The 111,464-nt window shown below is 55.0% G+C and carries 112 protein-coding genes (2 of these 112 running past the window's edge); 58 read left to right on the top strand and 54 right to left on the bottom strand.

Features of this window, described 5'->3' with window-relative positions; translation table 11 throughout:
• The 9 genes from atzF to ACR6JA_RS07070 all read left to right on the top strand — a co-directional run.
• Window positions 1-579: the 3' portion of an allophanate hydrolase gene (gene atzF / locus ACR6JA_RS07110; protein WP_494493200.1), read on the top strand. The gene continues 1,218 nt to the left of window position 1, outside the view; only the last 579 of its 1,797 coding nucleotides appear in the window; its start codon lies off the left edge, out of view; its stop codon occupies window positions 577-579.
• 11 nt (window positions 580-590) lie between these two features.
• The gene (gene uca / locus ACR6JA_RS07105) at window positions 591-4,211 is read left to right on the top strand and encodes an urea carboxylase (RefSeq protein WP_494493199.1); all 3,621 of its coding nucleotides are present in this window, start codon (window positions 591-593) and stop codon (window positions 4,209-4,211) included.
• Between the two features lie 134 nt (window positions 4,212-4,345).
• Entirely contained in the window at window positions 4,346-5,026 is a 681-nt protein-coding gene (locus ACR6JA_RS07100) for a GntR family transcriptional regulator (protein WP_213714055.1), read from the top strand.
• 32 nt (window positions 5,027-5,058) lie between these two features.
• A complete protein-coding gene (urtA, locus tag ACR6JA_RS07095; RefSeq protein WP_213714058.1) occupies window positions 5,059-6,330 on the top strand; it encodes an urea ABC transporter substrate-binding protein in 1,272 nt (423 codons plus the stop codon).
• A 205-nt stretch (window positions 6,331-6,535) separates the two neighbouring features.
• Window positions 6,536-8,107: an urea ABC transporter permease subunit UrtB gene (gene urtB / locus ACR6JA_RS07090; RefSeq protein WP_494493198.1), complete on the top strand. Its 1,572-nt coding sequence runs from the start codon at window positions 6,536-6,538 to the stop codon at window positions 8,105-8,107.
• A complete protein-coding gene (urtC, locus tag ACR6JA_RS07085) occupies window positions 8,107-9,180 on the top strand; it encodes an urea ABC transporter permease subunit UrtC (RefSeq protein WP_494493197.1) in 1,074 nt (357 codons plus the stop codon). The genes urtB and urtC overlap by 1 nt, the downstream gene beginning before the upstream one ends.
• Window positions 9,180-9,977 (top strand): urea ABC transporter ATP-binding protein UrtD, encoded by a 798-nt coding sequence (gene urtD, locus ACR6JA_RS07080; RefSeq protein WP_494493271.1) that lies wholly within the window; start codon window positions 9,180-9,182, stop codon window positions 9,975-9,977. The genes urtC and urtD overlap by 1 nt, the downstream gene beginning before the upstream one ends.
• 9 nt (window positions 9,978-9,986) lie before the next feature.
• A complete protein-coding gene (urtE, locus tag ACR6JA_RS07075; protein ID WP_008459042.1) occupies window positions 9,987-10,685 on the top strand; it encodes an urea ABC transporter ATP-binding subunit UrtE in 699 nt (232 codons plus the stop codon).
• A gap of 94 nt (window positions 10,686-10,779) precedes the next feature.
• Window positions 10,780-11,958, top strand: coding sequence for a GNAT family N-acetyltransferase (locus tag ACR6JA_RS07070; protein WP_494493196.1), 1,179 nt, complete (start codon window positions 10,780-10,782; stop codon window positions 11,956-11,958).
• 14 nt (window positions 11,959-11,972) lie between these two features.
• Here the strand turns inward: ACR6JA_RS07070 and ACR6JA_RS07065 are convergent, their stop codons facing one another.
• Window positions 11,973-13,184 (bottom strand): MFS transporter, encoded by a 1,212-nt coding sequence (locus ACR6JA_RS07065; RefSeq protein WP_494493195.1) that lies wholly within the window; start codon window positions 13,182-13,184, stop codon window positions 11,973-11,975.
• A 198-nt stretch (window positions 13,185-13,382) separates the two neighbouring features.
• Here ACR6JA_RS07065 and eamA point away from each other — a divergent pair, with 198 nt between their 5' ends.
• Window positions 13,383-14,285 carry an O-acetylserine/cysteine exporter gene (gene eamA / locus ACR6JA_RS07060; protein WP_166874003.1) on the top strand — a complete coding sequence of 301 codons (903 nt, stop codon included), beginning with the start codon at window positions 13,383-13,385 and terminating at the stop codon, window positions 14,283-14,285.
• A 43-nt stretch (window positions 14,286-14,328) separates the two neighbouring features.
• Here the strand turns inward: eamA and marB are convergent, their stop codons facing one another.
• The 3 genes from marB to marR are packed head-to-tail and all read right to left on the bottom strand — an operon-like array spanning window position 14,329 to window position 15,427.
• The gene (gene marB, locus ACR6JA_RS07055; protein ID WP_213714079.1) at window positions 14,329-14,541 is read right to left on the bottom strand and encodes a multiple antibiotic resistance regulatory protein MarB; all 213 of its coding nucleotides are present in this window, start codon (window positions 14,539-14,541) and stop codon (window positions 14,329-14,331) included.
• A gap of 38 nt (window positions 14,542-14,579) precedes the next feature.
• A complete protein-coding gene (gene marA, locus ACR6JA_RS07050) occupies window positions 14,580-14,972 on the bottom strand; it encodes an MDR efflux pump AcrAB transcriptional activator MarA (protein ID WP_008459033.1) in 393 nt (130 codons plus the stop codon).
• A 20-nt stretch (window positions 14,973-14,992) separates the two neighbouring features.
• Window positions 14,993-15,427 (bottom strand): multiple antibiotic resistance transcriptional regulator MarR, encoded by a 435-nt coding sequence (marR, locus tag ACR6JA_RS07045; RefSeq protein ID WP_213714082.1) that lies wholly within the window; start codon window positions 15,425-15,427, stop codon window positions 14,993-14,995.
• A gap of 187 nt (window positions 15,428-15,614) precedes the next feature.
• On the opposite strand from marR, the gene ACR6JA_RS07040 reads away from it, so the two are divergent.
• Window positions 15,615-16,283, top strand: a complete 669-nt coding sequence (locus ACR6JA_RS07040) for a MarC family NAAT transporter (RefSeq protein ID WP_213714085.1) — start codon at window positions 15,615-15,617, stop codon at window positions 16,281-16,283.
• A gap of 46 nt (window positions 16,284-16,329) precedes the next feature.
• Here ACR6JA_RS07040 and ACR6JA_RS07035 read toward each other — a convergent pair whose 3' ends face one another.
• The gene (locus ACR6JA_RS07035) at window positions 16,330-17,529 is read right to left on the bottom strand and encodes a sugar transporter (RefSeq protein WP_213714088.1); all 1,200 of its coding nucleotides are present in this window, start codon (window positions 17,527-17,529) and stop codon (window positions 16,330-16,332) included.
• A gap of 196 nt (window positions 17,530-17,725) precedes the next feature.
• On the opposite strand from ACR6JA_RS07035, the gene ACR6JA_RS07030 reads away from it, so the two are divergent.
• Together ACR6JA_RS07030 and ACR6JA_RS07025 are read left to right on the top strand one after the other, a co-directional pair.
• A complete protein-coding gene (locus ACR6JA_RS07030; protein WP_213714091.1) occupies window positions 17,726-18,517 on the top strand; it encodes a PhzF family phenazine biosynthesis protein in 792 nt (263 codons plus the stop codon).
• Window positions 18,518-18,639: 122 nt separating this feature from the next.
• Window positions 18,640-19,476 carry an SDR family oxidoreductase gene (locus ACR6JA_RS07025; protein WP_494493194.1) on the top strand — a complete coding sequence of 279 codons (837 nt, stop codon included), beginning with the start codon at window positions 18,640-18,642 and terminating at the stop codon, window positions 19,474-19,476.
• On the opposite strand, the gene ptrR is transcribed toward ACR6JA_RS07025, so the two are convergent.
• Window positions 19,477-20,346, bottom strand: coding sequence for a putrescine utilization regulator PtrR (ptrR, locus tag ACR6JA_RS07020; protein WP_494493193.1), 870 nt, complete (start codon window positions 20,344-20,346; stop codon window positions 19,477-19,479).
• Window positions 20,347-20,447: 101 nt separating this feature from the next.
• Between ptrR and ACR6JA_RS07015 the strand changes: the two genes are divergently transcribed.
• The 3 genes from ACR6JA_RS07015 to glsB all read left to right on the top strand — a co-directional run bounded on the left by ACR6JA_RS07015 (window position 20,448) and on the right by glsB (window position 24,639).
• Window positions 20,448-21,839 carry an aldehyde dehydrogenase family protein gene (locus tag ACR6JA_RS07015; protein WP_494493192.1) on the top strand — a complete coding sequence of 464 codons (1,392 nt, stop codon included), beginning with the start codon at window positions 20,448-20,450 and terminating at the stop codon, window positions 21,837-21,839.
• A gap of 202 nt (window positions 21,840-22,041) precedes the next feature.
• Window positions 22,042-23,643: a methyl-accepting chemotaxis protein gene (locus ACR6JA_RS07010; RefSeq protein ID WP_494493191.1), complete on the top strand. Its 1,602-nt coding sequence runs from the start codon at window positions 22,042-22,044 to the stop codon at window positions 23,641-23,643.
• Between the two features lie 69 nt (window positions 23,644-23,712).
• Window positions 23,713-24,639 (top strand): glutaminase B, encoded by a 927-nt coding sequence (glsB, locus tag ACR6JA_RS07005; RefSeq protein WP_008459016.1) that lies wholly within the window; start codon window positions 23,713-23,715, stop codon window positions 24,637-24,639.
• Between the two features lie 9 nt (window positions 24,640-24,648).
• Here glsB and ACR6JA_RS07000 read toward each other — a convergent pair whose 3' ends face one another.
• Entirely contained in the window at window positions 24,649-24,771 is a 123-nt protein-coding gene (locus ACR6JA_RS07000; RefSeq protein ID WP_254902675.1) for a hypothetical protein, read from the bottom strand.
• 316 nt (window positions 24,772-25,087) lie between these two features.
• On the opposite strand from ACR6JA_RS07000, the gene ACR6JA_RS06995 reads away from it, so the two are divergent.
• The 5 genes from ACR6JA_RS06995 to ACR6JA_RS06975 all read left to right on the top strand — a co-directional run bounded on the left by ACR6JA_RS06995 (window position 25,088) and on the right by ACR6JA_RS06975 (window position 30,051).
• Window positions 25,088-26,569 (top strand): sensor domain-containing diguanylate cyclase, encoded by a 1,482-nt coding sequence (locus ACR6JA_RS06995; protein WP_494493190.1) that lies wholly within the window; start codon window positions 25,088-25,090, stop codon window positions 26,567-26,569.
• A gap of 84 nt (window positions 26,570-26,653) precedes the next feature.
• Window positions 26,654-27,706 (top strand): diguanylate cyclase, encoded by a 1,053-nt coding sequence (locus ACR6JA_RS06990; RefSeq protein ID WP_494493189.1) that lies wholly within the window; start codon window positions 26,654-26,656, stop codon window positions 27,704-27,706.
• A 57-nt stretch (window positions 27,707-27,763) separates the two neighbouring features.
• Complete coding sequence (locus ACR6JA_RS06985) at window positions 27,764-28,243, top strand: GGDEF domain-containing protein (protein ID WP_494493188.1); 480 nt, start codon at window positions 27,764-27,766, stop codon at window positions 28,241-28,243.
• 256 nt (window positions 28,244-28,499) lie between these two features.
• Window positions 28,500-29,024, top strand: coding sequence for a GNAT family N-acetyltransferase (locus ACR6JA_RS06980; RefSeq protein ID WP_166873978.1), 525 nt, complete (start codon window positions 28,500-28,502; stop codon window positions 29,022-29,024).
• A 91-nt stretch (window positions 29,025-29,115) separates the two neighbouring features.
• Window positions 29,116-30,051, top strand: coding sequence for a zinc-dependent alcohol dehydrogenase family protein (locus ACR6JA_RS06975; RefSeq protein ID WP_494493187.1), 936 nt, complete (start codon window positions 29,116-29,118; stop codon window positions 30,049-30,051).
• A 3-nt stretch (window positions 30,052-30,054) separates the two neighbouring features.
• Here ACR6JA_RS06975 and dsbG read toward each other — a convergent pair whose 3' ends face one another.
• The gene (dsbG, locus tag ACR6JA_RS06970; RefSeq protein WP_494493186.1) at window positions 30,055-30,819 is read right to left on the bottom strand and encodes a thiol:disulfide interchange protein DsbG; all 765 of its coding nucleotides are present in this window, start codon (window positions 30,817-30,819) and stop codon (window positions 30,055-30,057) included.
• A gap of 98 nt (window positions 30,820-30,917) precedes the next feature.
• Between dsbG and ACR6JA_RS06965 the strand changes: the two genes are divergently transcribed.
• Window positions 30,918-31,400 (top strand): GNAT family N-acetyltransferase, encoded by a 483-nt coding sequence (locus ACR6JA_RS06965; RefSeq protein ID WP_213714123.1) that lies wholly within the window; start codon window positions 30,918-30,920, stop codon window positions 31,398-31,400.
• An 11-nt stretch (window positions 31,401-31,411) separates the two neighbouring features.
• The gene (locus ACR6JA_RS06960) at window positions 31,412-32,035 is read left to right on the top strand and encodes an ECs1377 family protein (protein ID WP_494493185.1); all 624 of its coding nucleotides are present in this window, start codon (window positions 31,412-31,414) and stop codon (window positions 32,033-32,035) included.
• A gap of 16 nt (window positions 32,036-32,051) precedes the next feature.
• Here ACR6JA_RS06960 and ACR6JA_RS06955 read toward each other — a convergent pair whose 3' ends face one another.
• Both ACR6JA_RS06955 and ACR6JA_RS06950 read right to left on the bottom strand, forming a co-directional pair.
• On the bottom strand, window positions 32,052-32,522 hold the full coding sequence (locus ACR6JA_RS06955; RefSeq protein ID WP_494493184.1) for an SRPBCC family protein: 471 nt from the start codon (window positions 32,520-32,522) through the stop codon (window positions 32,052-32,054).
• Window positions 32,523-32,578: 56 nt separating this feature from the next.
• Window positions 32,579-33,982 (bottom strand): DHA2 family efflux MFS transporter permease subunit, encoded by a 1,404-nt coding sequence (locus ACR6JA_RS06950; protein WP_494493183.1) that lies wholly within the window; start codon window positions 33,980-33,982, stop codon window positions 32,579-32,581.
• Between the two features lie 140 nt (window positions 33,983-34,122).
• Here ACR6JA_RS06950 and ACR6JA_RS06945 point away from each other — a divergent pair, with 140 nt between their 5' ends.
• From ACR6JA_RS06945 to ACR6JA_RS06935, 3 genes are all read left to right on the top strand, one after another.
• A complete protein-coding gene (locus ACR6JA_RS06945) occupies window positions 34,123-35,064 on the top strand; it encodes a LysR family transcriptional regulator (RefSeq protein ID WP_494493182.1) in 942 nt (313 codons plus the stop codon).
• 170 nt (window positions 35,065-35,234) lie between these two features.
• Complete coding sequence (locus tag ACR6JA_RS06940) at window positions 35,235-35,624, top strand: VOC family protein (RefSeq protein ID WP_250153542.1); 390 nt, start codon at window positions 35,235-35,237, stop codon at window positions 35,622-35,624.
• Window positions 35,625-36,066: 442 nt separating this feature from the next.
• Complete coding sequence (locus ACR6JA_RS06935) at window positions 36,067-36,516, top strand: hypothetical protein (protein ID WP_166873950.1); 450 nt, start codon at window positions 36,067-36,069, stop codon at window positions 36,514-36,516.
• Between the two features lie 39 nt (window positions 36,517-36,555).
• Here ACR6JA_RS06935 and ACR6JA_RS06930 read toward each other — a convergent pair whose 3' ends face one another.
• From ACR6JA_RS06930 to ACR6JA_RS06920, 3 genes are all read right to left on the bottom strand, one after another.
• Window positions 36,556-37,566, bottom strand: a complete 1,011-nt coding sequence (locus ACR6JA_RS06930) for a glycosyltransferase family 9 protein (RefSeq protein WP_494493181.1) — start codon at window positions 37,564-37,566, stop codon at window positions 36,556-36,558.
• Window positions 37,567-37,873: 307 nt separating this feature from the next.
• Entirely contained in the window at window positions 37,874-38,533 is a 660-nt protein-coding gene (locus ACR6JA_RS06925) for a DUF1345 domain-containing protein (RefSeq protein WP_213714579.1), read from the bottom strand.
• Between the two features lie 287 nt (window positions 38,534-38,820).
• Complete coding sequence (locus ACR6JA_RS06920; RefSeq protein ID WP_494493270.1) at window positions 38,821-40,077, bottom strand: serine hydrolase domain-containing protein; 1,257 nt, start codon at window positions 40,075-40,077, stop codon at window positions 38,821-38,823.
• A gap of 196 nt (window positions 40,078-40,273) precedes the next feature.
• Here ACR6JA_RS06920 and ACR6JA_RS06915 point away from each other — a divergent pair, with 196 nt between their 5' ends.
• The gene (locus ACR6JA_RS06915; protein WP_494493180.1) at window positions 40,274-41,185 is read left to right on the top strand and encodes a LysR family transcriptional regulator; all 912 of its coding nucleotides are present in this window, start codon (window positions 40,274-40,276) and stop codon (window positions 41,183-41,185) included.
• Between the two features lie 283 nt (window positions 41,186-41,468).
• Here ACR6JA_RS06915 and ACR6JA_RS06910 read toward each other — a convergent pair whose 3' ends face one another.
• The 9 genes from ACR6JA_RS06910 to ACR6JA_RS06870 all read right to left on the bottom strand — a co-directional run bounded on the left by ACR6JA_RS06910 (window position 41,469) and on the right by ACR6JA_RS06870 (window position 49,773).
• Complete coding sequence (locus tag ACR6JA_RS06910; RefSeq protein WP_494493179.1) at window positions 41,469-42,563, bottom strand: flavin monoamine oxidase family protein; 1,095 nt, start codon at window positions 42,561-42,563, stop codon at window positions 41,469-41,471.
• Complete coding sequence (locus ACR6JA_RS06905; RefSeq protein ID WP_494493275.1) at window positions 42,560-42,910, bottom strand: cupin domain-containing protein; 351 nt, start codon at window positions 42,908-42,910, stop codon at window positions 42,560-42,562. The genes ACR6JA_RS06910 and ACR6JA_RS06905 overlap by 4 nt, the downstream gene beginning before the upstream one ends.
• Complete coding sequence (locus ACR6JA_RS06900; protein WP_494493269.1) at window positions 42,877-43,239, bottom strand: cupin domain-containing protein; 363 nt, start codon at window positions 43,237-43,239, stop codon at window positions 42,877-42,879. Before ACR6JA_RS06900 ends, ACR6JA_RS06905 begins: the two co-directional genes overlap by 34 nt.
• Before the next feature lie 399 nt (window positions 43,240-43,638).
• Complete coding sequence (locus ACR6JA_RS06895) at window positions 43,639-44,751, bottom strand: M20 family metallopeptidase (RefSeq protein WP_494493178.1); 1,113 nt, start codon at window positions 44,749-44,751, stop codon at window positions 43,639-43,641.
• Entirely contained in the window at window positions 44,751-45,506 is a 756-nt protein-coding gene (locus ACR6JA_RS06890; RefSeq protein ID WP_494493177.1) for a glutamine amidotransferase, read from the bottom strand. Before ACR6JA_RS06890 ends, ACR6JA_RS06895 begins: the two co-directional genes overlap by 1 nt.
• A 13-nt stretch (window positions 45,507-45,519) precedes the next feature.
• Window positions 45,520-46,599, bottom strand: a complete 1,080-nt coding sequence (locus tag ACR6JA_RS06885) for a phosphotriesterase family protein (protein WP_494493176.1) — start codon at window positions 46,597-46,599, stop codon at window positions 45,520-45,522.
• A 3-nt stretch (window positions 46,600-46,602) separates the two neighbouring features.
• Entirely contained in the window at window positions 46,603-47,604 is a 1,002-nt protein-coding gene (locus ACR6JA_RS06880; protein WP_494493175.1) for an ABC transporter permease, read from the bottom strand.
• A gap of 18 nt (window positions 47,605-47,622) precedes the next feature.
• On the bottom strand, window positions 47,623-48,369 hold the full coding sequence (locus tag ACR6JA_RS06875; RefSeq protein WP_494493268.1) for an ATP-binding cassette domain-containing protein: 747 nt from the start codon (window positions 48,367-48,369) through the stop codon (window positions 47,623-47,625).
• 381 nt (window positions 48,370-48,750) lie between these two features.
• Window positions 48,751-49,773, bottom strand: a complete 1,023-nt coding sequence (locus ACR6JA_RS06870) for a LacI family DNA-binding transcriptional regulator (RefSeq protein ID WP_494493174.1) — start codon at window positions 49,771-49,773, stop codon at window positions 48,751-48,753.
• A gap of 343 nt (window positions 49,774-50,116) precedes the next feature.
• Between ACR6JA_RS06870 and ACR6JA_RS06865 the strand changes: the two genes are divergently transcribed.
• Window positions 50,117-51,070, top strand: coding sequence for an ABC transporter substrate-binding protein (locus ACR6JA_RS06865; RefSeq protein ID WP_494493267.1), 954 nt, complete (start codon window positions 50,117-50,119; stop codon window positions 51,068-51,070).
• 2 nt (window positions 51,071-51,072) lie between these two features.
• Here the strand turns inward: ACR6JA_RS06865 and ACR6JA_RS06860 are convergent, their stop codons facing one another.
• Window positions 51,073-51,945 (bottom strand): ribokinase, encoded by an 873-nt coding sequence (locus ACR6JA_RS06860; RefSeq protein ID WP_494493173.1) that lies wholly within the window; start codon window positions 51,943-51,945, stop codon window positions 51,073-51,075.
• Between the two features lie 25 nt (window positions 51,946-51,970).
• Here ACR6JA_RS06860 and ACR6JA_RS06855 point away from each other — a divergent pair, with 25 nt between their 5' ends.
• From ACR6JA_RS06855 to ACR6JA_RS06845, 3 genes are all read left to right on the top strand, one after another.
• Window positions 51,971-52,816: a BtpA/SgcQ family protein gene (locus tag ACR6JA_RS06855; protein ID WP_494493172.1), complete on the top strand. Its 846-nt coding sequence runs from the start codon at window positions 51,971-51,973 to the stop codon at window positions 52,814-52,816.
• Window positions 52,816-53,460: a TenA family protein gene (locus ACR6JA_RS06850; RefSeq protein WP_494493171.1), complete on the top strand. Its 645-nt coding sequence runs from the start codon at window positions 52,816-52,818 to the stop codon at window positions 53,458-53,460. The genes ACR6JA_RS06855 and ACR6JA_RS06850 overlap by 1 nt, the downstream gene beginning before the upstream one ends.
• A gap of 388 nt (window positions 53,461-53,848) precedes the next feature.
• Window positions 53,849-54,040 carry a helix-turn-helix domain-containing protein gene (locus ACR6JA_RS06845; RefSeq protein WP_494493170.1) on the top strand — a complete coding sequence of 64 codons (192 nt, stop codon included), beginning with the start codon at window positions 53,849-53,851 and terminating at the stop codon, window positions 54,038-54,040.
• Window positions 54,041-54,435: 395 nt separating this feature from the next.
• Here ACR6JA_RS06845 and ACR6JA_RS06840 read toward each other — a convergent pair whose 3' ends face one another.
• The 3 genes from ACR6JA_RS06840 to ACR6JA_RS06830 all read right to left on the bottom strand — a co-directional run bounded on the left by ACR6JA_RS06840 (window position 54,436) and on the right by ACR6JA_RS06830 (window position 57,048).
• Window positions 54,436-54,702, bottom strand: a complete 267-nt coding sequence (locus ACR6JA_RS06840; RefSeq protein ID WP_213714154.1) for a hypothetical protein — start codon at window positions 54,700-54,702, stop codon at window positions 54,436-54,438.
• A 553-nt stretch (window positions 54,703-55,255) separates the two neighbouring features.
• Entirely contained in the window at window positions 55,256-55,840 is a 585-nt protein-coding gene (locus ACR6JA_RS06835; protein WP_494493169.1) for a cysteine hydrolase family protein, read from the bottom strand.
• Window positions 55,841-55,872: 32 nt separating this feature from the next.
• On the bottom strand, window positions 55,873-57,048 hold the full coding sequence (locus tag ACR6JA_RS06830; RefSeq protein ID WP_494493168.1) for an MFS transporter: 1,176 nt from the start codon (window positions 57,046-57,048) through the stop codon (window positions 55,873-55,875).
• A gap of 88 nt (window positions 57,049-57,136) precedes the next feature.
• Between ACR6JA_RS06830 and ACR6JA_RS06825 the strand changes: the two genes are divergently transcribed.
• Window positions 57,137-57,811: a GntR family transcriptional regulator gene (locus tag ACR6JA_RS06825; protein WP_494493167.1), complete on the top strand. Its 675-nt coding sequence runs from the start codon at window positions 57,137-57,139 to the stop codon at window positions 57,809-57,811.
• A 102-nt stretch (window positions 57,812-57,913) separates the two neighbouring features.
• Here the strand turns inward: ACR6JA_RS06825 and ACR6JA_RS06820 are convergent, their stop codons facing one another.
• Complete coding sequence (locus tag ACR6JA_RS06820) at window positions 57,914-58,813, bottom strand: AraC family transcriptional regulator (RefSeq protein ID WP_494493166.1); 900 nt, start codon at window positions 58,811-58,813, stop codon at window positions 57,914-57,916.
• 290 nt (window positions 58,814-59,103) lie between these two features.
• Here ACR6JA_RS06820 and ACR6JA_RS06815 point away from each other — a divergent pair, with 290 nt between their 5' ends.
• Both ACR6JA_RS06815 and ACR6JA_RS06810 read left to right on the top strand, forming a co-directional pair.
• Window positions 59,104-59,934: an SDR family NAD(P)-dependent oxidoreductase gene (locus tag ACR6JA_RS06815; protein WP_494493165.1), complete on the top strand. Its 831-nt coding sequence runs from the start codon at window positions 59,104-59,106 to the stop codon at window positions 59,932-59,934.
• Between the two features lie 145 nt (window positions 59,935-60,079).
• Window positions 60,080-60,829: an SDR family oxidoreductase gene (locus tag ACR6JA_RS06810; RefSeq protein WP_494493164.1), complete on the top strand. Its 750-nt coding sequence runs from the start codon at window positions 60,080-60,082 to the stop codon at window positions 60,827-60,829.
• A 176-nt stretch (window positions 60,830-61,005) separates the two neighbouring features.
• On the opposite strand, the gene ACR6JA_RS06805 is transcribed toward ACR6JA_RS06810, so the two are convergent.
• The gene (locus ACR6JA_RS06805) at window positions 61,006-62,139 is read right to left on the bottom strand and encodes an MFS transporter (protein WP_494493163.1); all 1,134 of its coding nucleotides are present in this window, start codon (window positions 62,137-62,139) and stop codon (window positions 61,006-61,008) included.
• Window positions 62,140-62,353: 214 nt separating this feature from the next.
• On the bottom strand, window positions 62,354-63,148 hold the full coding sequence (locus ACR6JA_RS06800; protein WP_284143099.1) for a CDP-diacylglycerol diphosphatase: 795 nt from the start codon (window positions 63,146-63,148) through the stop codon (window positions 62,354-62,356).
• 144 nt (window positions 63,149-63,292) lie between these two features.
• On the opposite strand from ACR6JA_RS06800, the gene ACR6JA_RS06795 reads away from it, so the two are divergent.
• A complete protein-coding gene (locus tag ACR6JA_RS06795) occupies window positions 63,293-64,093 on the top strand; it encodes an SDR family NAD(P)-dependent oxidoreductase (protein ID WP_213714191.1) in 801 nt (266 codons plus the stop codon).
• On the opposite strand, the gene ACR6JA_RS06790 is transcribed toward ACR6JA_RS06795, so the two are convergent.
• Genes ACR6JA_RS06790 through leuC form a run of 4 tightly spaced genes read right to left on the bottom strand, consistent with a single transcriptional unit; the run spans window position 64,060 to window position 67,981 of the window.
• Window positions 64,060-64,992: a LysR substrate-binding domain-containing protein gene (locus ACR6JA_RS06790; protein ID WP_494493162.1), complete on the bottom strand. Its 933-nt coding sequence runs from the start codon at window positions 64,990-64,992 to the stop codon at window positions 64,060-64,062. The two genes, ACR6JA_RS06795 and ACR6JA_RS06790, sit on opposite strands and share 34 nt — an antisense overlap.
• Before the next feature lie 19 nt (window positions 64,993-65,011).
• Window positions 65,012-65,935 carry an alpha/beta fold hydrolase gene (locus tag ACR6JA_RS06785; protein ID WP_494493161.1) on the bottom strand — a complete coding sequence of 308 codons (924 nt, stop codon included), beginning with the start codon at window positions 65,933-65,935 and terminating at the stop codon, window positions 65,012-65,014.
• 6 nt (window positions 65,936-65,941) lie between these two features.
• Window positions 65,942-66,556, bottom strand: a complete 615-nt coding sequence (gene leuD / locus ACR6JA_RS06780; RefSeq protein WP_213714199.1) for a 3-isopropylmalate dehydratase small subunit — start codon at window positions 66,554-66,556, stop codon at window positions 65,942-65,944.
• Window positions 66,557-67,981, bottom strand: a complete 1,425-nt coding sequence (leuC, locus tag ACR6JA_RS06775; protein WP_494493160.1) for a 3-isopropylmalate dehydratase large subunit — start codon at window positions 67,979-67,981, stop codon at window positions 66,557-66,559. It lies immediately after the preceding gene.
• 303 nt (window positions 67,982-68,284) lie between these two features.
• Between leuC and ACR6JA_RS06770 the strand changes: the two genes are divergently transcribed.
• Together ACR6JA_RS06770 and ACR6JA_RS06765 are read left to right on the top strand one after the other, a co-directional pair.
• Window positions 68,285-69,616, top strand: a complete 1,332-nt coding sequence (locus tag ACR6JA_RS06770) for a glycoside hydrolase family 10-like protein (RefSeq protein ID WP_494493266.1) — start codon at window positions 68,285-68,287, stop codon at window positions 69,614-69,616.
• Window positions 69,613-70,044 (top strand): DUF6979 family protein, encoded by a 432-nt coding sequence (locus ACR6JA_RS06765; protein ID WP_494493159.1) that lies wholly within the window; start codon window positions 69,613-69,615, stop codon window positions 70,042-70,044. Before ACR6JA_RS06770 ends, ACR6JA_RS06765 begins: the two co-directional genes overlap by 4 nt.
• A gap of 47 nt (window positions 70,045-70,091) precedes the next feature.
• Here the strand turns inward: ACR6JA_RS06765 and ACR6JA_RS06760 are convergent, their stop codons facing one another.
• From ACR6JA_RS06760 to ACR6JA_RS06750, 3 genes are all read right to left on the bottom strand, one after another.
• The gene (locus ACR6JA_RS06760; RefSeq protein WP_034809284.1) at window positions 70,092-70,652 is read right to left on the bottom strand and encodes an RNA polymerase sigma factor; all 561 of its coding nucleotides are present in this window, start codon (window positions 70,650-70,652) and stop codon (window positions 70,092-70,094) included.
• Window positions 70,653-70,657: 5 nt separating this feature from the next.
• On the bottom strand, window positions 70,658-71,128 hold the full coding sequence (locus ACR6JA_RS06755) for a hypothetical protein (RefSeq protein WP_166992484.1): 471 nt from the start codon (window positions 71,126-71,128) through the stop codon (window positions 70,658-70,660).
• Between the two features lie 79 nt (window positions 71,129-71,207).
• A complete protein-coding gene (locus tag ACR6JA_RS06750; RefSeq protein WP_494493158.1) occupies window positions 71,208-71,762 on the bottom strand; it encodes an NAD(P)H-dependent oxidoreductase in 555 nt (184 codons plus the stop codon).
• An 88-nt stretch (window positions 71,763-71,850) separates the two neighbouring features.
• On the opposite strand from ACR6JA_RS06750, the gene ACR6JA_RS06745 reads away from it, so the two are divergent.
• Window positions 71,851-72,738: a LysR family transcriptional regulator gene (locus ACR6JA_RS06745; protein ID WP_494493157.1), complete on the top strand. Its 888-nt coding sequence runs from the start codon at window positions 71,851-71,853 to the stop codon at window positions 72,736-72,738.
• On the opposite strand, the gene ACR6JA_RS06740 is transcribed toward ACR6JA_RS06745, so the two are convergent.
• A complete protein-coding gene (locus ACR6JA_RS06740) occupies window positions 72,739-73,635 on the bottom strand; it encodes a LysR family transcriptional regulator (RefSeq protein ID WP_494493156.1) in 897 nt (298 codons plus the stop codon).
• Between the two features lie 116 nt (window positions 73,636-73,751).
• On the opposite strand from ACR6JA_RS06740, the gene ACR6JA_RS06735 reads away from it, so the two are divergent.
• Complete coding sequence (locus ACR6JA_RS06735) at window positions 73,752-74,582, top strand: oxidoreductase (protein WP_494493155.1); 831 nt, start codon at window positions 73,752-73,754, stop codon at window positions 74,580-74,582.
• 25 nt (window positions 74,583-74,607) lie between these two features.
• On the opposite strand, the gene ACR6JA_RS06730 is transcribed toward ACR6JA_RS06735, so the two are convergent.
• A complete protein-coding gene (locus ACR6JA_RS06730) occupies window positions 74,608-75,663 on the bottom strand; it encodes an NAD(P)H-dependent flavin oxidoreductase (RefSeq protein ID WP_213714216.1) in 1,056 nt (351 codons plus the stop codon).
• Between the two features lie 91 nt (window positions 75,664-75,754).
• On the opposite strand from ACR6JA_RS06730, the gene ACR6JA_RS06725 reads away from it, so the two are divergent.
• Window positions 75,755-76,603: a LysR family transcriptional regulator gene (locus ACR6JA_RS06725; protein ID WP_494493154.1), complete on the top strand. Its 849-nt coding sequence runs from the start codon at window positions 75,755-75,757 to the stop codon at window positions 76,601-76,603.
• Here ACR6JA_RS06725 and ACR6JA_RS06720 read toward each other — a convergent pair.
• Together ACR6JA_RS06720 and ACR6JA_RS06715 are read right to left on the bottom strand one after the other, a co-directional pair.
• A complete protein-coding gene (locus tag ACR6JA_RS06720) occupies window positions 76,586-77,761 on the bottom strand; it encodes a YbfB/YjiJ family MFS transporter (RefSeq protein ID WP_494493153.1) in 1,176 nt (391 codons plus the stop codon). The genes ACR6JA_RS06725 and ACR6JA_RS06720 overlap by 18 nt on opposite strands.
• 122 nt (window positions 77,762-77,883) lie before the next feature.
• A complete protein-coding gene (locus ACR6JA_RS06715; RefSeq protein ID WP_494493152.1) occupies window positions 77,884-80,568 on the bottom strand; it encodes an ATP-binding protein in 2,685 nt (894 codons plus the stop codon).
• 108 nt (window positions 80,569-80,676) lie between these two features.
• On the opposite strand from ACR6JA_RS06715, the gene ACR6JA_RS06710 reads away from it, so the two are divergent.
• Window positions 80,677-81,888, top strand: a complete 1,212-nt coding sequence (locus ACR6JA_RS06710; RefSeq protein WP_213714227.1) for an MFS transporter — start codon at window positions 80,677-80,679, stop codon at window positions 81,886-81,888.
• 42 nt (window positions 81,889-81,930) lie between these two features.
• Here the strand turns inward: ACR6JA_RS06710 and ACR6JA_RS06705 are convergent, their stop codons facing one another.
• Window positions 81,931-82,950, bottom strand: coding sequence for a Ppx/GppA phosphatase family protein (locus ACR6JA_RS06705; RefSeq protein WP_494493151.1), 1,020 nt, complete (start codon window positions 82,948-82,950; stop codon window positions 81,931-81,933).
• A 177-nt stretch (window positions 82,951-83,127) separates the two neighbouring features.
• On the opposite strand from ACR6JA_RS06705, the gene ACR6JA_RS06700 reads away from it, so the two are divergent.
• Window positions 83,128-83,934: a 5'-nucleotidase, lipoprotein e(P4) family gene (locus ACR6JA_RS06700; RefSeq protein ID WP_494493150.1), complete on the top strand. Its 807-nt coding sequence runs from the start codon at window positions 83,128-83,130 to the stop codon at window positions 83,932-83,934.
• A 245-nt stretch (window positions 83,935-84,179) separates the two neighbouring features.
• Here ACR6JA_RS06700 and ACR6JA_RS06695 read toward each other — a convergent pair whose 3' ends face one another.
• The gene (locus ACR6JA_RS06695) at window positions 84,180-84,815 is read right to left on the bottom strand and encodes a DUF421 domain-containing protein (RefSeq protein WP_213714234.1); all 636 of its coding nucleotides are present in this window, start codon (window positions 84,813-84,815) and stop codon (window positions 84,180-84,182) included.
• 9 nt (window positions 84,816-84,824) lie between these two features.
• Entirely contained in the window at window positions 84,825-85,271 is a 447-nt protein-coding gene (locus ACR6JA_RS06690) for a DUF3290 domain-containing protein (RefSeq protein WP_008458932.1), read from the bottom strand.
• 208 nt (window positions 85,272-85,479) lie between these two features.
• Here ACR6JA_RS06690 and ACR6JA_RS06685 point away from each other — a divergent pair, with 208 nt between their 5' ends.
• From ACR6JA_RS06685 to ACR6JA_RS06670, 4 genes are read left to right on the top strand one after another with little or no spacing between them, the layout of a single operon-like run.
• A complete protein-coding gene (locus tag ACR6JA_RS06685; protein WP_494493149.1) occupies window positions 85,480-85,869 on the top strand; it encodes a RidA family protein in 390 nt (129 codons plus the stop codon).
• Window positions 85,870-85,892: 23 nt separating this feature from the next.
• Window positions 85,893-86,870, top strand: a complete 978-nt coding sequence (locus tag ACR6JA_RS06680) for a threo-3-hydroxy-L-aspartate ammonia-lyase (protein ID WP_494493148.1) — start codon at window positions 85,893-85,895, stop codon at window positions 86,868-86,870.
• 13 nt (window positions 86,871-86,883) lie between these two features.
• Window positions 86,884-87,531 carry a helix-turn-helix transcriptional regulator gene (locus ACR6JA_RS06675; protein WP_213714246.1) on the top strand — a complete coding sequence of 216 codons (648 nt, stop codon included), beginning with the start codon at window positions 86,884-86,886 and terminating at the stop codon, window positions 87,529-87,531.
• 32 nt (window positions 87,532-87,563) lie between these two features.
• Entirely contained in the window at window positions 87,564-88,508 is a 945-nt protein-coding gene (locus ACR6JA_RS06670; protein WP_494493147.1) for a dienelactone hydrolase family protein, read from the top strand.
• On the opposite strand, the gene ACR6JA_RS06665 is transcribed toward ACR6JA_RS06670, so the two are convergent.
• Together ACR6JA_RS06665 and ACR6JA_RS06660 are read right to left on the bottom strand one after the other, a co-directional pair.
• Window positions 88,469-89,239, bottom strand: coding sequence for a BPL-N domain-containing protein (locus ACR6JA_RS06665; RefSeq protein WP_494493146.1), 771 nt, complete (start codon window positions 89,237-89,239; stop codon window positions 88,469-88,471). The genes ACR6JA_RS06670 and ACR6JA_RS06665 overlap by 40 nt on opposite strands.
• 96 nt (window positions 89,240-89,335) lie before the next feature.
• A complete protein-coding gene (locus tag ACR6JA_RS06660; protein ID WP_213714254.1) occupies window positions 89,336-90,250 on the bottom strand; it encodes a LysR family transcriptional regulator in 915 nt (304 codons plus the stop codon).
• A 124-nt stretch (window positions 90,251-90,374) separates the two neighbouring features.
• On the opposite strand from ACR6JA_RS06660, the gene ACR6JA_RS06655 reads away from it, so the two are divergent.
• From ACR6JA_RS06655 to ACR6JA_RS06645, 3 genes are all read left to right on the top strand, one after another.
• The gene (locus ACR6JA_RS06655) at window positions 90,375-91,112 is read left to right on the top strand and encodes an SDR family oxidoreductase (protein ID WP_494493145.1); all 738 of its coding nucleotides are present in this window, start codon (window positions 90,375-90,377) and stop codon (window positions 91,110-91,112) included.
• A 25-nt stretch (window positions 91,113-91,137) separates the two neighbouring features.
• Window positions 91,138-92,034: an SDR family NAD(P)-dependent oxidoreductase gene (locus ACR6JA_RS06650; RefSeq protein WP_494493144.1), complete on the top strand. Its 897-nt coding sequence runs from the start codon at window positions 91,138-91,140 to the stop codon at window positions 92,032-92,034.
• Between the two features lie 61 nt (window positions 92,035-92,095).
• Window positions 92,096-92,356 carry a hypothetical protein gene (locus ACR6JA_RS06645; RefSeq protein ID WP_494493143.1) on the top strand — a complete coding sequence of 87 codons (261 nt, stop codon included), beginning with the start codon at window positions 92,096-92,098 and terminating at the stop codon, window positions 92,354-92,356.
• Between the two features lie 483 nt (window positions 92,357-92,839).
• Here the strand turns inward: ACR6JA_RS06645 and ACR6JA_RS06640 are convergent, their stop codons facing one another.
• The gene (locus tag ACR6JA_RS06640) at window positions 92,840-93,388 is read right to left on the bottom strand and encodes a GNAT family N-acetyltransferase (protein WP_213714261.1); all 549 of its coding nucleotides are present in this window, start codon (window positions 93,386-93,388) and stop codon (window positions 92,840-92,842) included.
• A 103-nt stretch (window positions 93,389-93,491) separates the two neighbouring features.
• Complete coding sequence (locus tag ACR6JA_RS06635) at window positions 93,492-94,400, bottom strand: LysR family transcriptional regulator (protein WP_213714263.1); 909 nt, start codon at window positions 94,398-94,400, stop codon at window positions 93,492-93,494.
• 110 nt (window positions 94,401-94,510) lie between these two features.
• Here ACR6JA_RS06635 and ACR6JA_RS06630 point away from each other — a divergent pair, with 110 nt between their 5' ends.
• From ACR6JA_RS06630 to ACR6JA_RS06610, 5 genes are all read left to right on the top strand, one after another.
• Window positions 94,511-95,731, top strand: a complete 1,221-nt coding sequence (locus ACR6JA_RS06630) for an MFS transporter (protein WP_213714265.1) — start codon at window positions 94,511-94,513, stop codon at window positions 95,729-95,731.
• A gap of 25 nt (window positions 95,732-95,756) precedes the next feature.
• Window positions 95,757-96,623: an NAD(P)-dependent oxidoreductase gene (locus ACR6JA_RS06625; protein WP_213714268.1), complete on the top strand. Its 867-nt coding sequence runs from the start codon at window positions 95,757-95,759 to the stop codon at window positions 96,621-96,623.
• 170 nt (window positions 96,624-96,793) lie between these two features.
• Window positions 96,794-97,573, top strand: coding sequence for an alpha/beta fold hydrolase (locus ACR6JA_RS06620; RefSeq protein WP_213714269.1), 780 nt, complete (start codon window positions 96,794-96,796; stop codon window positions 97,571-97,573).
• 75 nt (window positions 97,574-97,648) lie between these two features.
• The gene (locus ACR6JA_RS06615; RefSeq protein WP_494493142.1) at window positions 97,649-98,326 is read left to right on the top strand and encodes a heavy metal response regulator transcription factor; all 678 of its coding nucleotides are present in this window, start codon (window positions 97,649-97,651) and stop codon (window positions 98,324-98,326) included.
• Window positions 98,323-99,714: a heavy metal sensor histidine kinase gene (locus tag ACR6JA_RS06610; RefSeq protein ID WP_494493141.1), complete on the top strand. Its 1,392-nt coding sequence runs from the start codon at window positions 98,323-98,325 to the stop codon at window positions 99,712-99,714. Before ACR6JA_RS06615 ends, ACR6JA_RS06610 begins: the two co-directional genes overlap by 4 nt.
• A 9-nt stretch (window positions 99,715-99,723) precedes the next feature.
• On the opposite strand, the gene ACR6JA_RS06605 is transcribed toward ACR6JA_RS06610, so the two are convergent.
• The 6 genes from ACR6JA_RS06605 to cscK form a co-directional block, all read right to left on the bottom strand.
• On the bottom strand, window positions 99,724-100,332 hold the full coding sequence (locus tag ACR6JA_RS06605; protein ID WP_494493140.1) for a GNAT family N-acetyltransferase: 609 nt from the start codon (window positions 100,330-100,332) through the stop codon (window positions 99,724-99,726).
• A 38-nt stretch (window positions 100,333-100,370) separates the two neighbouring features.
• The gene (locus tag ACR6JA_RS06600) at window positions 100,371-101,378 is read right to left on the bottom strand and encodes a LacI family DNA-binding transcriptional regulator (protein WP_213714278.1); all 1,008 of its coding nucleotides are present in this window, start codon (window positions 101,376-101,378) and stop codon (window positions 100,371-100,373) included.
• A 30-nt stretch (window positions 101,379-101,408) separates the two neighbouring features.
• Complete coding sequence (locus ACR6JA_RS06595) at window positions 101,409-102,818, bottom strand: sucrose-6-phosphate hydrolase (protein WP_494493139.1); 1,410 nt, start codon at window positions 102,816-102,818, stop codon at window positions 101,409-101,411.
• Entirely contained in the window at window positions 102,815-104,188 is a 1,374-nt protein-coding gene (locus ACR6JA_RS06590; RefSeq protein ID WP_213714281.1) for a sucrose-specific PTS transporter subunit IIBC, read from the bottom strand. The genes ACR6JA_RS06595 and ACR6JA_RS06590 overlap by 4 nt, the downstream gene beginning before the upstream one ends.
• A 63-nt stretch (window positions 104,189-104,251) precedes the next feature.
• Entirely contained in the window at window positions 104,252-105,769 is a 1,518-nt protein-coding gene (locus ACR6JA_RS06585) for a carbohydrate porin (protein ID WP_213714283.1), read from the bottom strand.
• A gap of 155 nt (window positions 105,770-105,924) precedes the next feature.
• On the bottom strand, window positions 105,925-106,848 hold the full coding sequence (gene cscK / locus ACR6JA_RS06580) for a fructokinase (protein ID WP_494493138.1): 924 nt from the start codon (window positions 106,846-106,848) through the stop codon (window positions 105,925-105,927).
• Window positions 106,849-107,069: 221 nt separating this feature from the next.
• Here cscK and ACR6JA_RS06575 point away from each other — a divergent pair, with 221 nt between their 5' ends.
• The 3 genes from ACR6JA_RS06575 (at window position 107,070) to ACR6JA_RS06565 (ending at window position 109,663) form a co-directional block, all read left to right on the top strand.
• Window positions 107,070-108,767 carry an NAD-dependent malic enzyme gene (locus tag ACR6JA_RS06575; RefSeq protein WP_166863902.1) on the top strand — a complete coding sequence of 566 codons (1,698 nt, stop codon included), beginning with the start codon at window positions 107,070-107,072 and terminating at the stop codon, window positions 108,765-108,767.
• 76 nt (window positions 108,768-108,843) lie between these two features.
• Entirely contained in the window at window positions 108,844-109,020 is a 177-nt protein-coding gene (locus tag ACR6JA_RS06570) for a hypothetical protein (RefSeq protein ID WP_494493137.1), read from the top strand.
• Window positions 109,021-109,210: 190 nt separating this feature from the next.
• Window positions 109,211-109,663, top strand: a complete 453-nt coding sequence (locus tag ACR6JA_RS06565; protein ID WP_008458880.1) for an SgcJ/EcaC family oxidoreductase — start codon at window positions 109,211-109,213, stop codon at window positions 109,661-109,663.
• A 97-nt stretch (window positions 109,664-109,760) separates the two neighbouring features.
• Here ACR6JA_RS06565 and ACR6JA_RS06560 read toward each other — a convergent pair whose 3' ends face one another.
• On the bottom strand, window positions 109,761-110,870 hold the full coding sequence (locus ACR6JA_RS06560; protein ID WP_494493136.1) for an ABC transporter substrate-binding protein: 1,110 nt from the start codon (window positions 110,868-110,870) through the stop codon (window positions 109,761-109,763).
• Window positions 110,871-111,116: 246 nt separating this feature from the next.
• Between ACR6JA_RS06560 and tyrP the strand changes: the two genes are divergently transcribed.
• A protein-coding gene (tyrP, locus tag ACR6JA_RS06555; RefSeq protein ID WP_494493135.1) for a tyrosine transporter TyrP crosses the window boundary here: on the top strand, window positions 111,117-111,464 show its start. Its footprint extends 864 nt past the window's final position; the window shows 348 of its 1,212 coding nt (coding positions 1-348); it begins with the start codon at window positions 111,117-111,119; its stop codon lies off the right edge, out of view.

Here is a 111,464-nt window from a genome sequence, read left to right as displayed (position 1 = left end):
AGCGCGCTGGCGCTTCCGGCGGATTTCCGGGCCGATGGTCTGCCTGCCGGAATAACGCTGATCGCACCTGCCTGGCATGATGCCGCGCTCAGCCATTTTGGTGCGCAGTGGCAGGCGCGACTTGATCTGCCCGCCGGAGCAATTTCCCAGAAAGTTCCCGACCAACAGACCATGACACCTGCCAGCATCTTCGTGCGCGTCGCTGTTGTGGGGGCTCATTTGCGTGGGATGCCGCTTAACCACCAGCTAACCGGCCGTAACGCCGTCTTCGTAGAAGCAACCCACACGGCAGAAACCTATCGCCTTTACGCCCTGGCGAATACTGAGCCGCCGAAGCCGGGCCTGGTGCGCGCCGCCGAAGGGCAGCCAATCGCCGTTGAGCTGTGGGACATCCCGCTCGCACGTTTTGGCGAATTTGTGGCCGAAATTCCCGCCCCGTTGGGGATCGGCACGTTGACCCTGCAGGATGGGCGCAGCGTGAAGGGCTTCATTTGTGAACCGTGCGCGACAGAAGGCGCCACGGACATTACCCCATGGGGCGGCTGGAAAGCCTGGCTTGCTCGCCAACCTGGCGCTTGAGGAGAGGGATTATGTTTAGCAAGGTTTTGATTGCCAACCGTGGTGAAATTGCCTGCCGCGCCATTCGCACGCTGAAGAAAATGCACATCACCAGCGTGGCCGTTTATTCCGATGCGGATGCCAGCGCGCAGCACGTGATTGATGCCGATGAGGCGATAGCGCTCGGCGGAGATAAAGCCAGCGACACTTATCTGAATATCGAAAAAATACTGGCGGCGGCTAAAGAGAGCGGCGCGGAGGCGATTTTCCCCGGTTACGGATTCCTTTCCGAACGCGCGGAATTTGCCGAGGCTTGTGAAGCGGCAGGCGTTGTTTTTATCGGGCCAACGGCGCAGCAAATCAGCGATTTTGGCCTGAAACACCGCGCCCGCGAGCTGGCCTCCGGCGTAGATGTGCCGATGACGCCGGGCACCGGGCTGCTGACATCCCTTGCTGAGGCGCAGCTGGCGGCAGAGGAAATCGGCTATCCGGTGATGCTCAAAACCACGGCGGGCGGGGGCGGGATCGGCCTGACCCGCTGCGACAGCGAACCAGCGCTGCTTGAGGCCTGGGAAAGCGTGAAGCGTATGGGCGCACAGTTTTTCAGCGACGACGGCGTGTTTATCGAACGTTTTGTCGACAAAGCCCGGCACCTGGAAGTGCAGATCTTTGGCGATGGCAGAGGCAAGGTGGTTGCCTTGGGGGAGCGAGATTGCTCGCTGCAGCGCCGCAACCAAAAAGTGGTCGAGGAAACGCCCGCGCCAAATCTGCCGCAGAGCACGCGTGAAGCGCTGCACCGTGCCGCCGTGGCGCTGGGTGAATCCGTTGATTACCGCAGTGCGGGAACCGTGGAGTTTATCTACGACGCAGCGAGGGATGCATTTTACTTCCTGGAGGTGAACACGCGCCTGCAGGTTGAACACCCGGTAACCGAATGCGTCACGGGGCTGGATCTGATCGAATGCATGGTGCTGGTGGCGGCAGGCGCGTCGCCGGACTGGCAAAAAATGGCCGAAGCGCCTCAGGGGGCGGCGATCGAAGTCCGCATTTATGCCGAGGACGCGCTGAAAAACTTCCAGCCTTCGCCGGGCGTATTAACCGATGTTTATTTCCCCAAGGGTGTGCGGGTTGACGGCTGGGTCAGTACCGGCAGCGAAGTCAGCGCGTTCTACGATCCGATGATCGCCAAGATCATCGTTCACGGCGATGACCGCCTGCAGGCGTTAAGTAAACTGAACGAGGCGCTGGCCGCTACCCGCCTGCACGGGATCGCCACCAATCTGGATTATCTGCGCCAGATCGTCCGTCTGCCGGAGTTCAAAGCTGGCGTAATGTGGACGCGGCTGCTGGATAGCGTGAGCTATCGGGCGCAGGCCGTGGAAGTGCTGGAGCCGGGCACCTGGAGCAGCATTCAGGACAGCCCAGGCCGCCTTGGGTATTGGGATATCGGCGTGCCGCCGTCCGGGCCGATGGATGATTTTGCCTTCCGTCTGGCGAACCGCATTGTCGGCAACCATCCGTCGGCCGCCGGGCTGGAATTTACCCTGCAGGGGCCGACGCTGCGCTTCCACAGCGAGGCCACCATCGCGCTGACCGGTGCGCCTTGTCCGGCCACGCTGGATGATCGGCCGGTGACTTTCTGGCAGCCCACAGTAGTGAAAGCCGGGCAGACCCTGACGCTAGGCAGGGCGACCAGCGGGTGTCGTACCTATCTGGCGGTGCGTAACGGTTTTGACGTGCCGGTGTATCTCGGCAGTCGTTCCACTTTTGCCCTTGGTCAGTTTGGCGGCCACGCCGGGCGCACGCTGCGGGTGGCCGATGTGCTGGCTATTTCTCAGCCTTGCCTGCCGGCCTGCACGACGCCGGCGCCGATTAGCCTGCCGCAGGCCCCGGAACCGGCGCTGATCCCGCAGTATGGCGAGCTGTGGGAGATAGGCGTGCTGTACGGGCCGCACGGCGCACCAGACTTCTTCACGCCGGAGTCGATGGACACCTTTTTCAACGCCGAGTGGCAGGTTCACTACAACTCTAACCGCCTCGGCGTGCGCCTTGTCGGGCCGAAGCCGGAGTGGACCAGGGCCGACGGTGGCGAAGCGGGGCTGCATCCTTCCAACGTGCACGACTGCGAATATGCTATCGGTGCGGTGAACTTTACCGGTGACTTCCCGGTGATCCTGACGCGCGACGGCCCAAGCCTCGGGGGATTTGTCTGCCCGGTGACGATTGCCAAAGCCGAACTGTGGAAAGTCGGGCAGGTGAAGCCGGGCGACCGGATTCGCTTTCACGCCATCAGCTTTGAGCACGCGCAGTCGCTGGAGATTGCCCAGCAGGTGGCGGTGACCAATCTGTGCGCCGGAACAAGCCTGCCGGATCTGCATCCTTCTATTGCGCCTGGCGCGACAACCAGTGCGGCGATTCTGGCGGAAATCCCCGCTCAGGCTGAGCTTCCGGCTGTGGTTTACCGTCAGGCAGGCGACAACTATGTGCTGATTGAATACGGCGATAACGTGCTCGACCTGGCGCTGCGGCTGCGCATTTATCTGCTGATGAAGGCGATTACCCAGGCGGCGCAGGCGGGCATTGAGGAGCTTTCCCCCGGCGTGCGTTCGCTGCAGATCCGCTATGACAGCCAGCGTATTTCCCAGAGCCAGCTGCTCACGCTGCTACTGGGCATTGAGAAACAGCTGGACGATGTGACCCAGCTGAAAATTCCTTCCCGCATCGTGCATTTACCGCTGGCCTTCGAAGACAGCGCCACGCTGGCGGCGGTGGAGCGTTATCAGCAAACGGTGCGGGAAGACGCGCCGTGGCTGCCGAACAACGTGGACTTTATTCAGCGCACCAACGGGCTGCAAAGCCGCGACGAGGTGAAGCAGATCCTGTTTGACGCCAGCTATCTGGTGCTCGGCCTGGGAGATGTGTATCTCGGCGCACCTTGCGCCGTGCCGCTCGACCCGCGTCACCGGCTGTTGAGTTCGAAGTACAACCCGGCGCGGACGTGGACGGCAGAAGGCACGGTAGGGATCGGCGGGATGTATATGTGCATCTACGGCATGGATTCGCCGGGGGGCTATCAGCTGGTGGGGCGCACGCTGCCCATCTGGAACAAATTTCTCAAAAACGACCAGTTTGGCGACGAGCCGTGGCTGCTCAAGTTCTTCGATCAGGTGCGTTTCTACCCGGTAAGCGAGGAAGCGTTAACTGCGTTCCGCACGGCGTTCCGGGAAGGGCGTGCACAGGTTGAGATCGAAGAAGTCGAGTTCGATTTTGCCGAATATAGCCGTTTTCTTGCGGAAAACGCCGACGATATTGCCAATTTCCGCAGCCGCCAGCAGGAGGCTTTCCTGAGCGAAGTGGCGCACTGGAAAGAGCAGGAAAGCGCGGCGGTGGAGAGCGTGCTGATGGCGGCTGAACTGCCGGAGGAGGAGCAGGCCGGGCAGCTCGTCAGCGCCGATCTGAACGGCAATATCTGGAAGATCCTGGTGGAGCCGGGGCAAAGCGTGAAGCAGGGCGAGCCGCTGCTCGTCGTTGAGGCGATGAAGATGGAGCTGCTGGTTAGCGCCCCGTGCGACGGCAAGGTGGTGCGGATCCAGTGCCAGCAGGGCCGACCGGTGGGGCCTGGGGATGCGCTGCTGTGGCTGGAGGCGGTGTAGGGGAATTTAGCCTCTCACCCTGGTTCTCTCCCCGGAGGGAAGAGGGAATAAAAACAGAGAAACACACTCACTTTTTCCCGCTCTCCCAGAAGGGAGAGGGCCAGGGTGAGGGTAAAAACAACACGGAAACCACTATGCCAAAGCGACCAGAAGCCGTAGCCGAGCGCATCTACCAGCAGCTCAAAAAGGAAATTTTCGACTTCCTGCTGCTGCCGGGGGACCGCTTTAGCGAAAACGAAATTGCGGAGCGCATGAGCGCCAGCCGCACGCCGGTGCGCCAGGCGCTTTATGCCCTGCAGCAGGAAGGCTATGTCGATGTACAGCCCCGTAGCGGCTGGCAGATCCGCGCGGTGGATTTCGATCATCTCGAAGCGCTTTACGATCTGCGCATCGTTCTGGAGCTGGAGGCGGTGAAGCGCCTTTGCCTGCGGGCAGACTCCGTTTTCCCGCTGCCGCTGCAGGCGCTGAAACAGTTCTGGCTGGATGAACCACCGCTGGCTGAGGGAATGAACGTCGCGCCGCACGACGAGGCTTTTCATATGACGCTGGTCTCTGCGGCGGGCAACCCTGAAATGGCGAGGGTTCACCGGGAGATCACCGAAAAAATTCGCATTGTGCGTAGGTTGGACTTTACCCGCCAGCCGCGCGTCAGTGCGACGTATGCCGAGCATGGGCAGATCCTGCTCGCCGTCCGGGACCGTAACCTTAAGGAGGCCCAAACCCGACTACACGACCATATCGCAGCCAGTCAGAAAGAGGTTCGTCAGATAACGCTTCATATGCTGCACCAGGCCCGGCAATTCAAGCTGAGCTAATCACTTATTGTTTCTTCAGGGGAGTCAGACTTATGCAACGTCGTACCTTTGTTAAAGCTTTCGCGCTTTCCGCTTCGTTTGTCAGTTTCGGGTGGGCCTTTGCCGCCCAGGCGGCGGACACCATCAAAGTCGGGATCATGCACTCGCTGTCGGGCACCATGGCTATCTCAGAAACGCCGCTGAAAGACGTGGCGTTAATGACCATCGACGACATTAATGCGAAGGGCGGCGTGCTGGGGAAAAAACTTGAGCCGGTGGTGGTTGATCCGGCATCTAACTGGCCGCTGTTCGCTGAAAAAGCCCGCCAGTTGCTGAGCCAGGACAAAGTGGCCGTGGTTTTTGGCTGCTGGACGTCCGTGTCGCGTAAATCCGTGCTGCCGGTCTTTGAGGAGTTGAACGGCCTGCTGTTCTACCCGGTGCAGTACGAAGGGGAAGAGATGTCGCCGAACGTGTTTTATACCGGGGCGGCACCTAACCAGCAGGCGATCCCGGCGGTGGAATATCTGATGAGTGAAGACGGCGGGGCGGCCAAACGCTTCTTCCTGCTGGGCACGGACTACGTTTATCCGCGCACTACCAACAAGATCCTGCGCGCCTTCCTGCACGCTAAGGGCGTCCAGGACAAAGACATCGAAGAGGTCTACACGCCGTTTGGCCATAGCGACTACCAGACCATCGTGGCCAATATCAAAAAATTCTCCGCTGGCGGTAAGACGGCGGTGATCTCCACCATCAACGGCGACTCCAACGTACCGTTCTACAAAGAGCTAGCGAACCAGGGCCTGAAGGCGACCGACGTGCCGGTGGTGGCCTTCTCCGTGGGTGAGGAAGAGCTGCGCGGCATCGACACTAAACCGCTGGTGGGTAACCTCGCGGCCTGGAACTACTTCGAGTCCGTCGATAACCCGACCAACAAACAGTTTGTCAGCGAGTGGAAGGCCTACGCCAAAGCCCACAACCTGCCGAACGCCAATACCGTGGTCACTAACGATCCGATGGAAGCGACTTACGTCGGCATTCATATGTGGGCGCAGGCCGTAGAGAAAGCGGGCACGACTGACGTGGATAAAGTCCGCGCGGCGATGGCCGGACAGACCTTTAAAGCGCCGTCCGGTTTTACCCTGACGATGGACGCCACCAACCACCATCTGCACAAGCCGGTGATGATCGGCGAGATCGAAAGCAACGGCCAGTTCAACGTGGTGTGGCAGACGGATAAGCCGGTGCGCGCTCAGCCGTGGAGCCCGTTTATTCCGGGGAATGATAAGAAATCGGATCTGCCGGTGAAGACCGCCAGCAACTGATGTTCGACGTTCGGCGCATTTACCTTCACCCCGGCCCTCTCCCTGGAAGGGATAAAGAGGGAAAACCCTCTCTGAAAGGGAGAGGGAAAAACGGAATACCTTCTCTGAAAAGTAACTGGGGAAATCTTTTATTCCCTCTCTCCTTTGGGGAGAGGGTGAGAGGCTGGCCAAGGGGCATCAGGGTAAAACCATTCAGGAGAACGCCATGACATTAGCAACACTGGCCCGGCTGCTGCTGGTTGTGGCCGCTTTATTGCCGGGGCTTGCCGCCGCCGGGGATGCAGAAACGTTTACGGCTGCAAACCGCACGGCGCAGGCTGACCTGCTGCAAAGCTGGACGCGGGCGCCAGATCCCGCTCGTTTACCGCTGCTTAATGCGCTGCAGCAGGAAACGCTGGTCACCGACGGGCATTCGGCTTTCAACCAGACCGGATCCGTGCTGACGCCGTTGGGCGACGAAGCCCAGCCGCAGGGTGAGACAAAAAAACTCCGACTGACCAACCGGCTGCGCGTTTTGGTCGCCGGAGCGCTGGCCAGCCATCAATTAATAAGTGACAACGTCACCACTCGTTTAAACGCCGCGAAAGCTTTGCAGAAAGAGGCGCCGCCTGAGCTGCTGCCCGTTTTACTAAAGCGGATTAGTGCAGAAAAAGAACAAGGCGTGCGTGATGCGCTGACGCTGGCCGCCGCCCGCCTTGAGCTAGCCAGCCCGCAGGCCGCCGTACGCCTGGAGGCGGTTAAACTGCTGGGCAAGTCCACCGACCCGGACACCGAAGCGTTACTCAAACCTTTAACCGATGCTGGCGCAGAGCCGGATGCCAACGTGCGCCAGGCCGCCGTTGACGGGCTACATCAAATCGAACGCCGCCAGATGCTGGGGGATATTCTCGGCCAGGCGTTTATGGGGCTTTCTCTGGGGTCGATTTTGCTGCTGGCCGCGCTGGGGCTGGCGATCACGTATGGCCTGCTGGGCGTGATCAATATGGCGCACGGCGAAATGCTGATGCTGGGCGCGTACTCGGCGTGGGGCGTTCAGGCTGCTTTCCAGCAGTTTGCCCCGGCATGGCTGGCGCTTTATCCACTGGTTGCGCTGCCGGTGGCTTTTGCGATCACCGCCGGGATTGGCATGGCGCTTGAACGCACGATTATCCGCCATTTGTATGGCCGCCCGCTGGAGACGCTGCTGGCGACATGGGGTATCAGCCTGATGCTGATTCAGATCGTGCGCATGCTGTTTGGGGCGCAGAACGTGGAAGTGGCTAACCCGGCCTGGCTGTCCGGTGGGCTGCAGGTGCTACCGAACCTGATCCTGCCGTGGAACCGCCTGGTGGTGCTGGGCTTTGTGCTACTGGTGCTGCTGTTTACCTGGCTGCTGCTGAATAAAACGCGGCTGGGCATGAACGTGCGAGCCGTGACGCAAAATCGCGCGATGGCGGCCTGCTGCGGTGTTTCGACCGGGCGCGTAGATATGCTCGCTTTCGGGCTTGGGTCCGGCATTGCCGGGTTAGGCGGCGTGGCGCTTTCTCAGCTGGGTAACGTCGGCCCCGAGCTCGGCCAGGGGTATATTATCGACTCCTTCCTGGTGGTGGTGCTGGGCGGCGTCGGGCAGCTTGCCGGGAGCGTGGCGGCGGCGTTCGGGCTGGGCATCTTCAACAAGATCCTCGAACCGCAAATCGGCGCGGTGCTGGGCAAAATTTTGATTCTGGTGCTGATTGTACTGTTCATTCAGAAGCGGCCACAGGGGCTGTTTGCGCTCAAAGGGAGGGTCATTGACTGATGAGTATGCCGCTGACTTTAACGCTCGGGCGTAAAGCCCCGCGCCTGACTTTGGTATTGGGGACGCTGCTGGTGGTTTTGCTGCTGACGCTGCCGTTTCTGACGCTGTTGCCTGTCAGTAATCCGCTCAGCCTGTCGACCTACACCATGACGCTGATCGGCAAAATCCTTTGTTATGCCATCGTTGCGGTGGCACTGGATCTGGTCTGGGGCTATGCCGGGTTGCTTTCCCTCGGGCACGGCCTGTTTTTCGCCCTCGGCGGGTACGCTATGGGGATGTACCTGATGCGCCAGGCTGCCGGTGACGGGCTGCCCGGCTTTATGTCGTTTCTCTCCTGGAGCGAGCTGCCGTGGTACTGGTCCGGCACGCAGTACTTCGCCTGGGCGCTGCTGCTGGCGATGGCGGCCCCGGGGCTGCTGGCGTTTGTGTTCGGCTATTTCGCCTTTCGCTCAAAGATTAAGGGCGTGTACTTCTCGATCATGACGCAGGCGTTGACCTATGCGGGGATGCTGCTGTTTTTCCGCAATGAAACCGGCTTTGGCGGCAATAACGGGTTTACCGGCTTTACCACTCTACTGGGGATGCCCGTTACCGCGGTGGGGACGCGTATCGGGCTGTTTATCGCTACCGTGCTGCTTTTAGTGGCGAGCATTGGCCTCGGCTTCTGGCTGGCGCGCAGCAAGTTTGGTCGCATTCTGACGGCGGTGCGCGATGCGGAAAACCGCCTGACGTACTGCGGGTACGATCCCCGGGGCTTCAAGCTGCTGGTATGGACGCTTTCTGCGGTGCTGTGCGGCTTAGCCGGGGCGCTGTACGTGCCGCAGGTGGGCATTATTAACCCGGGCGAAATGTCGCCGACCAACTCTATTGAGGCCGCTATTTGGGTGGCGTTGGGCGGGCGCGGCACGCTGATTGGCCCGGTGCTGGGGGCGGGGCTGGTGAACGGGGCGAAAAGCTATTTTACCATGGCGGTGCCGGAGTACTGGCAGCTGTTCCTTGGCCTGATTTTTATTCTGGTGACGCTGTTTTTACCGCGCGGGGTGATTGGCCTGCTGCGCAAAGGAGAGAAATGATGCAGCCTGCCGAATCTCTGTTTACCCGCCAGTACCCCACGGATCGCTTTCGCGAACAGACCGACCCGGTGCTGGCGCTGGAAAATATCAACGTTAACTTCGATGGGTTTCAGGCGTTAACCAACCTGTCGCTGAACATTGGCGTGGGGGAGCTACGCTGCGTGATTGGGCCAAACGGGGCCGGAAAAACCACGCTGATGGACGTGATCACCGGCAAGACCAAACCCCAAAGCGGCAAGGCCTTTTACGATCAGTCCATCGACCTGATGCGGCTGGAACCCATTGAAATCGCCAGGCGGGGCATTGGCCGTAAATTTCAAAAGCCCACGGTATTCGAGGCGCTGACGGTCTTCGAGAACCTGGAAATCGCCCAGAAAAACGAGAAGTCGGTGTGGGCTAGCCTGCGGGCGAAGCTCAGCGGGGAGCAGCGCGACCACATTGATGACATGCTTGTGACGCTGCGGCTGACCGGGGAGCGCCATCGTCGGGCGGGGCTGCTGTCCCACGGGCAAAAACAGTTCCTCGAAATCGGCATGTTGCTGGTGCAGGAGCCGCATTTGCTGCTGTTGGACGAGCCTGCGGCGGGCATGACCGATGCCGAAACCGAATACACGGCGGAGCTGTTTCGCAGCCTGGCGGGGAAGCATTCGCTGATGGTGGTTGAGCACGATATGGGCTTTGTGGAAACCATTGCCGACCACGTTACCGTGTTGCATCAGGGGCAGGTGCTGGCGGAAGGTTCCCTGCGCGAAGTGCAGGCGAATGAGCAGGTTATTGAGGTCTACCTTGGCCGTTGAGGAGCAAATATGCTACAGGTGAATGAGCTTAACCAGTATTACGGCGGCAGCCATATTCTGCGCGGCGTCAGTTTTGAGGTACGCGTGGGGGAAGTGACCTGCCTGCTCGGGCGTAACGGCGTGGGGAAAACCACGCTGCTGAAAAGCCTGATGGGGCTGGTGCCGGTGAAAGGCGGCAGCGTAAGCTGGCAGGGGAAAACCATCACCCAGCGCAAACCACACCAGCGTGTTCAGGCCGGTATTGCCTACGTACCGCAGGGGCGGGAAATCTTTCCGCGGCTGACGGTGGAAGAAAACCTGCTGATGGGGCTGTCACGCTTTTCCGGGCGTGAGGCAAAGGCCGTCCCGGACGAGATTTACCAGCTCTTTCCGGTGCTAAAAGAGATGAAGCTCAGGCGGGGCGGCGATCTCTCCGGCGGACAGCAGCAGCAGCTGGCAATTGGCCGGGCCCTGGCCTGTAAGCCACAGCTGCTGATTCTGGATGAGCCGACGGAAGGGATCCAGCCGTCGATCATCAAAGAGATCGGTCAGGTGATTCGCCATCTCGCCGGGCGCGGGGATATGGCAATTCTGCTGGTGGAACAGTTTTACGATTTTGCCGCAGAGCTTGCGGACCAGTATCTGGTGATGTCGCGCGGGGAGATAGTCCAGCGCGGGCACGGCAGCGCCATGGAACAGGAAGGCGTCCGGGGGCTGGTGGCGATATAAGTGGTCTGCCAAAAAATACCGATTGTGGTACTTTTGGCTGAACCTCTGTGCGCCTATAGTTTTCGACATTCACCATCGAATTCCAGAGGTTAGCATGTCTTTTACCGTCAACAGTTACCAGCAGCCGATTGGCTTATCTCTTCCTGACTGGCAGCGCCGCCCGCTGCCGGAGCGTGTCACGTTAGACGGACAGTTTTGCCGCCTCGAGCCATTAAGTTCGGCTAGGCACGGGGCGCAGCTTTGGCAGGCCTGGGGGCAGGCTGAAGATGCGCGAGGCTGGACTTATCTCAGCGTTGGGCCGTTCGATACCGAAGTCGATTTTATGCAGTACATTGCCGGGGCAGAAACCAGCGCCGACCCTTTTCATTTTGCCGTGGTGGATACCGCCAGCGGCCAGGCGCTGGGCACATTGTCGCTGATGCGCCTTGACCCGGCGAACGGCAGCATTGAAGTCGGTTTTGTGGTGTTTTCACCGCTGCTGCAGCGCACCGCTCTGGCCACGGAAGCCCACTTTTTGCTGATGAAGTATGCGTTTGAAACTCTGGGCTACCGCCGCTATGAGTGGAAGTGCGACAGCCTGAACGGGCCATCTCGCCGCGCGGCGCTGCGTCTGGGCTTCCGTTTTGAAGGCGTGTTCCGCCAGATGGGCATCTACAAAGGGCGTACCCGCGATACGGCGTGGTTCTCTATCACCGATGGCGAGTGGCCGCTGGTGAAAAGCGCGTTTGAACGCTGGCTTGCCGCGGACAATATGCCTCACGGCGTACAGCGTGTTGGGTTGGCGGCTATTCGCGACGCACTTAGCCGCCAGAAAAGCGAATCCGCTCGGCAGGTGAATGTCCGCCTGTTAGCGGCGGGCGACCGGGCGCAGTGGCAGGCGCTCTGGCAGGGCTATCTGACCTTTTATGATGCTCAAATAAGTGACAATGTCACCGATTTGACCTGGGAACGTATGCTGGATGCACAGGAGCCCCTGTGGGGATTCGGGGCTTTTGACGACCAGGGCACTATGCTTGGTTTCACTCACTTCCTCTATCACCGCAGTACCTGGTCAGCAACCAACTACTGCTACCTGGAAGATCTGTTTGCGACGCCGCAGGCGAGGGGTAAAGGCGTTGGTCGGGCGCTGATTGAAGCGGTACGCCAGCATGCTGCAGCCAACAACAGTTCGCGTCTGTACTGGCATACCCATGAAACCAACGCCACCGCGCAGACGCTGTATGACAAAGTGGCGAAGAAGTCCGGCTTTATCAAATACGAAAAAGACGTGTAATCATGAGCGCCTCGTCAGGCCGTTATGGGCTGACGGGGCGGAGTATTAATGCCGATCACGATGGCGTAGTAAGCCAGTACAATTGTCCCCATCAGCACCACGAACAGCATGTAAGGTGGCAGCCAGCTCAACAACAGCCCGGTGACCAGCGGGTTGCAGGCTCCACCAAGCCAGCCGAGCTGCTGGGCGGCAAAGTAGCTTGATTTCAGCCCCGACGGCGCGATGTTGTCGACAAGCATGTATTCCCCCGGCGCGTAGATCAGCTCTCCAATGGTAAACACCAGCGAAGACAAGCCCCACAGCCACAGGTTAGTGCCAGAAATCATAAAGCCGCCGAGGCCGCAGACGAAAAACAGCGTGCCGTAGAACATCATCTTTTTGATGTTATCGGGGCGAATGTTTTTGCCCAGGAAGTACTGGAATGCGACAACCACAATGGCGTTGACCGACAGCACGACGCTGACCACCTTTTCCGCCAGCCCGGTATCACCGATAACAATCGCATATTGCGACAGGCAGCCGGCGAACGCGCCGTAAACCATCGAGCCTAAAAATGCCGAGGTCGTGAACCACATCAGCTGTTTGTCGCGCAGCATCATGCGCGGCGATGGCAGAACCTTGTCTTCCACTTCCGTGACGCGGCTGCTTACCGGCTGGCTTTGAACGTAACGGGCAATCATCAGAATTGGCAGCAAGGCGGTCATGGCGGAGAGCCAGAACGGCAGATTGGTGCTGTACATCACCACGAAGGTGCCTATCGGCGGGCCAACCGTCCAGCCGACGTTGACGAAGGTGTAGTTGAGGGAGAAGATTTTGGGCTTCAGGCTGATGTCCAGCGTTTCGGAAAACCAGGCTTTCACCACCACCGAGAACACGGTGTAAGAGCAGTTGATAATGGAGTAAAACAGCACCACCAGCCCGGCGTTGTGCACCAGCGGGATAACCGCAAAACCGCCGAGGAAGATGACGATAGCCAGCAGCATCGCCTTTTTCTTATCGAATTTATCCGCAAGGATGCCAAACCACAGGCTGAAGATCACCCCGGTCACCAGCGCGACGGTAATCGCCAGGCCGATATCCGTCAGCGCCATATGGTATTCGCGAGAAAGATAAATGGTCATAAATGGCAGCGTCAGACCCCGCCCGATAGTCAGCAGCAGCGAAGAAAGAAGTAACGCAGTTGTTGCAAGTTGTTTGCCTGCAAACAGATTTCTGAGGGCAGTCATGGCGGCCTGTTTAGTCATCGTGAGGTAAGAGAACAAGAAAGATTTATCACGAAAAATCAGCCTGGTATAGCAACCAGATCTGACATAAGCACGATACATCACATCTGTACTCCTGACAAAAAGTGGGATCTGTATCTATTTACTCAGGGGGATAAGGTTTATTTTTTTACAAATCGATAATAAATACAGGGCGGGACAATGACGCGTAAAGATGGATTGCTGGCGTTGCTGGTGGTGGTGATTTGGGGCGTGAATTTTGTGGTGATTAAGCTGGGGCTGCACAATATGCCGCCGCTGATGCTGGCGGGGCTGCGCTTTTTGCTGGTGGCGTTTCCGGCGCTGCTGTTTGTGGCCCGGCCAAAGCTGCCGTTCCGGCTGCTGGCGGGCTATGCGCTGACCATCAGCTTCGGGCAATTTGCCTTCCTGTTTACCGCAATCAAGTTTGGCATGCCCGCCGGGTTGGCTTCACTGGTGCTGCAGTCTCAGGCGTTTTTCACCATTATCCTGGGAACGTTTTTCTTTGGCGAGCGGCTGCAGGCTAAGCAGCTGGCCGGGATCACCCTGGCGGTCTTCGGCGTGCTGGTGCTGATTAAGGGCAGTTTCGAAGGCCAACACGTCGCGCTGCTCGGCTTTATGCTGACGCTGGCGGCGGGCATGAGCTGGGCGTTCGGCAATATCTTTAACAAGATGATCATGCAGCATGAACAGCGCCCGGCGATCATGTCGCTGATTGTCTGGAGTGCGCTGATCCCGGTGCTGCCGTTTTTTGCGGCAAGCTGGCTGTTGGATGGCCCGGCAACGATGCTGCAAAGCCTGGTGAACATCGATACAACGACCATTCTGTCGCTGATCTACCTGGCGTTTATCTCTACCATTGTGGGTTACGGTATCTGGGGCACGCTGCTGGGGCGCTATGAAACCTGGCGCGTGGCGCCGCTGTCGCTGCTGGTGCCTGTGGTGGGTATGGCCAGCGCGGCGTTGCTGCTCGGTGAAAAGCTGACGGTAATGCAGTTGCTGGGGGCGATACTGATTATGGGCGGGCTGTATATCAACGTCTTTGGTCTGCGTTTTGGCCGGTCGGTGAAGCGGGCTTCATCCTGATATGTGCGGCACCCGCCCAGCATCGGGCGGGTCAGCCTTTATCTTACGAACGCGAATGACCGTGGTAGTACGGGGAGCCCAGCTCTTCTGAACGTTCAGCTGCCGTTTGCTGCGGACCTTTAGACAATTGACTGCCGGAGCAGGTGATCATGTTGCCGTAGTTGGCCTGGGTGGCGTTGAAGCTGCCGGATTGCTCCGCAAGAGCGTGGGTTGATGCCAGCGCCAGAAGGAGCGCGGCTGCGGAGATGACTTTCATATTTCCTCGGTTATGTCTGTAAAACGGACGGTGATGCGTTAGTTACACAAACTGCAATACTGGTTGTACGGGTGCAGATATTTGCCTTCGCCAGCGAGACGGGTTACGCGGTACTTGTGCGGCGGCACCGAGAAGTAGTTCTTGAAGGTGCGGGTTAACGTCTGCTGCGATTCAAAACCGTAGCGCTCGGCCAGATAAAGGATCGGTTCGTTGCTCTCTTTAAGCTTCAGGGCGATTTCGGTCAGCTTACGGTTGCGGATGTACTGGCCCATTGAGTGGCCGGTTTCTTTTTTAAACATCCGCTGCAGATGCCACTTGGAGTAGCCTGAGCGCTGAGAAACCTTCTCCAGCGAGAGCGGGGTTTCCAGGTTCTCTTCAATCCACCCCAAAATGCTTTGAATTGTGACCGCATCATTGTTGCGTCTGGACATCGTTTCACCTCTTTGCAGGTTTACGGCAATACCTTTTTCAACAGGCGATAAAGCGTATCGACTTCGTCGTCCGTAAGGTTTTTAGTGAGTTCTTTATGGAGGCTAAGCCCCACCAGGTTTCGGCATTCTTCACACAGCGCCACGCCTTCCGGCGTCAGCCTGATCAGAACGCCGCGCTTATCGTTGGGGTTCGGCAAACGCTCGATCCAGCCTTTGCACAGCAGGCGGTCCAGCATTCGGGTTAACGCACCGAGGTCAACGGAAAGCACTTTTTTCAGCTCGACTGGGGTAATACACACTTCATAGTGAATGGAGCACAGCACCTTAAACTGGGTCGCGGTGATATCCAGCGGGGAGAGTGAATCGTTTAACAGGCGATCTTTGTGCTGATTCACCATGTGGATCAATCGCCCGAGGGGGATCATTTCGTTAAACAGATCACAGGTGCTTTTCACTATGTTTGCCCAGGCAAGTAGATTAGTCACGGCAGATACTATTGCCGAGGCAAGTATAAGTCAACGTGATGATTCAGCCGATGCCACGAAAAGCTAAAACGCTTCAACAGCGGTCAGTAAACTGCGGGCTGCTATAGTCTAACCTGCGCTATAGCTGTTCAATAAAGGACAAAAAAAGGATAAAAATATGATGGATTTACTCAGGGCTATCGGCCTTGGCCTTGTGGTACTGCTGCCGCTGGCGAACCCGCTCACCACCGTGGCGCTGTTCCTTGGGCTTTCCGGGGACATGAACAGCCGGCAGCGCAATCGCACGGCACTCATAGCTTCGGTGAATGTGTTCGCCATCATGATGGTGGCGTACTACGCCGGGCAGGTGGTGATGAACACCTTCGGGATTTCGATTCCCGGGCTGCGTATTGCCGGGGGCTTGATCGTCGCCTTTATCGGCTTCCGTATGCTGTTCCCGCAGCAGAAAGCACATGAATCCCCGGAGGCGAGAAGCAAGTCGGAAGAGTTAAGCGAAGAGCCGGAAGCCAATATCGCTTTTGTGCCGCTGGCGATGCCGAGCACGGCAGGGCCTGGCACCATCGCGATGATTATCAGCTCCGCGTCCACGGTGCGGGCGGGATCTGACTTCCCGAGCTGGGTCATTACCGTTGCGCCACCGCTGATTTTCCTGGCCGTGGGCGTGATTCTTTGGGCCAGCCTGCGAAGCTCCGGTGCGATTATGCGAATGGTGGGTAAAAGCGGCATTGAAGCGATTTCCCGCCTGATGGGCTTCCTGCTGGTATGTATGGGCGTGCAGTTTATTATTAACGGCGTGCTGGAAATTATTAAAACTTATCCCGCCTGATTTGAGCGCGCTGGAAAAAAATGCCCTCGTAATGAGGGCATTTTTGTTAATGCGTAGGCTGGGACTGCTCTTCCAGCGCTACCGGCCAGCGGCGGAACACCAGAATGGACCAGACCAGCGCGATAAGCGCCGGAATCGCGCCGATAAAGCCGATATCTGACATGGAAATATGCAGGCTGACCTGGTTCCCCACCAGCGCGCCCGCGCCAATGCCGATATTAAAGATCCCGGAGAACAGCGACATCGCCACGTCGGTGGCATCCGGCGCCAGGGCCAGGACTTTAACCTGCATCCCCAGGGCCACGATCATAATTGAAATGCCCCAGAACAGGCTGAGCCCGGCAAGGGTGAGTTCGCTTTGCGCGGCGGGCAGCAGAAGGACCAGGCAAGCGGCCATCAGCGCAATTGCGCCGGACACCAGTCCTGAAGCGTATTTATTCCCCCATTTGCCAAACAGCACGCTGCCGATGATGCCCGCGCCGCCAAACAGCAGTAAAAGTAGGGTGGCAAAGTTAGCGCTAAGTCCGGCAATTTGCTGGACGAAAGGTTCGATATAGCTGTAGGCGGTGTAATGCGCGGTGACCACGACCGCGATTAAGGCATAGATATTGACCAGTGCCGGGCGGCGGAACAGTTTGGGCACGCTCGACAGCGAGCCAGAATGTTCGCTCGGCAGTTTGGGCAGCAGTTTCATCAGGCAAAACAGCGTGATGGCCGCCACGACGCCAATGACGAAGAAGGTGGTACGCCAGCCGAAATACTGCCCGACGATACGCCCGATCGGCAAGCCTAGCACCATTGCCAGTGCCGTGCCGGTGGCGAGCAGGCTTAACGCCTGCGCTTTTTTGCCCGCCGGAGCCATGCGAATGGCCAGGGAAGCGGTAATCGACCAGAAAATGGCGTGGGCGAAAGCAATCCCAATGCGGCTGATCACCAGCACGGTAAAGTTCCAGGCGAGGAACGACAGCACGTGGCTGGCAATAAACAGCAGGAAAATGCTAATCAGCAGGCGGCGACGTTCAACCTGGCTGGTCATCAGCATAAAGGGCAGCGACATCAGGGCCACCACCCAGGCGTAGATAGTCAGCATGATCCCGACCTGCGCGGTTTCCATGCCAAAGCTTTGCGCAATGTCGGACAGCAGGCCGACGGGCACAAATTCGGTGGTGTTAAAAATAAAGGCGGCGACGGCGAGAGTGACGACCCGCAGCCACGCCGTTTTGCGCGAAACGGTAGCAATTGTCATAAGGGAATATGCAGGTAAATAAGGGGTAGGAATGGGGCGATCATAAAACCATCAGATCGACGACACAACCCATTTTGTGATTTATGTCTCATTTGGGGCTAGCGCCTGGGTACGGTAGAAAAAAAACAGCACAGTTCGGGCGAGTATGTCATGGTAGAGGTGAAGAAAATAACAATGAAAAGCAGGAGTAACGCCAATGCAAGCAATTGACTTTTATATGGTAGACGCCTTTGCAGACGCAACGTTTGGCGGCAACGCGGCGGCGGTTTGCCCGCTCAGCGAATGGCTGCCGGATGAAACGCTGCTGAAAATGTCGCAGCAGCATAATCAGTCGGAAACGGCTTTTTTCGTGACCACGGATGAGGGCTTTGAGCTGCGTTGGTTCACCACGCAGGGGGAGATCAACCTTTGCGGGCACGCTACGCTGGCGGCCTCCCACGTTATTTTCGAGCATCTGGATTACCCGGAGGCGACGATCCGTTTCAGCACGCGTTTTGTTGGCCCGCTGACCGTGACGCGTAGCGGTGAGTGGCTGACGCTGGATTTCCCGGCCTGGGAAACGCAGCCGATTACGCCGCTGCCCGAGCTGCTGGCCACGCTGGGTATTAGCGAGTGTAAAGAGATGCGCGTCGGGCGTGATTATATGGTGGTGCTGGAAAGTCAGGCGCAGGTTGAGGCGATTCAGCCCGATATCAACGCCATGATCCCGCTGGAGAAAATGGTCTGTATTACCGCCGCAGGCGAAAGCGAGTATGACTTTGTCAGCCGCTTCTTTTGCCCGGGAGAATCGGTGCCGGAAGATCCTGTCACCGGCTCCGCTCACAGCATGTTGATCCCTTACTGGGCGGATAAGCTGAATAAAACCCATCTGCTGGCGCGGCAGGTCTCTTACCGCGGCGGCGATCTGCGCTGTCAGTACAAGGGCGACCGGGTGTTGATTGGCGGCAAGGCCGTGACCTATCTGGTGGGGAAAGTGCTGCTGCGCTAACTTGCCGGGTAAAATTCCCCGGAATTAATGAATGCAGTTCATAAAGGCTAGCACGTCGGAGGCGATTATTAAGCAATCCGTGCGTGCTAGCCTTATTGCATTCCATTATTCAGGAGAAAAACATGCCTTCTTCCCAGAACGTTATTGTTGTTATCGGCAGCGGGTCAATTGCTCAGGCGATTGCCCGCCGCGTCGGCACCGGCAAACATATTTTGCTGGCCGATATCACGCCGAAAAATAGCCAGGCTGCGCAGCAAACGTTGCAGCAGGCGGGTTTCCAGGTCAGCACCACCGTGGTTGATGTTCGCTCACGGGAATCGATTCAAAATCTCGTGAGTCTGGCTTGTGGCCACGGAGAAGTGAAGGGCGTGATCCACACCGCCGGGCTTTCACCTTCCCAGGCTGCCGCTCAGGATATTCTGCGGGTCGATCTTTACGGGACGGCAGTGGTGTTTGAGGCGTTTGGGAAGGTTATTGGCGCGGGAGGTTCCGGGGTGGTGATGGGCTCGCAGTCCAGCCACCGGCTGGATGTGGACGCGCTGACGCAGGCCGAGGCCGACGATCTGGCAACGCTGCCGCCGGAACAGCTGCTGGAATTACCGCGAGTCAAAGCCATTGACGACAGCCTGTATGCCTACCAGCTGTCAAAACGGGGTAATGCGCTGCGGGTGATGGTCGAGGCGGTAAAATGGGGGCGGCGAGGCGCGAGAATCAACTGTATCAGTGCCGGGATCGTGTATACCCCATTGGCCTATGACGAGCTGAACAGTGTCGAACGCGGGGAGTTCTACCGAAATATGCTGGCGAAATCCCCGGCGGGAAGAGGCGGTACGCCGGACGAAATTGGCGCCCTGGCCGAGTTTCTCTTTGGCCCGAACGGCACCTATATCAGCGGGAGCGATATCCTCATCGACGGCGGGGTGACCGCCGCTTATAAGTATGGGGATCTCAAGGCGTAGTTAAGGCACCTGCGAAGGCAATTCCAGCAGCGAGATAAAAGCATCCAACTGGCGGGTTTTGGCGTCCCTGCGCCACAGCAGCCAGGTGTCCAGATAGCGTTTGTCGTCCGGCAGCGGCCAGGTGCTCACCTGATGGCTGCCCGGCATACTCTCCAGCATACTCCGGGGCATCAGTGCCAGACCTGCGCCCGCAATGACGCAGGCCAGCATCCCGTGATAAGACTCCATTTCGTGGATCTTGCCCGGCATGGCCTGGCTGTCGTGAAACCAGCTCTCAAAGTGACGGCGGTAGGAGCAGTTGGCCCGGAAAGCGTAAATACTCTCGCCGTTAACGTCGGCCCCGCTGAGAATAGGGGCATGATCCGCAGGTGCGACGATAGTCATTTCTTCACGGTACACCGCCACGCCTTCAAGAGAAGGATGCAGCACCGGGCCGTCAACAAAGGCGGCGGCGAGGCGGCCTTCGAGCACGCCGTCAATCTGGTCGCCGGAAGGTCCGGTGGTGAGAGAAAGGTGGATTCTCGGGTAACGCTGGTTAAAGTTTGCCAGCACGCCAGGAATGCGCACCGCCGCCGTACTTTCTAACGAGCCCAGTGCCAGCGGGCCCTGGGGGGCATCGCCGGACACCACCATGCGTGCTTCGTCTACCAGCGCCAGAATGCGCTTGCTGTAGGCCAGGAAGCTGTGGCCGGACGGGGACAGCTTCAGGCGCTGGTTCTCGCGAATGAACAGCGCCACGCCTAAGTCGGCCTCCAGATGCTTGATGCGGGTCGTGAGATTCGACGGGACGCGGTGTACCTGCTGCGCGGCGGCGCTTATGCTGCCGGTTTCCGCGACGGCGTTAAACATTTCCAGCTGAGTGAGATCCATAGCTTTCTCAAATCGTGAAGGGTTTGCTTAGTATTATTCATTTTTAAACTTTGTGCCTCAAGGCTACTGTTAACATCTCATTCACCTGTCGAGGCACCACCATGCAATCAGTAACCGGGCAAACCCACGCCATTTCACGCAATCCCGCTACCGGTGAGCGCATTGCGGTTTATCCTTTCGAGAACGCAGCGCAGATTGATGCCGCGCTGGCACGTAACCAGCAGGCTTTTAACGCCTGGCGCGTTACCCCGCTTAACGAACGTGCGCAGAAGCTGCGTGATTTGGGCGCGGCGGTGCGTAAACACGGCGAGGCAATGGCACAAATGATTACCGCCGAGATGGGCAAGCCTATTTTGCAGGCACGCGCTGAAGTGGCGAAGTCCGCTAACCTTTGCGACTGGTATGCCGAGCACGGCCCGGCCATGCTGGGGGCGGAAGCGACTCAGGTTGAACACAATAAGGCCGTGATTGAATACCGTCCGCTGGGGCCGATCCTGGCGGTAATGCCGTGGAACTTTCCGCTGTGGCAGGTGCTGCGTGGGGCGGTGCCGATTCTGCTGGCCGGGAACAGCTATATTCTGAAACATGCGCCAAACGTGATGGGCAGCGCCGAACTCATTCGCCAGATGTTTGTTGATGCGGGGTTCGTGCCTTCTCTGTTCGAACTGCTCAATGTGACGCCAGAAGGGGTTAGCCAGGCGATAAACGATCCGCGCGTGGCAGCCGTCACCGTGACCGGTAGCGGTAGAGCAGGCGCAGCGATTGGCGCTCAGGCAGGCGCCGCGCTGAAAAAATGCGTGCTGGAGCTGGGCGGGTCCGACCCGTTTATCGTGCTGAATGATGCCGATCTCGACGAAGCCGTGAAGGCCGCCGTGGCCGGACGTTTCCAGAACACCGGGCAGGTTTGCGCCGCCGCGAAACGCTTTATCGTTGAAGCCGGGATTGCCGAAGCCTTTACTGACCGCTTTATTGCCGAGTTGAAAAACTATGAGGTTGGTACGCCGCAGGAAGAAGCTAATCGCATTGGGCCGATGGCGCGCTACGATCTGCGTGATGAGCTGCATGAACAAGTGACAACGTCACTTAAGCAGGGCGCAAAACTGCTGATCGGCGGGGATAAACTGCCTGGCGAGGGCAACTACTATGCGCCGACCGTGCTCACTAATGTCACGCCAGAGATGACCGCGTTCCGCCAGGAGCTGTTTGGCCCGGTGGCCGCGATTACCGTCGCCTGCGACAGCGAGCATGCCCTTGAGCTGGCAAACGACAGCGATTATGGCCTGTCCGCGACGGTTTATACCGCGAACGAACAGTTGGCGCTGGAGATGGCTGCACGCCTCGAATGCGGCGGGGTGTTTATCAACGGCTATAGCGCCAGCGATCCGCGCGTGGCGTTTGGCGGGGTGAAAAAGAGCGGGTTTGGCCGCGAGCTTTCCCATTTCGGGCTGCATGAGTTCTGTAATATTCAGACCGTGTGGAAAGACAGGCGCTAGTTTAGCCCGCCTGACGTCGGCTTGCCGGGGAGGAATAATACTTGTTTTCCCCGGTAAGGGCAGACGTTATGCTGGTTTATGCCCGCACAATCAGTAAAAAGTAAGGCCGCCGTGAAGGTGGCCTTGTTTGTCATGAGAATGAAATAATTCTGTCATTTTCGCTCAGTACACTCGCGGCATCGTTGTGTTACTGAAGAAAATCATGAACATAAGTCAAATTTTTCGCCGTTTAAATCCCTTCAGGCTGGTTGCCCGTCGCCCTCGTGAGTTCGGGCTGCTGAGCGGGGTGGTTGGCGTTATCGCACTCTTTTCCGTGCTACAAATTCTCTCTACCGTGTCCCTGTCCAACATCCTGCATGAAACCCGCCAGAGCGTCCTCGAAAATAACCAGCTGCATCAGCAGCAGGTGGTCATGGAGAAGGCGAGAACCTCGCTGCTGATGACCAGTGACCTGCTGAACCGGGCGGGCGTTTACTTTATGCAGGACAAAGAGACCGGGTCGGTCGGCAGCTGGAACAGCCTGGTGGATGAGGCCGACGCCTCCCTGAAAGTTTCGCAGCAGAATTTTGCCGCCTGGCAGCAACTTCACCCTGCGGGCAGCGAGAGCCTGGCCAACAGCTATCAGCTGTTCTTCGGCGGATTAAAAGAACAGCTGGAAGGGATGCAAAAGAAGGCCTCCATCGATGCGTTCTTTGAAGTGCCGATTCAGGCTTTCCAGTCCGATTTCAACGAGCAGTACGCGCGCTATCAGACCGAAGGCGAGAAGCAAACAGCTGCGGCCAGCCACACATTGCTGAACAGCCTGAGTCAGGCGCAAACGCTGTTTATTATCGCGCTGGGTATATTACTGGTCGTGGCGATTGCCGTCTGGCTGGGCGTGGCTCGCTGGGTGATTCGCCCGCTGCGCAGCCTTATCGAACATTTACATATTCTGGCCGCCGGCGATCTGTCGCGGCTCCCCGCTGAGCGAAAACTGGTTAATCGCGAGGTGAAGCAGCTGCACGGCAGCGTGCTGGAAATGCAGCAGGGCATTCAGCAACTGGTGCAAGAGGTGCGGGAATCCTCGGCCATTCTGTTAAGCAATATTGGCCAGCTTGCGGAAGGGAATAACGAGCTGTCTACCCACTCTTCACAGCAGGAGCAGGAGCTGGAGAAAGTTACGCTGCATATCACCGAGCTGGAATCCCGAGTACAGGAAAACAGCCAGTACGCTATTCAGGCGAACCAGCGCGCGGACGAAGCGCGTGAGATGGTGGCAGGCGGCGACCAGATGATGCATACGGTGAATACGTCAATGCAGGATATTGTGACCCGTTCCTCTGAGATGCGCGGCATTGTAGCGATGATTGATAACGTTGCTTTCCAGACCAATATCCTGGCGCTAAACGCCGCCATTGAGGCGGCTCATGCGGGCAACCAGGGGCGAGGTTTTGCGGTGGTGGCACGTGAAGTTGGCCTGCTGGCGAAACAGAGTAGTCAGTCGACCAGAAATATTCAGTCGTTGATCAATAACTCGCTGCAGGGTATTGAGCAAGGCAGCGAAGCCGTCTCAGAGCTGGAGGCGCAGTTGAAAAATGTGATTGCCCAGGTGACCCGCCTGAGCGGGCTGCTGAATGAAATTTCCAGCGCCTCCGTTGACCAGGGCGCCAGCGTGCATCACGTCACGGCGCGGATCACCACGCTTAATCAGGCGGTGAGCCAGACCGGGCTGCTGATTAAGGCCTCGGCTAATACCTCAAAACGTTTGCTGGATGAGTCCCAACGCCTTGAAAAAGCTGTCGCTCGCTTTCAAATGACCGCCTGAGTTCGTCTTATTATCGGCCCGTGGCTCTGGTATACTTTCGCCGCTTAACATATGCCTCAGGAGCGCACGGTGCCGGTTCAATTAAACAATCAGTTACTGGAAGAGATCCTCGACCAGGTTCGCCCTTTGCTGGGTCAAGGAAAGGTCGCGAATTATATTCCGGCGCTGGAAGAGGTTTCCGGCAATAAGCTCGGGATTGCTATTTGCACCGTGGACGGAGAGTTCTTCAGCGCCGGGGATGCGTCAGAGCGTTTTTCTATTCAGTCGATCTCTAAAGTGCTGAGCCTGACGCTGGCGATGGGTCGCTATGATGAAGCTGAAATCTGGCAGCGCGTTGGCAAAGAGCCGTCCGGCCAGCCGTTTAACTCTCTGTTACAGCTTGAGCTTGAGCAGGGCAAACCCCGCAATCCGTTTATTAATGCCGGTGCGCTGGTGGTATGTGACATGCTGCAAACCCGCCTCAGCGCGCCCAAACAGCGGATGCTGGAAGTCGTGCGGGCGCTCTCCGGCGCCGACGATTTAGTCTACAACACACGCGTGGCGCGGTCTGAATTTGAGCATTCGGCACGCAATGCCGCGATTGCCTGGCTGATGAAGTCATTTGGTAATTTTGAGAATGATGTCATTACGGTGCTGCAAACCTATTTCCATTACTGTGCGCTGGAAATGAGTTGTCTGGAGTTAGCCAAAACGTTTTTATTTCTGGCCAATCAGGGGCGGGCTCTGCACATTGCTGAACCGGTGATCTCTGCTCAACACGCTCGGCAGATTAATGCGCTGATGATCACTAGCGGCATGTATGACGGCGCGGGGGAATTTGCCTATCGCGTGGGGTTACCGGGGAAATCGGGCGTGGGTGGCGGGATTATTGCCAACGTACCGAATGAAATGTCTATTGCCGTGTGGTGCCCGGAGCTGGATGCTTCCGGTAACTCACTGGCCGGAACGGCCGCGCTGGAAATTCTCTCTCAGCGCATCGGGCGCTCTATTTTTTAACCGACGCAGTTATTGCAATAATAATAATCCCGGTATGCGCAACCATAGCACGCCAACCAGGCTAACGGTGGCCAGCACGGCCAGCATTATGGCGGTAATGATGAGTCGTTCCGCCCAGGGTGTTTTACGCATTTCAGCTCCGGGAAATCCTACGTTTATGGACTATAAGGCAGCGACGTTAAACATCGGTTAAACCTGAGGCTGCTAATTATTCCCCGGCAATAAGTCTGAATTTTTAGCCACAAAGCCTGCCGTTGACAAAAGGCGGCGGAGAAGGTGGCAAAAATTTAACTTATGGCTAATAGTTCATGCGGAACGCTGGCGAGTTGAGTGAATTTTCTTCTTTCTCTCAACGCCCTGGATTGTTAGCGGGGTAAACATGCTAAGCTAATGCTTATTTTCGCAATCACCTGATGGCGCTATTTATTTTCAGCGGTGATGAATAGATATGAACCAGGATAGCATGGTTAATCGACCTAAGTTTTCATTCTTTTCCCCCGATAAAATGCTGTTAAATGCGATCAGTGTTTTTGCGCTTACCACGCTATTTTACTTCTTTGGCGCTTCGCTTCGGCTGGTTAACGATCTTTCGCTATTCTGGCCGCTGAATGCGGTGCTGGCCGCCATATTTGTGCGTAATCCGTGGCTGAACAAAGCCATTTATTATTTTATTTGCTATGCGGCAATGCTGGTTTATGACGCCTTTACCACCCAGTGGGGCTGGCAGTCGACGATCATCAACTTTTCAAATATGGTGTTTATTGTCACCGCCGCCCGTTTATTGCTGCGCTATTCGCGCAATATGGATGAGAGTAATTGGGCGCTAAATGCGTTTAATATTTTTAACTTTTCGCTGATTGCCGCCGTATTATCTTCATTATTTGGCGCGGTAGGATCGCTGGGGATAAGCGGCGATTACCATGAAAAGTTTATGCCGCTCTATGCTGACTGGGTGAGCGAGCAGTTTTCAACAGGCGTGCTGATGCTGCCCTGTTTACTGACCGCCAGCTGGCCTTCCTGGCGGAAACTGACCGGAATCGTGCCGTCAGACATGTATCCGTTTTTTTCCGTGGTGATTGCAGTCTGCACGGCGATGATTATCGGCGGGGCGGGGAGCCTGGCATTTCCGCTCCCTGCGCTTATCTGGTGCGCTATTCGCTACCCCCTCCCGGTTACTGCGCTGCTGACGCTGATTACCGGCGGGGTGGAAATTGTGCTGGTGGCCCATGCGGCAATTAATCTCCATTCCGAACAGCCGCTGCTGCTGGTCGATCAGATGTTCTCGGCGCGCCTGGGCATTGCCACTATCGCGATTTGCCCCCTGATTGTTTCCATCAGCGTGGATGCCATTAATCAGCTGATTAAGCAGACTTCGCTGCGCGCCGACTATGATTACCTGACGGGCGTTTATTCCCGCTCCGGGCTGTTTGAAGCACTCAAGCGCAGCGGGCGGCATCAACCAACTCCGCAAGAGCCGCTGCTGTGCGTGATGCTGCTGGATATTGATTTTTTCAAACGAATCAATGACAGCTGGGGCCACGAATGCGGGGATACCGTGCTGGCCTCTTTCGCCAGCAGAGTGCTGGACACCGTAGGTGAGCGAGGAATGGTGGCGCGCATCGGCGGGGAAGAGTTTGTTGTGGTGTGCCGGGTTCGGGATAACCAGCAGGGTTTTGAGATTGCCGAGCAGATCCGCAAAACGATTGAAGTCAGTACTTTTCACTACGAAGAACAATCGCTGTTTATCACCGTCAGTATTGGCCTGGCTGAGGCGGCGCTGGGTAATAACACGCTGGAAGCAACCTTTAATCAGCTTATTCCCGAAGCGGATAAGTATTTGTATTTATCGAAGCGGCAGGGGCGCAATAAAACCAGCGCGAGTAGCTTCCACGCTGAAGTGTTTCCGGCCTCGCACATGAGTGATTCTTAATAGCCATGTTCACTTCGGATCCTTTATTATCGCGTAGTATGCCCGTGCAGTTTGTCGTGGCTGGTTCGTTTGCCTGAGATATTTATGCGTACACCCGATCCTCACAAAAATCCCAGAACTCACGGCTCTCGCTTCGTTAATCGCATGTATATCATGCGTATGCTGGGGACGTTTCTGTGCTTCTTGCCCCTCTTTTCGGTACTGAATGAGCAGCAGTCCTCTGTGCCAGTTATGGCGCTGTTGGTCGTTAACGCTTTTGTCTGGCCGCACGTGGCGCTGTTAAAAGCGCGCTTTTCTGCTTCTCCCGTCAAGAGTGAAAAACAAAACCTGGTGATCGACGCGGCAGCCGGGGGCTTCTGGATTGCGATGATATCGCTCAGCGCGCTGCCGTCGGTGGTGATTATCACCATTCTGGTTTCCGACCGACTGGCCGCCGGGGGAAAACCGCTGATGAAGCGGGCGATGCTGGCAATCTTGCTTGCGTTTGGGCTGACCTGGATAAGCCACGGGATGCCGTTTACTCCGGCGGTTTCTGCCCGGACAATGTACGCCACGCTGCCGCTCATTGCCGTTTACACTATCGCGCTCAGTATGCTGACGGCTTCGATAGCGCTGAAGCTGCGGGAAAAGAGCCGCGAGCTGGAAAACATTGCCATGATGGATCCCCTGCTGGGGATTGCCAATCGCCGCCTGCTGGAAAGAAAAATCAGTAATGAGCTGGCGCGGTTGCGCATTGCCTGCGGCAGTTCGGCGCTGATGTTTATCGACATAGACAATTTCAAAGAAGTGAATGACCGTTTCGGGCATAAAGTGGGGGACGCCATTCTGATGGCGGTGTCCGACGTGCTGCGGATTGTCACTCGCTCCAGCGACACGCCGGCACGTCTTGGCGGGGACGAGTTTGTGGTCCTGATGCCGAATACCTCCCTGGAGGAAGCCGAAGGTATTGCCCAGCGGATCCTGCTGGAGTCCATTAATGTTCGAGTCCTGCCTGAAAAAAATGCGTTCTGCACCCTGAGTATCGGGATTGCCTGTGCGACAAAACAGATGCCGGATGCCGCCGAATGGTTAAAAGCGGCAGATGATGCACTCTACAACGCAAAACGTGCCGGGAAAAACCGCATTTACGCCGCCTGAGTAATGATCATCTAAACTTTAAGCAGACCCTATGATGAGTCTGCACCGGAGGATGAGATGCTCGATACCACCATGACCGACGAGCTGACAGGCCTGCTGAACCGTCAAGGCCTTATGTTTTTGGGGCAATACGCCACGGGGAGCGCTAACCGCCGGGCTGAGCCGCTTTCTCTGGTATTTATCCACCTTGACGGGATGGCGCAGATTAACGACAGTTTGGGCCATGAGCAGGGCGATCGTGCGCTGGTCGCTTTCTCAGAACTTATGCGTTCTTCTTTCCGTGAAACGGATCTGATCGCCAGGCCGGGCGGCGATGAGTTTGTTCTGCTTTTTAACGGGACGAATGAAGAAGGGGCATTTATCGCCATGCAGCACCTGCAGGGCAAAGTGACCGATTTTAATCAGCGAGCAGATAATCGCTGGATGCTCTTCTTTAGCTGGGGAAGCGCGGAGTACGACCCCCGGCGACATCTCAGCCTTGAGGATGTGATAGCTGAAGCCAGCCAGGCTGGGGCAGCGGCCAGGATAAAATTATGAAAAGCATAGACGAACGGTGCAATCATAATTCCTTATGGTGGAATGGAATTAACACCCTGAGTGGATATGTCTCCTGATGCGCTCTCATTGGCTACAGCAAGGGAAACATTCTCTTCTGGAACGAAAACCGCATCCCCCCAAACCGCCCATCCATATCTTTTCTGAATAGTGGGTTCCTGAGTTACCGGGTAAGCTGGTCTATTATTATGTCCGGTAATATTCCGACATAACTTTTAACCACTGTTCAGGAGTCGCTGTGCCCGAGTATCGTATTCGTTCCCTGAAGGCCTGTGAATTTGCTGCCGCAACTGCATCATTAACGGATGTACTGATTGATTGTGTGGCTGGTGGGGCTTCGGTCAGCTTTTTACATCCTTTGGCACCGGAAAAGGCCGCGGCGTTTTGGGGGGAGGTTGGCCAGAGCGTGGCGCGGGGAGAACGCACGCTGATTGTGGCGGAAGATGGGCAGGGGCGCATTGTGGGCACCGTGCAGCTGATCACCAGCCAGCCGGAAAATCAGCCGCACCGGGCCGATGTGGCCAAACTTCTGGTTCATCGCGTGGCGCGGCGGAAAGGCATTGCCCAGCGCCTGATGGCTTATCTGGAAGCCGTTGCCACCACGCAGGGAAAATCAGTTCTGGTACTGGACACCGCCACCGGCAGCGATGCGGAGATATTCTACCAGGGTATGGGCTGGCAGCGCGTGGGGGATCTCCCTCATTATGCGTTAATGCCGGACGGTAGCCCGTGCTCCACGACGTTTTACTACCGTAATTTATGACGCAATAAGTGACGGTGTCACTTATTCGATGCGTTTATGCTGACTCAGGCGTGATATAGTGCCTGCAATATGGCAGTTGCAGGCATTCAGTATGGAAAACGCAGCCCTCTGGTTCCGGCAGTTTGGCGAACCTGAACAGGTCTTAACCCTCGAACAAACGCCGCTGGCGCCGTTTATCTCCGGCACGCTCCGGGTGCGCATGCACTACGCGCCTGTTAATCCCTCAGATCTTATTCCCGTGACCGGGGCTTATCGCCACCGGGTATTTCCGCCGCGTATTGCCGGGTACGAAGGCGTCGGCATTGTTGAGCAGGCGGATTCTCCGGAGTGGATTGGTAAGCGTGTGCTGCCTCTGCGCGGGGAAGGCACCTGGCAGCGATGGGCTGACTGCCCGATTCAGTGGGCCGTGCCCGTGCCGGACAGCGTGCCGGATGAGCTTGCGGCGCGCGGGTATATCAATCCTCTGGCGGCCTGGTTAATGCTGAAAAAGTGGCCCGTAACGGGAAAAAACGTGCTGGTTACGGCGGCAGGGTCAACGTGTGCTGGTTTACTGGCGCAGTGGGCCAAAAGGCAGGGCGCCACGGAAGTCTATGGTGTTTACCGCTCGGCGCAGCATCTACCGGCACTGCTCAAGTCAGGTGTTATCCCGCTCAATATGGATGATGGCCGCGGTATTGCCGAGGCCGCTGGCCGGGTTGACGTGGTGTATGACGCCGTCGGCGGTGAGTTAGCCACATTGATGCTCGATCACCTCAATCCGAATGGGGCGTTGATTTCTTACGGTTTACTGAGTGGGAAAGCGTTTTCTCCTCGCGGGAAATACATCACCGCACAGCGATTTCATCTGCGCGATACGCTGGCGGTCACGCCGGTTGCAGAATGGCAGGGCTGGTTTATCTCACTCTGGGAACTGTTGCTACAAACGCAGCAGCCCGATGTGGCGGTGTATGCGCTGGAGGAGTGGCGGCAGGCGCTGGCGCTGTTCCGTGAACCTGGCCGCCAGCGCAAACCGCTGCTGAAGCTATAAGTGTTATTTATCGCCGAGGATGGTATTCAGCGTTTCGGCATCCGGCATGCCCTGATGCTGCTGCAGGCGGCCTTCGGCATTCAGGTAGTATATTGAGGGCGTAGCATTGCCGCCGAGATCGTCCATCAGCGTCAGGTTATCTTTTAGGGCTTCCCCGATAACCGGATCTATTTTCTCCGGTTTTTGCAGCGCAAGCTTACCTTTGCTGTTCTCATAGTCGGCGAGCGTTTTGGCCGGATCTTTCGACATCAGAATTGCCGCCGCTTTTTGACCGCTGTCCGGGCGCAGCATCCCGACGAGCAGCACGCGGAGCTGAACTTTACCCGATTTTAGCCAGGGCTGAGCCTGTTCCCAAAACTGGGTGCAGTACGGGCAGTAAGGATCGGCAAATACGTAGACAATACGCGGGGCTTTTTCACTTCCGGCGGCGATCCAGCGGTGTTTCTCAAGGTTTTGCCACATGGCTTTTGCCATTGGCGCATAGACAAATTTCTCCACTTCCGCGTCGCTCAGGTTTTTCCCTTCGGCATCGACCATGTTGCCCATAATGGCGTGCTGTTTATCCGGCGTCAGGTATACGATTGTGCCTTGCCCCTGATACTGCATCGCATACCCCTGCAGGTCGCCCGGTGCTTTAAATTCCCCTTTCAGTTCGAAGCCTTGTTTTTCCAGGGCGGCTATTGGCGCAGGCAGTTTAGCATCAGCGGCAAAGGCCGAAGCGTTAAAAAGCAGGGCCAGAGAAACGGACAGGGCAGATATTTTTTTCATCGAGCGGTCCTTAATTAAATGTTATTTTCTTCAAAGGGTAACATTCCTTTTTGCGTTAAGTCATCAGACATACTTTCCTTTAAGTAACGGAGCATTTCATGATGGTCAGACGAGCAACGCTTAATGAAGCTCAGGCGCTGTGGACAATAAGAAACGAAGCCATTCGTTTTGGCTGTCGGGACACTTATCCGGAGGATGTGCTGGCCGCATGGACGCCAGATGAGATGCCCGAGGGTTACCGAAATGAAATTATCAATAATCCCTTTTTTGTCGCGGATAATGAAAACGGCGAGCCGGTGGCTACGGGATTTTTGGATCTGAAAAACGGTTCGGTTGAAGCCATTTTTACCCTACCGGCATGGACTGGCAGGGGGCTGGCCAAACAGATTCTTCAGGCCATCAAGCAGGAAGCCAAATCGAGGGGAATGAGCCGACTAACGCTTTCTTCCACGCCAAACGCCCGTGACTTTTACCTGACGCAGGGATTTCGCGTGGTGAAAGAGGGGCTTTATCCTATGTCGCGCAGCGGCACGTTGCTGCGTTGCTATGAGATGGTTTGCGAGCTGGATCCTGACATGTGAAAGGTGTCTGCATGAACGACCGCATTGATTACCAGATTGAAAAGTACAGTTTCACTGAAACAGAAGCGTCGCCGCGCCTCAGCCGCCAGTGGGAGGAAGTCCAGGAGGAGTTCCAGAGAGAGCCTCAGGATGCGGAGCAGCGCCTGCGCCTGGCGTTGCTTAACGTGGACTTCGTGACCAGCTTCGAACTGCCTTTTCGGCTGCTGCTTCTGCGGGCGCCGCAGCTGATCGATAAACTGCGCGCTGAGCTGCAGCTTAACCAAAAGAGCGTGACGATCAATGACAATAAGCGCGGGGAAGTCTACAGCATCAAAGACGATCTCAGCGCCGTGCCGGATGCCTTCCGCTATCGTTTTTCGAATCGCATACGTAGAATCGAACCGGGCGGCACGCCAGCAACGGCCTATCAGCAGATCGCGCTGCAGGTAAGAAACCCGAGAGAGCGGCTGAAAATCGCCCTGGAAGGCGGGCTTCAGGTCAACGCCCTTGATGGTTTGTTTTGGTTTGGGCTACAGCGCATCGCCGCCGATATCTCCGTGCTGAGGCAATCTGGTATGGCGATTGTGACGGCGGAACGTATGGTCTTCGATAGCCTGACGGGTACGCTCCGCCCCATTCCTGCCTACAGTTTGTAATGAGCTGTAGGCAGCATTAACGCCTCAGGCCTTTGGCGTACTCAACCAACTGATCGACTACTGTATTCCAGCCGGTGAAGAAACCCATTTCTTCATGAGCCTGTCGGGCTTCTGGTGTACGGTGGCGGGCGATAGCCGTGTAGCGCGTTTTGCCGTTGTCCGCATCTTCCAGAAGCAGGATCGCCGTCATGAACGGATTTTCAGCAGGCTTCCAGTCTTCGCCGTAGGCATCGGTAAACACCAGCTTTTTACCGTCCACAATATCCAGCCAGACACCGTTATTACGCATTTCATTCCCGTCGACGTTAAACACCGTATTGAAACGTCCGCCAACCCGAAGAGCTATGTCACAGGACGTTACGCTATGAGGCCGGGGCACAAAGAACTGCCTGATATGCTGCGGCTGGGTCCAGCACTCCCAGACCAGCTGCCTGGGAACATCAATAATGCGCTCTAGTTTTAAATCGGTTTCAGCATCCAGATTCATAGTATTTCCTCGCCGAGTGGGTACTCGTATAGCCTGGCTGAGGATCCTTTCTACGGCTAACTATTTTGCCGTTGTAGCTGCCGGGTACGCAGGCCGCTTAAGCCTACAGCCAGTAACGTCGTTCCGGCTGCCAGCCAAAGATTGAGGGTGATGGCCTGCGATTCAAACGAGGCGGCATTTCCGTAAATAGCCAGCACAATACCGACGATGGCCGCCCCCAGACACTGGCCGAAAGTTCGCATAATGGCCAGTATGCCTGAGGCGTAGCCGCTATTTTCTCGTGAGGCGTTAGCCATCATTTCCCGGTTGTTGGGGCTCTGGAAAATACCGAAGCCAATGCCGCATACCAGGCTCCGTAAACCGATGTCCCATGCCTGAGCGTGGCCGGGCAACAGGGCTAAAAGTATCAGGCCAAGAGCAAACACGCCTAAGCCTGTGGTGGCGATAAGCGCCGGAGAATGTTTGTCGGCCAGTCGCCCGGCCCGGGGCGCTGCGAGCATTATTCCCACAGGCCAGGGCGTAAAGAGCAGGGCCGATGCAAAGGCGCTGTAGCCATAAACGTTCTGGAATAAAAACGGCAGGGCGATAAATGTGATCCCTTGCCCGATAAACGAAATCAGAGACGTCAGGGCCGCCAGCGAAAATCGCGCGGAGGCGAACAGCGTCAGCGGCAGCAGGGGCTGAGCGGCGCGGCGTTCTCGCCAGATAAATGCCGCGCCCGCCAACAATGCCGTCAGGCTATAAGCCACCGCCTGGGCAATACCTCCGCTTTTAGTAAAGCTGTCGGCGGCCACGATCAGCGCGCCCAGCAGCAGAGCAGACAGAAACGCACCGGCGTAGTCAAAGGGCTTGGGATGGGGGGCCTTTTCCCCCGGCAGGACGCGGAGGCTGAGCCAAAGCGCCACAATGCCTAACGGTAAATTAACCGCAAAAAGCCATTCCCAGCCTAAGGTCGAAAGAAGCGTTCCTCCAAGGAGCGGCGCTATGGCCGTACTGGTAGCGATTAAGAAGGCGTTCAAACCGAGTATCCTGCCCAGCAGGCGGGTGGGGAAAACCGATCGCAGGATTGCCGGGGAAATACTCAGTACCGCCGCGCCGCCGATGCCCTGCAATATCCGCATCAAAACCAACATCTCGAGCGAGGTGGAAAGCGCACAGCCCGCGGATGCCAGGGTAAACAGGCTCAGCCCAAAGACGAAAATTTGCCTGAATCCCAGCCGGGTCGCCAGCGCAGCAAAAATCGCCAGCGTCATGGCGGCAGCCAGCAGATAGCCATTCGCGACCCAAACCGCGTCGCTGGCGGAAACGTCGAGTGCGCGGGCGATTTTTGGCAGCGCGATGTTCACCATTGAGCCATCGAACACCGCCATTGTGACCGTCGTCATCACGGCAAGCATCGCCATCATACGCGGACGGCCCGGCAGGCCCTCATCCCCCGGTTGGTTTGAAAATAATTCCATCGTTATTCCTTCCCGCTGCGCGGTCATCAGTCTCAGGTTGTCAGTGCTGCAAATATAGTGATACTTAAAGAGAGGCGGAAGACGCATCATATGCAGATAATAGTTGCACCAAACGCCATATCTTTTTACAGGATGCCTGAATGAATGACCCCGATCTGAATTTGCTGCTGGCGCTGGATACGTTTCTGGCGGAAGGCAGCGTGGCCGGTGCCGCGCGACGCCTCGGGCTGAGCGCGTCGGCGATGAGCCGCACGCTGAGCCGCCTGCGGGCTGCAACCGGCGATCCGCTACTGGTCAGAGCGGGCAGAAATATGGTGCTGACGCCCTATGCCGAAGCTATTCGCGAGCGTGCGAGAAACGCGGCGCTGGAGGCTCGTGCTTTGCTGAGCCCGTCCACGGCAGAGCTCACGCTTTCAACCCTGGAATGCACGTTTATCCTCCGGGCCAACGATGGTTTTATCGAAGCCTTTGCGCCTGCGCTTATCACTGCTGCGGCGGCTGTAGCGCCTCGGGTGCAGCTGTGCTTCACCTCCAAACCTGAAAAAGGTCCCCGGCATCTGCGTGAGGGCCTGGTCGATCTCGAAATCGGCGTCGTGGGCGAAATGGGGCCAGAAATACGGCTCCAGGCGCTATTCCGCGATCGGTTTGTTGGCGTGGTGCGCGCCAGTCATCCTCTGGCCGCTCTGCCTGAGGTTACCGTCGAGCAGTATCTTTCGTACGGGCACGTGGTGGCCTCCCGGCGTCTCCGTTCAACTCGCGGGCCTGTAGATGATGCCCTCGATGAAAGAGGGCTGATGCGCAAAATTGCCGCCATAGTGCCGTCATTTCCTGCGTCGCTAAAGGTCGCGCAGGCGTCCGATCTTATTGCGCTGGTGCCAGCTTCTTTCCTGCTGAATCAGCCAGTTTTGGCGGTCGAGGGAGAGAACGCGAGGCTGGCAATGTTTGAGCTGCCGGTGAAGACGAGAGCCATTACTGTGTCCCAAATGTGGCACCCGCGTTCAGATGCAGACCTCGCGCACCGCTGGCTGCGGCAGCTGGTACTAAACATCTGCCGACAAAGGGCAGGCGATCTGTCTTCATAGGGGGAACGCCGCGTTTGTCCGCGACATTATTCTCATTAGCGAACGCTGGCGCAGGGTGATGCTGGCGTTTATGATAAGGACCACTCTGGCACCGTCCGGCATCGACACAGAAACGCATGGCTGCGGCACCGTCTGCGCGATGGGTTCGTTTCTTAACTATAAGGATGATTATGCCTTCAGCAGTTGGATTTGGCCGCATTGCCGCGACGTTGCCTGTCAAAAATATGTCTGCCGCACTGGCGTTTTACGTGGGCGTTTTAGGCTTCACGAAGCGTTTCGAGAACGGCGAACCCGTTGGGTTTGTTATTCTCCGGCAGGGGGAAAGCGAGCTGCATCTTACGCTCCAGCCACAGCATCGGGCCGCACATTTTCCGGTGGCCCATCTTCTGGTCGATGACATCGGGGCGCTGTTTGCTCTCTGTCAGCAGGCAGGCGCCAGGATCGTGAAGGGGCTTCAGGATAAAGATTACGGCCTGCGGACGTTTGTGTTTGCCGACCCGGATGGGAACCGGATAGACGTCGGTCAGAGAGTCGATAATCCAGGCCCGGGAATAGCCTGAATCAGTCATAAAAAAAGCCGCTGCGGGAGACCGTCAGCGGCTTTTTAATGGAAACGGATGTGCATCCCGGGCGCGACTTGATGAATGAAATCCTACCATTCATTAATGATCATCACCGTATCTGCTGAAAGCTTAATTTTAGTCACTTTAGGCGGCATTGGCTTGGGGAGTATCGTCATTCTCACGTCGAAATTTCCGCTGACGGACGCCAGGGATATTTTGAAGGGAGTGAAAAGGCAAAGGGCCAGCAAAAGTTGTTTCATATTAATACAATTTATTTACTTTTATTTAAAATCAATCGATTGGTCAAAATTATATCATATATGATGCCGCCGAGGGAACGACTGTCGCTTTATTAACACTTAAAGCGTGTTTCAGACTGAAAAGTTAAAATTCTATAAATACGATAATTCAATGATATTTAAGGCAAGAGGTGGTCTATATGAGGTTTACGTCGCTACTCGCCAGGCTGTGTCTGGCTTCCTCCCTGATCTGGTCTGGCACCCTGTGGGCCGCTACCGAGCAGGCAATGGACGCGAATTTAGATAAGTTATTCAGCTCGCATGAAAACTATCATGCGTTTTTTGATAATTTTAAAACGCAGATTGCCGCGCAGAATAAAGCGGAAGTGGCAAAGCTAATTTCTTATCCGATAAAGATCGCGCTGGCGGGTAAAAAAGTGCAGATCAAAACGCCGCAGCAGTTCATTAAAAACTATGACGCCATTTTTACGCCGGATCTGGTGGCGGTGGTTAACGCGCAGAAATATCAGGATCTTTTTGCGAATTATCAGGGGCTCGCTATCGGCAAAGGGCAGATTTGGTTCTCCGGTATTTGCCAGGATAATCAATGTAAGAAATCAACCGTGCTGGTTATTGGCATCAATAAATAGCGTGGGGCTGGTCGTCATTCACGGCCAGCTTATCAGACATCACAAGGCGGCCAGATAACGCCGGTAGTTATCCTCTATCGCTTTTAGCAACTCGCTATCTTCGCTCTGGTGGAGGAGCGCCGAGCGCTCAGTACCCAGATCAACGCTTTCACACTGCGGGTAATACGCGGCCCGCAGCGACGGTTTGATGGCGTTAAAATAAGCCGTCGTGGGCACCTCAAAGGCGGCGGCAATATGCAAGGCCGACGAATCGCAGGTATAGACTTTACTGGCGTGACGAATAATGGCGATGTAGTCAGATGTTGTCCGGGAATGAGAAGAAAGATCGATGCACTGCGGGTGATCTATTTTTCCAAAGCCTGCCACGGGCAGACCGTGCTGCCGGTAGATATGCTCGACTAAATCAACCAGCACGGCAGCAGGGATATCGCGAAGCGGCGTGCTGGCGCGGTGATTGAACAGGACGTAACGACCTTGCAGGGGGGAAGTTTGATCTGGCATTCCGTCGCGTAGCCAGCGGTTAGCTTTTATCTCTTCGGGTACACTCTCAGGGGCAATCCCCAGGTGGCGTAAGAAGAAATCGTGCATTTCCTGAGTGGCGAAATCCTCCCGAAAGAGCTGGTTCCCGGCGTCAATCCGCGCATCATACTCTTCAAGGGAAGCCAGTTCCTGAGGCATGAAATGCAGCTCATCGATCACGTTCCCCGCTAGCCGGTAAATCTCTTCCACATAGGGTTGGCAGGTATGAGGGCGCAGTACCGTCAGGTGAAGTTTGGGATTTATGGCTTTAATAGCGTGCAGCGCCGCAATCCCGATCAGCGAATCTCCGAGCGTGACGCCCATGCCGTTGATAATATAGAGCCGTTGGATCTGACTAAAGTCGAGAGAAAAGGGGCGTAAGGAGTAGTTATAAATGCCGGGCTGCCGTAAAGCCTGAAGATGAAGACTGCGCTTCAGCTCAAAAGGCAAAGACTCAAGATCGTAAGAGGCGACGAGCGTTTTATCATCCTGGAGCAAACTTCCGACAAAAGTTTGAAGCGTAGGGTTCATGGGGTTCCTGAGACGCAGCTGAAGTAGGGCGCAGGCCATTAAGCACAGCGTGATGTACGTCTCACACCTTAATGAGATTTAGTCTGCTGTCAATTTCCAGGCATCGTCTTTTCCAGAGGCCCTGACATACTGGTATGTATTACCAGGGAATCAACCCCATTTCATGTAATGCACCCAGAATCAGCGCGATAGACATGCAGGCATCAAAGGGATTAGGCATCGTGTTTCACCTTTACACAGAGCGTCACTGGTTAAATTATAGCCTGTTTTGTGTGCTGTTCACGAGATGACAGCCAGTCCCAGGGTATTAACTCAGTAACCCGGCGCCCACGTTGACGGAAAGTCCCAGAATCGCCAGGTTGAAGATAAAAGAGATAACTGACTGCAGCAGGGTTATTTTACGCATGCCGGTTGTGCCGGTTGCCACATCAGCTGTTTGTGCGGCCACGGCGATGGTGAAAGAGTAATAAAGGAAATCCCAGTAATCCGGGTCGTCTGGTTTATCAGGAAAGATCATGGGGGTGATCTCTTTGCTGCGATGCAAATAATGTTGATGGGCATAGTGCATCGCGAAAACACTGGGCAGCAATGTCCAGGAGACGACCAGCGTCATTGCCGTCAGTAAAATATGCAGCACAAGCGGGGTTCCGGACAAAGAACGCAGCGACGGAAGTTCGCTCATAATCGCCACAAGGCTGGCCATGCAGGCAAAGATAAGCAGGCTCAACACAAGTGCGGCGCTTTGATCCTGTACCCTGGCTATTCTCGGGATGTCGCAGACTTCCGTTCGCAGCATGCGAAACCAGATAAAAATCAGGTAAAGCCAGGCCAAAACATTCCAGCCGATCAACAGCCGCTGCAGCGTGCCAAGCTGTGCGGGAAGGGCGAAGTAACAAACGACGCCGGCAGCCACTGAAATCAATAACCGCAGACGGGCGAACAGGTGAGTCCTTAACGAAAAGCTCATGGGGTGATTTATTCGACGAGAATTAGATAAGTTAACTGTAGACCAGGCTAAAGCCATGATGGCCTGCAAGGGCAGATAAGTAGCGGTTTCTTGACCATCCATTTGCATTACCTGCGTGAATTCTGACGCACTGGGATGCTGTCAAAAAAGGAATACGGCTTAGACAATCTTTACTTCGCCAGCTGAAAAGCGGTTGGGCGGTATCCTTTCCCTCCAGAGGATACCCTTATCCCGCACTGAAAACGCCAGAGAGTAAAGTGCATTTCTGGCGTGGTTATCTCCAATGATTAATGCAATGCCTTCGCAATCGCGCTGAACATCAGCGAAGCTTCCAGCGGTTGGGCGCTGAACGACGGTTCCGCCTGCGGCCAGGTTGACCACTGGACGATCACCAGATTTTCCGCACGGTTGACCATGATCATCTGCCCATAAATCCCCAGCGCCCACATGGAGCCTTTCAGCGAATCCTGCGGCGTTGGTACCACGTTTTTAGCGTTGGCAGGCACTTCGTTATTCCACCACTGATAGCCATACAGCCCCTGTGGATGCGCCGCAGAGACGGAGTTTTTCGCTCTGTTCCAGTCGGCCGACTGGGCAACCCAGTTCTCCGGCAGAACCTGCTTACCGTTCGGCAGGCGGCCGTTGTTCAGCACGAATTCGCCGAAACGCCCCCAATCTTCCAGCGTGGCGTTAAAGCCGTGTGCGCCAACATCATGCTGGTTTTTGGTATAGGCATGCCATACACCATCGTTCGCCATGCCGTACGGCCGCCAGATATTGTTCTCAAGGTAGGCAGCAAGCGTCATACCCGTTGCGCGCTCCAGCACATCGCCCAGCAGCCATGCACCGCCGGAGGAGTAAGACCACACTTCACCCGCTGGGTGGGCGCGTTTCAGACCAGCAACCAGCGAGCGGACGCAGTCATAGGTACCCGCGTGCGCTTCACACTGCGTGAGTTTGGCGAAGTCAGACTGCGGATTGGCGTAATCTTCATTCCACGCCACGCCAGAGGTGTGTTGAATCAACTGTTTCAGCGTCACGCCGTTCCAGGCGGTGCCTTTCAAATCAGGTTCATACTGCGTGACCAGATCGTCCATTGAGTGGATTTTGCCCTCTTTTAAGGCCACACCCACGAGTGTAGACACCACCGATTTCCCCACAGAACGAGAGGTCCAGAGTGTGGTGTCGGTATTGCCTTCACCAAGATATTTCCAGGCAACTTTACCGTCCTTCAGTACCAGCATACCGCTAACGTTCTGGCGTTTAATATAATCCTGTAGCGTCCACAGTTTGCCGTTGACCTGATAGCGAGTCTGCGTCAGTGGTTTTTCAGCCATCGCTAACGGTACGGATTTGCCGTGGTGGAAAACATCGCCCTGATAATTACGGTAATCGTTACGAAAACCGATAACACGCTCGGCTTGATCCCAGCTCAGCATCGTTTTGGTATCGGGCAGTTTTGCATCAAAAGGGGCCGGGCAGGCGGTGAGTTCGGTGCCTTCGCAAGCCGCCATTACGGGAGAGGAGAGGAATGCCCCAGCCATCAGGCCTGCCAGAAGGCAATACTTTGCAGGCAAGAATTTATGTTTATTAATCATAGCGTTCTCTATTTAAGTTTAACCCATAGACATGTTGTCCCGGCGGGATGACGGGATGGATGCAGTATAAAAATGGCCGCACTATAATAAAAAACGCGTAATGGGGGAAAATCCCCCATAAACACGGCAAAAGGAGCCCAACGTGCCGTCATTGTCTTACTCTTTTTCTCAACTTGAAGCCTTCACTGCCGTTGCGGAACACGGCAGTCTGATGAAAGCCGCGATGAAGCTGGAGAAAGATCGCACCACGCTGCGCGATCTTATCGATCTGCTGGAAGATGGCTTTGGCTACCCGCTGTTTGTCCGCCAGGGGCGATCGCTGCAGCTGACAGCAGAAGGCGAACAGCTTCATCGCCAGGCGCACCTGCTGTTGCGTCAGGCAAGAGCATTCGATCAGTTTGCCCGTCAGGTGCCGTCAACGGAGGTTCAGGAGTTGGGCGTCGCCTACGACCCCTTTACACCCCGCCGTTTTTTGAAGGCATTAATTACGCGGATGGCGATGCGGGGGATCCGTCTGAGCCTGAGATGCACCTCGCGCGCGGAAGGCGAAAAAGCGCTGGCGAGCGGAGTGGTCGATCTGGGCTTCTTTCAGGCCAACAATCACAGCGTCGGCAGTGACATGGAGTGGCGTGCGCTCGGGGCCATCGACATGGATTTTTACGCCGCAGAGCCGCTGTTTGAAGAAGCCAAACGTCCGTGTTCACTGCTTGACCTTTCTTTGACGCCACAGGTGGTGATGCACGCCACAAGCGACGTACCAATGGCACGGCGGCTGCAAATCTCCGGGAATATCATTGTGGCCAATGAGCTTGAAATGCTGCGTAGCCTGATGGAAGCCGGGTGCGGATGGGGATTTTTACCGACTCATTTTGAGGCGGTGCGTTGGAAAAATGTTATTGCGATTCCCACGGTGGTGGGCAATGAAGGTATTAGCCAGACTATGGTGACGATTTGGCGGCCTGGGAGCGAAAAGCGGATGCTGATCGATGATTCGCTGACCTGGTTATCTGCGCTGTGGCGAGAGGTGAGTACGCACAAGGAGTGGGACGTGTAACCGTGCCAGAATCATTATCCAGTGCCCACCCACAGGTTGCGTGTTTCAACTGGTTTAAAGAGGTTAAAAAGCCAGGAGGCTCTTGGGGCCGCCCGAACTGACTGCGTGGATTCAGAGCGTATAGATAAGCGATCTAACCTCAAGCTGGAACAGGGAAAATAAGGTCTGTTTTCACCCTTGCGTGATATGCTGCGACGCCAGCATCGAAAGCCGGGAACCGGATACTCATGTTTTTTTAACAACCCATATCCGGCTCGAAAGGCTACAAACCATTATCGCGGGGTTATTTCTGTTGTAGCCAGCGTTGAACTCCCGTTGATGCAGAATCAATAGCACCTGCCAGATAGCCTGAGAACTGAGGCGACCATTCACTGGCGATACCCGTCATCTCGCCAGACCACTCTCCCCTGGCGGGAAGTTGCTCAGGCATTGCATGTCCAACCTCCGGGAGGAGATCAAATTCCGTTGCAGTAAACGGATCGGCTGCCCAGTCTTTAATATACTCAGCTTCGGGTTCTGCCGCATCCTGCCCAAATAAGCGTACGAACTGCTCCCGGCAGAGGCCTTTGAGCACAGCTTCACCAACGGTCCATCTTGATTTTGCCGGTAGGCCAATAAAACCAAAAATCGCTGTTTTCCCCGAATCTGGCTCAGATACGTCGTGGATCTCAACCATTGGCCCAACGCGGCTTCCTGCATTCCCTGAAAGCTGTCGCTCATGCAATAGATCTGTTTTATATACAGCGAAATATTTCGCATGGGGAGCCATCCAGGTCGGGGTTTTCCGCCAGTTTGACAGCACCTGTTCCGGCATCGTCGGTCTGAAATCTATTTTAGCTGCAAGGGCAGGAGGCAAAGCGAGGAAGACATGCTTCCCGGAAAATACGGCCTTTTTACTGCCTTTGGACCGGGTGTGAACCTGCACTTCCTTGCCGGCCTGGGAAACAGCCACCACCTGATGGCCTGTTTTAATCTTCTCAACCGGGATCTGACTTTTGAATGCCGCCGTCAGCGCCTGCATTCCTCCCTTCAGCCTGAAAGACGTCGGAGAGCTCTCCCATGCAGGGTAGCGTTCGGGAGGCGAATTCAGCTGGCGTTCGTAGAGCATGTCACCCGGGCGGCCATGCGCTATTACCGGTAGGTTAAGCCGCTCGATCAGTTGTGCGAAGTCCGGTTGAAGATCAGGCCAGAACCACGTAGCCCCCATATCTACCTGAATACCAGAGGGGGTGCCAGCTAATTCCATGGCTGACAGCACGCGCCCGCCCGTTCTGTCACGAGCCTCAAGGATCACATAATCAACCCCCGCTTTTTCAAGCAGCGTGGCAGCATAAAGGCCGCTTATGCCCGCACCAATGATAACAACGCTCTGCTTCATAATGTCGCTCCGGTCAGAGTTATAGGGCTAAGATGTCCCGTTTTCAGATAAAAAAGTGCGCCATAGCTGGTGGCCATCAGAGCAGGCATATCTCCCGGTGGAAACCGCAGCCAGCTTCCTGACTCATAGCAACGGTTGGGGGCCCCGAGTTGCCCTTTCAGAAGAAGGAGTTCTGCGCCACCAACAAGCGGGGTACAGAAGATCCGCTCGCCCGGAGCAAGCTTCTGAAGCTGAACGGTTTCCATGGGGCCGAAGAATAATGGGCAGATTTGTCTTTGCGGCTGGCCGTGCCAGTTCGCTGCCTCGTGGGTATTTATCCTGACCGGCTGGCGTTCATCGGCAGACATCTGACGCAGCTTGACGAAAATGGTTGTGCCGTCGCGGCTGAGGGGTGGTGAGAAGAACCGTCCGGGCTGCGCAGATACCAGTCGGCAGGGTGATCGACACCGTTTTCGGTAAAAGTCCCCTCGAGCACCAGAATCTCCTCTCCGCCGGGATGGCTGTGTGTGGGAAATTCGGATCCGGGCGTATACCTGACACGGCTAGTTGCACGGGCTTTCTCGTGACCAATCCGGTCAAGCATCATGCGCGCAACATTAGGTTGGGGAGAAGGTACCCACTGATAATCATCCGGGGTGACGATCGCACGCTGCGAAAAATCAGAATTCAGTAACATCATAGTCAGTGATTAGACGGCCCTACATGAGGCCGTCTGCAGGCCTATTTGTTCGGCAGATTATCTTACATCGCTCAGGGTTGAGGTAATATGTCCGGTTAAAAAATCGGCCTGTATTACCTTTCGTTGGGGGGGATTATCAGAAAGCCAGACAGCTTCAACAAATCAGAAAATCTTACGAGGCGGAGAAGAAATTCTATGTCGTGGTTAGTCGTGGGAAAAGTATCACGCTCCCGGCGTGATTGCCGGGGCAGCGAAATCCTGCTCCATTCAGAAACAGAATTCCGGCAGGGTGGATACTCCTTTGAGCGAGAGTGACTGGCGCTGGTGGCGGATTCATCGCACAGTATCGACCATAAGTGACGCTGTCACTTATATTTTGCATTTACCGCGTGCGGTTTACGCCATCCAGTCGCGAATAATCTCTCCGTACAGCTGCTCCGCCTCCTCCAGCCGACTGAGCAGACAATACTCGTCGGTTTGATGAGCCATCGACGGCTCGCCGGGGCCGAGAATAATACAAGGTGGATTTCCCAACGCAGGCAGCAACAGAGAAGCGTCGGTAAAGTATGGCACTACGCGAGGCTCAAGCGGCCTGGCGTGTAGCGGCTGACAGCGCTGATAAACCTGTTTTATCCAGGCGTGTTCTTGCTCGCTGAGCACTGCGGGCAGATCGACTAACGTCGACAGCGTGACGCTCTCGCCAAGCAGCGAAGTCAACCGCTGACGGATGGTGGCGTGCCGTAAATTGGGCGCACTGCGGATATCGACATCGAAATGCGTGTGGTCGGGCACAGAATTAATATTTAGCCCACCGTGAATACACCCGACATTTACCGTGGGCTGCTTCATCAGTTGATGCGGCGCACCCGGCGAAAAATGTTGGATTTTACCCAGCGCATCCGCCGCCAGATAGATAGCATTAATCCCCAGATCCGGCATCGCGCCGTGGGCGGTTTTCCCCCGAGTTTCGCAGCGTAGCCAGAGGGCGCCTTTATGGCCGATAACCGGATAGTTGGCGGTGGGCTCACCGACGATCAGTGCACCCACGTTCGGTAACTTGGTGGAGGCGATCAGGGCTCGTGCACCTTCGCAGCCGGTTTCTTCTCCGCCGGTAATCAGCAATAACGCGCCGCGTCCGGCGAGAATCGTTTCCCGCAGCTTGACGCAGGCCACGGCAAACGCGGCTATCGCCGCTTTCATATCGCTGGATCCGCGTCCGTAAAGACGCCCGTCTTCCATCTGCGAGCCGAAAGGATCGTACTGCCACTGGGCATTGCCCAGTGGGACGGTATCCAGGTGCCCGGTGAAGACCAGCGGTTTACCCGTCTTCGCTCCGGGCAGCCTGGCGATAAGATTACAGCGTCCCTCGCCGAACGATGACAGCGAAACGTCAAACCCGCTATCGGCGAGCCAAGTGGCAAAGAACCGCATGCAATCTGCTTCGCTGCCCGGCGGGTTGATGGTGTTAAAGCCCAGCAACTGCCGGGCCAGGTGCAGGGTGATGCCCATCAGCGAGATTCCGTCAGCCAGTCAAGGCAGTTTATCCAAAGCTGGCGATAGCCGGGCCAGCGAGCAAACTCTTCCGGCAGCCAGTGCGCCGACATATCGCTGGTCCACACCAGCGAGCGGCCCTGAAGATATTCGCGAATAGCCAGCAGCGGATGACCGGTACCCGCGACGGTTGCCAGCAGTTTACCTTCCGGATGCATTTCAACTTCGTTATAGCCCAGCAGCCACGGCCATTCGCCAGGAATATCGTTAAACAAGGTGTGGGATTCCGTCACTTCAGGATAACAACCTTCCGGGGTCTCAATGCGGTCGTCCCATGCCAGACAGCGGACCGGCAAAACAGTCTCTACCGCAGTATGGCGATAGCGCGCCCCGCCGTTAATGCCCTGGAAGCTGTAATACCCGCCAATCATCATCAATGAGCCGCCGCCGGCCACGTAGTCATGCAGAAGCGTCAGACGGTTGGCGGTTCGGCGGCTTTTCAGCCAGGTGTCCGGATGCAGCAGCAGCGTATTGGCGCCAATGTCCGAAAGAATAATCGCATCCCACTCCTGCAGCGCTTCCAGCGTCAGCGGAAAATCTGTCGCCGCCGTGTGGGCGGGCATATAGGTCACGGCGTAGGGGCTGTCCGCTAGCGCTGCCAAAAAATCCGTTGCGCCGGTGTGCCAGGTGGCGGTGGCAAACTGGTCGAAACCTTTAACGTGCGTTGACGTGCTGGTCCAGGATTCACCGACCAGTAAGATTTTTTTCTGCATTATGATTTTCCTCTTATCCGCCAAAGACGCGTTGGGGATTTGCAATCATTAAGGTTTCAAGTTGCTCGCCGCAGATGCCGTGGCGTCGCAGACGTGGCACAAAATGTTTGAGTATGTAGCCGTAACCGTGGCCGCCGTAGCGGGTGAGCATGGTTTTCAGGAAAACGTCCTGCGACAGCAGGATGTGCTGGATATAGCCGTCGTCAATCAGCTCACGAATCGCGCGGGCGTTCTCCTCGTCGGAGGGCGACTGCGCAGATTCTTCCGCGTAGTAATAGCTCATACCGATCATGTCGTATTCGAGAAACGCCCCGCGCTGTGCCAGTTCACGCTGGTAGCGCTTATCGGCAAAGCTGGGATTCATATGGCATAGCACGGTATGGCATAAATCGGCGCCTTCCTGTTCGAGAATATCCAGCACCCGATGCCCCAGCCGCTCCCAGCCTGGCAGGTGGACCTCGATCGGCACTCCTGTCGCGGCACTGGCCCGACCCGCGGCGCGCAGGGATTTCTCCTCATCCGGCGTAAATCGGCTTGAGATACCGATTTCGCCGATGAGCCCGGCGAGCACTTCCGGTTTATTCGCTGCGCCGCCAAGATCGTACACCAGCCGTTCGGTCAGCTGTTCGACGCTGCTGTTTTTTACCCACTCGGGGTGCGAAGGCTCCAGATAGAGGCCAGTACCCATAATGATGTTCAGACCGGTCAGACGCGCGATGCGCGCCAGCGCTTTGGGATCGCGGCCAATGCCGATATTGGTCGGATCAACCACCGTTTCTCCGCCAAGGGATCGATATTTCATCAGCTCGTCAATCGCAACATCGACATCAAACAGCTGGCAGTTATCGCGGCTCATCAGCGGATTCAGCGACAGTTCGCCGAGGTTTTCCATTTTCACCGGCAGTTCGGCAAGATGGCGATCGCTACAGCAGCAGGGCGGCACCCATTTGCCGGAGGCATCCAGCAGAATATGCTCATGCATCAGGGTAACGCCCATTTCGTTCACCGGCAGCGGGCCAAGCACCGTCATAACGTAACCGCTACTGACGCCCACCGGCAGCGGGGAAGGGTGACGAAAAATTGATCCTTTCATCAACTATCCTTTCGCCGTGGAGCGCGTTGGGTTGAGAATGCGGGTGTTCAGCCAGATAGCCAGCAGGATAATGGTGCCGGTGGCTATCTGGGTGTAAAACGGCGAAATATGCGACAGGATCAGCCCGTTCTGAATGACCGCAATCGACAGCGCGCCCAGCAGCGTGCCGATAATGGTGCCGAAGCCGCCAAACAGGCTGGTACTGCCAAGCACAACGGCCGCGATGACCTGCAGTTCAAAGCCTTCACCCTGGTTGGAAGAGCCGCTACCGAGTCGTGCGGTAATGATCATCCCCGCCAGTGCGGCAGCCATTCCGCTGATGATATAGACCTTCATGGTGACTGCTCTGGTGTTAATGCCGCTGCGTCGTGCACCTTCAGCATTAGCGCCGATAGCCGTCACGTAGCGGCCAAAGCGCATATGGTTGAGTACGATATGCCCGCTAACCAGGCACAAAATACCGATCATCGCGGGCATGGGGATACCGACAACCCACGCGCGTCCTATAAAGGTAAACAGACTTTCAGCCGGAACTGGAATCGAGTAGCCCTGGGTGACCAGGAGCGCGATGCCGCGCACCACGGCCAGGGTGGCGAGCGTGACGATAAACGCCGGAATGCCTTCATAGGCAATAAAAAAGCCGTTGATGGCGCCCACGACTCCGCCAAGCAAAAGGCCACCGAGCATGACCACCGGCCACGGCAGCCCCCAGTTATTAAGGGCGATCGCGGAAAGCGCGCCGACCAGCGCCAGGGTAGAGCCCACCGACAGATCGATGCCGCCTGTGGTAATGACCAGAGTCATTGCCGTCGCGACTATCAGCAGCGGGGCACTCTGGCGGATAATGTTCAGCCAGTTGGTGCCCGTGAGAAAGTTACTGGTGATCAGCGAAAACACCACGCAGCAGAAGACGAAAAAGAGCGCAATGCTGACCACGCCAGAGTGGTTATGTAGGAGGCGGCGCGGCAGAGAATGCTGGATCGTGCGGGAGCTGCTTAAGTTCATGATACTCATCCTGTTACCTCAATGTGCAGCCGCAGAGTGGGCGGTAAATTTTTCGCCCACAATCAGGTTAACAATATCGCCCAGGCTGGTGTCGGCCACCCGTCTGTCGGCGACGTTGGTACCTTCATACATCACCATGATCCGGTCACAGACCAGGAACAGGTCCTGCAGGCGGTGGGTAATCAGAATCACGCTCACCCCGCGAGCGGAAACGCGGCGAATGAGCTCGAGAACCGCTTCGACTTCCGCGACGGCCAGCGCCGCGGTGGGTTCATCCATGATCAGCACTTTCGGATCAAAGGCCGCCGCGCGAGCGATGGCAATAGCCTGGCGCTGGCCGCCGGAGAGATTTCGCACCAGGAGTCGGGTATCGGGAATGGAGATCCCAAGCCCTTTAAGCATCTCCCGGGCGTCGGCGTGCATTTTGCCTTCATCGAGGAAGGGGATACCCAGGACCGATTTCATCGGCTCGCGGCCCATAAACAGATTGCCGGCGACATCGACCGTGTCGCACAGCGACAGATCCTGATACACCATTTCGATATGGCAGCGGCGTGAATCGGCCGGATCGGTAAACTGCTGCTGTTCACCGTCGATACGAATCGTGCCGCTGGAAGGGATAACTGCGCCAGAGAGCACTTTGGTCAGGGTAGATTTCCCCGCGCCGTTATCGCCGACTAAGCCCAGCACCTCACCTGGGGCGAGCGCAAGATTGACTCCGCGCAGGGAACGTATCGACCCGTAGGTCTTGGTGATATTGATCATCTCCACCCTTGCCGGGGTAGTGTGTGGCTGCTGCATCTGATAACTCCCATCGCTGTGGCAGGGAAATGTTCGCCCTCCTGCGGGAGAGGCTCTATCCTACACGGTTGACATGCTAGTAAACCGGTTTACCTGTGGAAAAGAGCACTCGCCAATACAGTCAGGACAAACGCTATGTAAGATATTTGTTCGCCAGTACGAACATTGCAGCATCCGTGCCAGGGCAGAAACACCACAGCATCAACTTCACTTAGCAATATGTATTAAATAGGATTTATTCTTCGCAATATCGGTAAACCGGTTTACTGGATGTGGTGATAGACTTGTGAGCTGGACGTTTTTTGCGCCAAAAGTGGGCGCTACTTGCGCCATTTTGGAACGCTTTTAACGCTGCTTGATCGAGTCGCGACCAATCCATTCCACCGGCAGGCGGGTTTCCGCCGGGATGTCACGATCGTTGTTCAGCAGGCGCATCATGATGTTCACCGCGGTGCGACCCAGCTCCCGGGCGGGCTGTCGGATAGTCGAAATTCTCGGCTGGGTAAAATCGGCGTAGTTGGCGTCATCGAAGCCGACCAACGATAGCGCCTCAGGCGCCTGAAGTCCGAGGGTGCGTAGACCGTCCAGCAGACCGAGCACCAGATAGTCGCTGGCGGCGAAGACGGCGGTCGGGGGCACCGGCTGGCTGAACAGATACCGCAGCGCCTGTTGACCAAAATCGCGATGGTAGTCGCCGTAAATAACCCATTCAGGCGGCCAGCTCAGGCCGGCCTGCTCCATTGCGGTGCAGAATCCCTGATAGCGCTCGCGGACGCTCATCAATTGATCCGGGCCACCGACGAAAGCGATATGGCGATGCCCGGCAGCGATCAATTGTTCGGTGGCGATCCGCCCGCCCTGGACGTTATCGGCAAACACTTTCGGTACCTTACTGCCGGGAATATCTTCATCCAGCAAGACAATACGTTCGTGACGCTGGAGCTCTTTGCGCAGCAGGCCGTTGTCGGGGCGGTTGGTGGTGAACAGCAGGCCGTCAACCTGGCAGGTATCCAGCCAGCGGATGAACTGGCACTCTTTGTCAGGGTTGTTACGGGTGATGCAGAGCACCAGGCTGTAGCCGTTGGCAGAGGCGGCTTCTTCGGCGGCGTCGGCCAGTTCGGCAAAGAAGGGGTTAGTAATATCGGGCAGCACCAGGCCAAGCGTTTCGCTGCCGCCTTTGCTAAGACGGCGTGCCAGACTATTGCCACGATAGTCCAGCTCGCGAATGGCGGTTTCGATACGGTCGATGGTGTCCTGCGGCAACACAATACTGTTGTTCATATAGCGCGACAGTGTCGACTTCGATAGCCCCGCCAGCTTTGCCACATCGGATAACAATACGCGTTTTATACTCATTGCCTGCGCCATGACTCCCAGAATCGGCTATCTGTAACACAGTTAATCGCGGTGGATACAGCGTTTTCTCAGCTAACCATAAGCGGAAATAAATGCTTGACAAATTTTAATCTGCGGAGAATTGTATAGGCAGTTTACCGCATCATCCGGGAAATCATTCCCAAACCCGTTTAAGTCATTCCAGTCGTGCACCGACACGGACCGGTTGCCGGAATGGAATTAAGCAGGTCTCCGCCGAACGTCGATGACTGTTCTGGCCATATAGTCGATATTTGCCCGCCAAAAAATAACTCTTCTGCGTTCACATACGGCGCGGAACTCTGCTGGCTATAAACTATTCCCGAAGAGGATAATGATGATGTTATTTAACACCGGAAAACTGCGCTCTATTGCTGTAGCAACGACGATGCTGGCATCAATCGGTTTTATTTCTGCCGCCAGTGCCGCCGCGCCAACTTATGCGCTGGTACAAATCAATCAGCAGGCTCTGTTCTTTAACTTGATGAATAAAGGTGCGGCAGATGCGGCCAAGTCCAGTGGCAAGGATTTGGTGATTTTTAACTCTAATGATAATCCAGTGGCGCAAAATGATGCGATAGAAAACTATATTCAACAAGGTGTTAAAGGCATTCTTGTTGACGCTATCGACGTGAACGGCATTATGCCTGCAATAAAAGAAGCTGCCGCCGCCAACATCCCGGTAATTGCGATTGATGCCGTATTACCCGCCGGGCCGCAGACGGCTCAGGTCGGCGTTGATAATATCGAGGGTGGTAAAATTATTGGTAAATACTTCGTGGACTATGTGCAGAAAGAGATGGGCGGTAAGGCGCGGCTCGGTATTGTTGGTGCGTTGAATTCGGCCATTCAGAACCAGCGGCAGAAAGGATTTGAAGAGACGCTGAAAAGTAATCCGAAAATCACCATCGCTGATGTTGTCGACGGCCAGAACGTACAGGATAAAGCCATGATCGCGGCCGAAAACCTGATTACCGGTAATCCCGATCTGACGGTGATTTATGCCACCGGCGAACCTGCTTTGCTCGGCGCCATTGCTGCAGTGGAAAACCAGGGACGCCAGAAGGATATTAAAGTCTTTGGCTGGGATCTGACAGCGAAGGCCATTTCAGGTATCGACGGTGGGTACGTCACCGCCGTTTTGCAGCAGGATCCGGAACAGATGGGAGCTGAAGCTCTGAAAGCGCTGAACGCGGTAACCTCGGGTAAAACCGTACCGAAAACCATTCTGGTTCCGGCCACGGTTGTCACCAAAGCGAACGTAGATACCTATCGTTCGCTGTTCAAGTAAGGTCAGTGTTCGCCGTTCACGGCTAACAGGGTGATGAGTTCATGGCAGTCGGGAAACGCACTGAGCGTTCCACGGCGGCTGACGGTAATGGCAGCGGCTCTGCTGGCGTGTGTCAACGCCAGCGTATCCGGCGTAACACCGCGCAGGATCGAAGACGCCAGCATAACCGAGAGGAAGGTGTCACCCGCACCGGTGGTATCCAGCGCCTCGGCAGGGAAGGCGGGGCAAAACTGGCGCTGGCCCGCCTGGAAGAGCCAGGCGCCTGCCGCACCCTGGGTCACCACTAAGCTTTTCACGGCATAGGGTTGCAGCTGCTCGGCCTCGGATTCATTGACCACCGCGATGTCGATTAGCGGCCACAGATGGCAAAAGTCAGGGTTGACGGGGGAGGGGTTGAATACCGTTGTCATACCGCGTGTTTTGGCGTACTGGAACAGGGCCCGCGTTTTATCCAGGGAAAAATTGCCTTGCTGGAGCAGAATATCGCCCGCTGTGGCCTCCGCCATATACGGAATAATATCATCGAGGCTGAACGTATCAGCCGCAGCCGTGGTGGTAATAATGGCATTGTCGCCGTCAGCACTATTTAAAATAATCGAGGTGTCGCTATGTTGATTAAAATAGCCGTCGGGTAGTAGCGTCAATGGTTCATTTTTTATCTGCTGACGGATCCACACGCCGTTGCTGTCATTTCCCGTGGCAGCAATTAAATATGTGTCGACTCCGCAGCGGGATAATATAATCGCTTGATTCGCGCCTTTACCGCCGACATCCTGCGAGACTTTAACTCCGTGAATTGAAGCGCCTTTTTTTGGCATGTCCGGTATGGACCATGTTTCATCCACGGCAATATTACCAATAACGTAAACACGCATAACTTTTCCTTAAAAGGTGGACAACATGGTTTCTATATCAGCAGAAAAAACGAATGCAATACAAGCTATTTTTTCACGTAAAAAAGCTATTATCGGTGTTATTCATTGCGATCCTTTCCCAGGCTCACCTAAATATCGAGGAAAATCAGTTTCCGATATTATTGAACGCGCGATTCGCGATGCTGAAAATTATATTTCAGGCGGCGTTCACGGTCTCATTATTGAAAATCACGGGGATATTCCTTTTTCTAAACCTGAAGATATCGGGCATGAAACCTCCGCGCTGATGGCGGTGATTACCGAGAAAATACGAGAGCGTTTTGCTGTGCCGCTGGGTATCAACGTCCTGGCTAACGCGGCGATCCCGGCGATGGCTGTCGCGCTGGCAGGCGGAGCCGATTTTGTCCGCGTAAACCAATGGGCCAACGCCTATATTGCCAACGAAGGGTTTATTGAAGGGGCGGCAGCGAAGGCACTGCGCTACCGCAGTATGCTGCGCGCCGAACATATTCGCGTTTTTGCCGACAGCCACGTCAAGCACGGCAGTCATGCCATCGTGGCCGATCGTTCTATTCAGGAACTGACGCGCGACGTCGATTTCTTCGAGGCTGATGCGGTGATCGCCACCGGCCAGCGCACGGGTGATAGCGCCACGATGGAGGAAATTGATGAGATCCGCGCGGCCACGGAGCTACCGCTGTTGGTAGGTTCAGGGGTGACGCCGGCCAACGTGCGCCAGATCCTTGGCCGAACGCAGGGAGTCATCGTGGCCAGTACGATGAAGGTCGATGGCGTCTGGTGGAATGATGTTGAGCTGGCTCGGGTTAAGCATTTTATGTCGGTCGCCCAGGCCGCGCTCGAGGAGGAATAATGGAAGCCTTTAGCGAGCGTCTGCTGCGCGAGCATCAGCTGGCGTGGCAAGTGATGCAGAAACACCGTTTTGTGGTTGATATCGAAGAGGATCGTCTGCCATCTGACGTCTTCAACCGTTATCTCGTCTTTGAAGGCAACTTTGTCGCGACGGCAATCGCGATTTTTGCCCTCGGGGTGAGCAAAGCGCCGGATATTCATCAGCAGCGCTGGCTGATTGGCGTGCTGAATGCCCTGGTTGATACCCAGATGGCATGGTTTGAACAGGTGTTATCAGAGCGGCGGATAGATCCCGCTCAGTACCCGGACGATTTACCCGGCGTGCGGCGTTTTCGCGACGGTATGCTGTTGACCGCCCAGCAGGGCAGCTATGAGCAGATCGTGACAATGATGTTCGGTGCGGAATGGATGTATTACTTCTGGTGTAAGCGGGTGAGCGAACATCGCCAGAGCGACGCGAACATCCGGCGCTGGGTGGAGATGCACGCGGAGGACACATTCTATCAACAGGCTCTTTGGCTAAAGAACGAACTCGATCGCTGCGCCATGGCGCTGAGTGAAAAAGAGAAGCAGGCGCTGTCTGCACTTTATGGAGATGTTCTGCAGTGGGAAATTGATTTCCATCACGCAGCGTACGAGGAGTAGCCGCAAGGTCAATGGTGGCACAGCTTGTAAATCAGTAACTGGGGCGGGTCATCATATTGCTGAGCGGCGGCAGTATGGTGACTCTGATTTTGAATAGTTCGGGCATCTGAGCCAGGCTCAGCGCTTAACGGTAAAGCAGTACCTACGTAAGAAAAGGGAGGAATCTCAAAAATCACAACATGCGGATTGCTGTGGCGCGGCACCACAGAACTATGAAGTAATAGACCCACAGATTCAATTTAACATAATATACATTATGCGCACCATTGTTGTGGTGGCTAAATACTAATGTCTATTCGTGGCTAGAGATTGGCTAGATGATGGGAATGTTTATTCTACAGTTAACAAGTCCTAGGCACGCTTCACTTATGGTTTCACATCAGACTTCATGCAGAGGTGCGCTATGCCTATGGCAAAATTTGGTATCTTCGCGATGAAAGATGTTGACCGTCTCAGAATCCTGCAGGATATGATTGATCGAAAACTACGTCCATCTCAAGCAGCCGAACATATTGGTATTACCAGAGTTCACTTAAGCAGATTGCTACGTCGTTACCGGCAGTCAGGTCCTCTTGTATGAGTAATCAGCAACGCGGAAAACCAGGCAATCGCAAAATACCCGCACATATACATGAGCAAATGCGATTGAGGAATATATCCTCTATAGAGGAAGCAAATGATTATGTTGAAGAATTTATGGAGGATTACAATCGACGTTTCGCTATAGCACCTCATTAGTAAAGTGTTTCAGAAACTTTCCACCTTAGTGTGAGATCTTTTTAAAGGACAAAGCCGGTGTTTTATTACACTGGCTTTCATATTTTGACCTAAGTGAGAAGAGCTAATTCTCGATGTAATGATTAAAATACGACTGGATTAACTATGCATCAAAACTGATGAATGGATTAAAAAGAAGACAACCCTCAGGCTGTGTAATGAAAAGATATATATTAATCTTCTATACAGGAACCCAACTCAAACAGATAAATACTTTAAAAATAAATCCATAGACTCTTTATTCTGCTTCAGTTCATTAACCTTACACCATGTAATAAAATCATCTGCTAAGACAGTTATTTTTCTTGTAACAATTCCGTATCTGTTTAAAGCATAAATGGAAGATATCGTCCTAGAGTGCCAATCCTTCCAGTTTTTTTCTTCAAAAATATCCACCTTAGAGATGAAATCTTCAAAGTCAGATTCTTTTTCAAACCACAGCACCTGTGAAAAAATTGTTTTCATCTTAAAGCCCTTATAAAATATCGAAATATCATACCCAAAGACAATGTTTAACTCTGTAACAAAATGAAATTAATAACCAAAATTACAATAGTGAATTAAGTTTAAAAACATAAAATGAACAAATAAAAGCATTAAAATCAAATGGTTGAAAAAATAAAAATGCTTTCTTAGGGGGTTGTGAATCTGGTATTAAACTTGCGACAGGACTGGTTAACCATGGATATCATGTTACGCTATATAGTCGTAATATCGGTGTTTCCTCAGAAGGCACTCACTCCCCTCCTCCACCTGATGAAACTGACACCACTGCCAGAGTTTATAGTTTTACATTTACTGCACTATGTCATGACACACATCAATACGATGCATTAGTACTACAACAGCGGAGAGATTTTGAAGTCATTGTCGCTTTATGAACAGCAGCACGATGATGTCATCAGAGAACACGATCTCGTTATTATGTCATCTTCAGAAAGTGCGGTATTAGCTAACATATATTGAATCAATATCACAAAAAAGTAAAAGCAACCAAAATTTCTTGGTTGCTTTTACTTCACTTAATTGAGGATGCAATTTCCCGAGTTGTATGAACATCGGCATGTAAGGTAAGAATATTTTCAATCAGCACATCATGAGCCTGTTTATCCGGATCGGCACAGCAATCGCAGGCAATGATAATTCTGTAGTCAAGATCGAATGCTTGTCTGACAGTGGACAAAACAACACCTGTGGTCGTTAAACCTGCCATGATAAGTGTTCCAATTTTTTGAGAGCGTAGAATAGTTTCAAGTTCCGTACCTGAAAATGCTCCAATGCGATTTTTTATAATCACTGGCTCTTCATTTAGAGGTTTGACAAGATCATGTATTTTTGTCCCCTCCTCATCAAGGAGGAATAATTCGTAATTTTTTACCGCAGTAAATATTCTATTGTCAGGGTTAATTTCAGGGTGGCCTGGTCTGAATCCAACAGCCACATAAATTACTGGGATCTTAGCATGTCGCGCAGTTTTTATTAATTTAGTCGTATTTGCTAAAATTGGCTCTATTTCATCTTCAGAAAAATAATTTGATACTACCGTATTCTGAAAATCCATCACTAATAATGCTGAGTTTGTAACATTGATATTCATGGGCATGCGAAATCTCCTTTGAAAGTAGTCAGGATAATTTATAATGAGCGCCAGGTTAAAAAAACACTGACCAGCAGAATAATGCTTGTTGTAAAGAAAACTGCGGGGAGACCAATATGGCCACCAACAAACCCACCAACCAGTGGTCCAATGAATTGTCCAGTAAATTGAGCAGACAAAGAATACCCGAGCACAGTACCCACAAAGTGTTCAGGAACATTATTTTTAATAACTGCAGAAATGCACGGTAGCAACCCCCCTAAAGCGACCCCCATCAGAAATCTGAGGATAAGCACCTGCCAGGACTCAGTCACATACGCTTGCGGAATGAGAAGTAGTGCTGCAATAGTAAGGGATATGATAATGACTCGCTGATGTCCTACTCTGTCTGCAAGTGTTCCCAAAATGGAAGAGGAAATCACACTACCAAGCGCAGCCGCAGACATCACTAAACCTGCAATAAATGTTACTTTTTTCGGGTCTTCCACTAGAGGCTGAATATAACTAGTGATGACAGGCACAATTGACATATTGCCTATCATCAGCGCGCATCCGGCTACTAGCATCGTAAGAATCGCTTTCTTATTATCCACCTGTGACCAGTTACCGCCAGCTTCTTCTTTTTTAACAGATTGTGATCGTACCTCGTTCACCATAGTAATGGTCGCCAGAAATGCAATGAATATTAAAACACCGGCACAAACAAAGGTGGGGCGTATACCGATGAGAGAAGGCAGTATTCCCCCCGCAAGCGGACCAAGTAAATTACCCGCCATAATACCGGATGCAAGGAGTCCGAGAGCATAACCAGCCCGCTCTTTTGGCGTCTGAACTGCCACCAGAATAGTCGCCCCTGAAGCATAACCACCGGCCAATCCAACAAGGAGACGCAAGCCTAGTAGTTGCCAGATATTTGATACTAGCCCCATCAGTAATACGCATATGGCCATTCCCAGACTGGCACGAACCAACATCGCTTTACGCCCATATCTGTGCCCCAGATGCCCCCATACAGGCGCGATGAGTCCAGCTGTTACGAAAGTCGCGCTGTAAACAATTCCCGACCACTGGAGGACAGAAGCTTGCTCTTTGATCCCTAACTGTGCCACGAACACTGGCATGAAGGGTTGCATGAGTGTCATAGACATGTTTGTGGTAAGCGCCCCAAACAAGCAAACAATCAAATTACGCTGCCATGGTTCTATTTTAAACATATCGCATCACTTTGGTATACCAATATGGTATACCATAATAGTATGTTATGATATCTGTCAACACATTCAACTGCGTCTGGAGACGGCGATGAAGGCTACAAATCAGGCAGAAGCGATTATTCAACAACTTAGAAAACTCATTCTTGATGTTAAGCTCCCGCCGGGAGAACGACTTTCAGAACGGCAGCTTGAAACACAAACATCAGCTTCCCGCACTCCCGTTAGAGAAGCCCTGATGAAGTTGGAAATGGAAGGCCTGGTACGACGAGAGAAACGTGGATGGATGGTGACCCCTATCGATATACAGGAAATTCACCAACTCATGGATTATCGGGAGATACTGGAAATTTCTGCGATTCAGTTAATTCCTGATGAACCGGATGCAGAAATTCTCCGAAGACTTGCTCACAATGCCGTATCAAGAGATACATATCTATCTAAAGAAGAACTGCACGCAAGGGGCACTCAGTTTCATCTGGATATTGTCAGGCTTGCCAACAATCCCTTTTTGACTAACGCGTTGAGTGACGCCCTCGCTCGTTTATCGAGAGTGAGGTGGCTGGAGACAGAGCCACAGAATCAAGGCTGGAAGGATCATCAGCAGATTATCCAAGCACTATCTGATGGCGACCGCAACCAAGCTACGACTTTTCTTCGGGCTCACCTCAGAGAACATCATTCACAATTATTGATGTTGTTGAGGGATGATAATGAGAGGCAGTTTGGTGATCGTAGATTGTTGTATATTAACAATAAGTTATAACACATCAAGCATGCGTAGACGATATCCAGCCAGGCTTTCAATAAGCAAATGGAAAAAGAGTGTGAAAAAAATTTGCCTTATTCATTTGAGCGCAACAAACACTCACCTGTTTTTACCAGAACGGAGCGAGCGAATATCCGTCATTGGCGGCGTACCAAACTGACGACGATATTCCCTGTTAAATTGTGTTGTACTCTCATAGCCAACACGAAGTGACGCCGCACTCGTATTAAGCCCATCGTTCAGCATCAGCCGACGGGCTTCGTGAAGCCGCAGTTGCTTTTGGTATTGAAGGGGGGACATTGACGTTAATAATCTGAAGTGATGATGCAGTGTTGATACCCCCATATTAGCTATTCCCGCCAGCTCTTCAATACGCAGAGGCAACAGATAATTTTCTCTAAGCCAGTTAACAGCCGAAGCGATACGGTTGCTATTACTCCCTGCAGAAACTATCTCCCTGAGCCTTGAACCCGCCGGGCTGGTCAGAACTCGATAGAACATCCCACGGAGAATGATGTTACGCATAATGGGAATGTCTTTAGGCGTGCTTAGTAATGTAAGCAATCTGATTGAATCCTCAAAAAGATCGTCGGTTGAAGGACCGGTTGCCAGACCACTAAATGTTACTGCGGGATCAATATCAAGCAAGTCTATCTCTGTAATTAATTCACGCACTATCTGCAAATCAAGCTTTATCAGAATAGACAGATAAGGTTTATCTTCACTGGCATCAACAACCTCAGCAATAGTAGGAAGATCAATAGAAGTCAGTAAAAAACGGGATTCATCATGAATATAAACTTCGTTCCCAACCAGCGTCTGTTTCTTTCCCTGAGCAATAATGGCAAGACTTGGCTCATAAACAACAGCCTGTGGAGCAACTGGACTTGATCGCCTGAACAAAGTGATACCCGATATCGCCGTTTCTAAAACCTCTGTTTCGGAGGTTAGCTCTTTGATATAGGTCGCAAGCTGCAGGCGCACATTTTTATCCAGCATGGTTAATTTCCAAAATCAGTGCTTCCAGGATATCTGAAAACGATAATAAATGTATCAATTCATAGGGTTCTATTAATCAGAATAAAGCCTCAAGCCTGTTTTGAAAATGGAATATTTGTTCCTATATGTGAATGGACAGGTAATAAACTGGGTGAAAAACATACATCACAGTTGTTATAGCAAGAGGATCGGGCAATTAATCGGAAGTAATGTATCTTTGCTGAGACCCGGCATGAACGTAGGATGAGCCTCCAGGCTATAAAACATTTTGGCATCGGAGGGCAACAAGTATGAAAAATTGGTTTATTACGGGTGCAAATCGAGGTCTTGGTTTGGAAGTTGCTCGGGCTGCGCTGGAGAACGGAGATCGGGTGATTGCGACAGCCCGCAGGCCTGAAAGTATCCACACTACCCTTTCAGGATACAAAAATAGCTTGATAGCACTCCCGCTTGATGTCACATCTGTTGATTCAGTGAATACGGCAATGCAGCAGGCGGTTTCCTTTATGCCTCGCATCGATGTGCTGGTCAATAACGCAGGTTTTGGCCAACTGGGTGCCTTTGAGGAGCTTTCATCAGAGCTTGTTCATCGCCAGTTTGAAACCAATGTGTTCGGCGTATTTAATGTTACCCGTGCAGTATTACCGATTATGCGTGCACAGAAATCAGGTCATATTGTGAACATTTCTTCCACCTGTGGTATCACGGGATTCGAAGGTGCTTCCTTATATTGTGCAACTAAATTCGCAATCTCGGGCTGGTCAGAATCTCTCAGTATTGAACTGGCACGTTTTGGCATAAAAGCAACCTGCGTATATCCAGGACCTTTTCGGACTGATTTTTTAGACAACAGCTCAGTAGTATTTGGCGATATTACTATTAATGATTATCAGTCCATTAGCCAGGCACGGCGAGAGTTACTTTCACAGGCTAATCATCAACAAAATGGCGATCCTGTCAGATTTGGCCAGGCTCTCGTCAAACTTGTTGAATCTGACAATCCTCCCGTTAGATGGGGGGCGGGTAGCAATGCTTATGATACGTTGATGGCTCGTGCTAATGATCTGCGCCATGACGCTATAAAATGGCATGAACTTTCAAAATCTACAGATATAAATTAATCATCACATTATTTTCACCCATTTTTATGCACTGCAGTAGTATCCAAGCTTAACTAAGCTCATTCATCCTTAGATATTGAATGGTTTCTGTAATAAATTTAAAAATCAAAACTACCTATCTACTTTTTATTCAGAGGTTTTCTATATGAATGATTTATCTGGAAAAATAGCACTCATAACCGGCGCGTCAAGTGGTATTGGTGCAGCGACAGCAATTGCTCTTGCTCGCGAAGGTGTTATTGTAGCAATAGCCGCAAGACGGAGAGAGAAATTAATTTCACTCCAAAAAGAAATTGAAAATGAAGGCGGAGCGGCTATCGTTATTGAAATGGATGTTGCAAATGAAGTATCGGTAAATAATGGTGTTTGGCAGCTTGTTGAAAAACAAGGAAAAATTGATATTCTATTTAATAATGCAGGAATTATGCCTGTTTCAGAAATAGATGAATTCAAGCTAGATGAATGGCACAATATGGTCGATATTAATGTCAAGGGTGTGTTAAATTGCATCGGCGCTGTTTTGCCTCATATGATAAAAAAAGAATCAGGCCATATATTTAACACATCATCCATTGCCGGGAGAAAAGTTTTTGGACCTGGGTTTACAGTTTACTCAGCGACGAAATTCGCTATTTCGGCGCTCAGTGAAGGATTGCGAATGGAGCTGGGTAGCAAGCATAATATTCGAGTTACTTCTATTCAGCCAGGTGCTGTTGCCACTGAATTACCCGAGCAAACCACAACTCCTGAAAAACGTAAAGCTCTTGAGGACTATAAAAAAAGCATTCAATTTCTATCCCCAGAGGACATCGCACAATCGATTGTCTATGCAGCAAAAACATCTGCACATATAAATGTTGCCGAAATATATATACTCCCTACGGAACAGATTTAACAAAAATGCCAGGCAAAGAGTGTTCAATCTCTTTGTCTGGTAGGGGGACGCTTGGAAAACGTAGCCCTCATAGCACATATCCCCTTCACTTTCCAAAGAAAAGGGGACGTTGTCGACTCACCTAAAGGTTTAAAACAGAATCCTCACCAATGCTGACTGGAGAGGGTTTGGGCCGGCTACTTTCCGGCAGGACCGAGTTCAATCTGGCGTCCAGCAAAGGCGCCGAACACAGCCATCACGATCGCCAGTAACGCACAGAGCATCAGCGGCAACGACCAGCTCCCGGAAACATCGTGGAGTTTTCCCATTACCGGTGGGCCGAAGGCCGCCAGTAAATAGCCTACGGACTGCGCCATGCCTGAAAGCGCCGCCGCCTGGTGGGCTGAGCTGGTACGTAAAGCAATTAAGGACAGGCCGAGGATCAGCCCCGCCCCGGAACCAAACCCGCCAATGAACACCCACAGGGAAGAGAAGTCAGGCATCAGCCACAGACCAAGCGCACTGATGCACCACAGCATTGACATCAGCACGGCCACCCTACTCTGATCTTTCATACGGCTAAGCACAAGACCAATAAACAAACCGGGGATCGCGGTTGCGAGCTGGAGCAGCCCGTGTATTGAGCCTGCCTGCGCTTCGTTGTAGTTGTGACTAATCAAAATAGACGGAAGCCAGCCAACAATCACATAATAAATCAGCGAGTTAATACCGGTATACAGCGTCACCTGCCAGGCCAGCGGTGAACGCCAGATCCCCCGATTGTGCAGCGCCGGGTTGCCAGAAAGGTTGACCGGTGTCTTACTCCGCAGCTGCGGCACCCAGACTATCATTGCCAGGATCGGGAAAATAATCAGCGACAGCATCGCACCTGACCAGCCGAAACCGTGCATCGCAATCGGCACCACGATTGCCGATGCGGCGGCGGCAGAAACGCCCATTGTCAGCGAGTACGCTCCCGTCAGCTTCGCGACCTGGTCCGGGAAATCACGCTTCAACAGGCTGGGTAACAACACGTTACAGATAGCGATCCCGCTGCCGATAACCGACGTACCGATGTACAGCAGCGCGACGTGGCCGGCAGAGCGCAGCAGGACTCCGGCGCAGATGACAAGCATTGCGGCAAACAGGGTACGCTCGGTGCCGAACCGACGGGCAAAACCGGCAGCCAACGGTGAGACTATCGCAAACGCCAGCAGCGGAAGCGTGGTCATAAGGCCTGTCTGCGCGGTGGACAGAGCCAGAGCGTCACGCACCATATCCAACAAAGGGGCCGCCCCGGTAAACGTTGAACGCAGGGTAGTGGCAATCATCAGGAGAGACTATGAAATCGTTAATTACCCTGATGGTATATTCATCTATTTTTGCACTTACCGGATGCTTGTCCGTTGGTTCCCACCTGTTCACTCGATAGCCATCGCGGCGCAGACGTGCTCTTTCTAATGGGATCTAATTATCATGATCCCATTTATGCTTATGCCTTACAACATTCAGGTTGTCCGATCCCGACAATACTCATATGGCACATCAGCGGGAAGATATGGGCGGTAAAATGGCACACTCTTTATCCAGTAGCGCTTCCACCGAGGCCCGATTATTGCGATCCCAGCCTCGTTTCGTGGTGAGCAAAATAAACCCTTTTTGATCGCCGTAAGCGGTTGGAATGACGGCCACGCCCCACTCTGCCAGCTGTTCCGGCGATAAATGAAAATAGCTGGCGACGCTGTGAACAGGGTCAATTCCCATCACCGTCGGCTGCATCACCCGTCTCGCATACCAGGTGTAACGCAGGAGTTTATCGGGCAAGGGGTGCCATTCTTCCGTGATAAAGGGACGTTCTGCCAGCATCTGACGCCTGACGTCTTCCCGCAGACAGGTCAGATGAATATGAAGCTGGTTTTGGCTGCGTCCATAAGCCGAGTTAAGCGCCAGGCCAAGTTTATCGTCGGGGATTGGGCCGCCATACTGCCAGTCTAAAAGACGACGCATAAGCCAGGCATAGCCGAAATAGTCCGTGCGCCCCGCTGCTGCCAGCGCCGGGCTTTCGATACCGGTCATCTTTGCCGTGGGGACAAGAATAAAATGGTAAGGGTAGCGCGGGTTCTGGATAACGCTAAAACCCTGGGCCTTCCCTTCAGGCATATAGATCTGCTGGCACGGCGCCGGGTTGCTCGTATGCTGATAGTTAGTCATGCAAACCTTATCGACCACGCCCCACAATGCATCGGAGCGGGCACAGCCCACCAGCGTAAAGAGCGCGGCAAAGATCACACCTCGTTTTAAGCTGGTAAAAACCAGGGGCGCGATTCCGTTTCTTTTCATTATTTCTGCATCCTTACCTGGCAGCAACGAAGGGCGATGTTTATCTGATAAAGCATAATCGGACACACGCCAGAGTGAATATGTTTTATTTTACAGAAATCTATATCGCTGTACGTGTCCATCTTTCATTCGAGGAGGTTGTAAATGGCAAGGATTTTTATTACGGGTTCAGCCGATGGCCTTGGCTTAATGGCCGCCCAGCGTTTGGTCGCTGAGGGGCATCAGGTTGTGCTGCATGCTCGCAATAAAGTCCGTGCAGCCCACGCTTTCCGGCAGGTTCCCGGCGCAGAAACTGTTTTTTCAGCCGATCTTTCAAGCATTGCCGAAACCAGAGCCCTGGCAGAGATGGTGAATGCTTCTGGCCGGTTTGACGCGATTATTCATAATGCCGCCGTCGGCTACCAGGAGAGCGAACGTCTGATAACCGCCGATGGGTTAGCGCAAATATTTGCCGTAAATACCCTGGCCCCTTACATTCTCACCGCGCTCATTCAACCCCCTAAACGTTTAGTCTATTTGAGTTCTTCGTTGCACTCTGAGGGTGACGCCACGCTACAGGATCTGATGTGGGAGAAACGTGCCTGGAATGGCGAACAGGCTTATTCGGATTCAAAGCTGCACATCATGCTACTGACTTTCGCTATTGCCCGGCTTTGGCCTGAAGTGATGGCCAACTGCGTCGACCCCGGTTGGGTGCCGACAAAAATGGGCGGGGCAGAGGCGCCAGATGCCCTTGACCTTGGCCCGGCCACTCAGGTGTGGCTGGCGGCCGATCCTGCGCTTTCTGCAGCACCAACCGGCGGTTATTTCTATCATCAAAAACAGGGAAATATCTTGAAGGCCGCTTTAGAGCCTGCTCTTCAGCAACGTTTATTGGCCGCTTGTGCACAGTATTCAGGTATTGAAATTAGTCACACTTCCACCGGTGGAAAGCGCTGGAAATAATCCACCAGAAAATCAATGCAGACCTTTAACTTTGCAGAGCCGCTGGTGCGGTTGGAATAAACCGCCCAAATATTGGCGGCCTGATGCCAGTCGGGCAAAATCTGTACCAGCTCACCGCGGGCAATATAGCGCTGCACTTCCCATTGGGAACGCAAAATAATGCCGTGACCCTTCAGCGCCCAGCTTAATACCACGCTGCCGTTGTTGGAGGAAAGCTGGCTGCTGACGTGAGCCTGCACGCTTTCCTCGCCGTTGGTTAACGGCCACACACCGAACTGCGCGCTACGTTCCTGAATGACAAGGCATTTATGGGCTTTAAGATCGGCTATGTTTTCTGGCATCCCGTGTTTTACCAGGTAATCCGGGGCGGCGCAGAGTATGCGGTTGTTGGTGGAGAGCTGCCGGGTGATATACAGGTCTTTGATATCGTCACCCACGCGAATTTCTATATCGACGCCCTCTTCTATCAAATCAACGACTCTGTCCGTCAGCGTTAGCTTGATATTTAGCGCCGGATATCGCTCCGCCAGCGCCGAAAGCGCATCCGGCATATACGTTGAGCCAAAACCAAACGAGCAGCTCATCTGAATATTGCCCTCTAGCGTGTCCCGCCAGGCGGCAAGCCCTGAGACAAAATCGCCCATGCTCTCCAGCACCGAAAGCGCGCCGCTCAGCGCCTTATGGCCGTCGGCTGTTAAATGAATCGCGCGGGCACTGCGGTGAAACAGCCGCATCCCCAGGCTTTTCTCCAGCAGCGCAATGCGTTTGCTGACATAAGACGGAGACAGCCCCAGCTCCGCCGCAGCGTTGGCAAAGCTTTCTTTGCGCACCACGGTGACAAAGACATTCAAATCTTCAACAAGCGGCCAGGCGGCGCGTGAGGTTTCGTTGGGGCTCATCGGTATGCCATCTTCTGCGTCAGGTTAAGAAAGGAATAATAGCGCTCAGCAGCACATCAGGACACTCCTCTTGCGGACTGTGCCCGCAGGGCATGGCTCGCCCACGAACGTCCAGCGCTTTTTCCTGCCAGGTAGCGGGGACATCATACAGCTGGCCTACGGTGCCTTTCTCCCCCCATAACACCAGCAAAGGGTTGCTAATGCGCAGATGCTTGTCGGCTTCATCATCCTCAAGGTCGATTGTGGCCGAGGCGCGGTAATCTTCGCAGATGGCTCGCAGCGTATCGGGATCCTGGTAACAGCGCAGGTACTCGGCAAACACAGCAGGTTCCGTTGCGCCTGGGGTTTTAAGTTGACCATCAATATGTTTACGCAGGAAAAACGCCGGATCTGCGGCGATCATTTTTTCCGGCACAGGCGAAGGCTGGATCAGGAAAAACCACCAGAAATAGCGGGTAGCAAAGGTTTTGTCCGTCAGCGCATACATGGTTGCCGTCGGAGCGATATCAATAAAAATGCTGCGCTTAACCTGCGCCGGGTAATCCAGTGCCAGGCGATGACCGACACGCGCCCCGCGATCGTGCCCCATAAAAGCAAAACCGTCCTGGAAACCGAGCCGCGCCACCAGCAGGACAATATCTTTTGCCATCTCTCGTTTGGAATAGCGGCGGTGAACTTCGTCGCTGGCGGGCTTAGCGCTGTCGCCATAGCCGCGGATGTCCGGCATGATGACGGTGAAATGCTGTGCCAGAACCGGCGCGATTTTACGCCAGGTCACGTGGTTTTGCGGGTGGCCATGCAGTAAAACTAACGGTTCACCCTGTCCTCCCACGGCGGCGCGCAGGGTAATCCCGTTTTCCAGCGCCACGTCCATGAGCTGGAAACCCGGGATAAAGGGCGATTCGCCCCTGTCGCAAATAAATTCAGCCTTCTCTTTCATCATTGAAAATTAATCCTGAGTCAGTAGCCACGGATGCGCAGCAAAATGGCGCTGTTCAAACTCGCGAATCTCCTGCTGAAACTGCAGCGTGTAGCTGATGGCATCGTGGCCTTCCAGCAGCATATGTTTTTTCAGCTCATCGACCGTAAAGGCAATATCTTTGCCCTCCACGCCGATCTGCTGCCGGGCGAGATCGACAGTAATGCGGTTAGCTTCAGGATTGTTTGCCGCCTGCGCCAGCCGCTCGATATCCTCCGCTGGCAGCGTCAGGGTCAGCACGCCGTTACGCTGGCAGTTGTCGTTGAATATCCCGGCGAAGCTGGTACCGATCAGCGCCCGGATGCCAAGTTGACGTAACCCCCAAACCGCGTGTTCACGGCTGGAGCCGCAGCCAAAGTTAGGGCCGACGATAAGAAACTGCGCGTCCCGCCATGCGGGCTTGTTGAGGATAAACTCAGGATTCGGTAAGCCGTCGGCCAGAAAACGCTGGTCGAAGAAAACGCCTCGGTCCAGATTGTTACGATCGATACCTTTCAAAAACTGCTTCGGCATAATCACATCGGTATCAATGTTGGCTGCCATCATCGACGCAGCCACGCCGGTGACGCGGTTAAAGGGTTCCATTTACGCCTCCCCCTGCTGTAAATACGGACGGACATCGGTGAGATGACCAGCCACTGCCGCCGCTGCGACCATGGCCGGACTCATTAAATGCGTTCTGGCCCCGGCACCCTGGCGGCCAGCGAAATTGCGGTTGGTGCTGGAGGCGCAGCGGTCACCCGGCTGCAGCACATCTTCGTTCATCGCCAGGCACATGGAGCAGCCTGACTGCCGCCATTCAAACCCTGCATCGATAAAGATTTGAGCTAAACCTTCTTGCTCGGCACGGGCGCGAACCTGCGTTGAGCCCGGCACAATAATTCCCCTCACGCCCGGCGCAATTTTTCTGTCTCGCAGCACCTCGGCAACCGCCCTGAGATCTTCAATTCGCCCGTTGGTGCAGGAGCCAATAAACGCATGGGTAATCGGAATTTGGCTCAGCGGCGTGCCTGGCGTGAGTCCCATGTATCTCAGCGCATTTTCAACGTCACGGCGTTTGGCCGCATTAGACTCACTGGCAGGATCGGGCACATATTCAGTGATGCCGCCACCCTGGTCCGGGCTGGTACCCCACGTCACACGAGGCGTTAAGCTGGCGCAGTCGAGCACAACTTCTTTATCAAACACCGCGTCAGCATCGCTGTAGAGCGTTCGCCAGTATTTCAGCGCCTGTACCCACATCTCGCCTTTGGGTACACGCGGTGCCGGTTTGATGTAGGCATAAACTTTTTCATCAGGTGCCATAAAAGCACCCCGTGCTCCGGCTTCGACCGCCATATTACAGATGGTCATCCGCCCTTCTACACTAAGCGCATCAATGGCGCTGCCGCAGAACTCGATAGCAAAACCGGTCGCGCCGTCGGCACCAATTTCAGCGATCAGCAGCATGACAATATCTTTTGCCGTCGCGGCAAACGGCAGCTCACCGTTGACCGTCACGCGCAGCGTTTTTAGCTTTTTATAAGCTAACGTCTGCGTCGCCAGCATATGCTCAATTTCAGAGGTACCGATACCGAATCCAAACGCGCCAAACGCGCCGTAAGTAGTGGTATGGCTATCCCCTGCGGCAATCACCATGCCCGGTAGCACGATCCCCTGTTCATGGGCGACGACGTGTTCAATGCCCTGGCGTGGATCCATTACGTCGAACAGCTCAAGGCCAAAATCACGGCTGTTGGACTCAAAGTAGCGAACCTGCAGCTCGCCGCCCGGATCGGTCATGTCTGGCGTACGCTCTGGCCGCGTCGGGTTAACGTGGTCCACGTTAAGCAGGATACTGTTTGGCTGCCAGACCTTGCGGTTGGCGTCACGCAGGCCGCTGAATGCCTGCGGGCTGGTGTATTCGTTGAGGATGGAACGGTCGATATACAGCAGGACATTACCCTGATCGTCCAGAGGGCGGATGACGTGGCTATCGATGATTTTATCGTACAGCGTTTTAGGCTTCATGACGGGTCACCTTGTTGCTCTCACAGCATAAAATAACGGCGTGCTGGCACGCAGATAAAAAATGAACAATTTCTACAGGGATAGTAGCAACCGGGTGATTAGGCTGTCAGTAAAGGTATGATGCACAAGCGTAATAGGATAAAACACGAAGTGTGTTTCATTTATTGTGATGATAAATAAGGATTTTGATCGTAAGCAAGGTTAGTCCGCATCTGCTTGACTTCACGGCGTTAGAGATTGACTTGATGTCGAATAGTATGAAAATGCTTGTTGTTCACCGACTGGCAAAATCTGGAGCACATCATCGCCACTTCAAGCCGCTTCTTCTCTGCCGCCAGGGTCAAAAAACCTGGCGCGATACTTGCCGCCGCGCTGCTTCTGGCGAGCTGCGCCTCTAAACCGCCGGTTTCTCTCGTCACGCCCTTGCCGGGCACTAAGCCGAATGTGACGACCCCTTCACAACATCACGAGCCGATGCGTGGCGTCTGGCTGGCAACGGTTTCCCGGCTGGACTGGCCCCCGGTTTCTTCCGTTAACGGCAGCAGCGCCGCCGTGCGCATCAGCCAGCAGCAGCAGGCGTTAAAAGACAAGCTGGATAAGCTGAAGTCATTGGGCATCAACACGGTGTTTTTCCAGGTGAAACCCGACGCCACCGCCCTGTGGCCTTCGAAGATTTTGCCGTGGTCAGATATGCTGACGGGAAAAATTGGCGAAGACCCTGGCTACGATCCGCTGCAGTTTATGCTCGATGAGGCGCATAAACGCGGCATGAAGGTACACTCCTGGTTTAACCCCTACCGGGTTTCTACCAACATCACGCCAGGCACAGTTGCCGCCCTGAACCGCACGCTTTCTTTGCAGCCCGCCAGCGTTTATGTGTTACATCGCGACTGGATAAAAACGTCCGGCGACCGCTTCGTGCTTGATCCTGGCATCCCGGAAGTGCGCGACTGGATAACCAGCATCGTCGCCGAAGTTGTTTCAAACTACGCCATCGACGGCGTGCAGTTTGATGATTACTTCTATACCGAATCACCGGGCTCTACGCTCAACGACAGCCAGACTTACAGAACCTACGGCCAGGGCTACGCGTCCAAAGCCGACTGGCGGCGGCACAATACTGAGCAACTCATCGAGCAAGTCTCACGCACCATCAAACAGCTTAAGCCCGGCGTAGAGTTTGGCGTGAGTCCGGCGGGAGTCTGGCGCAATATCTCCCACGATCCGGCCGGGTCTGAAACGCGCGGCGCGGCAGCCTATGACGAGTCCTATGCCGACACGCGTCTCTGGGTACAAAAAGGCCTGCTGGACTATATTGCCCCGCAGATTTATTGGCCTTTCTCCCGCAGTGCCGCCCGCTACGACGTGCTGGCAAACTGGTGGGCTAACGTAGTGAAGCCCACTAACACGCGTCTTTATATTGGGATTGCGCTGTATAAAGTCGGGGAGCCTTCGAAGAATGAGCCTGACTGGACGGTGAGCGGTGGCGTGCCGGAGCTGAAAAAGCAGCTCGATTTGAACGACGCCGTGCCGCAAATTAACGGCACCATTTTGTTCCGGGAAAATTATCTTAACCAGCCCCAAACCCAGCAGGCGGTGAATTACATCAAAGAACGTTGGGGAGAAAATAGATGAGAATTAATCAAAATGTTTATGGTGTTATTACGCTCAATGCTATTGAGCTTATTAAACAGCATTACCCGCCAACTGAAGCATGGTCTCATGCTGTGAAAGGTAAAGAAAAAGGCTGCCCTAAATCGGCATTTCTGGCTTTATGTCAGTTTGGTTGGGTTCAAGACATACCCTGCGGAGAATATCTTTCTTCTCGCGCATTGAATGGACCAAATAAGGATTATGCCATCCGGGCTGCACAGATTTTGCTCGCCAATCTCGGAGCTGACTATACTCCTCGTCAGTTGTGGGCATTGAGCCTTGTCGACTTCATCTTGCCACCAGCCAACCACAATCAGCAAATGGACGTGGTGCTTGCCCTTCAGGAAGCTGGCCTACTTATCGAAGGTGCTATACCGAACGTTAACTATAGCCCGACCCGCTTACGCTAGATGAAAAAATCCGGATCGCCCCTCCCAGGGCGGATCCGGGGGCTGTCTTACTGACCAGCCAGGTCGTCATACACATTGCGCAGCCGGGTGCGCAGATACAGAACGGCTTTGTGTTTGCGGGAGAGCAGCGCCTGCACGGTGTCGCCGCTCTCTGCCGCCAGTTCCTTCACGCTATAGTCTTGCAGCTCGGTTTTGATAAACACCTCACGCTGCGGCGCAGGCAGCTCCGACAGGGCCGTCTCCAGCTCCTCCCACAACAGTTGCTTCAGGTACTCGTCCTCCGGCGTTTGCGGGATACCGAACAGCGTTTCGGCCAGCTCATCTTCCGGGTAATCGTCCTCTTCGTCGCCGCCAAACCAGCTTGCCAAAGGCAGCTCGCGTTTTTTCCTTGCCCGGTCGGTCATTTCATTTCGGGCGGCGCGGAACAGCCAGGCGGCGACGTTCTCCACCGGCTGTTCAACCTTCATAAGCTGGTAGCTGACTTCCTGCAGAATATCGTCGGCGTCTTCACGCCCGGCGGTTCTCCCGCGAATAAACGCTTTCAGTCGGGTGCGGCAGCCGGCCAGCGCTGCCATCAGCAGAGATTCCCCCACTATTCCGGCTTTCATCGTCGTCACTCAGCGTCCGGTTTTTTAGCGCTGTTTTCATCTGGCTGGACTGGTTGCACCGGCGGCTGAGGCTGAGGACGTGGATCCATTTTCTCATCCCAGCGGGAATGCCAGCCGCAGCGGTCGCGGTGACCAAATCCAAATTTCTCGCGGCGATGCTGCATAAACTCTTCGCGCTGCTCCGGCGTCATTTGCATCCAGCGTTCGTGCATGCGGCGACGGGCTTTGCCAAACATGCCCGGGCGGAAGCCCAGGCCACCGAACAGAATGCGGCACAGCGCCAGCAGGCCTAAAGACTGCCAGAAGCCAATCTCTTTCACGCCCAGCAGGCCAGGCAGTACTGCATTCCACAGCGTCATCACGATCAGGCCGAGTGCGACAAACAATGCCACGCAGAGCAAAATCGGCTTACCCATGCGGTGGCCACAGAATCCACGGCGGCGGTGTTCATGTCGGTGCATATCAAAATCTCTCATTATGTATACCTCAGTAAAGTCACGGCTAATCACGTGTGATGAGGTAGACGAATCAGCGCGAGAAATATTGCTAAAAAATTCAAAATTTATTTTCACGCCACCGGGTAAGCGCCTGCGCATACGCTTCTGCCTTCGTTTTCAGCCCCGCAGCGTCGAGCTTATCGGCAGTGTAGACCACAAACGGGCTATGCCAGGTCAGGCCGCAGCGATTTGCCGTGGCCCGAAGGGGGGCTAACAGAGATTCGAGGGTAAAAAGATTACGGCCTCCGGGACGATAAGCTTCCTCCAGGTTACCGGCAGTGACCGCCACATACAGCGGCGTTCCTTCCAGCTTTCGCCCCTCCTCCTCGTAATGCAGGTAGAACATCCGGGTCAGCACCGCGTCCTGCCACTGGCGCATAATGGCTGGCATGGAGTACCAGTGGATCGGGAACTGCAGCACAATACGGTCGGCGGCAAGTAGCCGGGCCGCTTCGCGCTCGCCGTCGCGGTAAATGTCGAGCCCGTCAGGGTAAAGCGCCTGTACATCGATCACCTCAACGTGTTCAAGTTTTGCAACTTCTTGCGCCAGCGCGGCATTGGCGCTGGAACGGGACAAGTCCGGATGGAAAAGTAAAACCAGGGTTTTGTTCACGGGGCGTCTCCTTGGGTTGATGAGACGATAATGGCGAGGCCCAGAAAATTACTCCAACAGATAATCAAGATAATCTATTATCTGTCGTATGAATTTAAGAACGCTGGATCTCAACCTTCTGGTGGTGCTGGACGCCCTGCTCGACGAGGCGCACGTCACCCGTGCTGCTGACAGACTTTGCCTGTCGCAATCTGCCACTTCTGCAGCCCTTTCCCGCTGTCGCGATCTTTTTCACGACGAACTGCTGGAGCGTGGCAGAGGCACCATGCGGCTGACCCCCCTTGCTCTGTCTCTTCGTGCCCCGCTGAAATCCGTGCTGGGCGGCATTACTGAACTTATCGACCCGCCGGTGATTCCTCTGCATCAAATTAAGCAGCAACTGCGGATAACCATGGCGGATTTTCCGGCGCTGTTCGTGCTGGTGCCGCTGATGCAAAAACTTCAGCATTCGGCCCCGGGGATTGACCCCATCGTTCAGGGCTGGGCTGGCGCGGAACAGGCTGAAACAGCGTTGCTTAACGGCACCACGGATATCGCCATTTCGGTCTTTCCTCAGCCTGCCGCGGACATTCATAGCGAACTGTTGATGGACGAGCACTATGTCGTGGCGATGCGTGAGGGACATCCTGCCGCATCCGGGCTTAGCCTTGAGCGCTGGCTCGCCTGGCCGCACATTATCACCTCCGGGAAAGGGGAAAGCGTCACTCCGGTGGATGCGGAACTCTCAAAGTTGGGATTACGCCGCCGCGTCGGGCTGGTATTGCCGAATTTCCAGATGGTGCCGCAGCTGCTGGCGGCATCGGATATGCTGGCCCTGCTGCCTTCCCGGGTCATACCTTTTACTGAAGGACTGGTCGCTTTCCCTGCCCCCGTAGAACTGCCTGGATTTTCACTGCACCTGGCCTGGCACAAACGCCGGAGCCAGGATGTGGCCCTGCAGCACGTGGCCGCTATATTGGTAGGGCTTTTAACCTGATCAAATCCGGGGCTGAGCGAGCACAAAATCGACAAAGGCTTTCAGCGGCATGGGGAGCTGGCGGCGGCTCGGATAGTATAGGTACAGCCCCGGATAGTAAGGGCACCAGTCCTCAAGTACTCTGACAAGACGCCCCTCATTCAGCGGGGCGGTGACCAGGTCTTCAAAAACATAGGCCAGGCCGCTGCCGTAAAGCGCCGCCTCGGCAATCAGCCCCATGTCGTTGAGCGTTAACGGTCCTTCTACCGCGTTATCCATCTTGATCCCGTCTTTTTCAAATTCCCAGCGGTAAAGACTGCCGCTTGAAAAACGCAGGCGAATACACGGCAGCGCCCGCAGCTCCTTTGGGTGTCGGGGAACGGGGTAACGGGTAAAAAACTCGGGGGTTGCCACGACCGCCGGGCGTATAAAGGGGCCAAGCGGGATCGCCACCATATCCGCATCCACCGTCTCGCCAAATCTCACGCCGGCATCAAACCCGTCTGACACTACATCCACCAGGGAATTATCGGCATCGATTTCCACGTTAACGTCCGGATATCGGGCAATGAATGTCGAAATAAGCGGCAGCAGTACGAGCTGTGCCGCAGGTCTGCCAGCGTTAATGCGCAGTGTCCCCATGGGCTGGCCGCGGAATTGGCTAAGATCTTCGAGGGCGGCATCAATGTCGCGAAACGCAGGCTGGAGCCTTGCACACAGCCTTTGCCCGGCATCAGTCAGTGCGATGCTTCGCGTCGTCCGGTTGAATAATCGGACGCCTAACCGTTCCTCGATGCTGCGAAGCGAATGACTGAGCGCCGAAGGCGTTACGCCCAGTTCAACGGCGGCGCGGCTCATATTACGGTGCGTGGCAATCGCCAGTACCCACGCCAGTTCGTTATTACTGACCTTTTTCATTTGTGAGTTCTCTTCATAAGGTCATCAAGTTTTATTGGTATTAAATCAATTATTACCGGGAGGTACATTACACACAATCTCGTGAATACGGCGAGTTTTTCTGATGAGGTAAGGCTATGAAAGTTTGGTTTATTACCGGTGCATCCCGGGGATTTGGCGCGCTTATCGCCGAAAAAGCACTTGAAGCAGGTGATGCCGTGGTCGCCACTGCGCGGAACCCTAAGCACATTGTTGAGCGTCTGGGTGAACACGAAAATCTACTGCCCGTTGCGCTGGACGTCACTCATGAGCCGCAGGCTCAGGCAGCCGTCAATCTTGCCCTGCAGCGTTTTGGTCGCATCGATATTCTGGTGAATAACGCGGGCTACGGGTTGTTAGGTGCCGTGGAAGAGGCCAGCGCAGAAGAGGTGGAAAAACTCTTTAAAACGAACGTCTTTGGCCTTCTTTCCGTCACCAGAGCCGTACTGCCGCAAATGCGGGCGCAGAAGTCAGGCCATGTGATGAACATCTCCTCTATCGGCGGATACCGGGCATCTCTGGGCTGGGGCGTCTATTGCTCAACAAAATTCGCCGTGGAAGCGCTCAGTGAAGCCCTGTTCCACGAGCTTAAGCCATTAAATATCAAGGTTACGGTGGTTGAGCCAGGATATTTCCGCACCGATTTCCTCGATCGGCAATCGTTGAGCAGCACAGGCCGTCAGATTGATGACTACGCACCGACGGTGGGAGAGATGCGTAAATTTGCCGCCCAGGTGAACCACAGGCAGCCGGGCAACCCTCAAAAACTGGCTGAGGCGATTATTCAACTCTCTCAAACACCAGTACCACCGCTTCGATTGCCGCTGGGGAGTGACACAGTTGCCGCCCTTCGGGAGAAAAATAACAACGTGAATGATGAACTGGCGCGGTGGGAGGATCTTGCTCGCTCCACTGACTTCTCCCGGTAAAACATCTAAACGCCGGGCATGGACTTCACAGCCCGGCTTCTCGCACCAGCGTTTGCAGTAATTCAGCGGCGGGCATTTCGCGGATCAGGTTCACGCCCTGCCCGGCCCAGTGTGCGCTGTAGCCCTGGTGACCGTGGCTTTTTGCAAGGCCGGCAAGCGCTTTACCAATATCGTAGGCCACCGGATAAGCCGGGACGGCATGCTGGCCGATGATTCGCCCGTGGCGGCAGTAATCGTTCTCCAGACTTCTCGCCGCTCTGCCAGAGATGGCGTGAGTCATCTCCGTCCGGTGTGACCGGCTGGATTGAAGCCGTTGCCGGTAGCCATCATCGGCGGCGGACTCAGGGCAAAGCAGAAACGCGGTCCCCAGCTGTACCGCGTCCGCCCCCACGCTTAGCATGGCGTGAATACCGGCCCCGTCCATAATCCCTCCGGCAGCAACAACCGGCAGCGTGACCTGTTTTTTCAGCAGTTGCACAAGCGTAAAGGTGCTGAGCTGTGTATCGTGAGCCTTCTCGTCGAACATTCCGCGATGCCCACCAGCTTCAAAGCCCTGCGCCACAATAACATCCACGCCGCTCGCCTGGATCAGCAAAGCCTCTTCGGGCCGGGTGGCGGTGGCAAGTGTCACAATTCCTCTTTCGCGGAAGGCCTGAACAACGTCACGCTCGGGCACGCCAAAATGGAAGCTGACCGCGGCCGGAGCCGTCTCCAGCAGCATCTCCAGCATTGCTTCGTGGCCAACAAAACTTTGGTAAATTTCGTGGAGCGTTTCCGGCGGCGTGCCGCCAAACTCAGCGAACAGCGGCCGCAGGCTATCAATCCATGCGCGTTCCAGCGCCTCATCCCGTTTGGCAGGCTGATGGCAAAACAGATTCACGCTGAACGGGCGCGAGGTTAAGGCCTGCGTTTTCAGGATGGCTGCCCTGGCCTGCACGACGTCGCTCGCGCCAACGCCCAGCGAACCAAGGCCACCGGCATTGCTGACCGCCGCCGCCAGTTCCGGGGTGGAGACGCCCGCCATAGGGGCCTGTATGATGGGGTGGTCTATCGCGAGCAGTTGGGAAAGGCTACGAAACATGGCGCTACCTCAGAAAATGAGAGATTGAAGGCTTAACATCTTATTTGAAGATGCTAAGATCAAGATCGTTATCATATTGAGAATAAAAAATATGAACCACACCACACTGCAGATGTTCAAAATCGTTGCCGAAGAACAAAGCGTGACGAAAGCAGCCCAAAAGCTCGGCCGCGTGCAGTCGAACATCACCACCCGCATTCAGCAACTGGAAGAAGATCTTGGCGTCGCGTTGTTCGTGCGCGACAGCAAGAAAATGATCCTGTCGCCGGAAGGCGAAAGTTTTCTCGCCTACACCAAAAAAATACTTAGCCTGGCGGAAGAAGCCCGACAGGCGCTGCATCCGGGTAAGCCTGCAGGCGCAGTGAATATGGGCTCGATGGAAGCCACCGCAGTCAGCCGCCTGATGCCGGTGTTCCAGCAGTTTCACCATCAGTATCCTGATGTCGCCCTCACCTTAACCACCCAGCCGACGCAGCAGCTGCTGGAGCAGGTTCGCCACGCTTCACTGGACTGCGCGCTGGTGAGCCTGTTACCGGAAGCCGGGGGAAAGGTTCACTGCCCCGTAGATCTTGAGTTCATGGACGTGTTCACTGAACGCCTGGTGTTGCTCGTGCCTGAAACCGCCAGCGGCAATCATCCTCGTCTTGCCGCTTTTCCGCGCGGATGTTCCTATCGGGCGCGCGGTGAGGCTTTGCTCAACGCACAAACTCTGGTGGAAGTGCAGGACGTCAGCTCTTATCACTCGATGATCGCTTCCGTTGCCGCAGGACGCTGCAGCGGCGTGCTCCCGGAAAGCGTCGCGGCGACGCTGGTTTTGCCGGAAGGAACGCAGCAACAGTTTGTGGCCGACGCCCTCACTCAGTTAGTCTGGCGTAAGGGCTATCGCTCTACCGCGCTTGAGGCGATGAAGCAGATTCTCGCTTCAGCCAGCAACCTCTGAACGCCCCGTTAGCACCAGCCCGCCGGCCAGCAGCAATGCGCCGCTGGCGGCGGCTAATGACCCATTAAAACTGCCCGTTAAGCCGTACAGCTCTCCGGCAACCAACGGCCCAATAATCTGTCCGATGCCGTAAATAGCGGTCATCGCCGCGATCATATTGAAGCGTACCAGGTGCGCCAGCCTCCTGGCTTCCGGTAAGGCTATCGTCACCGTGCCGGTGAACGTAAAGCCCACCAGCACAGCGCTTAACAGGCAAAAAAGCAGCGAGTGGCTAAAGGCCGGAAGCACTACGCCCGCGGCCTGAACCAGAAGATTGGCGGCAAAAGCGCGGCGATAACCATACTTCAAGACGATTTGATGCCAGACAAAACAGGACGGTATCGCGGCCAGGCCAAAGATAGCCCAAAGCTGCACCGGATCCAGCGTACTAAGTGACCCGGAAAGAAAAAGCGGTAAATAGGTGGCCGTAATGATATACCCGAAGCCCGCCAGGCCGTAGATAGCCAGCAGTTTCCACGCCGCTTTAGCATTCTCTGCCACTGGCTGAAGCTGACTGGAAGCCTGCCTTTGGTCGTCGATCAGATAATCCGGTGGGCTAAGCAGCAGTTTATAAACCAGCGTAAACAATAGCAGCGCAGCGATCCCGCACAGCAGCCAGATTTGCTGACTGGTATAGCCATAAGCTTTACCAAGCGCGATAAATTCCGCAGATAAAAAGATCCCCAGCCCAACCCCGGCATACAGCACCGGCGCGCCGGTATGGTGTTTCATGTGCTGCAGAAGCCACAGTGAAGCCGCAATCAGCGACACCGCGCTCAATAGGCCGGCAAACCCCCGAACCGCTATCACCGCCCACGGCGATTTAGTCCATGCCAGCAGAAGCAGGCAGCCAATGGTTAACCCGACGGAGGCCATGTTTAACCGCTGCGCGTCGGCAGGCTTAGCTTTCGCCAGCAGTAAGGCACCAATAAGATAACCTGCGTAGTTAGCCGATGCGGCGAGGTTGCCCTGATGCAGCGACAGCAGCCCTTCTTTCAGCATCACCGGCAGAATGCCGGTATAGGTAAAACGCCCGTAGCCCATACCTATCGCCAGTACCACTGCACCCGCAAGCGCCAGCTGCAGCGCACGAATTTCTGGCCTGAAATGTATTGTCATGACCCTCACCCTTTAAATCTCTAAATGTGAATATTATTTTTATTTAAATCTTATTTTGAGATTAATGTCGACAAGAGCAACAAGCAAGCGGCTTTTCTGCCGCTTTGCATTTCATCGGAAGATCACAGATGACGCAGATCGGTTTCTATGCGTTGCATCCAGCCTTTTGCCATCTGGGTTTGTGCCAGCAGCAGCGCAGACTGCAGCGCCATGCTGAGTTCCAGGCCATATTCTGGTTGGCCGCCGTAACGAATGTGCGCCTGAACCCGCATCAGCTCGGGCAGGTTCCACAGAGACTGGTTGGCGCCCAACACGGACAGCCGTTTCGCGATCAGCGCCTCAGCTATCTCTGGCTGGCCTTTTTGCGCCAGCGCGGCAGCGAAATCAGAGAGAAAAAGTGAATAAGTGGGATCAAAACCGTTATCCCGCAGCCGGGTAAGCATGGCGAGGATCTGCTGGGGAAGTACCGTTTCAGGTTGCTGGCGAAGCCTGCCCCAAAAGGTAAAAGCGGCCGCATAAAGCCGCCAGAAGCCCAGGCCGTGTTCCAGGGCGATGGCCTCAATCCGCGAGGCTACCTGTAGCACGCCAGCGGTATCTCCGGTTAAGGCCGCCAGCGTGCAGGTGCCTTCCGCGAGGGCCGCACACAGTGAACAGGCATGATCCAGCGCCTGGGCTTCTTCCACCGCCAGCTGCGCCGCTCTTCTGGCTTTCGCGACATCGCCAGTCACCCACAGCGCCCGCACCAGGAAAGCCCAGCCCGCCACGCGCTGATCCAGCCCAAAGCGGAAAGGTGCTCTCTGGCTGTCATCATCCACGGTGCGATCCAGCAAAGCCTGAATTTCGCTGAGCGCGGCCTGTTGCTCGCCGGAAAAGTGCAGCGCGGTGCCTGCCAGGCGACGGGCGGTTAATAGCGCGCCGTAATCACCGGTTTGTGTCGCCATTTCAGCCATTTTTTTGCCGTTCTCTGCGGCATCAGCGTAACGGCCACTGCGCAGGTGATAGAGCCACAGCCCGTACTCGGACTGTAATTGCATTTCCACATCGCCAAGCGTGCTGGCAATCTCCCTGGTTCGCCGCCAGGCCTGGCCGTTTTCTTCAATGGGCCCCTGCGCCCAGCCCAGCGCCGAGCCCAGTGCGGCCTGCATTAGCATCTCTTCGCGCGGCGTGGCCTGACCATTGTGCGAATCGTTAATTGCGGCGGTAATCCGCTGGCGACACTCGCCGTGGAGCGAAAGCTGGATCCAGAACGGCGTGGCGTTAGCGAGAATACTTCTTCCCAGCGGGGCATTTTGGCCCACGCCAAAACACCAGTCTGCCGCCGCACGGAGATCGTCAATTAAATAGCCATACTGACGGCGCCACTGCGGACTGGACTCTTCGGCCCAGGCAACTCTTGCCCGCACCATGCTGTCGGCCACAAGTTGTGCATGGCGAAGAAAATACGGGGTGCTGTTTGGGGCCAGCGTCCGGCGAGCGTACGTGCGCACAATGTTGAGATAGCGATACCTGGCCGGGCGCGTGCCCGCCTGCAAAACCAACAGGGATTTCGCCACCATGCTGGCCACCACGTCGCTGACCTCTTGTTGATCTAACAATCCTTTCGCGGCGGCAAGGTCAAATTCACCGGGAAACACCGCCAGGGCATGAAACACTCGCTGTTCTTCAGCCGTAAGTAATCGATAACTCCAGTCCAGCGCCTCGGCCAGCGTTCTGTGTCGGGAAGCCGTCACTCCCGGCGTTTCGGGTAACGTCTCCCGCCCGCTCAGGTCAGCCAGCACGGCATCCGGTCCCAGGTTGGCAACGCGAGCAGCCACAATTTCCAGCGCCAGCGGTACGGCATCCAGCAACCGGCAGAGCGCCAGGATCGGCCCGATATTCTCTTCGCTCAGGCGGAACGCGTAATCCACCGCTTGAATGCGCTGTACCAGAAACTCAACCGCGCTAAAACTTTGCGCCTCGCTGGCGGCCAGTTGCGCTGGCGGCAAAGTCAGCGGCCCCACGCGGTAAACCTGCTCCCCTTCAATCCCCAGCGGAGACTGACTGGTCAGCAAAATGCTCAGTAATTCGTTTCGCTGTAGTAGATGCTCAATTTCCCTGGCGCAGGCGGCCGACAGATGCTCACAGTTATCAATCACCAGCAGCGCGGGGCGCGGCTGCAACGGTCTCTCGCCACGAATACCGGCCAGTGCCGCCCGCAAAACTGGGGCTGGATCTGATCCGGCGTTCAGGCTGGACAGGTCGGCAAAAAAGACGCCATCGGGATAAAGACTGGCGGATTCGCGAGCCACTTCCAGCAATAGCCGGGTTTTGCCGATGCCCGCCGGGCCCGCCAGCGTACAAACAGTATGCTCGATCAGTCGTTTTCTGATTTCACACAGCTCCCTTTCACGCCCTATCAGCGGTGAACGGGGGCGAGGTAAAACCGCTGCAGGGGCGGCTACGGGCAGCGATGACGTGGCCGCCTGCAGCTTATTCACCGTGGCGGTAAAGCAGTAGCCCCGGCCAAACACTGTGGTAATCAAATTGCGGTCGGGACCAAAAATTTTGCGCAAAGCGGAGATTTGCGCCTGCAGATTATTCTCTTCGACGATCTCTTTTGGCCAGACGGTGGCCAGCAGCGTCTCTTTGGTCACCACCTGCCCCGCTTCGCTGACCAGCCGCCGCAGCACCGCCATTGCCCGCTCGCCCGGCTCCAGCCGAACGCCGTCCCTTAGCAGCAATCCCAAATCGGGAAACAGCTGATAGCGGCCAAAGACCACCATGTCGTCATCTCTTTCTGAGCGGGGTTGGGTCTCGTCGGCAGGCATAAGAACGGTCGCTTTTCAGGTGATTTCAGAAGTCTGAAATTCTAGGGCAAAGATTGCGGGCGGACAATCGTTCAGCATCAGGACTCGTCATTCCCAGAGAGAAAAATCATGTCGGATAATCCCCTGAGCGTCACCCTGAATCGTCCGCCCGAGGCGGAAAAGAATTCGCCTTTAACCTCGACTTTGCTGCTGATCATGGCGCTGGCCTGCGGGGTCTTTGTCGCCAATGTTTACTACAACCAGCCGCTGCTGGAACTGCTTCAGCAGGCGTTTCCAGGGCAGCTTGCGCTTGTCAGCCTGGCGCCGACGGCAACGCAGCTTGGATTTGCCTTTGGTTTGTTTTTGCTTGTGCCGCTGGGCGACAAAATTAACCGCCGCACGCTGATCCTTTGGCAGTCCGCCGGGCTGGCGGTCGCGCTGGCGTGTCTCGCCTTAGCGCCCAATGTTGTCACGATTGTGATTGCCTCTGCAGCCGTGGGCGTAACCGGATCAGTGGCCCAGCAAATAGTGCCGTTCGCCGCCGAGCTGGCTAAACCGGAACGCCGTGGACAGGTGGTCGGCACGGTAATGAGCGGCGTGCTGTGCGGCATACTGCTTGGCCGGGCCGTGGGCGGTTTTAGCGGCGATCACTGGGGTTGGCGAGCGACCTTCTGGCTCGGCGCGGTGGCAACCACTTTCGGCTGGCTGATGCTGTTCTTTACCCTGCCGCACCACGCGTCCGGTAATAAACAGAGCTACATGACCCTGATGCGCTCGCTGGTTTCTCTGTGGCGGGAAGAACCGCTGCTGCGCCGGGCGACCTGGATTCAGGCCGCGCTGTTTGGTTCGTTCATCGGCCTGTGGACCATTCTGGCCTTGCAGCTGCACGCTGCTTTTCATCTTGGCGCAGACATCGCCGGTCTGATGGGCATTGTGGGTGCCGTAGGCATCCTGATTGCGCCGCTTGCCGGGCGGATTGCCGACCGCCGGGGACCGTATACCGTTATCGGGCTTGGGGCGCTGGTCATGGTTATCTCGTTTGCGGTGCTGGGGCTGTGGACTTCGCTCACCGGGCTGGTGATTGGCATCATCCTGATGGATTTGGGCGAGCAGTCGGCGCTGATCTCTAACCAGCACGTGATCTATGCCCTGAGGCCGGAAGCCCGCAGCCGTATCAATACTGTCTTTATGAGCGGCATGTTTATCGGCGGCGCGCTGGGATCCTGGGGCGCGAGCCTGATGTGGCGACTCGGCGGCTGGGAACTGGCTTCGATGCTGGGCGGTGGGCTTAGCCTTATCGGGCTAATCATTCATCTGATCGGGCAGCAAAAACGCGGTTAGTGCCACAGGCGGCACGAAAATCGCCGCCTGAAGCATAAGACGTTACTGAATCAGCACGCCCTGAACGAGGTTGGCTTTCACCACGGTCACCTGAGGGATTTTCAGGGCTTCCATATAGCCCTGAACCAGTAGCAGGTTGCTGACGTCCGTGGCCCGGTAATCACCGCGCAGCTCTGAATCCCCTTTCCAGACCTGGCTGGCGGAAGATTTTTGTAGACCGGCGAGGGTGTAAACTTTTTCATTGAGCTGCTTGCTGACGGAGAAGTCATGCACCCCGCCGATACCCACGACGGTACGCTTAGCCAGCGCCTGTTTCATCTCCGGGCTGACGTGAGTGGTGGCATAGAAGCGAACAAAACGCAGCACGCCGTCACGCAGGGAACCAATCGGATTTGGCGAGCTGACGTCATGCAAATCTTTGTTTTTCACCACGTCGATGATGTAGTTCTTCAGCGTGACGGAGGCCAGCTTGCCCTGGTAAATCTCCGGCTGCCATTTGTCGTGTTTTTGCAGCCAGGTCGTCATTTGCATCGACCCGCCGCCAATGTCCCAGACCACCATCTGATCGTCTGCCAGCGGTACGGGCATCGAGGCTTTGGCGGACAGGAAGCCCAGCTCGGCCTCTTGTGCCTGAGTGATAATTTTTAGATTCACCGGAGCAGCACGGTTGAAGGCATCGATCGTCTGCTGGGCGTTAGACGCGCTGCGAAAAACAGCGGTAGCCACGCCGTTAAAACGGGCAGGATGATAGCGGGCGGCCTCTGCAGCTAGCTCGCGCAGCGCCGTCTGCCCCTGCTGTTGAATCGCTGGGCTGAGAGTGTTATCTGCAGATTTGGATAAATCTTCGTTAAAACCGATTGGACGCTGATCTTCGAACAACACTTTGTTGATGCGCTGCTTGCAGGTATCCACTTTGGCGACCACCAGCTTGGTGGTGCCGGAGCCCATGTCGATGCCCGCCCGGGTCTCCTCACAGCCAGCTGCGTGGGCCGCAACGCTCACGCCGGGTAATGCCGCTACCACTATCAGGGGAAAAAAATTGCGTCGAAATATTTTTGTCATATTGAGTATCCAGTGTCGATCCATTAAAAAGCTATTGATAACGTAGCTTTAATATTCGGTAAAACACTTTTTAACAATACCTGCTGATTTTGTTAGAAAAAGTCACTGCATTGTTCAGTGCAGGGGCCGGCAGGTATCAATGGCGTTAATGATAAAAGCAAGGGTAAGGACATAAAAATGAAGAAAAGTTTATTGGGTGGCGCGGTAGCGCTGGTGCTGGTCAGCCTGACGGGTTGTGCAAATCAGCAGCAGGCGGCGGATCAAAAACTGGCGAGCCAGACGGTGATGGCGGTGAACTGGTTCCAGCAATCCGGCGAATACCGTGCGCTGGCATACCAGTCGTTTAACAGCGCTCGCACCGCGTGGAATCAATCCACTAAACAGGGTCACGCTAAGCGGGCAGTTATCGTAGATCTGGATGAAACCATGCTCGACAACAGCGCCTACAGCGCGTGGCAGGCCAAAAACAACAAAGCGTTTGACGACAAATCCTGGTCCCAGTGGACTCAGGCTCGCCAGGCGCTGGCCGTCCCGGGCGCGGTGGATTTTGCTAACTACGTGAACAGCCACGGCGGCACGATGTTCTATGTGTCCAACCGCGACAGCAAAGACTTTGACGCCACCGTCGCCAACATGAAAGCTCTGGGCTTTACCGGCGTAAGCGACAAAACCGTGCGCCTGAAAACCGACAGCTCCAACAAGCAGGCCCGTTTCGATGCGATCAAAGCCGAAGGCTATGATGTGGTGATGTACATCGGCGACAACCTGAATGACTTTGGCAAAGCGACTTACCACAAGGATCAGTCCCAGCGTCAGCAGTTTGCCAGCGATAACCGCAGCAAGTTTGGCACCCAGTTTATTGTTCTGCCGAACCCAATGTACGGCGACTGGGAAGGTGCTTTAGCGCCAAACTACTACAAGCTGAATACTGCCCAGCAGGCTGAAGCGCGTGAAAACGCACTGCGTACCTGGTCCGGGAAATAAGTTTTCTGGCAACCCCACCCATGCGGTGGGGTTTTTTATGCCGCTATGCTGGGCTGAAGCTGTGCTCTAAGCCAGCGGTGGGCGACATCATCGTCTGTACAGCACTTCCTCGACGACAAAGCCCTCCTTTAAGCCGAAAATCCAGGGAAGACCTCAAGGCTCCCCCCTGGAAAGGGACATATAAGGGATCAAGTGCATTCATTTTGTATCTATAACTCAATAGGTCAGGTGCCTGGTTTTAGAGATTATCTTTCATATCCGTATAAATTAATCCTGCCCGAGAGGTACTCGCCCAAATAGACTTCGCTAATTTTATTAAAGCCTTGTTTGATAACTTCATTTTCTAACCAGGCGTTGTCCTTGTTAAGGATTTCGAGCAAATCATGGTTAGCTAAACCATCAACTATAATTGGGTAACGTATATTCTCATCACCACTTTGTATAATGGTTAATTGCCCATTCTGCTCGAGAACCACTCGCTTCAACTGTTCTATTTCATAAATGCCATTCGCCCTTAACTTGAACATCAAATCATTCGCAGAAACACCATTGCGTAAACACTCCTTAACATTGACGCTACCATTATGTACCAGGGTGATTGGCTTGCCATCAATAATCCTTTTAACTAGACGATTATTCTCTTTTAAAAATTTAAGGACAAAGACGAGGAAGGTCCATATAATTAACACCAAAACAAACTGCAGTACTGTTATCGATTCATTATAAATTACACCACCGATAATCCCCCCGAGCACATAGTTCTGAACCTGGTCCATTGCGGATGAAGGCGCCAGATTACCCTTCCCCATGAGATTTATTTGAATAATCAGACACAATATCCCCAAGCCCAATTTTATCATGATCGGCGTATAAATTATCATTTCTGCTCCTCAGTTTTTTATGATTTCTATGCCTGGGTTTACTAACGATACCTCAACTAAACTATATGTTTTTTGATCCGGGCTTAAATTGACGCGATAGTAAAGATCATTAATTTTAATGATGATGCCATCCGAGAGTTGTACTGAATTTGAAAATATAGAATCCATGCCCACTTCTTTTTCTTTTGATAGCAATTTAACAAAGCTCACCATTTGTGATGATTGAGAGTGTATATTTTGACTGTCAGTATAATCTGCATACTGAACACCCGAAATGAAGAGTAAAAATAAAAATACTATAATTGTTAGATCTCGATATTTAGTTTGTAAGCGATGACGCATGTACAGGCTAAAAAAAACGATCAGGATAAATAAAGTACTAAATATAATGATGTATTTTAAATAATCATTAATATTAGACTGCGTTTGTAGATATTCAATGCCATAAAATCTCATATAGTTATAATCCCTAACCCTTAAGACCCCGTTTTTTATTATAGTAACACATTGGCATTTCCCGCCCTAACGGCCGCGAACCGGGCTTTCTCCTCCCTGCCAGTTCACCCCTATCCCCCTTGCTGCTTTCCATGTTGAAAACTTCTTGATCGACATTTAGTCCAGATATAGATTGTTTGTCTAAATCTGACCGCGCTTGAGAGGATACATGGCCCCGAACATTACGCTGCGCAATATCGAACAGGTTCCTGCCCCCGTGGGGCACTATTCTCATACCGCCACCGCAGGCGGTTTGGTGTTTATTTCCGGTCAGCTTCCCGTGGCGGCGGACGGCACGCCTCGCTGCGAAGCGCCCTTCGAAGAACAGACTCAACTGGTGTTGCAGAATATTGAATCTTGTCTGGCCTGCGCGGGCGTGACAAAACAACATCTTGTCTCCGTGCGGGTGTACATCACGGATATCAATCTCTGGCCGCGGTTTAACAGCCTCTATGCGGCGTGGATGGGCGAGCATCGCCCTTCCCGCGCGGTGGCGGGCGTGGCACAACTCCATTACGGCGCGGCGCTCGAAATTGAAGCCGTGGCGCTCTCTGAATAAGACAACCGTTTAAAGGTGGCAAAATGAGTGAATTAGTTCTCCCCGTTTATGAAGATGTGGTCGCAGCAGCAAAACGCATTGAGGGCCATGCCAACCGCACCCCGGTGATGACGTCTCGTACCGTGAATGAAGAGTTTGGCGCCGAAGTCTTTTTCAAATGTGAAAACTATCAGCGAATGGGCGCGTTTAAGTTCCGTGGAGCCATGAACGCCCTCGCTCAGTTCACGCCGGAGCAGAAAGAAGCTGGCGTGGTGGCCTTCTCCTCCGGGAACCACGCCCAGGCGATTGCGCTCGCCGCAAGGCTGCTGGGGATCCCGGCCACCATAGTGATGCCGGAAGATGCTCCGGCGGCCAAAATTGCCGCCACGCGTGAATATGGCGGCAAAGTCATTCTCTATAACCGCTACACCGAAGACCGCCAGCAGATCGGTAAAGATCTGGCTGACAAATATGGCTTGACGCTGATCCCGCCTTACGATCACCCGCACGTCATTGCCGGCCAGGGCACCGCGGCGAAAGAGCTGTTCGACGAAGTTGGCGAGCTGGACGCGCTGTTTGTCTGCCTGGGCGGCGGCGGGTTGATTTCCGGCTGTTCGCTGGCGGCGCGCAACCTTTCCCCCAACTGCAAAGTCTACGGCGTGGAGCCGGAAGCCGGGAACGATGCCCAGCAGTCACTCCGGCATCGACAAATTGTGCGGATTGATACGCCCAAAACTATCGCCGACGGCGCACAAACCACCTTCCTCGGGGACTATACCTTCCAGATGATTTGCCAGAACGTGGACGATATTTTCACCGCCACCGACGAAGAGCTGATCGACTCGATGAAGTTTTTCGCCGAGCGGATGAAAATGGTTGTCGAGCCGACGGGTTGCCTTGGCTTTGCCGCCGCGCGCGGAATGAAAGAGAGCCTGCGCGGGAAGCGAATCGGGATTATCATCAGCGGCGGCAACGTCGATATCAGCCGCTACGCTGAGTACCTCGCCGCTCGCGTTAATTAACAGGAGAAATAGAGTGTCAAAATCAGAAAACAGTGCCCTGCTCGACCAGCTCGAAAACATCGCCCAGGGGTTGAGTGAAACCTTCGCGCCTTTTTGCGAGGTGGTGGTGCACGACCTGACGCAGCCCGAGCACTCTATTCTCTCCATCCACAACAACCTGTCTGGCCGCGAGGTTGGCCAGGGCGCTACGGAAATGGGGCTGGCGCGCATCGCCTCCCCTGATTTCCCGACGGTGATCGCCAATTATGCCAACCAGTTTGCCGACGGCCGCCCGGTGAAAAGCACCTCGATTGGGCTGAAAGATGACGCCGGGAACTATGTCGCCGCCCTTTGCCTCAACCTGGATATGACTTTGTTCAGAGGGATGCAAAGCGCACTCGCCCGCTTCACCGACACCAGCCCTGGCCCGGTGGAAGAACATATTGAACCAGCAGGTTCCGAAGCCATCCGGCTGAGAATCGATCGTTACGCGGCTGGCATAGGCACCACGCCGCGCGCGCTGAAAACTTCAGAAAGAATTGAGCTGTTGCAGACGCTGAAAAAAGAAGGATTACTGGATATCCGTAAGTCGATGGAGACCGTGGCGCAGCATCTGGGCGTTTCCCGGGCATCGGTTTATTTGTATGCAAAACAACAGCCGTCCGTTGACGACACGGCATAATTCAACCGCAGTAACTTTGCCAGGGCAGACAAATGGGTTCTTTGACGTGGCTAATAGCGCCTCTATTTCGGGCGCCACAGCGCTCCGGTTCTTTACTTCGCTTACTCACCGGGCTGCCGGTTGCGACGTTTCTTCTCAGCGCCAGCGGCTGTAGCTCCCCCAGTAATAACACTTCTTCATCCCTGAGGCTGGATCGACAGCTCAATGAGCAAATCGTGATGTTGCCCGTGCAAATAGAGGGGCGAACCGTTGAGCTGGAAACCACGATGTACAAGCCTCCGGGCAACGGCCCTTTTCCCCTGCTGTTGATGAACCACGGTAAAAATCCGGGCAATGCGCGCACTCAGCCCCGCTCCCGCCATCTTCAAATCGCTTCGGTATTTGTTCATCGGGGGTTTGTGGTTGCGATCCCGATGCGGGAAGGCTTCACGGCCTCCGGCGGCCAATACCCGAAAGACGGGTGCGATATTCGTCGTCATGCGTTTGACGAGGCAAAAAGCGCCGCCGCCGCGCTCGCTGAGCTGGTAAAGCTGCCCTACGTTGACCGCTCACGCATTGTGATTGCCGGGCAGTCGGACGGCGGGCTGGTGACTATGGCGCTAAGTACTCGCCAGATCCCGGGCGTGCTGGGGGTGATTAACTTTTCCGGCGGCCTGCGCATGAAAACCTGCGCTGGCTGGCAGCAAAACCTGGTTAACACCTACGACAGTATCGGGAAACAGGCGCGCTACCCGTCGCTTTGGTTCTACGGCGATAACGACCAGCTCTGGCCGCAGCCGATGCCGGAGCAAATGTTTAATGCCTACACCCGCAACGCGGAGGGCAACGCAGGGCATGCCCGAATGGTTGATATCGGCACCTTCGGCGAAAACTCTCATGACTTTGCCGACAGCAAAGCGGGCGTTAAGCTCTGGTACCCGCAGGTCAAAACCTTTGTTCAGTCGCTGGGAGTGCCGTTCGAACCCGTGTCGAAATAGCTAAGCAGCCGGGCCATTTTACTCTGAGGCGAGGTATGCCCGGCGACGCTGTTGTCAAACCAGCTACCATCCGCCTCCGGGTGTGGGCCGGTCAGCACTACTTTTCCTTTGCCATATCGGTAAGCGGCGATAGCCACATCGCCGTTGCTGTACCAGGCCACGGGCGTAAAACCGCTGCTTTTCGTGCCGCGATTGAAATAAGGGCCATCCTGATAATAAAAAGGCTCTTTTTTATTCCCCCAGCGGATATTCAGCGTGTAGTCACCTTCATCTGAGACGCCGGATCCGGGCCGCCGGACCTCGGACTCAAGGGGCCTGTCGATAAGCCCTAACCAGTCTTTGTCCGCCAGGTAAGCCCCCATACACAGGCCAAGATAACCTTTCCCGCGTCTCACAAACTCTCTGATAGCCTCCGCGCCGTCATCGCCAATGGCATCATACGCGGCCGGAATATCCTGTCCGCCGCCGGGCTGCACGTAGAGATCAAATTGACTCAGATTTTGCCCGGTAAGCTTGAGCTTTTCATTTTCACCGATGTAGGAAATGGCGATATCTTTCCCGGTATTCTGCAGGGATTTTGCCACCATTTCAGAACAGCCCTCGCAGCCTGCGGCCCCCCGGTATATGACGATGTTTAAGGGGCCGCTATTGGCCGCATATGTGGCGAGTGGGCATAATAAAAAAGCGCAGAGCGCCAGGCGAAATACGTTCAGACCTTGGAGGACGTTCATCCGGGCATCCTGTCTCAAAAGCACTTTAGAAGAAGCCAGTATGGATGCCGAAGCCTTTTAAAAACCAGTCAAATCGCGGCGAGGTTTAGCCGGTGTTTAAGCCTTCCCTTCGGCAGGAAACCGCGCACTATAAATCTCTTTCAGCCAGTCGATAAACACCCGCACGCGCGGGGAAAGTTGCCTGTTTTGGGTGTACACCGCAGAAACGGCAATGGCCGGGCTTTGCCAGTCAGCCATCACTTCTACCAGCCGACCTTCACTCAGCGCCTGTTCGACGTGGTAGCGCGGGAGCTGAACCAGGCCGCAGCCGCGCAGCGCGCAGATGACATAGTTCTCCGCTTCGTTGACCGTCACCCAGCCTTTAGGCGAATAAGCCTGGCGCTCGTTATCGATAATGAATTCAAAGGGGTAATTCAGGCCGCCGGTCGTCGAGAAAAAGTTAACGCACTGATGATGCTCGAGATCGTCCGGGTGCACGGGCACGCCAAATGCCGCCAGATAATCCGGGCTGGCGCAGACAATTTGCGGCAGATTAGCCAGATGACGGGCAACCAGCGAAGAGTCCTGTAATTTACCGGCGCGCACCACGCAATCAATCCCTTCGCGCACCAAATCAACCAGCCTGTCGCCGCTGCTGATAATCAGTTCGATATCGGGATAGCGGCGGTGAAATTCATCCAGCTGAGGCAGGACGATGTGCGACGCATGCGTCCCCTGCAGATCGATCCGCAAAATGCCTCGAGGCCGCGCCACAACCGGACGCAGCGCGACTTCCGCGTCATTCAACTCCGCAAGAATGTACACACAGCGCTGGTAGTACGCTTTACCATCCTGAGAGGCTCGTACATGCCGGGTGGTCCGCTCCAGCAAGCGGCAGCCCAGTTGGCTCTCCAGCTCTTTAATGGCATTACTTGCCGTGGCCCTCGGGATACCAAGCTGGTCGGCAGCCTGGCTGAAACTGCCCAGCTCAACAATGCGGGTGAACAGCTGCAAAGTGTCAAATTTATCCATCTACTATTATTAACCAAAACGGAATTATCTAATCAAATTAGCACCGTTTATCCCGAAATCAAAAACATTAACAATGCACCCACGCCCACTCGGGGCGATTCACTCACCGCTTCTGGAGAACAACATGACGACTGCAAACAAAACTGCCCTGGTGACCGGCGCTTCCCGTGGGATTGGCCGGGCCATTGCCGAAAGACTGGCCCGCGACGGCTTTACCGTCATCGTCAACTATGCCGGAAATAAAGCCAGCGCCGATGAAACGGTCCAGGCGATTAAAAACAACGGCGGGAACGCCGTGGCGATTCAGGCCGATGTCTCCTCCGAGAGCGATGTCACCCGTCTGTTTGCCGAAGCGAAAGCCATCCACAACCAGCTGGACGTGGTGGTACACAGCGCGGGCGTTATGCCGATGGTGAAAATCACTCCGGCTGGCCTCGCAGAGTTCGACAAAGTTATCAGCACAAACCTGCGTGGCGCATTTATGGTGCTGGCTAACGCCGCCGAATCGGTACGGGAAGGCGGCCGCATTATTGCCCTTTCAACCAGTGTTATTGCCAAATCATTCCCGGCCTACGGCCCCTACATTGCCTCCAAAGCCGGGGTTGAAGGCCTGGTGCATGTCCTCGCCAACGAACTGCGTGGCCGCAATATCACCGTCAACGCCGTGGCACCGGGGCCAACCGGCACCGACCTGTTCCTGAACGGTAAAACTGAAGAGCAAATTCAAACCATCGCCAACCTCGCCCCACTCGGGCGCATCGGCACGCCAGACGAAATCGCCAGCATTGTGGCCACGCTGGCCGGCCCGGACGGCAGCTGGGTGAACTCTCAGGTGATCCGCGTAAACGGCGGCTTTGCATAAGATCGGCGACGAACGGGAGAAAATCATGCAGCAAATTATTCTGATAACCGGTGCATCCAGCGGATTTGGTGCCTTATCCGCGCGCGCCCTCGCCCATGCCGGGCACACCGTTTATGCCAGTATGCGGGACATTACGGGCCGCAACGCGCCTCAGGTTGAGAGCCTGAAGGATTACGCGTGGCATCACAGCGTTGATCTTCGGGCTATTGAGCTGGACGTGCAGTCCGAGGCTTCGGCGGAGGCGGCAGTCGCGCAGATCATCGCGGAGCAAGGTCGGCTGGATGTCGTGGTGCACAATGCCGGGCATATGTCCTTCGGCCCCGCCGAGGCGTTTCTGCCGGAACAGTTCAGCCAGTTATTCGATATTAACGTGCTGGGAACCCAGCGGGTTAACCGGGCCGCACTGCCTTATCTGCGCGAGCAAAGAAAAGGCCTGGTGCTGTGGGTCGGCAGCAGCAGTACGCGAGGTGGTACCCCGCCTTATCTGGCACCTTATTTTGCCGCCAAAGCTGCGATGGATGCCGTGGCCGTCAGCTATGCCGCCGAACTTAGCCGCTGGGGGATTGAGAGTTCAATTTTGGTGCCGGGGGCCTTTACCAAAGGCACCAACCATTTCCTGCACTCCGGGAAGCCTGCAGACAGCGAGCGGGAGCTGGTGTATACCAAAACCGGCCCTACTGCCGGGCTGGAAGATGAATCGCTGAAAGGCCTGGCGGCCTGTGAGCCAGAGGATGCCGATGTTGCCGATGTCGCGGCGGCGATGGTGGATATTGTGAATGCGCCGTATGGCAAACGCCCGTTCCGCGTGCACGTTGATCCCTCTGACGACGGTGCCGAAGTGGTAAACGCCGTAGCTGACCGTATCCGCAAAGAGTTTTTGCAACGCATTGGTTTAGGCGACCTGTTGACTCCCCGGCAGTAAATCCTAAGTCTGCGGCTTATCTTGCCAAGGTTAAGCCGCAGGCCATTTCCTGGAGTGTTGTATGCGCACGTTGTTATTTCTGCTAAGCGGCTTTTTGCTTGCCGGCGGCTGCTACCTGCTTATTCGGCTGTTTACCCCGGACTACCCGCCGGCCCAGGCTATCATCACCCGAGGCTTTGCGGTGCTGTGGTGCCTGATTGCGGCGGTAAATATGCTGATCGGGGTGATTAAAGTTGGCTACGGCTGGGGCGAAGAGCTGGCCATTTTTGCGGCGATCTTCGCCCTGCCGGTTGTGTCGCTCTTGTGGATTGTTGAGCGCTAATAGAGCTGATGAAGTTGTAAAGGGAGAGTTGGTTAAACCGCAAGGTGGGGCAATGACTCAATTCAACAAAGTAATAGCTATCACTGTAAAGGACGATGGAACGATTGTATTCGGCCTGGAGAAGTTAGGAGTTCGTTCTTATGAGCCTGATCAATGGATCACCTGTTGTACGGGTGGAGAATGGTAAATTAGAAGCGGCTATGTTAATAGCCGCTCTTCTTAAAAGTGCCAAGTAGTGCAGGCTCATACTAGGCACTAAATGACCATTCTGTAAGTAGTAATCAACTCAGGAAACTGTCTCATCATCATCGACACAAAAATGATAGCTGCTATATATACTCTTAAAGGTGGTGACGGCACTGGTGATCTGCCACCATTGATTAACACATCATGATGTCAGATATGTTCGCTTCTGGCACAAAACGGACAAACTTGCTGGGATAAAACCGAAATGAGCGAAGAGCAGACATTCCATTACTCGCATTAGTCAACCTGACGAGCATTCCATTCGTCCCGCGTGATTTCCCAGAGTTCGGAATCCAGCAGACCGCTGACATACTCTTTCTTTTCAGTCCTGATAAGCCGCATGCCGCTACTGTCTGAAATACGTCTGGAACGACTATTGAGAGCCGCTTTCGGCGCACGCAATACTGTCTTATTTAACGTATTAAACCAGTAATCCGTCACGGCATTACAGGCCTCACGCATAAAACCCTGCCCCTGATATTCCGGCGCTAGCCAAAATCCACGGTTATTATCCTCCACGTCATAAAGGCAGATTAAACCCATGAGTTCGCCCGGGGTCTGACGATGTCTGATAGTCCAGATCCAGGCAATCCCTTTTTCCATATCAGGCAGGGCAACGTTATTGACGTAATTTTCAGCCCCGTTATCCGGATAGGGCCATGGTACTGAGGAGACCATATAACGAACGATCTCCCACCGTGGATAAAGTACCTGAATCTGTGAAGCATCTTCGGGGACTAATGGCTGTAACAGCAGGCGTTCTGTATGGAGTTCTGGTATTTGCATATGTACTTCTCCTTCCCGAGTAAATAGCTATTTCCGTTTTACCTGAATCCTTTGTGGTCCAGGCCCTCATCGTGTTTATCGCCAACGAATTTGCCTGAGGGCGTTAACCCACCAGTCCGCTAACAAAGTCCAGAAATGCCCGGGTTTTCGCCGGGACGTGATGTCGGGACGGGTAATAGGCGTAGAGCGGGAAACGGTGATCTGACCATTCAGGAAACAGCGGTACCAGCCGCCCGGCAGACACATACTCCTCACTGCCTAATTCGAAGATTTGCACAACACCGAGTCCGGCCAGACAGGTACTGAACGCCGTTTCCGCATCGTTGACCGTTAACATGCCTCTGGGTCGGATCGTCAGCTTTTTTTTCCCCTGGTGAAACTCCCAGGCAAACGGTTTTCCCGTCAGCGGTTCGCGGAACAATATGCAGCGGTGTGGCTCGCTCTCAAGCTCCGGCGGCGTTTTCGGCTGCCCGAATCGCTGTAAATATTTGGGGGATGCCATGGCAAATACCCGCGTGTCAAACAACTTTCTGGCTATCAGCGACGAGGACTGAGGGTGACCAAAACGCAGCGCCAGGTCAAATCCGTCAGAAATAAGATCGCCCAGTTCATCCCGGCTGCGCAGCTCGATCTCAAGCTCAGGATGTTTATCCATAAACGCGCCGAGGCGTGGCCCTAAAACCTGGCTGGCAAACAATGGGTCAACGTTCACGCGCAGCTTCCCGCGTAGGGTTTGCCCGTCCCCTGCTGCGCCGCCGGTGACTTCAGCCAGGGCGCCAATCAGCGGCATAACCTGCTCGTAGAACTCCCGCCCCTCATCGGTCAGCCGCACTGAACGCGTGGTGCGGTCAAATACGCGGATGCCAAGCCGTTTTTCCAGGCGCGCAATCGCCCGGCTGACGCCGGACTGCGACATATCGAGCATTTCGGCGGCAGCGCCAAAGCTCAGGGTATCTACCACCGCCGCCATCACGTCCACGCCTTCCAGCAACTGCGAACTTAATGCTCTCATTATTGACTCTCAGTCATAAGTGATATGCCTTTCATGCTATCGCATTCTGCCCTGCGCGACGCCACAATTTGTTCGTCATCTCGACCTGTTCACATTTTCAGGATGGTTTTATGCATTCAAGCAGTACAAATATCGCTGCGCCACAGGGCGCACACGTTTCCCGAGCCCGCAGCATCGCGGCCGTGCTGGCACTAAGCCTGGGCTGTTTTACTTTTGTCAGTACCGAACTGATGCCGGTAGGCGTCCTGCCGGGCATGGCTGCCGGGCTAAACGTATCTCTTGGCGTGGCCGGTTATCTGGTCACTATTTTTGCTTTTATGGTGGCGCTTACCGCCGCGCCGCTGACCGGGTTACTGGGGCACATTAACCGCAAAACGCTGATGGCTGGGCTGCTGGCGGCTTGCTTTGCCGGCAATCTGATTACCTGGCTGGCCACGGATTATTTTGTGGTATTCATTGGCCGTATTCTGGTGGCCGCCGCTATCGGGGTGTTTTGGTCCACGGCGGTGGTGACCGCCGTGCATCTGGTGGCTTCCCGTAACGCCGTGCGGGCGACATCCGTTGTTTTTGGTGGCGTTTCGCTGGCAACGGTGCTCGGCGTCCCGGCGGGCACGATGCTGGGCGATTTTTACGGCTGGCGGGCGGTGTTTGCTGCTCTGTGCCTCTTGTGCCTGGTGGTTTTCACGCTTATCGCCTGGTCCGTTCCCGCGGTACGAATCGCTAAATCCGCCAGACGCGGCGCTATTTCCGCGGTGTTTAAAAACAGAGCATTGCTGGCCATTCTTGGTATCACCGCGCTGGTGGTGACCGGCAACTTCCTGGCCTATACCTACATTACGCCATTCCTTGAGCAAATGGCCCGCCAGAGCAGCTCGCAAATCAGTATCTTATTGCTGGTTTACGGTGCGGCAGGTGTTGTCACCAACTTTGCGGTGGGGCCTTTTGCCGCCCGGGCGCCGCGAACCAGTCTGGGCGTGGTGGCCGCACTGTTTACCGCCAGCCTCGCTTTTCTTAATGCGGCGACCGTCAGCCATACCTCAATTTTTATCGCTATCGCCCTGTGGGGCGCAGCTTATGGGGCCCTGCCGGTGTTGCTGCAAACCCTGGTGTTCAAAGAGGCATCCACGCTTGAAGGCGGCCCGGATGCGGCAACCTCGGTCAACGTTTCGGTCTTTAACGCGGCGATTGGCTTCGGCTCACTGGTCGGCGGCGTGCTGATAAACCTGACCGGACCGCGCCCTATTCCCTATGTTGCCGCCGGATTTGCCCTCGCCGGCCTGTTGGCAGTGATAGCTACCCGAGAAAGCAAATCCCGCCGCAGCACAAACTAGTCCGCAAAAATTTAAAGGAATCATTATGAGTAATATTACCGTTCTTGGCCTGGGGGCGATGGGCTCCCGGATGGCAGCTCGCCTGCTGGCGGCAGGGCATTCCGTCACGGTATGGAACCGTACCCGCCAGGCAACAGAAGCCTTAGGCAGCCTGGGCGCCACGGTGGCACCTACGCCCAGGTCCGCGGTGGCCGATGCGGAGTTTGTCATCGCCATGGTGCGTGACGATGCCGCCTCTCACCGGGTCTGGCTGGATGAGGAACAGGGTGCTCTGTCCGGCATGGCCGCTGCTGCCGTGGCCATTGAAAGCTCTACGCTGACGCCGGGTTGGGTGAAAACACTCGGCTCGCAAATACAGCGACATGACATTGCTTTTTTGGAGGCTCCTGTCTCCGGCTCACGCGTGCAGGTGGACTCAGGCCAGCTGGCATATCTGTTAGGGGGAGATCCGTTTGTGGTTGAGCGTTGCCTGCCGGTATTAAAAGCCATGGGATCGGCTTTCCATCACGTCGGTGAGCTGGGTGAAGGGACGCTGGCAAAACTGGCCACCAACGCGTTAATGGCGGTGCAGGTCACCGGCCTGGCGGAGATTATTGGCTTTCTGAAGCGCAGCGGGGCGGATGCCAACCGGGTGCTGTCGGCCATGGCCGGGACGTCTGTGTGGCCTGCCGTCGCCGGCTATCTTTCAGGCAGCATGGTAAGCGAGAATTTTGCCCCTCAGTTCCCGGTAGAACTTATCGAGAAGGACCTGACCTACACGCTACAAGAGATGGGGGCGCCGCAGCTTGCCCCCACTATCGACGCCGCGCATGGAGCATTTTTACGCGCCATGGCTGAGGGGCTGGCCGAAAGTAACATGACCAGCGTCGTCCGGCTTTACGACAAACTCTGAGACATCCGCAATAAAAAGCCGGGCCCTGTGCCCGGCTTTTCTGTTTATGCCACCCCAAAGATCATACCGGGCTACGTTTGTCATTTTTTTGTCATTTCCACGTCAGCACTTTGTTGGCGCCCGAGAGCTAAATTGGCCCTGACCCCCTTTGTTGAACCTGAGGATAGATCATGAAATTACGCCATCTCTCTGCGCTCGCCACCCTTGTGCTGGCTGCTTTTGGTACCACGGCCGCCCATGCCGACACTACACCTGCGTCGCAGGAAGTGAAAAACATCGTGCTGGTGCACGGCCTGTTTGCCGATGGATCGAGCTGGGGCAAAGTTATTCCCCTGCTGCAGGCCAAAGGGCTGCACGTCACGGCGGTACAGAACCCGACAACCTCTTTAGATAACGATGTTGCCGCGGTAAAACGCGCCCTGGCGCAGCAAAACGGCCCGGTGATTCTGGTGGCGCACTCCTACGGCGGAATGGTGATTAGCCAGGCGGGCGATGAGCCAGAAGTCAAAGGCCTGGTGTATATCGCCGCACGTGCTCCGGAAGCCGGTGAAGACTACCCGGCGCTCACCAAAAAATACCCTGCGGCACCGGCTTCCGCTGGCCTAAAATGGAACGACGACGGCTACGGCGCGCTGAGCGAGTCGGCATTTATCCACGATTTCGCCGGCGACCTGCCGGAAAGCGAAGCCAAAGCCTATTACGCGGTGCAGCAGCCGATGGGTAAAGCCATCACCATGGCGAAAACCACGGTTGCCGCCTGGCATGACAAGCCGACCTGGTACGCGGTATCGACCGAAGATCGCACGATCAACCCGGATCTGGAGCGGTTTATGGCGAAGCGTATGCACGCGCAAACCATCGAGCTAAAATCCAGCCACGTTTCGCTGATTTCCCAGCCTGAAGCGGTGGCTAATCTGATCATGAAAGCGGCGCACGTGCCTGGCTACTAAGGTTCACGCCTCTTATAATGACGAGACTGGGGCGGTCTCCACGCCCTTTTCTCTCTTTTTGACGGGACCCGCTGCTTGAAAATCCTCATTATTGAAGACGAAGCGAAAACCGCCGCCTACCTGGTGAGCGGACTGAACGAAGCGGGCTATACCGCAGACTGGGCGGCCAACGGCATTGACGGCCTGCATCTGGCCCGGGAAGACAATTATGACCTGATACTGCTGGACGTCATGCTGCCGGAAATGAACGGCTGGACGGTAATGGAGCGTTTACGCGCCCACAGCCAGACGCCGGTACTGTTTCTGAGCGCGCGCGGCACGCTGGAGGACCGTTTACGCGGGCTTGGTCTGGGTGCCGATGAATACCTCGTCAAGCCTTTCTCCTTTGCCGAACTGTTGGCAAGGATCCGCATTATTTTACGTCGCGGCCAGCCGCAGGCCGAGGCCGAAGAAGTGCTGACGATGGCCGATCTGCTGGTGGATGTCGCCAAGTTTCGCTGCGAGCGCGAAGGCAAGCGCATCACGCTGACCAATAAAGAGTTCAAGCTGCTGGTGTGCTTTCTCCAGCATCCGGGGCAAGTTCTGTCGCGAACGTTTCTGGCTTCCCGCGTGTGGGACATGAATTTCGACAGCGACACTAACGTGGTGGACGTCGCGGTGCGCAGGCTGCGGCAAAAAGTGGACGACCCCTTCCCGGTGCGGCTAATCCATACCGTGCATGGCGTGGGCTACCGCTGCGAGCCAGAGTCATGAAGCGCACTTCACTAACCTTCCGCCTTGCCGTGTTGCTGGCCGCCTTTTCCTTTGTGGCGTTTACCGTCATGGGCAGCGCGCTCTATTACGCCCTGCGCCAGCAGCTTTCTATCCGTGATGACGCGGCGCTGGTTTCCCGCGTGGACCAGATCAGTACGCTGCTGCGGGATCTGGATGCGCGGCAGTTGATCCGCGAAAAGCCCCATTTGTTTGCCAATATGCTGGGCAATACGGAATCCCTGCTGGTGATCCGCTATGTGGGCGGTGCCACATTGCTGGAAGTTAACCCCATGCAGCGCGCGCTTCCCACCGTGACGCCGGTGGCCGCCAATCAGCGGCTGACGCTTGAGGCCGTACATCACGCCAATAATGCGGACGGCACGCCGATGGTTTACATGGCGGCTATTAGCCCCTCGGCCAATAATTTACCGCCGCTGGAGATTGTGTCGGCGCGGGTACTGAGCGACAGAACCCATATTCTCGAAGAGTACCGCAACAAAATTATTCTCTTTGCCTCGATGATGGCGGCCATCTCGGTCGTGCTGGCCGTGATCTTTGCCCGCCGGGGCATCTCGCCTTTGCGTCGTCTGGCCGACCGCACGGCGACTATTGGCACCCAAACGCTCTCGTCGAGGCTGGATAAGCAGGATGTGCCGATGGAGCTTGATGCGCTGATTGACCAAATCAACGCGATGCTCGAGCGGCTGGAACGCGGTTTCCAGCAGTTAAAACAGGTCAGTGCCGATATGGCCCATGACCTGCGCACGCCGATAACCACCCTGCTCGGCCAGACAGAAGTTGGCCTCGGCGCGGCGAGGGACAACGCCTATTATCAGCGCCTGTTGGGCTCGAACTTTGAAGAGCTGCAACGTATGTCGCGGATGATAGACAACATGCTGTTTCTGGCCCAGGCGGAACAGCCTGACCAGGAGATCCAGCGGCGTGATATTGACATTGTTGAAGAGATTCACCGCCTCGGTGAGTATTTTGAGGATCTGGCCGCCGAGCGTGAGGTGGCGATTCAAACCCACGCCAGCGGCACGGTCAATGCGGATGCCCTGTTGCTGCGCCGGGCGCTGGCCAACCTGCTGTCTAACGCGGTGCGCTATGCCGAGCCCGGCAGTGAGATTGAGATTGCTGCCGGGCATGAAGCGGAAGGTATGTCCATCGTGGTGATGAACCGTGGGGAGACCATTTCCCCGGCGCACCAGGAAAGGCTTTTCGACCGGTTCTACCGGGCTGACCCTTCCCGCAACGACTCGGCGCACTCCAGCGGGCTTGGCTTATCCATCGTGCATTCCATCATGCAGTTGCATCAGGGGCGCTGCTGGGTAGAAAGCCAGGCCGGGGTGACCCACTTTGGTTTATGGTTCCCTGACCGAAACTAGCCAAACGCCTCAGGCTTTTTTGTCTGCGGCCAACAGTCCAAAAAGCGCTGAGTCAGAAATCACGCCGTTGATTTCCCAGCGTTGCCGCAACAGCCCTTCCCGAGCAAAGCCCAGCTTCTGCAGGGCGGCGGCAGAAGCCTGGTTGCCAGGATCAATTTCAGCTTCGATACGACGCAGATTAAGCACTTTAAAGGCATAGGCAATCAGCGCCTCGGCGGCTTCGTTAACCAGTCCCTTCCCCCAGTGCTCACGCCCCAGACCAAACCCAATCTCGGCGCGGCGGGAATGAAAGTCAAAGCTGAAAAGCATACATTTTCCCGCCAGCTGGCCCGACTGTTTATCCCGAATGCACAGCGTCAGCGCCGATCGGTCCTGCATCTCTGCCGTTCTGCGGTCGATAAAACGCAGAGCATCATCAAGAGAGCACCAGGACGCGGTGTTCCAGTATTTCATCACCTGTGGATCGGAAAAAATGCTGAGCAGTGCCGGGGCATCTTCCGGTGAGGGGGGCGAAAGTATCAGGCGCGGAGTTTCAATCATTACCTTGAACGGCGAGGCGTGTCCAGCCTGCTCTTCATCAGCAAGAAGCGTTCCGGCCGGGTAGCAAAAAGTTTGCATAACGTTATTTCCCTATAGCGACGGTGGCAGGCTGTTTGTTATGAATGCCGACGTAATATTTTGGCCGGAAGATAGCGCTGCATCGGCGTGGGCGACTGCCCGTCAATCAGCTTGCTGATCAGGTCATAGCAATGAAAAGCCAGCTGGCGGTTATCCTGCTGAATGGTGTCGATGCGCACCGACAGCGAGTCATAGAGGTAGTGGTCGTCAAAGCTTGCCAGGTGAATGTCGCTCTCCAGCAGGTTGTGCTGGCTCATGTAGCGCAGCACGCCCTCAAGCAGGCCGCAGGCGGCGGTAAACAGTGCTTTGGGCGGGCGACCAAGCTGCGCGCACAGCGCGGCAAAGGACTCATAGCCCGAGCTTGGATGATAGTTGCCGTGAATGATCCACTCCGGGCGCAGCGTGACGCCCGCCTGAGTCAGCCCCTGGGTAAACCCTTCCAGCCGATCCCGCGTGGGGGAAAGCCTCGGCTGGCCGCCTAAAAAGTAGAATTCATCCGCATGCTGGCGGGCAATCGGGGCGATCAGCTCGGCGGTAGGCTGCACGGAGTCGGTGGCAACCAGCGGCAATGCGGTGTCGTTCATGTGCCGGTCAAACAGCACCACCGGCAGTTGCTCACTCAGTTTGTGGTAATCCGCAGCTGTCAGCATGCTGGAGGCGACAATCAGGCCGTCAACCTGGCGCGCAATCATGTTGCTGACCACCATGTTTTCCTGGCCCGGATTTTCGTCAGTGCAGGAGATAAGCAGCTGAACGCCCGCTTCACGGCAGAGCATTTCCAGCTCATGGGAGAAAACGGCGAACCCGTAGTTGGTGATCTCCGGGACCACAAGCCCAATGGTATGGCTGCGGTCATCCCGCAGCGAGCGAGCGTGAATACTCGGCTGGTAGTGCTGCTGCTGCGCAATCGTCATGACGCGTTCGCGGGTGGCCTGGGCCACCCTCAGCTCTTTGCCCCGGCCATTTAGGACCAGGCTGGCAGTGGCCTTTGAGACGCCCGCCAGTTCGGCAATATCTTTAATCGTGACGCGTTTGGTTTTTTTCACAGCGCAACCGTGGCAATGAGTCGAAAACCCTCATTGTATCATGCAGGAACGCAGCGGCCAGTAGCGCAACGTGACCGCCGACTCACCGTTGAAAGAGAGCCGCTCCGAAGGATGCGGAAAATAGCGGCTACTCATCACGCCTTCCCCCTGATTGATGAAGATCTCAACGCTTGAGCTGTCGCAGAGGATCTGCAGCGAGGCAACCGCGCCATGCCAGTAACGGTGAAGCGGCTCGCCCGTCGCCAGGCTCGGACGCTGAAGCGTAATGCCCTGCCGGGTAACGTCCAGCGTCAGGCCGCCGCCAAAGCGGAGACTGAAGCTACCCGTGGCTTCTATCTGGAGTTCCAGGCGTGTTGCATCCAGCGCCGGAGCCAGGCTGGCTGGCCCTTGCCAGCGCTGTTCTTCTTCACGCAGCAAAGCCAGTTCCGCTATCGGGTTTTGATAAAGCTTGCCGTTGTTAAGCGTAAACTCCCGCAGGCAGGTCATCTGGTGGATCCAGCCCTGTTCACGGGTTGGCTGCCGCATCTCCTCGCCGTCCGGCACGCCCATCCAGCCGACGAGCAAACGCCGCCCGTCCGGCGCCAGCGCCGTTTGCGGGGCATAGAATTCAAAGCCTGCATCCAGTTCGTTCAAGTCGCCGTGGCTGAATGTCGCAGTGGCGTAATCAAAGTCGCCAACCAGATACGCCGCAGGGTAAACGTTCAGAAAGCGTTCATTTTGACGAGCCAGCCCCTGCGGGCAGCAGAGCAGCACATGTTTACCGTCAAGAGGGAAAAGATCGGGGCATTCCCACATATAGCCTGCGTCAGCCAGCCCGTGGACGCCGTTTCCGGCAATTTCGCCTCTGTTTTCCCAGTCACGCATATTCGGCGAAGAAAACAGCAATACCTTGCCCCGCTTATGAAGATCCTGCGCGCCCAGCACCATGTACCAGACGCCCTCGTGCTGCCAGACCTTCGGGTCCCGCACATGCCCGGTGCAGCCCGCAGGCAGCGGTAAAACTGGCCCCATTTTGTCAAAGCCACCCGCGCTGTTTTCCACCGCAAGGCATTGCCAGGCCGTGCGGCTGCCGTCGTCAAACTTAACGTTGCCGGTGTAGCACAGCGTCAGCCTGCCTTCGAGGTCAACGGCGCTACCGGAGTAGCAGCCGCTGCGGTCGTATTCTTCATCCGGCATCAGCGCCAGCGGCTCGTGTCGCCACTGCACTAAATCAGCCGAACTCCAGTGGCCCCAGCACTTGTATTTATGGTCCGCCGCCAGCGGGTTCCACTGATAAAACAGGTGCCAGCGCCCGGCAAACCAGGTAAATCCGTTTGGATCGTTCATCAACCCGGTTACCGGGGCGTGATGCCACTGCGGATAGTGTTTATCCTGCAGGGCTTTGGGCTGGCCTGTCATCACGGCCTGCAAAATGGCCGGTAAACGGGAAGCAAGCGTCATGCTTCAGACTCCGCTTTGTATTTCAGCAACAGGGAGAGGATGAACGCCACGCCAAAAGCGATAACCATCCCGATGATGTAGTTCACCAGCGAACTGGCCTGCACAATAGCCATGCCCGGCAGCGCCGTTAAGCCGACCGCCGTCATGTACACATGCACGGAAACCACCCAGGCCCCGCCCGCTGCGCCGCCAACTAGCGCCGCAATAAAGGGTTTAACAAACCTGAGGTTGATCCCGAAAATCGCCGCTTCGGTAATGCCCAGCATGGCAGAAAACGCCGAAGGCAGCGTAATTGCTTTGATTTTCGCATCCCGGGTTTTAAACCATACCGCCAGGCAGGCGCCGCCCTGCGCGACGTTTGCCATTGCCCAGATAGGCAGCAGGAAATTAACGCCGATGGCCGGATTGCCAAGCAGCCCGGCCTCAATAGCGTGGAAACTGTGGTGAATACCCGTGATCACAATGACGGAATACAGCCCGCCAAAAAGTAGCCCAGCGAGCCAGCCCGCGTGGGCAATAAGCGTACTGAGCACTAACGAAATACCGTCCCCCAGCGCGCGCCCGGCCGGGCCGATAATCAGCAGCGCGATAAAGCCGGAAATGATGACCGTCAGGAACGGCGTCAGGATAAGATCCAGCGCATCCGGGATAACCCGGCGCAGCTGTTTCTCCACCAGACTCATAAACCACACCGCCAGCAGCACCGGGAAAACCGTGCCCTGGTAGCCAATCATCGCCACTTCCAGCCCAAAGAAGTTCATGGTGTGGAACCCGGCCGCCACACCCCAGGCATTGGTTAACGCCGGATGGGTTAAAATTCCGCCCAGCGTCGCGCCCAGGTAAGGGTTGCCGCCGAACTCACGGGCGGCGGTAAAACCAATCAGGATAGGCAGAATAATAAACGCCGCGGAGCTGCACATATCCAGCATGATATAGAGCGCGTTATCCGGGCTGACCCAGCCGTAAGTTTTCACCATCCCGAGCAGCCCCATCAGCAAACCTGAGGCCACAATGGCAGGAATGATTGGCACAAAGATGTTCGACAGCAGACGGGCAATGCGCTGGAACGGATTCAGCTTTTTCGCCGCAAGGTCTGCGGCTTCGGACTTGCTTGACTCTGCAATGCCTGCGGCCTGAATAAAGGCAGCATACACTTTATTCACTACGCCGGTGCCAAAGATGATTTGCATCTGCCCTGCGTTGCGAAAACACCCTTTCACGCCGTCTACTTTGCCAATTGCCTGTTGGTCTGCCAGCGCATCATCCACCAGAACCAACCGCAGCCTCGTTGCGCAGTGGGCCGCGCTGGCGATATTGTCTTTGCCGCCCAGCAGAGGAATCAGCTCTCGGGCAATGTGATTGAAATCCATAGTCACCTCTAAACGCTTTCTTGTTATGTCGTGGCACTCCCGCCGAAGCGGGAGGCAAATTGGTTAAAACCAGGTTTCCATCTGAACGCCAAAGTTCCATTCCCCACCGGCGTTAAAACCGCTGCTGCCGAAGGCGTCATTGCCGGCGTATTTGTCCAGTTTGCTGCTCCAGTCCATCCAGGTGGCAAACAGGCGCAGTTCCGGGCGGCTGAAGAAGTCACCGATGCTGCCGGCCTTCAACGTCGGGGCAAAGGTCAGCTTGTAGAAGCTGCCGTTGACCGCATTGCGATCTTTATAGCCTTCTGGTCGCAGATCCATGTACTGATAGCTGCCCTCGAACGCCAGAGCAAAGTTCTGGGTGACTTCTTTGATAAGCCGCGCGTTGACCGTGGCCCATTCATAGCTGTCTCCCTTCACGTAGCGATCTTTACTGCTTTGCGCCAGTAACGCCGGAGCAATATGCCAGCCGCCGCCAATCGGCGTCACGCCAAAGCTGGCAAAGCGCCAGGTATTCGCCTCCGACAGCAGCGCGCCGTCCGACCCGATCCCTTTTACTTCCGCGCCAAGTCCGTGGCCGTAGAGCAGCGCGGTTTTAGCGCTGCCTTCGCGCAGGCCGTAGAAGCTGTCGTTATGCAGCCCTACCAGAGTATGCACGCCGGTATTGGCGGCTTCTTTTTGAATCAAATCGCCATTGGCATCTTTTCGGTCGTCGTTATCCTTTGCCCGCAGCCCGGTGACCATCAGCTGGAACGGCCCGGCAAAGTGATTCATGGTCAGCATATAGTTCTGGACGGTGTTGCCGGTGTCTTCGAGGTTGCCAAAATTGCGGCCATAGACCGCAAAGTTGCTGCGCAGCCCGTCGTTCCATTTCACGTCATATACGCCGCCGCCGGTGCCGGCGAGAAACACCACGTCGGAGTCCAGCCAGTGAATATCGAAATTGTCGCGATCGAAGCGCTTGCCTGCCCACCAGGTACTGCCTTTCAGCGGGCCTTCAAAGCCGGGGAGATTCCCCAGTTCGGCGAAGGCCTGGCGAATATTCAGGTCGCTGGTGTCCGCAGACCAGTCGTTATAGGTCTTTTGCCCGTCCGCGAGCATAGCTTTAAAGCGGGTGGTGGTGCCATTGTCCAGCGTCTGGCGGTGCTCCAGATTCAGCTCAACGTAGGTGTCTGCTTCGTTACCCAGTCGCCCTACTGCCCCCCCGGTTTCCCCGGCGGGCGTTAAGTAAGGGCCGCTTTTACTGCTGGATGCAGAATCATTCATTAACAGGCCGGAACGCGCGTAGCCGTGGAATTCAAAACCAGTTTGCTTATCTGCTTTTGATTCCAGTCGGGCGGTACGGTCGGCCACCGCCTGAGTGGTTGCCTGAGTTTGCTGTTGTTGAGTGGCAAGCAGTTGCGCTTTGCTTTCGGCGGCGCTGGCGCGTTGTTCCGCGGCCTTCGCCCTGCTTTCTGCATCCTGTAAGCGCTGCTCCATCGCGGCAAGGCGTGATTCTATGCTGTTTAAATCCGTGGCGGCCTGCGCGGACGCCGTGCCGATCAGCAAGGCTATCATCACCGCCAGTTTATTTTTTTTATACATGTTCGTCGTATCCCTGAGAGGCTAATGTCATTTGTTTAGCTAAACCGGTTTAGTTGAAAAAGGGTAACCAGGGCGAAATGCCGAAGGCAACGAATTTTGCTAAACCGATTTAGTAAATGTGACAGGCACGACAATCAGAATATATTTTTACCGTATTACAGCGATTGCTCGACCTCTTCCCGGTGAGGCAGCGCGGTCATCGCGCCTTTCGCCGTTGTCGCCAGCGCCCCGCAAAGCTGTGCCTGAGCGATAACCCCGGCCAGTGCTTCTTCGCTGTCGGGTAAGCCTTTTGTCGCCAGGCCGCTGAGCAGCCCGGCAACAAAAGCATCGCCTGCCCCGGTGGTATCCACACAGACCACGGGCCTGGCATCAAAGTGGTAGATCTGACCGTGGTAATACACCAGCACGCCTTCCTTACCCTGAGTGACCAGCAGAAGTCGCATAGCAAAGCGGCTGACCAGCTTTTTAATGCCCTCATGGAGATGGGTTTTCCCGCTGATAAAAATCAGCTCTTCGACGGAGAGTTTTACCACATCGGACAGCAACAGCGCCCTCGTCAGACAAGCCTGCAGCTCTGCAACGTCATGCCAAAGATCGGGGCGGATATTAGGGTCAAAGCTGACCTGGCCCCCGGCTTTTTTTATCTGCTCCATGGCAGAGAACGTCGTGCTCCGGCTGGGTTCCGCGCTTAAGGCTATCGAGCAGACATGCAGCCACTGACCGTGGCTGAAGGACGGAATATCACCGTGTTCAAGGAATAAATCCGCACTGGGGCGAACCATAAAGGTGAACGTGCGTTCGCCGTGTTCATCCAGATCTACCACCACCGTGGAGGTTCTCTGGTTGGCATCCAGACGCATAAATTCGGTGTTTACTCTTTCTTCCTGCAGCGTGCGTCGCATAAAGCGACCAAAGGGATCGTCCCCCACGCGGCCAATAAATCCGCTGCTGCCGCCAAGGCGCGCAATCCCGACGGCAACATTGGCCGGTGCCCCACCAGGGCATTGCAGTAACCGGCCATTGCCGTCCGGAAGCAGATCGACGACGGCATCGCCCAGAACCCAAACTTGTACGCTCATGGTGTCTCCATTCGTAAGCTAAATATTGCTAAACTGATTTAGCTATTTAAGCACACTCGCGGAACGTGCTGAAACAAAATTCCTGCCGATTTGAGGACTTGTGTAACCAAAGTTCTTGGCCTGGCTGTGTCAGATGCCAAACCGCTGTGCCATAATATCGCGCGACAACTCACCGAATGAGCCTTATTGGCAAGACGTTACGTCGAAAAAAGAGTATGCACATGGACATCAAACCAAAAAAACACCGCTCGCTTTACATCCCTTACGCCGGACCCGTTTTACTTGAATTCCCCCTGTTAAATAAAGGCAGCGCTTTCAGCATTGAAGAGCGCCGCAATTTCAACCTGCTCGGCCTGCTGCCGGAAGTGGTTGAAACTATCGAAGAACAGGCGGAACGCGCCTGGATTCAGTACCAGGGCTTCAAAACCGAAATCGACAAGCACATCTACCTGCGCAACATCCAGGATACCAACGAAACGCTGTTCTACCGCCTGGTTGAAAATCATCTGGAAGAGATGATGCCGGTGATTTACACCCCAACCGTGGGTGCCGCCTGTGAACGCTTCTCAGAAATCTACCGCCGCTCTCGCGGGGTGTTTATCAACTACGAAAATCGTCACCACATGGACGATATTCTGCAGAACGTGCCGAACCACAACATCAAAGTGATCGTGGTGACCGACGGCGAACGTATTCTCGGCCTGGGCGACCAGGGCATCGGCGGGATGGGCATTCCTATCGGGAAGCTGTCGCTGTACACCGCCTGTGGCGGCATCAGCCCGGCCTACACCCTGCCGGTGGTGCTGGACGTCGGCACCAACAACCAGCAACTGCTGAACGACCCGCTGTATATGGGCTCTCGCCATCCGCGCATTACCGGCGACGACTACTACGAGTTTGTGGACGAGTTTATCCAGGCCGTACGCCATCGCTGGCCGGACGTGCTGCTGCAGTTCGAAGACTTCGCGCAGAAAAACGCCATGCCGCTGCTGACCCGTTACCGCGACGAGATCTGCTCGTTTAACGATGACATTCAGGGCACCGCCGCTGTGACCGTCGGGACGCTGATCGCCGCCAGCCGTGCGGCAGGCAGTCAGCTTAACCAGCAGAAAATCGTCTTCCTGGGCGCAGGCTCCGCGGGCTGTGGCATCGCCGAGCAGATCATTGCCCAGATGCAGCGCGAAGGGCTGAGCGAAGAAGCCGCCCGTGGCAACGTGTTCATGGTTGACCGTTTTGGCCTGCTCACCGACAACATGCCTAACCTGCTCTCCTTCCAGACCAAACTGGTGCAGAGCCGCGAAAGCCTGGCGGAGTGGGATCTGGAAAACGAAGCGATTTCCCTGCTGGACGTGGTGCGTAACGCGAAGCCAAACATTCTTATCGGCGTTTCCGGCCAGACCGGCCTGTTCACCGAAGAGATCATTCGCGAAATGCACAAGCACTGCGCTCGCCCCATTGTGATGCCGCTGTCTAACCCGACTTCCCGCGTGGAAGCAACGCCGCAGGACATCATCACCTGGACCGATGGCGCCGCGCTGGTGGCCACCGGCAGCCCGTTCGATCCAGTGACCTGGAAAGATAAGACGTACCCTATCGCCCAGTGCAACAACGCCTATATCTTCCCTGGCATTGGCCTCGGGGTGATTGCCTCCGGCGCGTCACGCATCACCGACGAAATGCTGATGGCGGCGAGCGAGTCGCTGGCTCAGCATTCTCCGCTGCTGAACAATGGAGAAGGCATGGTGCTGCCAGAGCTGAAGGACATTCAGAAAGTGTCCCGCGCCATCGCCTTTGCCGTGGCGAAGATTGCCCAGCAGCAAGGCGTAGCGGTAGTGACCTCCGCTGAAGCCCTGAAGCAGGCCATCGACGACAACTTCTGGCTGCCGGAATACCGCGACTATCGCCGGACTTCCATCTAACGAAGCCATTGTGGTACATGTCCAAACCCGCCTTTCGGCGGGTTTTTTATTTTCGGTTTCGCGTCCAGAAAAGCGCGTGATTGCCTCTGACCCACACGGGCAGACGCATATGACAGCTTTTGGCGTACTGACGGTGATTAAAGCGATGCTAAAAAGTGAAAAAGGTGGCCTGGTTGCCGTTGAAATGCTGCTGGATATGGCTGCGGCGCTGCAGCAAATGAAAGACGCCGGGATCGCCATTTACCGCGAATAAGAAAAATATCAGTGCAGGTTACTTCATTATATTCATCACGTTAATGAAGAAAGACTCACGTATAAAACGATTCAGGCCGTAGGCATCAACATAAGTAAATATATGTAACTATATACAATGATCATTGTTGCAAATAGGAATTATTGATACTTTCCCGGCAGTTTAACCACACTCAAAAAAGGGAAATATTATGAGGAAAGTGTCAGCTTTTATCGGTTCATTACTGCTGGTTTCTGGTTCCACATGGGCCGCGCCCGCTAAGGATTGTGTGAAAGTGGACAAAGCCGCGATAGAAGGCTTGTTCGATCGCTGGAATGACTCGCTAAAGACTGGAGATGCTAAAAAAGTCGCTGATACGTATCTTACCGATGCGGTGTTATTGCCTACTGTGTCAAACCAGGTTCGTCTGACGGACGCCGAGCGTGTGGATTATTTTGAACATTTTCTGGCGAAAAAGCCCGTGGGTAAAATTGACAGCAGAACAGTTAGAATTGGCTGCAATAAAGCGATTGATGTAGGAACCTATACCTTTACCTTTGAGGATAAAACGACGGTTTCTGCACGATACACTTTCACCTACGCTTGGGATGGCAGCGACTGGAAAATCTCTTCACACCACTCTTCCGCGATGCCTGAAGTTTAATTAATCAAGGCGGTGGCATTTGTCACCGCCTTGATTGGCTTGTCTGAATACCAACAGGGCCACTTTAATCGTGCGCCTTTCGCTTCTTAAAAAGCGATTATGGCTTTTTGTAGGCGTAGCTCAGCAGAATAGGATCGTCAGGGATCTGCGTGAACTGCGTGATTATCTGGTGGTAGTCCGCCGTTGGGTCAAGATCCTGCAGTTTTTGCGGGTACAGGTCTTTGGCTAAGATTTCCATCCCGATAATGTTGTACGGGTGATTATAGAAGTGGTGATACACGCCGTAGACCTTGCCTTCTTTGACCGGTTCGATGTTCTGGAACGTGTTACGAGCCAGCAGTTTACTGAAAGTGGCGTTAACTTCCTGCGGCGTACTGCCGTAGCCAAACGGCAACACGCTCGGGTTCGGACGTTTGGAGCCGGACATGATATAAACGTCAGGCTTCATGGCGATAATCTGCTCCATCGAGACAAACCCGGCGCTGCCAGGCAGCAGCTTAGAACCAATGTTCTTCCCGCCTACCGCTTCCACCAGCGCGCCCCAGCCGTTATGCCCGTGGGTGAAGCAGCAGTTTTCTGTATTCCCGGCAATCGGTTCAATAAACACCGTTGGTTTGTTTTTAACATCGGCCGCCACCTGCTGAATGCGGGCCAGGTGCTGCTGGTAATAGTCAGTGTACTCTTTGGCGCGTTTCTCCTGATTAAGCACGGTACCCAGTAGCTTCACGCTGTTGGCGGTGTTCTCTACCGGGTGCAGCTCATAATCAACGAACACGACCGGGATATTGAGCTTCTTGAGTGAGTTAATCACGCCCGTTTGCTCCAGCGCAGGTTTAGCCCGCAGTTGCGCAATCATGATGTCCGGCTGCTGCGCCAGCACGCTCTCAAGGTTGACTTCGCCCTGATCGCTAAAGCCCATATCAATAATTTTGGTGGCTTCTGGCCATTTGCGCTTCAGCACATCCCAGGTTTGGGTGTCCTGTTTTTTCGGCAGGTTATTCCAGGCTACAACACGTTTGAACGGATCTTCACGGTCAAGCAGCGCCAGAGACAAAATGTCTCGCCCATCCTGCAGGATCACATGCTGAGGTTCCTTCTGGATGGTAATACGCTGGTTATCCATGTCGGTAACCGTGATGGGATAAGTGGTGGCGCCGCAACCCGCCGAAGCGAGCAGTAACCCTGTCAGGACCAAATTTACTTTCATTGATTGATGCTCTCCATGAGAAAGAGATTAGTTATTATTACTATTTATATTAATAAAGCCTTAATTTCCCACGGCATGGCAAGCACTGATTGGTTTAATTTTATTACGTGACAATGTCACAAAAACTTAAGCAAGATCGTAAACATATCAATACACCTCCCGTAACCCTCATTTGACGCATCTACGCTTTTCCCTTACCCTGCGCGGCATAAATGTATACAGCTCTTCGTAAATGCAGAGGAAAGCGTGAAGAACAGGACTCTTGGCAGTGTTTTTATCGTGGCGGGAACCACCATTGGCGCAGGCATGCTGGCGATGCCGCTGGCGTCTGCTGGCGTAGGGTTTAGCGTCACGCTGCTGATGCTCGTCGGCCTTTGGGCACTGATGTGTTACACCGCACTCTTGCTGGTAGAGGTTTATCAGCACGTTCCGGCGGACACCGGTCTGGGTACCCTCGCCCGGCGCTATCTCGGCCGCCCCGGCCAGTGGTTAACAGGCTTCAGTATGTTGTTCCTGATGTATGCCCTGACGGCGGCTTACATTAGCGGCGCCGGTGAACTGCTGGCGGCAAGCCTTAGCCAGTGGCTGTCCACT

The organism is Cedecea sp. B1(4) (assembly GCF_059414925.1).
This window is presented reverse-complemented; position numbering and strand designations above follow the sequence as displayed.

What these genes read in the sequence shown, in the direction of transcription:
- cscK (WP_494493138.1), bottom strand. Translation starts at nt 106,848, where the DNA reads ATGAGCGTACAAGTTTGGGTTCTGGGCGATGCCGTCGTCGATCTGCTT.
- ACR6JA_RS06605 (WP_494493140.1), bottom strand. Translation starts at nt 100,332, where the DNA reads ATGCAAACTTTTTGCTACCCGGCCGGAACGCTTCTTGCTGATGAAGAG.
- ACR6JA_RS06835 (WP_494493169.1), bottom strand. Translation starts at nt 55,840, where the DNA reads ATGCCCATGAATATCAATGTTACAAACTCAGCATTATTAGTGATGGAT.
- ACR6JA_RS07010 (WP_494493191.1), top strand. Translation starts at nt 22,042, where the DNA reads ATGAACATAAGTCAAATTTTTCGCCGTTTAAATCCCTTCAGGCTGGTT.
- ACR6JA_RS06810 (WP_494493164.1), top strand. Translation starts at nt 60,080, where the DNA reads ATGAATGATTTATCTGGAAAAATAGCACTCATAACCGGCGCGTCAAGT.
- ACR6JA_RS07015 (WP_494493192.1), top strand. Translation starts at nt 20,448, where the DNA reads ATGCAATCAGTAACCGGGCAAACCCACGCCATTTCACGCAATCCCGCT.
- ACR6JA_RS06910 (WP_494493179.1), bottom strand. Translation starts at nt 42,563, where the DNA reads ATGAAGCAGAGCGTTGTTATCATTGGTGCGGGCATAAGCGGCCTTTAT.
- ACR6JA_RS06735 (WP_494493155.1), top strand. Translation starts at nt 73,752, where the DNA reads ATGAAAGTTTGGTTTATTACCGGTGCATCCCGGGGATTTGGCGCGCTT.
- uca (WP_494493199.1), top strand. Translation starts at nt 591, where the DNA reads ATGTTTAGCAAGGTTTTGATTGCCAACCGTGGTGAAATTGCCTGCCGC.
- ACR6JA_RS06815 (WP_494493165.1), top strand. Translation starts at nt 59,104, where the DNA reads ATGAAAAATTGGTTTATTACGGGTGCAAATCGAGGTCTTGGTTTGGAA.
- ACR6JA_RS06825 (WP_494493167.1), top strand. Translation starts at nt 57,137, where the DNA reads ATGAAGGCTACAAATCAGGCAGAAGCGATTATTCAACAACTTAGAAAA.
- ACR6JA_RS06935 (WP_166873950.1), top strand. Translation starts at nt 36,067, where the DNA reads ATGAGGTTTACGTCGCTACTCGCCAGGCTGTGTCTGGCTTCCTCCCTG.
- urtA (WP_213714058.1), top strand. Translation starts at nt 5,059, where the DNA reads ATGCAACGTCGTACCTTTGTTAAAGCTTTCGCGCTTTCCGCTTCGTTT.
- ACR6JA_RS06635 (WP_213714263.1), bottom strand. Translation starts at nt 94,400, where the DNA reads ATGAGAGCATTAAGTTCGCAGTTGCTGGAAGGCGTGGACGTGATGGCG.
- ACR6JA_RS07040 (WP_213714085.1), top strand. Translation starts at nt 15,615, where the DNA reads ATGATGGATTTACTCAGGGCTATCGGCCTTGGCCTTGTGGTACTGCTG.
- ACR6JA_RS06765 (WP_494493159.1), top strand. Translation starts at nt 69,613, where the DNA reads ATGAGAATTAATCAAAATGTTTATGGTGTTATTACGCTCAATGCTATT.
- leuC (WP_494493160.1), bottom strand. Translation starts at nt 67,981, where the DNA reads ATGAAGCCTAAAACGCTGTACGATAAAATCATCGATAGCCACGTCATC.
- ACR6JA_RS07065 (WP_494493195.1), bottom strand. Translation starts at nt 13,184, where the DNA reads ATGACTGCCCTCAGAAATCTGTTTGCAGGCAAACAACTTGCAACAACT.
- ACR6JA_RS06585 (WP_213714283.1), bottom strand. Translation starts at nt 105,769, where the DNA reads ATGTATAAAAAAAATAAACTGGCGGTGATGATAGCCTTGCTGATCGGC.
- ACR6JA_RS06820 (WP_494493166.1), bottom strand. Translation starts at nt 58,813, where the DNA reads ATGCTGGATAAAAATGTGCGCCTGCAGCTTGCGACCTATATCAAAGAG.
- ACR6JA_RS06665 (WP_494493146.1), bottom strand. Translation starts at nt 89,239, where the DNA reads ATGAACGTCCTCCAAGGTCTGAACGTATTTCGCCTGGCGCTCTGCGCT.
- ACR6JA_RS06960 (WP_494493185.1), top strand. Translation starts at nt 31,412, where the DNA reads ATGAACGACCGCATTGATTACCAGATTGAAAAGTACAGTTTCACTGAA.
- ACR6JA_RS07070 (WP_494493196.1), top strand. Translation starts at nt 10,780, where the DNA reads ATGTCTTTTACCGTCAACAGTTACCAGCAGCCGATTGGCTTATCTCTT.
- ACR6JA_RS06745 (WP_494493157.1), top strand. Translation starts at nt 71,851, where the DNA reads ATGAATTTAAGAACGCTGGATCTCAACCTTCTGGTGGTGCTGGACGCC.
- eamA (WP_166874003.1), top strand. Translation starts at nt 13,383, where the DNA reads ATGACGCGTAAAGATGGATTGCTGGCGTTGCTGGTGGTGGTGATTTGG.
- ACR6JA_RS06785 (WP_494493161.1), bottom strand. Translation starts at nt 65,935, where the DNA reads ATGATGAAAGAGAAGGCTGAATTTATTTGCGACAGGGGCGAATCGCCC.
- ACR6JA_RS06640 (WP_213714261.1), bottom strand. Translation starts at nt 93,388, where the DNA reads ATGCAAATACCAGAACTCCATACAGAACGCCTGCTGTTACAGCCATTA.
- ACR6JA_RS06575 (WP_166863902.1), top strand. Translation starts at nt 107,070, where the DNA reads ATGGACATCAAACCAAAAAAACACCGCTCGCTTTACATCCCTTACGCC.
- ACR6JA_RS06850 (WP_494493171.1), top strand. Translation starts at nt 52,816, where the DNA reads ATGGAAGCCTTTAGCGAGCGTCTGCTGCGCGAGCATCAGCTGGCGTGG.
- ACR6JA_RS06690 (WP_008458932.1), bottom strand. Translation starts at nt 85,271, where the DNA reads ATGAGATTTTATGGCATTGAATATCTACAAACGCAGTCTAATATTAAT.
- ACR6JA_RS06625 (WP_213714268.1), top strand. Translation starts at nt 95,757, where the DNA reads ATGAGTAATATTACCGTTCTTGGCCTGGGGGCGATGGGCTCCCGGATG.
- ACR6JA_RS06880 (WP_494493175.1), bottom strand. Translation starts at nt 47,604, where the DNA reads ATGAACTTAAGCAGCTCCCGCACGATCCAGCATTCTCTGCCGCGCCGC.
- ACR6JA_RS06920 (WP_494493270.1), bottom strand. Translation starts at nt 40,077, where the DNA reads ATGGCTGGGGCATTCCTCTCCTCTCCCGTAATGGCGGCTTGCGAAGGC.
- ACR6JA_RS06590 (WP_213714281.1), bottom strand. Translation starts at nt 104,188, where the DNA reads ATGGATTTCAATCACATTGCCCGAGAGCTGATTCCTCTGCTGGGCGGC.
- ACR6JA_RS06760 (WP_034809284.1), bottom strand. Translation starts at nt 70,652, where the DNA reads ATGAAAGCCGGAATAGTGGGGGAATCTCTGCTGATGGCAGCGCTGGCC.
- ACR6JA_RS06660 (WP_213714254.1), bottom strand. Translation starts at nt 90,250, where the DNA reads ATGGATAAATTTGACACTTTGCAGCTGTTCACCCGCATTGTTGAGCTG.
- ACR6JA_RS06870 (WP_494493174.1), bottom strand. Translation starts at nt 49,773, where the DNA reads ATGGCGCAGGCAATGAGTATAAAACGCGTATTGTTATCCGATGTGGCA.
- ACR6JA_RS06655 (WP_494493145.1), top strand. Translation starts at nt 90,375, where the DNA reads ATGACGACTGCAAACAAAACTGCCCTGGTGACCGGCGCTTCCCGTGGG.
- ACR6JA_RS06955 (WP_494493184.1), bottom strand. Translation starts at nt 32,522, where the DNA reads ATGAATCTGGATGCTGAAACCGATTTAAAACTAGAGCGCATTATTGAT.
- urtC (WP_494493197.1), top strand. Translation starts at nt 8,107, where the DNA reads ATGAGTATGCCGCTGACTTTAACGCTCGGGCGTAAAGCCCCGCGCCTG.
- ACR6JA_RS06720 (WP_494493153.1), bottom strand. Translation starts at nt 77,761, where the DNA reads ATGACAATACATTTCAGGCCAGAAATTCGTGCGCTGCAGCTGGCGCTT.
- ACR6JA_RS06755 (WP_166992484.1), bottom strand. Translation starts at nt 71,128, where the DNA reads ATGAGAGATTTTGATATGCACCGACATGAACACCGCCGCCGTGGATTC.
- ACR6JA_RS06950 (WP_494493183.1), bottom strand. Translation starts at nt 33,982, where the DNA reads ATGGAATTATTTTCAAACCAACCGGGGGATGAGGGCCTGCCGGGCCGT.
- ACR6JA_RS06685 (WP_494493149.1), top strand. Translation starts at nt 85,480, where the DNA reads ATGGCCCCGAACATTACGCTGCGCAATATCGAACAGGTTCCTGCCCCC.
- ACR6JA_RS07025 (WP_494493194.1), top strand. Translation starts at nt 18,640, where the DNA reads ATGCCTTCTTCCCAGAACGTTATTGTTGTTATCGGCAGCGGGTCAATT.
- ACR6JA_RS06650 (WP_494493144.1), top strand. Translation starts at nt 91,138, where the DNA reads ATGCAGCAAATTATTCTGATAACCGGTGCATCCAGCGGATTTGGTGCC.
- ACR6JA_RS06730 (WP_213714216.1), bottom strand. Translation starts at nt 75,663, where the DNA reads ATGTTTCGTAGCCTTTCCCAACTGCTCGCGATAGACCACCCCATCATA.
- ACR6JA_RS06900 (WP_494493269.1), bottom strand. Translation starts at nt 43,239, where the DNA reads ATGTTACTGAATTCTGATTTTTCGCAGCGTGCGATCGTCACCCCGGAT.
- marB (WP_213714079.1), bottom strand. Translation starts at nt 14,541, where the DNA reads ATGAAAGTCATCTCCGCAGCCGCGCTCCTTCTGGCGCTGGCATCAACC.
- ACR6JA_RS06710 (WP_213714227.1), top strand. Translation starts at nt 80,677, where the DNA reads ATGTCGGATAATCCCCTGAGCGTCACCCTGAATCGTCCGCCCGAGGCG.
- urtE (WP_008459042.1), top strand. Translation starts at nt 9,987, where the DNA reads ATGCTACAGGTGAATGAGCTTAACCAGTATTACGGCGGCAGCCATATT.
- marA (WP_008459033.1), bottom strand. Translation starts at nt 14,972, where the DNA reads ATGTCCAGACGCAACAATGATGCGGTCACAATTCAAAGCATTTTGGGG.
- ACR6JA_RS06995 (WP_494493190.1), top strand. Translation starts at nt 25,088, where the DNA reads ATGAACCAGGATAGCATGGTTAATCGACCTAAGTTTTCATTCTTTTCC.
- ACR6JA_RS07000 (WP_254902675.1), bottom strand. Translation starts at nt 24,771, where the DNA reads ATGCGTAAAACACCCTGGGCGGAACGACTCATCATTACCGCCATAATG.
- ACR6JA_RS06715 (WP_494493152.1), bottom strand. Translation starts at nt 80,568, where the DNA reads ATGCCTGCCGACGAGACCCAACCCCGCTCAGAAAGAGATGACGACATG.
- ACR6JA_RS06830 (WP_494493168.1), bottom strand. Translation starts at nt 57,048, where the DNA reads ATGTTTAAAATAGAACCATGGCAGCGTAATTTGATTGTTTGCTTGTTT.
- ACR6JA_RS06680 (WP_494493148.1), top strand. Translation starts at nt 85,893, where the DNA reads ATGAGTGAATTAGTTCTCCCCGTTTATGAAGATGTGGTCGCAGCAGCA.
- ACR6JA_RS06725 (WP_494493154.1), top strand. Translation starts at nt 75,755, where the DNA reads ATGAACCACACCACACTGCAGATGTTCAAAATCGTTGCCGAAGAACAA.
- ptrR (WP_494493193.1), bottom strand. Translation starts at nt 20,346, where the DNA reads ATGGATCTCACTCAGCTGGAAATGTTTAACGCCGTCGCGGAAACCGGC.
- ACR6JA_RS06845 (WP_494493170.1), top strand. Translation starts at nt 53,849, where the DNA reads ATGCAGAGGTGCGCTATGCCTATGGCAAAATTTGGTATCTTCGCGATG.
- urtD (WP_494493271.1), top strand. Translation starts at nt 9,180, where the DNA reads ATGCAGCCTGCCGAATCTCTGTTTACCCGCCAGTACCCCACGGATCGC.
- ACR6JA_RS06560 (WP_494493136.1), bottom strand. Translation starts at nt 110,870, where the DNA reads ATGAAAGTAAATTTGGTCCTGACAGGGTTACTGCTCGCTTCGGCGGGT.
- ACR6JA_RS06855 (WP_494493172.1), top strand. Translation starts at nt 51,971, where the DNA reads ATGGTTTCTATATCAGCAGAAAAAACGAATGCAATACAAGCTATTTTT.
- ACR6JA_RS06705 (WP_494493151.1), bottom strand. Translation starts at nt 82,950, where the DNA reads ATGACAAAAATATTTCGACGCAATTTTTTTCCCCTGATAGTGGTAGCG.
- ACR6JA_RS06595 (WP_494493139.1), bottom strand. Translation starts at nt 102,818, where the DNA reads ATGACGCTTGCTTCCCGTTTACCGGCCATTTTGCAGGCCGTGATGACA.
- ACR6JA_RS06865 (WP_494493267.1), top strand. Translation starts at nt 50,117, where the DNA reads ATGATGTTATTTAACACCGGAAAACTGCGCTCTATTGCTGTAGCAACG.
- ACR6JA_RS06610 (WP_494493141.1), top strand. Translation starts at nt 98,323, where the DNA reads ATGAAGCGCACTTCACTAACCTTCCGCCTTGCCGTGTTGCTGGCCGCC.
- ACR6JA_RS06645 (WP_494493143.1), top strand. Translation starts at nt 92,096, where the DNA reads ATGCGCACGTTGTTATTTCTGCTAAGCGGCTTTTTGCTTGCCGGCGGC.
- ACR6JA_RS07100 (WP_213714055.1), top strand. Translation starts at nt 4,346, where the DNA reads ATGCCAAAGCGACCAGAAGCCGTAGCCGAGCGCATCTACCAGCAGCTC.
- ACR6JA_RS06985 (WP_494493188.1), top strand. Translation starts at nt 27,764, where the DNA reads ATGCTCGATACCACCATGACCGACGAGCTGACAGGCCTGCTGAACCGT.
- dsbG (WP_494493186.1), bottom strand. Translation starts at nt 30,819, where the DNA reads ATGAAAAAAATATCTGCCCTGTCCGTTTCTCTGGCCCTGCTTTTTAAC.
- ACR6JA_RS06975 (WP_494493187.1), top strand. Translation starts at nt 29,116, where the DNA reads ATGGAAAACGCAGCCCTCTGGTTCCGGCAGTTTGGCGAACCTGAACAG.
- ACR6JA_RS06895 (WP_494493178.1), bottom strand. Translation starts at nt 44,751, where the DNA reads ATGGGCATCACCCTGCACCTGGCCCGGCAGTTGCTGGGCTTTAACACC.
- ACR6JA_RS06565 (WP_008458880.1), top strand. Translation starts at nt 109,211, where the DNA reads ATGAGGAAAGTGTCAGCTTTTATCGGTTCATTACTGCTGGTTTCTGGT.
- ACR6JA_RS06945 (WP_494493182.1), top strand. Translation starts at nt 34,123, where the DNA reads ATGAATGACCCCGATCTGAATTTGCTGCTGGCGCTGGATACGTTTCTG.
- ACR6JA_RS06930 (WP_494493181.1), bottom strand. Translation starts at nt 37,566, where the DNA reads ATGAACCCTACGCTTCAAACTTTTGTCGGAAGTTTGCTCCAGGATGAT.
- ACR6JA_RS06670 (WP_494493147.1), top strand. Translation starts at nt 87,564, where the DNA reads ATGGGTTCTTTGACGTGGCTAATAGCGCCTCTATTTCGGGCGCCACAG.
- ACR6JA_RS06800 (WP_284143099.1), bottom strand. Translation starts at nt 63,148, where the DNA reads ATGAAAAGAAACGGAATCGCGCCCCTGGTTTTTACCAGCTTAAAACGA.
- ACR6JA_RS06990 (WP_494493189.1), top strand. Translation starts at nt 26,654, where the DNA reads ATGCGTACACCCGATCCTCACAAAAATCCCAGAACTCACGGCTCTCGC.
- urtB (WP_494493198.1), top strand. Translation starts at nt 6,536, where the DNA reads ATGACATTAGCAACACTGGCCCGGCTGCTGCTGGTTGTGGCCGCTTTA.
- ACR6JA_RS06805 (WP_494493163.1), bottom strand. Translation starts at nt 62,139, where the DNA reads ATGATTGCCACTACCCTGCGTTCAACGTTTACCGGGGCGGCCCCTTTG.
- ACR6JA_RS06860 (WP_494493173.1), bottom strand. Translation starts at nt 51,945, where the DNA reads ATGCGTGTTTACGTTATTGGTAATATTGCCGTGGATGAAACATGGTCC.
- ACR6JA_RS06940 (WP_250153542.1), top strand. Translation starts at nt 35,235, where the DNA reads ATGCCTTCAGCAGTTGGATTTGGCCGCATTGCCGCGACGTTGCCTGTC.
- ACR6JA_RS06875 (WP_494493268.1), bottom strand. Translation starts at nt 48,369, where the DNA reads ATGATCAATATCACCAAGACCTACGGGTCGATACGTTCCCTGCGCGGA.
- ACR6JA_RS06630 (WP_213714265.1), top strand. Translation starts at nt 94,511, where the DNA reads ATGCATTCAAGCAGTACAAATATCGCTGCGCCACAGGGCGCACACGTT.
- ACR6JA_RS07030 (WP_213714091.1), top strand. Translation starts at nt 17,726, where the DNA reads ATGCAAGCAATTGACTTTTATATGGTAGACGCCTTTGCAGACGCAACG.
- ACR6JA_RS06740 (WP_494493156.1), bottom strand. Translation starts at nt 73,635, where the DNA reads ATGAAAAAGGTCAGTAATAACGAACTGGCGTGGGTACTGGCGATTGCC.
- ACR6JA_RS06925 (WP_213714579.1), bottom strand. Translation starts at nt 38,533, where the DNA reads ATGAGCTTTTCGTTAAGGACTCACCTGTTCGCCCGTCTGCGGTTATTG.
- ACR6JA_RS06965 (WP_213714123.1), top strand. Translation starts at nt 30,918, where the DNA reads ATGATGGTCAGACGAGCAACGCTTAATGAAGCTCAGGCGCTGTGGACA.
- ACR6JA_RS07035 (WP_213714088.1), bottom strand. Translation starts at nt 17,529, where the DNA reads ATGACAATTGCTACCGTTTCGCGCAAAACGGCGTGGCTGCGGGTCGTC.
- ACR6JA_RS06700 (WP_494493150.1), top strand. Translation starts at nt 83,128, where the DNA reads ATGAAGAAAAGTTTATTGGGTGGCGCGGTAGCGCTGGTGCTGGTCAGC.
- ACR6JA_RS06620 (WP_213714269.1), top strand. Translation starts at nt 96,794, where the DNA reads ATGAAATTACGCCATCTCTCTGCGCTCGCCACCCTTGTGCTGGCTGCT.
- ACR6JA_RS06840 (WP_213714154.1), bottom strand. Translation starts at nt 54,702, where the DNA reads ATGAAAACAATTTTTTCACAGGTGCTGTGGTTTGAAAAAGAATCTGAC.
- ACR6JA_RS06695 (WP_213714234.1), bottom strand. Translation starts at nt 84,815, where the DNA reads ATGATAATTTATACGCCGATCATGATAAAATTGGGCTTGGGGATATTG.
- leuD (WP_213714199.1), bottom strand. Translation starts at nt 66,556, where the DNA reads ATGGAACCCTTTAACCGCGTCACCGGCGTGGCTGCGTCGATGATGGCA.
- ACR6JA_RS06795 (WP_213714191.1), top strand. Translation starts at nt 63,293, where the DNA reads ATGGCAAGGATTTTTATTACGGGTTCAGCCGATGGCCTTGGCTTAATG.
- ACR6JA_RS06885 (WP_494493176.1), bottom strand. Translation starts at nt 46,599, where the DNA reads ATGAAAGGATCAATTTTTCGTCACCCTTCCCCGCTGCCGGTGGGCGTC.
- ACR6JA_RS06905 (WP_494493275.1), bottom strand. Translation starts at nt 42,910, where the DNA reads ATGTCTGCCGATGAACGCCAGCCGGTCAGGATAAATACCCACGAGGCA.
- ACR6JA_RS06890 (WP_494493177.1), bottom strand. Translation starts at nt 45,506, where the DNA reads ATGCAGAAAAAAATCTTACTGGTCGGTGAATCCTGGACCAGCACGTCA.
- ACR6JA_RS06790 (WP_494493162.1), bottom strand. Translation starts at nt 64,992, where the DNA reads ATGAGCCCCAACGAAACCTCACGCGCCGCCTGGCCGCTTGTTGAAGAT.